This window comes from Undibacterium sp. JH2W, assembly GCF_049340425.1.
Lineage (GTDB): Bacteria > Pseudomonadota > Gammaproteobacteria > Burkholderiales > Burkholderiaceae_D > Undibacterium.
Genome location: NZ_JBMPOT010000003.1, coordinates 115,343 through 230,685, shown reverse-complemented (window position 1 = coordinate 230,685; position 115,343 = coordinate 115,343). Strand labels below are relative to the sequence as shown.

Sequence of the window (115,343 nt, the reverse complement as noted above, 5' to 3'; positions counted from 1 at the left end):
CCGGCAGTTTGGACGGACATGGGGTAGGGGGCTAGTGGGTCTGGTCTTGTCGGTTTTGTTTGGCATACTTGCCTGGCAAGCAAGCAAGCAAGGGGTGCCTCAATTGTCTTCTTTGCGCATCTATGGGATGAATGGCATGCAATTTTTGCAGGCATTCATGATTGCGGCCTCTATCCTGAGTCTATGTGTTGCCCTCATTGTGTGGCGTTTGCCACGCTTTAATATTTTCCCTTTTGCCGCAATATCTGCGTTGATCTTGGTGGCACTCATTGCTGTCTTGCAGGCAGCGGCGCAATGGACTTCTACCCAGCCCCTGGTGGCGGAATTGTCTGCGACAGAAACTAAGCGTGAGGTGTTTTTATTTAAAGTATTTGAACACCAGTCTTCTTTGCCATTTTATTTGAAGAAATCTGTGCGAGTAGTTGAAAGTCGCAGCAGCGATTTGTTCTGGGGTAATAAGCTGCATAAAAACAATATTGTTGTTTCTGATTTGAATTTTGATAAAATTGTAGAACAGCAACTAGTTTGCCTGATTGTCCTGGATGAGGACATGTCCAGTTTTATGGATAAAAAATATGCATTGAAATTCAAAAACAGTAAAAAAGTCGGTCGTAGCACCCTGTTTATGAATTGAGTTTGGCAGTTAGGACAATTTCTTCCTGCTGGCGTCTGGAGTCGGGTTGGGCATCAAGGTATAATCACGCTTTCTGATCCAACCAGCATATGTGCACGGCAGGTTTTGTGTACATTGCCTCAACTACCTCGCTCACCATGTTGATATTGCCAGGCTCCAACGCCCTGTCTGCTTTTCGTACCTCCGGTCTTCTCTCTCGTTTGCAAGCTGTTGATGCCAATATAGTTGGTGTCAGCGGTCGCTATGTTCATTTTGTCGATACGGCATCTGAACTGGTCAAGGAAGACGCTGATCGCCTGAATGCTTTGCTGGTGTATGGCGATGCCTTTGCTGCCAGCAGTGAAGGAGATGTGTTTGTCGTGATCCCGCGCTTTGGCACGATCTCGCCATGGGCCAGCAAGGCGACAGACATCGTCCACAATTGCGGCATGACGCATATCCACCGTCTGGAACGCGGCATTTTCTACTATGTGCAGGTAAAAACTGGTTTGCTGGGCGGTGCCAAAAAGCTTGCTGATGGCAGTCGTGAGCAGGTAGCCGCACTCTTGCATGACCGCATGACAGAAATGGTGCTGGCCGATGCGCAGCAAGCCCAGGCACTGTTCTCTGAACTGCTTGCCAAAGAGCTGGAACATGTTGATGTACTGCAAGGTGGCAAGGCTGCACTGCTGCAGGCGAATAGCGAACTCGGCCTGGCTTTGTCAGATGACGAGATCGATTACCTGGTCGATGCATTCACCGCAGCCAAGCGTAATCCTACAGATGTAGAACTGATGATGTTTGCCCAGGCGAACAGCGAACATTGCCGCCACAAGATTTTCAATGCAGACTGGACTATTGATGGTCAGAAACAGGATAAGTCCCTGTTCCAGATGATCAAGAATACCCATGAGTTGCAACCCAAGGGCACTATCGTTGCCTATAGCGATAATTCTTCCATCATGGAAGGAGTAGTCGTCAAACGCTTCTTCCCATCTGGTAAAGACCAGGTATATCAGGTCACAGAAGAGCTGACACACACCTTGATGAAGGTGGAAACGCATAATCACCCGACTGCCATTTCCCCATTCCCGGGCGCTTCTACCGGCGCTGGTGGCGAAATCCGTGATGAAGGTGCGACTGGTCGTGGTGCCCGTCCAAAAGCGGGCCTGACCGGTTTTACCGTCTCCAATCTGATGTTGCCAGGCGTGCGCCAGGCATGGGAAAACGCAGGTGATAGTCTGACTGCAAAAGTCACTGCGGATGCTTACGGCAAACCAGACCGTATTGCTTCACCATTGCAGATCATGATAGAAGGCCCTTTGGGTGGCGCGGCTTTCAATAACGAATTTGGACGTCCTGTTCTGGGTGGGTATTTCCGTACCTTCGAACAAAACGTCGGTGGCACTGTGTATGGTTATCATAAGCCCATCATGATTGCTGGTGGTATCGGCAATATCTCGGACAGGCACACCAAAAAGAATGATCTGCCAGTAGGTACGCTGTTGATACAACTCGGTGGCCCGGGCATGCGCATAGGTATGGGTGGCAGTGCGGCTTCTTCGATGGCAACTGGTACCAATACGGCGGACTTGGATTTTGATTCGGTGCAGCGTGGTAACCCTGAAATGGAGCGCCGTGCGCAAGAGGTCATCAATTCCTGCTGGCAATTGGGTGAGAATAACCCCATCCTGTCCATTCATGACGTAGGTGCCGGTGGTTTATCGAATGCCTTCCCTGAAATCACCAATGATGCCAAACGCGGTGCGCTGTTTGATTTGCGTAAAGTGCCACTGGTGGAAAGCGGCATGGCACCGAAAGAAATCTGGAGCAATGAATCGCAGGAACGTTATGTTTTGGGTATTGCTCCAGAAAGTCTGGAGCTGTTCCGCCATTTCTGTGAACGTGAGCGTTGCCCGTTTGCCGTGGTTGGTACTGCGACTGAAGAACGTCAATTGCGCGTGATCGATCCGCTGAACGACACTTCACCAGTCGATATGCCCATGAATGTCTTGCTGGGTAAACCACCAAAAATGCACAGGGATGTTACCCACGTCAGCAATGACTTTCCTAAAATTGATCTGACGGGCATCGATCTGCAAGTTGCCGCTGAGCGTGTGCTGAGTCTGCCTACAGTTGCTGATAAATCCTTCCTGATCACGATTGGTGACCGCACGGTTGGTGCTACTTCTGTGCGTGACCAGATGGTCGGGCCATGGCAAGTGCCGGTAGCAGATTGTGCCGTGACCACCATGAGCCTGGAAGGCTATCTCGGTGAAGCCATGTCCATGGGCGAGCGTACACCGCTGGCTGTGATTGATGCTGCCGCATCTGGCCGTATGGCCGTCGGTGAAGCCATCACCAATATTGCTGCTGCACCGATCAAGGATATTTCGGATATCAAATTGTCGGCTAACTGGATGGCTGCCTGTGGTCAGCCTGGCCAGGATGCGGCTTTGTTTGATACGGTAAAGGCAGTCGGCATGGAATTGTGCCCGGCGCTGGGTATCAGTATCCCGGTGGGTAAAGATTCTTTGTCCATGCGTACAACCTGGAAGGATGAAGGCCAAAGCAAGGCCGTGACTTCGCCGGTATCGCTGATTATTTCTGCCTTCTCGCCTGTCTATGACGTACGCAAGTCACTGACACCACAAATACGTCTGGATCAGGGCGATACCAGCCTGATCCTGATCGACCTTGGTCGTGGCAAGAATCGCCTGGGTGCGTCCTGTTTTGCGCAAGTCATGCAGCAGTTGGGTAATGATGCGCCGGATGTTGATAGCGCAGAAGACTTGAAGGCTTTCTTTACTGCCGTTCAGCAATTGAATCGCGAAGACAAATTGCTGGCTTACCATGACCGTTCTGACGGTGGTCTGTATGCCAGTCTGTGTGAAATGGCGTTTGCCGGTCGTGCTGGCTTGTCCGTCAATCTCGATATCCTGACCATGGATAGTGAGCATGCGGCAGACCAAGGTGATGCCAAGAACTGGGTCAGTCAGGTGTCTGAGCGTCGCAACGACATGACCTTGCGCGCCTTGTTCAATGAGGAGTTGGGTGCTGTGATACAAGTGCGCACTGAACAACGTTCAGAAGTCATGGATGTCTTGCGCAGCTTTAACCTGGGTGCCTGCAGCCATATCATCGGCAAGCCAAACAATAGCGGCATCATAGAATTTACCCGCGATGCCAAGCAAATTTATAATCAACCAAGAACTGTATTGCACCAGTTGTGGAGCAAAACCAGCTGGCAAATCGCCCGCCTGCGCGACAACCCTGCCGGTGCCGATGCTGAATACGCGCGTATCGTCGATGCTAACGATCTAGGCATGCAGCCTAAACTGAGTTTCGATCCGCAGCAAGATGTGGCAGCACCATTCATTGCGACTGGCGTGCGTCCCAAGGTTGCCATCTTGCGTGAGCAAGGCGTGAACTCGCATATAGAAACCGCTTATGTCATGCATAAGTCTGGTTTTGAAGCGGTAGACGTGCATATGAGTGACCTGATTGCTGGTCGCGCAAAGCTGGCTGACTTCAAGGGCCTGATCGCCGTTGGTGGTTTCTCTTATGGCGACGTGCTGGGAGCAGGTGAGGGCTGGGCAAAAACCATTTTGTTCAATGCCATGATGTCTGACCAGTTCTCGCAATTCTTCCATCGCGATGACACTTTTGGTCTGGGTATCTGTAATGGTTGCCAGATGATGAGTAATTTGAAATCCATCATCCCTGGCGCGCAGGCATGGCCTAAATTCACTAAGAATAAGTCTGAGCAATTTGAAGGCCGTTTTGCCATGGTAGAAGTGGTTGAGTCTGCCTCCATCTTCTTCCAGGGCATGGCGGGTACGCAAACGCCTATCGCTATCGCGCATGGTGAAGGTTTTGCTGACTTCTCAACAACCGGTGATATTGCCAAAGCTCAGGTGGCTATGCGCTTTATCAATAATGCTGGTTTGGCGACAGAGGCTTATCCTTATAACCCGAATGGTTCACCTCAGGGTATTACCTCGGTTACCAATGAAGATGGCCGCTTTACTGTGCTGATGCCACATGCTGAGCGTGTATTCCGCTCGGTCTTGCATTCATGGCACCCAGATGGCTGGGGTGAAGACTCACCGTGGATGCGCATGTTCCGCAATGCACGGGTCTTTGTCGGCTGATCTTCCCTGGTAATACAGGCTAAGGGGCGGAATCATGAAAATGATTTCGCCCTTTTTACTTATTCCAGTCTGATAAAAATGATTTACATTTGAATCCAGAATAATGCCGCCCAGAGGCGTGTCTTTCCTTATAATGAATCGCCAGGGAAACTTTCTCTAGATAAATGCGATACCTGTTATTCATTGCCTTGTTGTTTGCCTTGCATACTGCTGGTGCAGCAGAGCGCTTGCGTGCTTGTGGCGGGGATAGTAACTGGCCACCCATGTCCTATGTCAAGGCTGCTGGTGGCCCAGTGGAAGGGCTATCGGCAGATATTTTGAGAAATATCTTCAGCGACCCCAGTATAGAACTCAGACCTTGGGCGCGTTGTCTGTTGGAGGTGCAGGCGCGTGAAGGTTTTGATATTGTGATGTCGGTATTTAAAAACCCTGAGCGCGAAAAAATATACCTGTTTTCCCGCAGTTACCATAGCCTCACTCCTTCTTATTTATATTCTGCGGCACGTTTTCCGCAAGCACCTTTGCAGGTCTTGGGTGATCTTGAGAAATACAAGGTATGCTCTTTGCACGGCTCATCGATTTCCTATACCAAATTGCCTGCATCGGCGATCGAGAGTGGTGCCACCAGTTATACCAGCCTGATGCGCAAGATTGAAAGGGGGCATTGTGATATCGTGGTTGATATGCAGGAGGTGTTGTGGGGATTTGCGCGTTTAAGTCTTTTGCCGCTGGATATGAGTACTTACAAAATACTCAGCCTGCCACAAACAGAAAAATATCCTCTGCATTTTGGGGTAAGCAAAGAACACCCCCAGGCGGCACAAATCATTGAGCAATTGGATAAGGGGCTTGCCGAGTTGCGGCGTAGTGGCAAGTTAAACAGCATCATCAATAAATATCAATAAGCTGTCATGAAAAACAAAAAAGAGGTGCATTTGCACCTCTTTTTTTATCAAGTACAGCGAGATAAGATTACTGTATCTTGGCTTTTTTGATCAGCGCTTGCTGATAGGCTTGTACACGTTGCTGTTGCAAGCCTTCTACAAAGTTAGGTTTGACTTCTTCCACGGATGGGAATTTTGCTGTGCGTGTATCATCGAGTTTGATGATATGAAAGCCAGCTTGTGACTTCACAGGTGTTTCTGTAAATTGGCCTTTTTGCAGGGCTTTGACAGCTGTTGCAAAAGTTGGGTCCCAGTTAACAGGCGTAGACCAGTCAAGATCGCCACCTTTGGATGCTGAACCAGCATCTTTAGATTGCTTGGCCAGTTCTTCGAACTTGGCACCGGCTTTCAGTTTGGAGATGACAGCTTTGGCATCATCTTCTTTTTCCAGCAATATGTGGTACAGATGATATTCCTTGTCGCCAGCTTGCGCTTTCAACTTGTCATATTCGGCTTGCACTTCTGCGTCCGTGACAGGATTCTTTTTAAGTTGCTCTATCATCAGGGCGCGTACCAGGATGGATTGGCGACTTGCTTCGATTGCTTGTTTTACTTCAGCATTGCTAGCTAATCCAGATTTTTCCGCTTCTTGTATCAATACTTCGCGGTTAATCAGTTCCTGCTTCAGCATGACGCGCAATTGTGGGCTGTCTTGCTGTTGTCCCTGAGCAGTCACTTGTTTGACTAATGTTTCAAGACGACTGGTAGGGATTGCCTTGCCATTAACCGTAGCCAGATTTTGAGCCATTGCAGGGAGGGCAGTTGCAAGAAGTACTACCAGCAAATGAGCAGGTTTAAAAGTCATTGTCTGTTCCTAAATAACAAAATAAAAAAAACGGATTATAAATAAACTGCTTAGGTCGCTATCTCTGACGGACTCAATGCCACGATATTGAGGGCATGAATTTCCGTTTGCATCATATCGCCAACGGCATCATACACTAGTCGATGGCGAGAAATGCGGTTTAGTCCCTCAAATTGCTGACAAACTATTCTTACACTGTAATGACCTGCGCCGCCTGCTGCACCAGCATGGCCACGATGGGCTTCAGAGTCATCTGTTAACTGACACTGAAGAGGCTGCAAGGTTTCCGTCAGAAGGGCTAATATTTTCTCCGTGCGCGTCATTGAGCAGGTTCTTCCATATATTTGGCCAAAAACAGGCTTTGGATGATGATAAATACAGGCATGATGGCAACAACAGCAAGGAGCTTAAAGTTTGCCCATGTATCTGTAGAGAAATTAAATGCTACATAAAGATTGATGAATCCCATGAGCAAAAAATACACCATCCAAGCATAACTGAGTCGGGTCCAGATTGATGCGGGCAACTTGATTTGCTCGCCCATCGCCAACTGGATCAGGTTGCTCTTGAATGCAAACTGTGCCAAAGCAAATGCACCGCAATAACACCAATAGAGTACGGTTGGCTTCCACTTGATAAAGACTTCGTTTTGAAAATACAAAGTGGCACTACCAAACACCATGATAATGATGAAGGAAATCCATAGCATGGCATCCACTTTTTTGCGGCGTATGAGCAGGTAGCCTATCTGAAATATGGATGCCACCAAGGTAATTGCTGTGGCCAATAAAATGGGTGCCAGTTCGGCAGTGGTTGCACCTCCAGACACTATGCCGGAAAAGTAGTCGGATACGATGGATTGTGCAGTAGATGCATTTTTTTCACCCCATTTAAGAGTGAGAAAAAACAAAACTACTGGAAACATATCAAAAAGAAATTTCATTTACAGACAGCTTAAGTTGCAGGGTCAAATTTCAAGGACGCGGAATTAATGCAATAACGCAACCTTGTAGGGGGTGGGCCGTCTGGGAATACATGTCCCAGATGGGCGTCGCAGATATTACACAATATCTCGGTGCGCGTCATGCCGTGAGATGTATCAACTTTTTCTCGGACATAGGCTGGATTTAATGCCTTGAAGTAGCTTGGCCAGCCGCAACCCGAATCAAATTTGGCATCGGAGGCAAACAAAGGCGTGTTGCAGCAGACGCAGGTATAAATGCCTGCCTCATGGTGATCCCAAAATTTGCCTGTAAAAGCGCGCTCGGTGGCTGCGTGCCTGGTGACTTCATACTCCATGGAGCTGAGTTGTGCCTTCCATTCGGCATCTGATTTGACGATTTTACTCATGATTTCCTCTTCACTTCTTCCTTGTGTCAGGATGAGCAACTGACTTCCAGATGCTTTGCCCAGTCTGGCGGCAAGCTTGCATAGTCGTCGTGTTCATCTTGTTCATCATAGGGGTTTTCCAGAAGACTCAATAATTTCCTGACTTCTGAAAAATCCTTCTTTTGCGCTTTTTCTATTGCCTGCTGCGCGAGATAATTTCTTAAAATATATTTGGGATTGACTGCAAGCATACTGGTTTGACGTGTCTGCTCGTCACTTTGTTCCATTGCCAGACGCGCCCGGTAATTCAGCAGCCATATATCCAGGCTATCCCTGTCCAGAAACAAATCACGCAGCAGCTCGTCATTTGTCGATTTCTGGTTCGAAAGCTTACTCAAATGACGGAAACTCAGGGTGAAGTCAGCATGATTACTTTGTAACAAAGTGAAAAAGCCTGCAAACAAGGCTAAGTCAGCTTCGTGATCTGTCTTGAGGCCAAACTTTTGATGCATGAGTGCCGACCATTTTTGTCGATAAACCGCGGGGTAATGGCTCAGCGCAGCATTGGTGTCGTCGACACTGCCTATGAGTGGCGATAAAGCTTGGGCCAGGGCCTGACAATTCCAATTGCCTATGGCTGGTTGCATGCGGTAGGAATAGCGTCCTTGTTGGTCGGTATGGTTGCAGATATGTTTTTCATCATAAGCTTCCATAAAACCGAATGGGCCATAGTCCAAGGTCTGCCCAAGGATGGACATATTGTCTGTATTCATGACACCATGCATAAAGCCGACCGCTTGCCATTGGGCCATCAGTTCGGCAGTGCGTGTAGTAACGGTGGTAAGCAATGCCTGATATGGGTTATTTTCTGCCTGCAGTTCTGGGTAAGACTGCGCTAAGACATAGTCGGCGAGCAAGCGCAAATCATCCATCCTGTCCTGGTAGTACCAATGCTCAAATGAACCAAAGCGTACAAAGCTGGGAGCTACGCGGGCGACCACGGCGCTGGTTTCCGGCGTTTCGCGAAAAACCATTTGGTCGGAACCGATGACACAGAGTGCGCGTGAAGTAGGAATGTGCAATGCCGCCATCGCTTCCGAGCATAGAAATTCGCGTATGGAAGAGCGCAATACGGCACGACCATCACCCATGCGCGAATAAGGCGTCATGCCAGCGCCTTTCAGTTGTATTTCCAGATGCTGGCCAGCATGCGATGTGCCACCTAATAGTAATGCGCGGCCATCACCTAATTGGCCTGCCCAGACTCCAAACTGGTGACCTGAATAAACAGCTGCCAAAGGCTTGCTGCCGGGTAGGGCCTGATTGCCAGAGAAATAATCGAGAAATTCAGGCGTATCCAAGCTGGCCTGAGCCAGGTTCAATTGTGTAGCAACCTCAGTACTGGCTGCCACCAGATAAGGGTGGTCTATGGGATTGGCAGAAAGATGGGTAAAGAAATGTGGCGGGAGATTGGCAAATTTGTTCTCCAGCATGAATTCTTGCACAGAGCGTGGGGAAGTGGTCATGACGCGCCATATGGCTGTAAAAAGAATAAACGCATTTTGACAGATTTGATCAAAATGCGTTTATTGGGGGAATTTATTGCCTGACAAGTTTTTAATTCAGGTTTCAACTCAGGTTCAGGCGGTAATGCGTTCGCGCGTCTTGCACCCATCAATCAGGAATGACAAGCTGATTACTAATACCAGTTCACCCTCAGCAGAGCGTGCCGTGCCGGTAATGCCTGGCGTGCTGATGCAAGTTAAGGGCTTGATAACCAGATCAGCCGTGCCGTCGACTGAGTCGACTGATAATATATAAGGATTGGGAGCGGCAATGACTATACCCACCCGTTCTGACGTGGGGGTGTATCCTAGTACCTTGCCTAGTGATTTGACAGGCAATGGTCTGCCAAGATCGCGTAATACCGGTTGACCACCCACACTTTCAAAGGTCTCTGGTAACTCAACCACCCTTTGTACGGTTGCCATAGGCAGCGCCAGTGACGCCCCATCAGTGCGGACCAGCATGGTCGGTACAATAGATAATTCGATTGGCAAGCGTATCAGGAAGGTGGTGCCTGTACCCAATTGCGAGGCAATGCGGATTGCTCCACGGTGGCGTTCGACAGCAGTTTTTACCACGTCCATACCTACGCCACGACCAGATACGCTGGAGGCAACTTCTTTGGTAGAGAAACCTGGCAAAAATACCAATTGGAAAGCCTCGTCATCGGTACGGGCATCATGCGCATTGATCAAACCCTTGGAAACCGCTTTATCGCGCAATCTTTGTGCATCCATGCCCTTGCCATCATCTGTCACTTCTATCATGACGCTGCTGGCTTCCTGCCAGGCTTTCAGTGAAATCGTGGCGCGCGGCGACTTATTGGCATTGATGCGCTCTTCAGCGGTTTCTATGCCATGGTCAAGTGCATTGCGCAGCATGTGAACCAATGGATCATACAAGCTGTCAACGACGACGCGATCAACTTCAGTCTCGGCACCGGCAATATTCAAATCGACTTCTTTGCCGAGGTCACGCGCGAGCTCCCTGATTAATCGCGGGAATTTCTGGAATAAACGGCCTACAGGCTGCATGCGTGTCGCCAAAGTAGCGCGCTGCAACTCGGTAGAATAACGTGAGGCACGCGTCAAGGTCTCGGTCAATGCTGACATCAAAGGAGCTGCCTGTCCGTCAAATTTGAATTGCGAGAGTTTTTCCAGTAAGACCGCAGCTTGATTGGCTGCTTGCACGGACTCGCCAGCAACTTCCAGCAAGACATTCAGCTTGACTGCATCAATGCGTATGCTTTCCTCTTTTGCCGGTGCACTTTGCTTGACTTCACCGCCTGAGAGAGAGGATTTAACCGCTTCTGTCTCTTCTCTTGGGGTTGGCGCATGTACTTCTTCCGCCTCGCTTTCGCTGGCTTCAGCCTCCACGTCTGGCAGGGTGCCTGGTGGCGTCACAGCGCGATAATAAGCATCCCAGTCAACTTCCCCGGTATTCTCTTTTTTTGCCGCTGGTGCTGCTGTGGTTTTTTCGGCTACTTTAGGTGCTTCGGGCGCTTTGGCCTTGGTTGCCGCGGATTTTTTACTGACGCCTTTCATTTCTATGGCGTCCGTCAGCATTTTCTCTAGCGACTTGGGCATGGTCGATAGTTTGTCCGGCTCTGTGCCATTATTCAGGGCAGTGAGCTGGTCAGCAACAAAGCCGCTGGCTTCCAGTGCTGCTTCTATGGCTTCTGGCGTAACAGGTACTTGTCCCGTTCGCAGGGCATCGAAGAGATTTTCGGTCAAATGGCAAGCCGACACCATGGCGCTCAAATTCATGAAACCCGCGCCACCTTTGATCGTATGAAACGATCGGAATACAGCATTGAGCGTATTCATGTCGCCGGGATTGCGCTCTAGTGACAGTAGGTGTTCTTCTACGTTAGTCGCCAGATCAAGCGCTTCGACAACAAATTCTTTGAGCATGTCATCCATTAGAAACCCAGACTATCAAGTAGGTTATCTACATCGTCCTGTTCCAATGCTGCGTTCGGGACGGAAGGGCCTTCCATCAATTCTACTGCTTTTTCTTTCAAGTCGGATGGCGCATTATCCAGAAGTATTTGTGCCAGTTCATGCTCGACACGCTTATTGATACCCACGACTTTTTTAATCAGTTGACCAGTCAAATCCTGGAAATCCTGCGCCATCATGATGTCCAGCAAGCGCGCTTTCTCGGCATCGGTAGCAGTCAGGACGGTGTTGGCAAAGCTTTTGGAATCAGTTGCCAAAGTCTTGAATTCATCAACACTGAGCTTACCCTCGAACAGGTCCGTCCAGCGTGCATCCATAGACTTGGCTTTTTTGGCCAGCTCATCCTGCTCCGGCATGCCCAGGTCTGTCGCATTCAAGACCTTGTTTGCTGCTTGTTCAGTCAGTGTGGCAACATATTCGAGGCGTCCCTGGGCATCGGCAATTTGTTCGGCAACATCGGACAGGGAGCGGTCATAGCCCAGTTCACGCATGGAGTCGTGCAACATCCTGACCAGACCACCCAGGCGGTCAAACATGGGTCTGGTGGAGTCGGCGTCGTCGCCATGCAGGTTGAATTTAGCCGGTGGAGGCTCTGGTAGTGGTGCAGGAGTGCTTGCAACAACTGCCGCTCCGGAAGAAGGGGGCTCTACATTGGTTTCCTGGCGCTGATTGGCCATTTCTTCAAACAATGCGTCCAGATCATCTGCTGAATCGGTCATAGTCCTTGGTTCTCCATAATCGCATTGATCATTGTGTAAGCTTCACAAATGTCATGGTGTGTCAGCGAGAGTATGCAGAAATCATCTGATAGTTGCTGCCATTCAGATGCTAAGCTTCCGCATGGACTCCGGTCATTTTCCCAAATTATTTCAATAAATTCGGGCGTAAATTTCATGCATGAACGAGACAGCTTTTTACTCTTGTTCATAGTAGCAGGACATTACCGAAGAATAACTCAGAGTAATAAAATTTGTCATTCTTTTGTTACTCCCGATGCAGTTTTGTCACATTCTTTTACGTAAGTTCGCAAAAATTGTTCCGGCGTCTCGATTTTGAACATGCCTGCCTGTTTCATTTTTCGGGCCAGCTTGAGTAAAGCTTTGTCTTTGGTGATCAATACCTGGGCCTGGGAATCGCGTGCAATTTCCAGAAATTTCTGATCATCTTTGTCGCTGCAAACAGGTAGTTTCCTGGTGAGGGTTTCGACTGTTGTGACACATGTTATATGGGCATCAAACAAGGCAGTCACAGCCTCTGCGCTGTCATGTCTGGCCGCGAGATGAGGGTAGCTGAGCACAGCTAACCATTCATCGCGGCAATCGGTACGGGTTAGGGCTTGTAACTGCCCATTGCTGAGACTCTCAAGCAAAACAGACCACCGGGGATCTTTGAAAACAAATAAATCCAGGCAGACGTTGGTGTCAATCACTACGCGCTTAGGTATGATGTCGGTCATTTTTGTCTTTAAATTCAATTTATGCTCATTGTATTATCTCCCGCCAAGAGCCTGGACTTTGACACGGCAGTAAAGACCAGAACCCTGACTACACCCCATTTTCTGGAAGAAGCTGAGGAACTGATTGGTATTGCCAGAAATTACAAAGCAGATCAATTAGCTGAACTTATGGATATCTCTCCAGCTCTGGCACAACTCAATGTTCAGCGCTTTGCTGATTGGCAAGTGCTAGCCACGTCAAAAAATAGCAAGCAGGCAGTTTTTGCGTTTAACGGTGATGTCTACGAAGGTTTGGATGCCGCCAGTCTGAATGCACCACAAGTAAAATACTTACAAAATCATCTACGTATTTTGTCTGGTTTGTATGGAGTATTGCGCCCTTTGGATGCTTTGCAAGCGTACCGACTGGAAATGGGAACTAGCCTCAATAATGCCTGTGGCAAAAATTTATACGCCTTTTGGGGAGATAAAATAAGTTTGTTGCTGAGTGATGTTATTCAGCAACAAAAATCACAAACCTTGGTGAATCTGGCTTCGGATGAATATTTTAAAGCCGTCAAGCCAGCCTTATTGGGTGTACCAGTGATCTCCCCTGTGTTCCAGGATTATAAGAACGGTCAATACAAGATCATTTCTTTCTATGCAAAACGCGCCAGGGGATTGATGACTAAATATAGCGCACAGAACGGCATACGCAAGGCCGAAGACTTGAAGGCCTTTGCCGAAGATGGGTATGCCTACTGCGAAATGGAATCGACCAAGTCACGCTGGGTATTCCGACGAAATATTGAAGGCTAACTTGAGGGCTAAATTTAGGCCTAATGACAGCACAACATCCACCAGATGCAACTGATTTCTGGTGGATGTTGAGATTACATTATTGCCAGAATTTCCACCAACTGGTGCTTGAGCGGGCTTTGCCTGTCAGGAAGTCGCTTTTCGGAAAGTTTTGCAGGAAGACGCGGTTGGCATCATCACGCAACTCTGTCATGCCCATGGCATCGTAGGAGCGTATCAGGATAAACATGGCCTCTTCAATTGCCGGAGCATCAGGATATTCCTTGATGGCTGCCTGGGCGCGATTGGCAGATGCCAGGTAGGCACCGCGGCGCAGGTAGTAGCGTGCCACATGGACATCATACTGCGCCAGGGCATTCACCAGATATTTCATGCGCAAGATCGCGTCTGGCGTATACTTACTGTCTGGGAATTGAATTGCCAGCTGTTTGAAAGCGTCAAAAGAGTCGCGAGAAGCTTTTGGGTCGCGTTCGGTAATGTCTTGATTAGCCAGGAAATTCAACAAACCAACCTGATCATTGAAGTTGATGACGCCACGCAAATAATACATGTAGTCTACATGGCTATGATTAGGATGTAGTTTGATAAAGCGTTCAACTGCGGCCAAAGCCTGGGCTTGATCACCTTGTTTGTAATAAGCGTAGGCAGTTTCCATCTGCGCTTGTTGTGCGTAAGTACCGAAAGGGAAGCGGGATTCCAGTTTTTCAAAGTACTGAATGGCCTTTTCGTAGCTCCCACTAGACATTTCGTCTTTTGCTTCAGCGTATAATTTTGATGCTGACCAGGTTTTGGTCTCATCGCCCTTATCACCAAACACCCCGCAGCCGCTTAAACTTAAGGACGCGGCAACAGCCAGAACCAGCAATTTCAAAGATTTAATGTGCATAAATTTGTGCGTGAGCATGAAAACAATTTACGGATTATAGCCGATGGCAAAAAATGTGAAACAAACTACTACAGTGATTTTGTCAGATTCCGATCTGGAGACTGAATTTGAAGAGCTGAACGATAGCACCGAAGTGGACGAAGATTTTTCGCCAGTAGTCGAAAATATAGAAATAAAGCTCACATCAGAGGTCTGTGGTGAGCGTTTGGACAAGACTTTGTCCAAACTGGTTCCCCAATATTCAAGAAGTCGTATCCAGCAATGGATAGAAGCAGGCTTTGTCAGCGTTGACGGTAAGCCAGGTCGTGGCAAAATGACCATGTTGGGTGATGAAAAGATAGTCATTGAACCGCAGGCTGCACCTGACGAAGGTGCTTATGCGCCGGAAGACATCCCTTTGAACGTGGTGTATGAGGATGACGACATCCTGGTAATCAATAAACCCGCGGACATGGTCGTGCACCCGGCAGCAGGTAATTGGTCGGGAACTTTGTTAAATGGTTTGCTATATCGTTGGCCCGCCTTGTTGGGTGTGCCGCGTGCCGGCATCGTGCACAGGCTGGATAAAGACACATCGGGTTTGATGGTGGTGGCGAAGACCTTGATCGCCCATACTGAGTTGGTCCGGCAATTACAGGACAGGACAGTCAAGCGTGAGTATTATGCCCTGGTCTGGGGTACACCGAATTTGTCTGGCACTGTCGATGCGCCTATGGCCAGGCATCCACGTGACCGTATCAAGATGGCGGTTTCTCAAAGCATGCTTGCCAAACCCGCAGTGACCCATTTTCAGCGCGTAGCTGCTGGCATGCTGGAAAAATTTCCTGTCAGTTTGGTGGCCTGTCAACTGGAAACTGGTCGCACCCATCAAATACGCGTGCATATGTTGTCACTGGGCTTTCCGTTGGTAGGCGACCCTTTGTATGGCAAGCAGCATCTGGCGCGCTTCTTCCCACGCCAGGCATTGCAGGCGCGCAAGCTGGGCTTGACGCATCCGACCACAGGCGAGCATGTGGAATGGGAAATACCTCTGGCTGATGATTTTGCAGCATTGCTGCTGCAGGCTGGCATACAGTTGGCAGCTAAATAAGTATGAAATCAGACAGCAAGAACATCACTGATCTTGCTTCTTTCCCCGTGGTGCTGCCCAGCTGGCAGCACGCGCCCACAACCGTACGGGCGTTCACCACTACCCGTCACGGCGGGTTCAGCCTTGGCCCCTATGGAGATGCGAACGGCAGCGCCGGTCTCAATCTCGGTGACCATGTCAACGACAATCCCATTACTGTAAAACAGAATCGGGATAAATTAAATCGTCAATTGCCGTCGGATGTCATATTCTTATCACAAGTGCATGGCAATATAGTACTTGATGCAGCAAATCTCTCTTCTGGAAATGTCGCTGATGCCGTATTCACGACGCAGCCGGGCATGGTCTGCGCAGTGTTGACGGCGGATTGTCTGCCAGTTTTGTTCACTGACGTTACTGGCAAGGTCGTAGCGGCAGCACATGCTGGTTGGCGTGGCCTGGCTTCTGGCGTATTGCAAAATACCGTGCAAGCCATGCGTGACAAAGGGGCAGGGGAGATTATTGCGTGGCTGGGGCCAGCGATAGGTCCGCAAGAGTTTGAAGTCGGGCCTGATGTACTGGAGGTCTTTGCTGCGCAGCTTACTGAAATACGGCCATATTTTCAGATGAAAGCCAGGGTGGGTAATGCCGAAAAATATTTGGCTGATATTTACGGCCTGGCAAGAAAATTGCTAAACGATATACATGTTCATCATGTGTATGGTGGAGATCGATGTACAGTGAGAGAGGCGACGGAGTTTTATTCCTATCGTCGCGACGGTGTCAGCGGCAGGATGGCCAGCCTGATTTGGATGGCGCAGAACTAAGTTGCTAACTGAGACAGGTCAGGCTTCGTTTTGGCTTGCTTGATCGACTTCGAAAATTGTGGCGGTTTCAGATTGTTTTTGCAGTGCAGCTTGTTTTTCCAGACGTTCGCGCTTGCGCTGTGGCGTGCGCATCAGGTATAAAACTATTGTTAAAGGAAAAACGCAATACAGCAGGAAAGTCATGATGCCTGCGATCACTGTATGCTCAGTGATCGACATCATCAGTACGACATAAATCCAGGCGATTGCAACGATATACATAAAAACCTTTACTTGAATTTGATGGATGTTTGATGTGCGCATGCAATAGAAGATACTGTATTGCAGCTTAATTAATCCGAGAAAGAAAGCTCAAAATTATTTCGAAACGATACGCGAAAATCAGGAGGCACGCATGAAGACTTTCGATCCTCAAGCTATGTACTCCGAGTGGATGTCACAGCTAGTGAATCAAGATAAATGGCAGGAGTGGATGAAACCTGCTGCAACAATCAACCCCCTGCCGGCAGCGGATATGCTGAAGGACTTGGGGGCGCAGATAGACCCGGCCACCATGACACGCTTGCAAACGGAGTATATGCAAGAGTTTGGCAAGTTATGGCAAGACTTTGCCGTATCCAAAATCCCTGATTTGAAAGACAGGCGTTTTTCTGCGCCAGACTGGCATAATCATGCCATGCACTCTTATAGTGCAGCCTCATATTTGCTGAATGCACGTTTTTTGATGGCGATGGCAGAGTCTGTGCAAGCTCCGGTCAAGACAAAACAGAAAATCGGTTTTGCAGTGCAGCAAATGATTGACGCCATGTCGCCAGCCAATTTCCTGGTCACTAATCCTGAGGCGCAAAGCAAGCTGATCGAGAGTAAAGGGGAAAGTCTGGCCAAGGGAATTACCCAAATGCTGGCTGATATGCAAAAAGGCCGCATCTCCCAGACAGATGAATCTGCCTTCGAAGTTGGCAAAAATGTCGCCACTTCAGCTGGTACCGTGGTCTATGAAAACCATTTGTTCCAACTGATTCAATATCAGCCAACCACCAAGACCGTGCATCAGCGCCCCTTGTTGATGGTACCGCCTTGTATCAACAAATACTACATCCTGGATTTGCAGCCTGAAAACTCTGTCGTGCGTTATGCCGTTGATCAAGGGCACACGGTGTTCCTGGTGTCCTGGGCGAATCCTGATGAAAGCATGGCTGAGGTCAGCTGGAATAACTATATAGAAGATGGTGCCATACAGGCCATTAAGGTCGTGCAAAAGATCAGCAAGCAGGACAAGATCAATACTTTTGGCTTTTGTGTGGGCGGCACTATTGTTTCGACGGCCTTGTCAGTGCTGGCGGCCCGTGGTGAACACCCAGCCAGCAGCCTGACTTTGCTGACTACCTTGCTGGACTTTACACAGACGGGTGTGCTGGATGTATTTGTCGACGAAATGCAAGTCAAGATGCGTGAGCAAACCATAGGCCAACGGGGTATCTTGCCGGGTAAAGACCTGGCCAGCACGTTCTCCAGCTTACGGGCAAATGACCTGGTCTGGAATTATGTGCAGTCGAATTACCTCAAGGGCGAGGCACCGCCGCCTTTCGATCTCTTGTACTGGAATGCCGATAGCACCAACTTGCCTGGCCCTATGTTTTGCTGGTATTTGCGTAATACCTATCTGGAAAATAAACTCAAGCAACCGGGGGCATTGACGGTAGCTGGCAGCAAAGTGGATCTGGGGAAAATTGATGCGCCTTGCTTTATCTATGGTTCGCGTGAGGACCATATAGTGCCATGGCAGGCAGCTTTTGCTTCCACCGCGTTGCTGAATCCACGGCATAAGAACAGGAACCGTTTTGTGTTGGGTGCCTCTGGTCATATTGCTGGTGTCGTTAATCCACCTGCCAAGAAAAAAAGAAGTTACTGGACCAATGAGCAAGCCGGTCTGGATTCAGAGAGTTGGCTGGCAGGTGCTGCCGAACACCCAGGTAGCTGGTGGCCAGAATGGTCGGCCTTTTTGGCTGAACATGGTGGTAAAATGGTAAAAATACCAACAGTTCCCGGTAATGCAGAATTTCCAGCAATTGAGGATGCACCGGGACGCTACGTCAAGGTAAGAGCAGATTGAAGGTTTGTCGTTAAGTAATAAATTTCAATGAGGAGAACAAGTATGTCAAAACGTGTTGCTTATGTTACTGGTGGTATGGGTGGTATTGGAACTCCAATTTGCAGACGTTTGTGCAGAGACGGCTATACAGTCGTTGCAGGTTGCGGCCCCAATTCGGCTCGCAAGGATAAATGGCTGGCCGATATGCGCGCTGAAGGTTTGGACATTCATGCTTCTGAAGGAAATGTCTCTGATTGGGAATCAACCAAGGCAGCCTTTGAAAAAGTCAGGGCAGAAATTGGTGAAGTGGATGTGCTGGTGAACAATGCTGGCATTACCCGCGATGGCCAGTTCCGCAAGATGAGCAAGGCAGATTGGGATGCCGTCATGGACACCAATTTGAATTCCCTCTTCAACGTCACCAAGCAAGTCATTGATGGTATGGTAGATCGTGGTTGGGGTCGTATCATCAATATTTCTTCTGTTAATGGTCAAAAAGGCCAGTTTGGTCAAACCAATTACTCCACTGCTAAAGCGGGTATTCATGGTTTCTCCATGGCTCTGGCACAAGAAGTGGCAACCAAGGGGGTGACGGTGAATACGGTTTCTCCAGGTTATGTCGGTACAGATATGGTCAAGGCCATACGTCCTGATGTGCTGGAAAAAATTGTGGCTGGCATTCCTGTCAAACGACTGGCTGAGCCTGAAGAAATTGCCTCTATTGTTGCTTGGATTGCATCTGATGAAGGTGGTTATGCTACTGGTTCAGACTTCTCCATCAATGGTGGTTTACACATGGGTTAATCGCCGCGATAACTCAGGAATGACCAGAAATTAGAATAAATTTTTTAAATTGGCTTTTTAACCTCCCTGATTGCTGTCTTTCTTCTGCAGTGCGGTAAAATATGCCCATCAGAGTCGCAAGATTTCGATGGGCATATCTTTTGCTGATTGCAAAATACAAGATATAAAAAAAGGGGACAAACATGGCTAGCTGTTTTGGCTGATCCAGAACAGGAAATCATGTTTGCGTGAATAGTCTGTGTTACTTTGAAGAGTGATCCTCATCAAGTGGCAGGATATCGAAGTGTTTAACTGAGATCTCAATGAATAGCGCAAAAAAATCATCACAGCATCTGATCAAGAAATATCCTAACCGTCGTCTGTACGACACCCAGACCAGTAGCTATATCACGCTGGTGGACGTCAAGCAGTTTGTACTGGAAAACGATGATTTCGCCGTAGTCGATGCAAAAACAGGCGAGGATTTGACGCGCAGTATATTGTTGCAAATCATTCTGGAAGAAGAAGCGGGCGGTTCGCCCATGTTCTCCAGCGTCGTTTTGTCGCAAATCATTCGCTACTATGGCCATGCCATGCAGGGCATGATGGGCAATTATCTGGAAAAAAACGTCCAGGCCTTTATCGATATACAAAACAAGCTGGCCGAGAATTCCAAGGGCATCTATGAAGGCAAGCCTTTCAGCCCTGAAATGTGGACACAGTTCATGAATGTCCAGGGGCCGATGATGCAGGGCATGATGGGTAACTACATAGAACAGAGCAAGAATTTGTTTGTGCAAATGCAGGAACAAATGCAAAGCCAGGCAAAAAACATGTTCAATGTCTTCCCGTTCAATCCGGAAGATGTGAATAAAAAATAAATAAAATATAGTTTCAATAGGTCGACATTCTTGCTTAAGCCCCTGATTCTTCAGGAAATTATCGCAGAAGCGGCAAATTGGGCTGGTAAAAAAGGGTACAATAGCGGATTCGCTTTTGTACCCTTTTTGCTATTTATTGTCCTTATGTCTATCTCTGAAATTCGTCGTCAAGAAATGCCTGCTACCCACAAGGTGGGCTTCGTCTCTCTGGGTTGTCCGAAGGCGCTCGTCGATTCCGAACAAATCCTGACCCAGTTGCGTGCCGAAGGTTACGACACTGCCAAATCCTATGACGGCGCTGATCTGGTCATCGTCAACACCTGCGGCTTTATTGATGCTGCTGTGCAGGAATCGCTGGATGCGATCGGTGAGGCTTTGGCTGAAAACGGCAGGGTGATCGTGACTGGTTGCCTGGGCGCTAAAAAAGATGCTGACGGCAAGGACATGATACAGTCCATCCACCCCAAAGTGCTGGAAGTAACCGGCCCGCATGCAGTCGGTGAAGTGATGGCTGCGGTGCACAAGCATTTGCCCAAACCGCATGAGCCCTTCATGGATTTGGTGCCGCCACAAGGCGTCAAACTGACGCCCAAACATTTCGCCTACCTCAAAATATCTGAAGGCTGTAATCACCGCTGCAGTTTCTGCATCATTCCATCCATGCGTGGCGACCTGGTATCGCGCCCGATTGCCGATGTCATGATGGAAGCAGAAAACCTGTTCAAAGCTGGTGTCAAGGAATTGCTGGTGATTTCTCAGGACACCAGTGCCTATGGCGTGGATATCAAGTTCCGCATGGGCTTCTGGAACGGCAAGCCCGTCAAAACTCATATGACGCAATTGGTAGAAGCGCTGGGTGAGTTGGCTAAGCAGCATGATGCCTGGGTGCGCTTGCATTACGTCTACCCATATCCGCATGTCGACCAGATCATTCCTTTCATGAACAATGGTCACGTCCTGCCTTATCTGGATGTGCCTTTGCAGCATGCTCACCCTGACGTGTTGAAACGCATGAAGCGCCCAGCCAGCGGCGAGAAAAATATAGAGCGCATCAAGGCCTGGCGTGAAATGTGCCCGGAAATCACGATACGCTCGACCTTCATCGCCGGTTTCCCTGGTGAGACGGAGGAAGAGTTTGAATACCTGCTTGAATTCCTCAAAGAAGCGGAGATTGATCGCCTTGGTTGTTTCGCCTATTCGCCAGTTGAAGGCGCTACCGCCAATGAAATCGCCAATCAATTGCCCGACGATGTGCGTGAAGATCGTCGGCGTCGCGTCATGGAATTGCAGGAAGGTATATCCAAAAAGCGCCTGCAGGCCAAGATAGGTAAAACCATGCGCGTCTTGATTGATTCCCTGGATCGTAGCGGTGGTGTAGGTCGTAGCTCTGCTGACGCGCCTGAGATTGATGGCGTCGTCTATGTCAAGCCACCGTTCGAGCCACATCGCAAACTCAAGGTAGGTGAATTTGTTGAAGTGAAAATCACCGCGGCGGATGCCCATGATCTGTGGGGCGAAGCAGTCTGATGAGATTTTTGCGTTTGGTTTTACTGCCGCTAACCTTGTTCTCAGGGTTTGCCTCAGGGCTTACGGTCGAGGCTCAGGATAAAACTGGGCCGGTTTCTCCTGCAGCATCGCGTTTTGCTCCCATGGCCAATTCCTTCTTCGCCAGGGGAATTGAATTCCAGGGCAAGATGGGGGATGACAAGATATGCATGCACTTACAGCCAAAAACTGAAGACAGGGACAGTGTTGAAGGTTCTTATGTCGTAGCAGGCGGCAAGCGTAATCAGGGCAAGAAAATTTTGCTGGCAGGCGAAGTCAGCGGCAACAAGCTCAGTATGGAAGAGTCAGAAGATGGTGTAGATGTGTCCGGGCAGTGGGATGGTGAGCTCAAGGGCAATGTCATACGCGGTATCTGGCAATCGGATGATGGCAAAGTCAGCAAAGAATTTGTGCTGGAATTGCTGCCAGCTCCGAAAAAACAGACGAAATCAAAAATCAGCAAATAAGAAAAGGCGCATCAAGCGCCTTTTTTATCGTCTGCATTTTTGTGTCCGTATTGATCGATAAGAGTGGCACTTCTGGGCTAACATATGTGATTAGCTAAAGTTATATATCAGGAATGGGCATGTCAGAAAATAATAAACCAGGGCTGGGATTTAACAGCAGCATCATCCATAGTGAATATGTCGCGCCAGACGGCTTCGCTGCCTTTCCAGTCGGCATCCATCATGCGTCCACGGTCTTATTCGACAATGTCGCGGCGATGCGCGAGCGTAGTTGGCAGGATAAGTCTGGCTATACTTATGGCCTGCATGGCACCCCCACCAGTTTTACTTTGGAGACCAGACTGGCTGAGATAGAGCGGGGCGAGCATTGCCTGCTGACACCCAGTGGCCTGGCAGCGATCACGCTGGTGAATATGGCTTTCCTGCAAAGCGGTGACCATGTATTGATACCGGATAATGTCTATGGACCCAGCCGCGATCAGGCTGACTGGTTGTCACGCAGTTTTGGTGTCAAGGTGAGTTATTACGATCCTTTAATCGGTGCCGGTATCGCAGCCCTGATAGAAGAAAACACCCGCCTGATCTGGGTAGAAGCACCAGGCTCTGTTTCTATGGAAGTACCGGATGTGCCAGCGATATGTGCAGCTGCCCATGAGCGCGGTGTGCTTGTGGCTTTGGATAATACCTGGTCTGCGGGCATTGCGTTTGCTGCCTTTAAATATGGCGTGGATATCATCATGCAGGCGCTGACTAAATATCAAAGTGGTGGCTCGGATGTCTTAATGGGGGCAGCTATTACGCGAGACAAGGCACTCAATGCCCGCTTGCAGATGGCACATATGCGGCTGGGTTTTGGAGTAGGGATGGACGATGTCTACCTGGTTTTGCGCAATTTGCCCACAATGCAAATGCGCTTCAATGCGCATGACCAAAGTGCCCGCAAAGTTGCTTCATGGCTGGCAAACCGTCCGGAAATCAGCAAGGTTTTGCATCCGGCATTACCAGATTGCCCAGGGCATGAGATCTGGCAGCGCGACTTTACGGGGGCGGCTGGCTTGTTTTCCGTGGTGTTTGATGCGATGTATGGCGAAGAGCAAACTGACCGCTTTGTTGATAGCCTGAAGTTGTTCAAACTGGGTTATAGCTGGGGTGGGGCGCATAGCTTGTGCGTACCTTATCGCATGCAATATATGCGTACTAACTGGTCCGGCGCCAGGATACTGGTGCGCTTCAATATCGGTCTGGAAGATACGCAGGACCTGATTGCCGATATAGAACAAGCTTTGGTGACATTGACTCAATCAGAGGTCCCTTAAAGATAAAGGCTGCTATCTATGCAGCCTTTATCCTAAATATCGACTTATTTGCTGGCGCTGCTTCTGCGGCGCTGGTAGAAGCAGAGTGAACCTCAGTCGGATTATGACCAGCAGCTTCACCTTGCATATCGACTTTATCGCCTGCCTTGAAGATCATGAACAGGGCTGCGCCTGCAAAAATAATAAAGCCGACCAGAATTTTCCACATAATTGTCTCAAAGGGGAATTTTTAAGATGACTTAAGCTCAGATGGGCTTGCTTACATCATTCTTGCATCGCCATGTTGAGACTGAAAAAGCAAAGAAAAAAGAGTGAATTTCCGAGAAAATTCACTCTTTTTCAATTCATCCCTGCGAGCAGGGATGGGGTTGCTTCTGGAGTTTAGGCTGCCAGCAATTGACGCAATACGAATGGCAAAATGCCGCCATGTTTGTAGTAGTCAACTTCGATAGGCGTATCGATGCGCAACAAGACTTTAACGTCTTGTTTTTCACCGTTGGCACGATTGATGACCAAAGTCACTTCTTGCTGTGGCTTGATCTCATCTTCTATACCTTTGAGGTCGAAAGATTCATTGCCGGTGATGCCCAGAGTATCAACACTGTCAGTGCCGATAAATTGCAGTGGCAATACGCCCATGCCAACCAGGTTGGAGCGGTGGATACGTTCAAAAGAGCGGGCGATGACAGCTTTTACACCCAGCAATTGGGTGCCTTTTGCTGCCCAGTCACGGGAAGAGCCTGTACCGTATTCTTCACCACCGAAAATCATGGTCGGTACGCCGTCAGCAACATATTTCATCGCTGCGTCATAGATCGCCATAGGTTCGCCGGTTGGCTGGAACAGGGTTTCGCCGCCTTCAACACGGGAGCCATCTTCCTTGGCAGGAATCATGAGATTTTTGATACGCACGTTGGCAAATGTGCCGCGCATCATGATTTCATGGTTACCACGACGTGAGCCGTAGGAGTTGAAGTCAGCCTTCAATACGCCATTTTCTTTCAGCCATTTACCAGCTGGGCTGGATTCCTTGATGGAACCAGCTGGGGAGATGTGGTCAGTCGTGATGGAGTCACCGAACACGCCTAGTGCGCGCGCACCAGTGATGCCAGTCGCGGCCGCTTTTGGTTCCATCGTGAAGTCAGCGAAGAATGGTGGCTCAGCGATATAAGTGGACGCAGGCCAGTTATAGACTTCACCTTCTGCGACGCCCTGGATGTTTTCCCACAGCTTGCCTGGTGCGCCTTTGACGTCAGCGTAGTTTTCCTTGAAAGTCTTGGAATTCATCGCAAACTTCATCAGTTTGTTGATTTCTGCACTGGTAGGCCAGATGTCACCCAGGAAAATGTCCTTGCCTTTAACGCGGCCAACTGGCTCGGTCATCAGGTCGCGGGTCATATTGCCAGCGATGGCGTAGGCAACCACCAAAGGAGGGGAGGCCAGGAAGTTGGAGCGGATGTTCGGGTGTATGCGTGCTTCAAAGTTGCGGTTGCCAGACAAGATGGCAGATGCCACAACGTCGTTGGCAATAATTGCTTCGTTCATCGCAGGTGTCAGATCACCGGCATTACCAATACAGGTTGTGCAGCCATAAGCTGTCACGCCGAAACCGAGTTTTTCCAGGTAAGGCAGCAAACCTGCTGCTTCCAGGTATTTGGTGACAACGCGAGAGCCAGGAGCCAGCGAAGTCTTGATATGCGGGGCTACTTTCAGGCCAGCTTCAACGGCTTTCTTGGCCAGCAAGCCAGCCGCCAGCAAGACGCTAGGATTAGATGTGTTGGTGCAGGAAGTAATTGCAGCGATCAATACATCGCCGTTTTTGACTTTGACGCCATCAGTATTGGTGTAAACCGCATCCAGGTCTTCTGCTTTTTTGTTGAAGCCATTTTCGGAAGTTGGTTTCGAGAACAGGTCTGCAAAAGTCGATTTGACGTTACCGATTTCGATACGGTCTTGTGGACGCTTAGGGCCAGCCAGGGATGGTGCAACTGTGGACAGATCGAGGCTGATTTCTGTGGTGTAGTCGATGTCGCCAGCAGCAGGGATGCCGAACATTTTCTGAGCTTTGAAATAGCCTTCGAATGCGTCGATTTCTGCCTTGGTGCGGCCTGTGCCTTTGAAGTAATCAATAGTCGCTTCGTCAACAGGGAAGAAGCCCATGGTTGCGCCGTATTCTGGAGCCATGTTGGCGATAGTGGCGCGGTCTGTCAGAGACAGGGAGCGCGTGCCTTCACCAAAAAATTCAACAAACTTGCCAACGACCTTGGCTTTGCGCAGCAATTCGGTAATTGTCAGTACCAGATCTGTTGCTGTGCAACCTTCGCGCAATGCGCCAGTCAGGTTTACGCCAACGACGTCTGGTGTCAGGAAGTAAACTGGTTGGCCCAGCATGCCAGCTTCGGCTTCAATGCCGCCTACACCCCAGCCGACTACACCGATACCATTGATCATGGTGGTGTGGGAGTCCGTACCTACCAGTGAGTCTGGGTAGAAAATTTCATTTTTCTTGGCATCTTTTACCTTGTGGACACCACGTGCCAGGTATTCCAGATTAACCTGGTGAACGATACCAAAGCCTGGAGGAACCACGCCAAACGTATCAAATGCCTGCATGCCCCATTTCATGAACTGGTAACGCTCGTTATTGCGTTGGAATTCCAGTTTCATGTTCAGGTCCAGCGCTTTCTTTTCGCGGAAATGATCGATCTGTACAGAGTGATCGACTACCAAGTCAACTGGAACCAGCGGTTCGATATTTTTTGGGTTTTTGCCTTGTTTGGCGGCGACGTTACGCATCGCAGCCAGATCAGCCAGCAAAGGTACGCCGGTAAAATCTTGCAGGACAACGCGGGATACGACGAAAGGAATTTCGTCTGTGCGGGCAGCAGTTGCACTCCAGTTAGCCAATTGTTTGACGTGTTCTTCAGTAACTTTTTTGCCGTCGCAGTTACGCAGTACCGATTCGAGAACGATGCGGATGGAGACTGGCAGGCGTGAAATTTTTACGCCGAGATTTTTTTCCAGGGCAGGCAGGGAAAAGAACTTGCCTTTCTTGGTGTCTGAAATTTTAAAATCTTTCAGGGTTTTGAATGCATCTTTGTACGCATTTTGGCTCATGGCTCTTCCTCTTATTTACAAAAATCAACGATCAAAAATAGTTAAATCAAACTAAGGGGTACACTCACAATGCCAGTTTGGCATTGTGGCTATAGTGAAATCCAGTATCGCTTGCTTTAAAATTAAAACTTATTTGGCTTGCGCCGTACTACTGTCCTTGCTATCCACTTCTGCCAGAGATGCCGCTTCCGTCTTGCATTCATTGGCCAATTGCTGGCCTTTATGTGAATCCAGCAGTAAGCCCTTCGCCGGAATGCCTATCCAGATCAAGCCAGCCTTGCGATTTTCAAAGCGTACGGCACCTGTTGTGGTATCGACTTTGGTCAGACGGTACAAGCGTTTTTTCCAGCGCATGGCAACATGGTCAGCATCGTCTGGATTGGTGTACATGGTCAGGGAATTGCCGAGTTCGCATTTGTAGTCGAAATTACTGTGCAAAGCTACGTCCGGTTCCGGTTCATTGTCTTCTTTGTTCGCCTGCGCTGCGGCAGGTTTTGCCGCCTTTGCGGTAGATTTGGTTTTGCTGTGGGGGGCTTCCACTGCATTAACATTGGCTGCGAGGATGGTGCATGCGGCAAATGCGAGGCTGATAAAAGAAAGTAATTTCATGGTGTCTCCTAGAGTAACTCTTGTGCGGCTGCTGGTAAAACAAATGTCCCTGACTGGGCACGTCTTAAAATTGTCCAATAATAGCGGTAACTGGCTCTGTCATGTAGTTGCCCTTGCCATTGTATCGGTCCCCAGGCCTGTTTTTTTGCCTGGGTCAGGATGTTGATGGCATCCTGGATGTCGTTTTCACTGGGTGAAAATGCCTGGATGACAGGCCGTATCTGGTCTGGATGTATGCTCCACATGCGTGTGTAGCCACATTCGCTGGCAGCGCGGCGGGCATCATTTGTCACGACACTGACGTCTCTGATTTCTGTTGTCACATTGTGCGAGGCAACTTTGCCGTAACGATGGCAGGCCGCGGCGATTTCTAGTTTGGCGCGTAAAACCAGTGGGTGAGTAAATTGACCGGGAGAGCGCATGGCTGCGGCAGGTATGGCGCCAACATGGGAAGATACAAAATCCATCAAACCAAACGACAAGCATTCTATCTGGGGCAGGGCGGCAATTTGCTGTACTTCTGCCAGCGCACCGTGGGTTTCTATCAAGATATGAACCGGAATTAACTGTCCGTTGGATTTTTTGCCAAAATGATTGATACGCTGCAGTGCAACTTGCAATTCGGCAGTATTATTTATTTTTGGTAAAACCAGATAAGCCAGCTGATCTGCGCATGTTGGCAGTATGATTTCCAGGTCTTGTTCAAATGCTGGATGGTGTACATCATGTACTCGCACGCCCAGGCGCTGATAATGATTTTCATTGCCAGCGATCAGTGTGGCGACCAGCTTTGCATGGTTGATCTCGTTGCCAGCGGCCGCGCCGTCTTCGCAATCGAGAGTGATGTCAAAAGCTCCACCTAGTTCCTGTTGTAGCGCAATCGATTTGCGCATCAATTTTTCAGATCCTGCGTAATGGTCGCAGACCGGCAATATAACCGGTTCCATTTGATCCTGAAAAAGTACTGTAGATGGGTGCATTACTTAAAATATCATCGTGAACCAAGGCAGATTCCAGCAAGTGCCGGAATCTGCCCTCTTGCCTGATTAACCTACCAGGTGTTTGACGCCATCACGCTCTTCTTGCAATTCTTTGAGAGTGACGTTGATGCGCTCACGGGAGAACTCATCAATTTCCAGACCTTCAACGATTTTGTATTCGCCGTTTTCTGTTGTTACAGGGAAGCCGAACACGGTGCCTTCAGGGATGCCATAAGAGCCATCAGAAGGAATGCCCATGGTAGTCCATTTACCATTTGTGCCCAGCAACCAGTCACGTACGTGGTCGATTGCTGCATTTGCTGCAGAAGCAGCAGAAGACAGGCCGCGCGCCTCGATAATTGCTGCGCCGCGTTTGCCCACTGTAGGCAGGAATACATCCTTGTTCCAGACTTGATCATTGATCAGGTCTTTGACGGAGGCGCCGTCAACTGTCGCGAAGCGATAGTCAGCGTACATAGTTGGGGAGTGATTGCCCCAGACGCACAATTTTTCAACTGCAGCAACTGGCTTGCCAACTTTGGCTGCCACTTGGGACAAGGCGCGGTTGTGATCCAGGCGCAGCATTGCTGTAAAATTTTTCGCTGGCAGGGATGGTGCCGATTTCATGGCGATGTAAGCATTGGTATTGGCTGGGTTGCCAACTACCAGGACTTTAACATTGCGGGATGCTACTGCATCCAGTGCCTTGCCTTGTACAGTGAAAATCTGTGCATTGGCTTCCAACAGATCTTTGCGTTCCATGCCTGGGCCGCGTGGACGTGCGCCAACCAGCAGGGCGACGTCGATATCTTTGAACGCTGTCATTGGATCGCTGTGAGCTGTCATGCCAGCCAACAGTGGGAATGCGCAGTCGTCGATTTCCATCATTACGCCTTTCAGCGCTTTCTGGGCTTTTTCGTCAGGAATTTCCAATAATTGCAGAATCACTGGCTGGTCTTTGCCCAGCATGTCGCCATTGGCGATACGGAACAGAAGGGAATAGCCAATTTGGCCTGCGGCGCCGGTGACAGCTACGCGCATAGGGGATTTCGCCATGATGCATCTCCGAAGTGGTGTGAAAACGATGTTCAAACAATTGCAGCGACTGATAAGCCGACGCTATGTAAAACACTTAATGATACCGTTGAAAGCGCTGTCAGTCAGCCAAAATCCGCTGCAAACACGTTTTCGTCCTTTACATTGAAAACGTTCGAACTATATTGCTTGGTATGACAGCTTTGTGACAGATAGCTAGTTGGTGCTGGTTGAGTGCTTGCTCCAACTATTTGTACGGGAGTGTAGGTCGTGTGGCGCTAAGTGTCAATCAATATCTTATGTCTTATATAAGACATATTACTTAGTAGTTTGTTCTGGACGTGGCGGGTGGTTTTGTGGTGAAATTGCAGTCTATGAACGCTATCATACCAACCGCAAATAATCTGACTATTGCCTCGACTGCGCCAGGTGCCAGTGTTGGTGCTTCGTCTTTGAGTGCCTCACCCACGTTCAGCCCATTATATCAACAGATCAAAGCCCTGATTACCCAGAGCTTGCAATCTGGCGAGTGGAAGCCGGGTGAGTTGATCCCCAGTGAAATGGAGTTGGCCAGCCGTTTTAAGGTTAGTCAAGGCACGGTGCGCAAGGCGATCGATGAGTTGTCGGCAGAAAACCTGGTTGTGCGCAGGCAAGGGAAGGGGACTTTTGTCGCAACTCACCATGAGGCACGCTCGCAATTTCGTTTTTTGCGGCTGGCGCCTGATGAGGGTGTGCCGCATTATCCCGAGAATCGCATCATTGAAGTCAAGCGTATGCGCGCTCCCGCCGAGGTGGCGCGTTTGCTGGATATTAAGTCTGGCGACTCGGTCGTCTTTATTCGCCGTGTTCAGTCTTTTTCTGGGGTGCCAACCATTCTGGATGATTTGTGGTTGCCTGGTTCCATATTCAAAGGCTTGACCGCCGAACGTTTGAATGAGTATAAGGGGCCGATGTATGGTCTGTTTGAAAGCGAATTTGGTACACACATGATACGTGCGTCAGAGCAAATTCGTGCGGTGTGCGCTGATGAGGCGGTTGCAGGTTTGCTGAGTGTGGATGTGGGGGTGCCTTTGCTCAACGTAGAGCGTGTTTCTTTTACTTATGGCGACAAGCCGGTAGAGTTGCGGCGCGGTTTGTATCTGACTGTGAATCACCATTACAGGAACGAATTAAGCTAAATCAATAATCCGGCGGCAGTTGTGATCGCTGTGGTTTTTTGGCGTGTCCTTACCTTGTGACGTGTGTTTGCGTGCTCTGCACCTGTGGAGCTTTAGGTTTAAGATAGCGATATTTTGTAAATTGCACCGATTTTTGTTGGTGCAATGCACCAAAATGAGCGAAAATTGCAAGGTTTATGTACAGACTAGTTAATGGGGAGATTATTTATGTCTGAAGTAGTAAGAGCCAAGCCACGCTTTGGTGTCATGCGCTTGATAGATGCGACCGGGTACCGGTTGCCGCTAGCAGGCTTCGTTTCCATCTTGCACCGGGCAAGTGGAATGCTGATGTTCCTGTTGTTGCCATTCATTCTTTATCTGCTTGATAAGAGTTTGACATCGGAGGCAACATTCGTCGAATTGCAGGCATTAACATCTGGCGTTTTCGTTAAGCTGGTTATTCTGGCTTTGTCATGGGCTTATCTGCACCACTTCTGTGCTGGTATTCGTCACCTGTTCATGGATTTGCACTATGGCCTGGACAAGGATAGTGCGCGTCAGTCAGCAGTGAGTGTATTGGCGATCAGTCTTGTGCTGGCAGCATTGATAGCCTTGAAACTGTTCGGAGTATTCTAAAAATGGCAAATAATAATATTGGACCAAAGCGTCTGGTCGTGGGAGCAAGTTACGGTTTGCGTGACTGGCTGGCGCAACGTGTCACTGCCATTGTCATGGCGCTGTACACGGTTATTTTGCTGGGTCTGTTTTTGACAGGTAAAAACTTCAATCAGGCTGCCTGGGCTGGCATATTTGCGATGCAATGGTTCAAGCTGGCGACTTTCTCTGTCGTCATCTGCCTGTTGTATCACGCCTGGGTTGGTATGCGCGATATCTGGATGGATTATGTGACGCACAATGTATTTCTGCGTCTGGTATTTCAAGTTGCCACAATTCTGTGGTTGATTGCTTGTGCTGGCTATGCTGCACAGATTTTGTGGAGAGTATAAAAGTGGCTGCAATTAAATCCACAATCCCTAGCCGCCGTTTTGACGCGGTCATCATTGGTGCTGGCGGTTCCGGCATGCGTGCTTCGCTGCAATTGGCTGAGGCTGGCCTGAATGTCGCTGTACTGTCGAAAGTATTTCCTACACGTTCGCATACGGTTGCTGCGCAAGGCGGTATCGGTGCTTCCCTGGGTAATATGTCGGAAGATAACTGGTACTGGCACATGTTTGACACGGTCAAGGGTTCTGATTACCTGGGTGACCAGGATGCAATCGAATTTATGTGCCGTGAAGCACCAAAAGTCGTCTACGAACTTGAGCATTTTGGCATGCCGTTTGACCGCAATGCTGACGGTACAATTTACCAGCGTCCATTTGGTGGCCATACAGCTAATTTTGGTGAGAAAGCTGTTCAGCGTGCTTGTGCTGCGGCTGATCGTACTGGCCATGCTCTGCTGCATACCCTGTATCAACGCAATGTGCGCGCCCGCACCCATTTCTTTGTTGAGTGGATGGCAATCGACTTGATTCGCGATGCGGACGGTGATGTGCTGGGTGTGGTTGCGCTGGAAATGGAAACTGGCGAAGTCATGATGCTGGAAGCCAAAACCACGATATTTGCCACCGGCGGTGCTGGTCGTATCTGGGCTGCTTCTACTAATGCCTTTATCAATACCGGTGACGGTATGGGTATGGCGGCACGTGCCGGCCTGCCACTCGAAGATATGGAGTTCTGGCAATTCCATCCTACTGGTGTTGCCGGTGCGGGTGTTCTCATTACTGAAGGTGTGCGCGGTGAGGGTGGTATTCTGATTAATAGTCAGGGTGAACGCTTCATGGAGCGCTATGCTCCTACCTACAAAGATTTGGCGCCACGTGATTTCGTTTCCCGTTCCATGGATCAGGAAATCAAAGAAGGTCGTGGTTGTGGTCCTAATAAAGATCACGTCATGCTGGATCTGCGTCATATTGGTGCTGACACCATACAAAAACGTTTGCCGTCGATTCTCGAAATCGCCCACAAATTTGCCAACGTGGATGCAACCAAGGAACCAATTCCTGTTGTTCCTACGATTCACTATCAAATGGGTGGTATTCCTACCAATATTCATGGCCAGGTTGTTGCGCCAAAAAATGGCGGTAGTGAAATCGTCAATGGTCTGTATGCAATCGGTGAGTGCGCCTGTGTATCCGTACACGGTGCTAATCGTCTGGGTACTAACTCTCTGCTTGATTTGCTGGTTTTTGGCCGCGCAGCTGGTAATCACGTTGTTGCCAGCAAGCTCAAAGAACGTAGCAACAAGGATTTGCCTGCTGATGCAGCTGATCTGGCGCTGTCACGTCTGGCCAAGCTGGAAACCAGTACTGGTTCTGAACGCGTGCAAGATGTTGCCAATGATATCCGTGCCAGCATGCAGCAATATTGTGGCGTGTTCCGTACTGATGAATTGCTGCAAACTGGCTACAAGAAAATTATGGAGCTGGATGAGCGTCGCAAGCATGTTTCATTCAAGGATAAATCCAAGGTCTTCAATACGGCACGTGTAGAAGCGCTGGAGCTGGATAACCTGATAGAAACAGCCAAGGCAACGATTACATCTGCCGCCGCCCGTAAAGAATCCCGTGGTGCACATGCACACCGTGATTATGAAGAGCGCGACGACGTTAACTGGATGAAGCATACCTTGTGGTATTCCGAAGGCAATCGCCTCGACTACAAGCCGGTCGTGACCAAGCCACTGACCGTAGAACCCTTCAAGCCGAAACCACGTACATTCTAAAGAGATACCGATATGGCACGTACATTAAAATTTAAAATCTACCGCTACGATCCGGACAAGGATGCCAAGCCTTACATGCAAGACTTGACCGTTGAGCTGCAAGACACTGACAAGATGTTGCTGGATGCATTGCAACGTATCAAATCTGACGTGGATGATTCTTTGGCGCTGCGTCGCTCATGCCGTGAAGGCGTGTGTGGTTCTGATGCGATGAACATCAACGGCAAGAATGGTCTGGCATGTACCACCAATCTGAATGAATTGAGCGAGCCTATAGTCTTGCGTCCCTTGCCTGGTTTGCCAGTTATCCGTGACCTGATCGTGGATATGACGCAATTCTTCAAGCAATACAATTCCATCAAACCTTACCTGATGAATGACTCCATTCCTCCGGAAAAAGAACGCCTGCAGTCTCCTGCTGAGCGTGAAGAGCTCGATGGTTTGTATGAGTGTATCCTGTGTGCATGCTGCTCGACTTCATGCCCATCTTTCTGGTGGAATCCTGATAAATTCGTCGGCCCGGCAGGTTTGTTGCAAGCTTATCGCTTCATTGCTGATTCACGTGATCAGGCAACTGGCGAGCGTCTTGATAACCTGGAAGATCCGTACCGTCTGTTCCGTTGCCATACTATTATGAATTGTGTGGATGTCTGTCCTAAGGGCTTAAATCCTACCCGTGCTATCGGTAAGATTAAAGAACTGATGGTCCGTCGCGCAGTCTAAGTTCGTAGTTTAAGTTGCATCGTAGCGATGTCTCATGGCATCGCTACTATCGCTACTATTTCATGCGGTTTTCCAGGCAAGCTGAGAGCCGCATGAAATAGTCAGTATGGAAGAGAATTAATTATGTCTGAGTCACAAGCTATATCCCATCAAAGCGACCCGGTAAAGCGGGCTCGCCTGCGGTGGCGGGCAAGGCGCGGTTTGCTGGAAAATGATCTGATCTTGACACGTTTTCTGGATGCCAATGAAGAATCCCTGACAGATGAGGAAGTGGATGCCTTCAGCCGCCTGATGGAATTGCCGGACAATACATTAATGGATCTGCTGATGGCCAAGACCAAACCGGAAGCCGAAGTCGATCTGCCTCATGTTCATGCTTTATTGCTGCGCCTGCAAGTGGCGTAAGTCAATTTGATTTTTTGTGTTTTTTTGATTAACGACTCACCTCTTATCTGAAGGAAGAGCCATGACAAATTCTGAAACAAAAGCCACGCTATCATTCTCCGATGGCTCGCCAGCCTTGGAGATGCCGATTTACAAGGGCTCGATTGGTCCTGATGTTATCGACATCCGTAAATTGTACGGTTCTACCGGCATGTTTACCTATGATCCAGGCTTCATGTCCACGGCAGCCTGTAATTCTTCCATCACTTATATCGATGGCGATAAAGGCGAACTGCTGTATCGCGGTTACCCTATCGAGCAACTGGCTGTCAATGGCGGCGATTTCCTGGAAACCTGCTATCTGTTGTTGAATGGCGAATTGCCAACGGCAGATCAAAAGAAAGAATTTGTAGCGACTGTCACCAATCACACCATGGTGCACGAGCAGATGCAATTCTTCTTCCGTGGCTTCCGTCGTGATGCGCATCCTATGTCTGTATTGGTAGGTACGGTTGGTGCACTGGCATCTTTTTACCATGACTCTCTGGATATCAATGATCCACATCATCGCGAAGTGTCAGCTATTCGCCTGATCGCCAAGATGCCTACCCTGGTAGCGATGGCATACAAATATTCTATCGGCCAGCCTTTCGTGTATCCACGCAATGACTTGTCTTACAGCGCGAACTTCATGCACATGATGTTCTCTACGCCATGTGAGCCATACAAAACCAATGAAGTCCTGGTGCGCGCCCTGGATCGTATCCTGATCCTGCACGCAGATCACGAGCAAAATGCTTCTACATCTACTGTGCGTCTGGCAGGTTCCTCTGGAGCAAATCCATTCGCCTGTATCGCTGCTGGTATCGCTTGCCTGTGGGGTCCTGCTCACGGCGGTGCGAATGAAGCAGCATTGAGCATGCTGGAAGAAATCGGCAGCGTCGACAATATCCCTGAGTTCATCGCTCAAGTCAAAGACAAGAACTCTGGCGTCAAGCTGATGGGCTTTGGTCACCGTGTTTATAAGAACTATGACCCACGCGCCAAGCTGATGCGTGAAACCTGCTACGAAGTGTTGCAAGAACTGGGTCTGCAAGATGATCCACTGTTCAAGCTGGCCATGGCTCTGGAAAAAATCGCGCTGGAAGACGAATACTTCGTCAGCCGCAAGCTCTATCCTAACGTCGATTTCTACTCTGGTATCGTACAACGTGCGCTGGGTATCCCAACTGCCTTGTTCACTGGTATTTTCGCCCTGGCACGTACAGTAGGCTGGATCGCTCAATGGAAAGAAATGATTTCTGATCCAGAGCAAAAAATCGGCCGTCCACGTCAGTTGTTTGTTGGTGCGCCTAAGCGTGATGTGCCAGCTATCGATAAGCGTTAATTCCAGCTTTATTAAGAGTTATTTATTTGACTATTAATGCTGTTGTAAAAAGCGAGTCTTTGTGACTCGCTTTTTTTTTCTTCAGTAATTATGCTATGCTTCGCCACGAAAGTGATTTTTACATATAACTTTCGTGATCCAATCAAAAATCATATCTAAATAACATGTTTTTTGATTTGATCTCGAGGATAGTTTGAACTAAGCCCTTCCCCACAACTTGATGTGCAATCCGCTAACCGGTCAGGCCGTGTCGCGGAAGGTTAGATTAACCCGCTAATCTCGCGAAACGCGAAGAAAGGTGAGCAAGATGATGCAACAATATAACGCTAACTCGTACTTGTTCGGCGGCAATGCGCCGTACGTAGAAGAACTGTATGAGGCGTACCTGAATAATCCCGGTTCTGTTCCAGATAATTGGCGCGCGTATTTCGACGCCATGCAAAACGTGCCTGCTGTCGACGGTTCTGCCAAGCCAGACGTTGCCCACGCACCTGTTATTGCATCATTTGCTGAACGTGCCAAACAAGGCCCGATACGCACAGTCAATGCGACTGCTGACGCTGAAATGGGGCGCAAACGCGTCGCTGCCCAGCAACTGATCGCTGCTTATCGTTTCCTTGGTAGCCACTGGGCCAATCTGGACCCGCTGCAACGCCAGGAGCGTCCAAGTATTCCAGAACTGGAACCAAGTTTCTATGGCTTTACCGATGCCGATATGGACATACAGTTCAATATCAGCAATACCTATTTCGGGCCAGAAACTGCATCATTGCGCGACCTTTTGAATGCCTTGCGTGATACTTACTGCCGTTCCATCGGTGCTGAGTTCATGTACATCAGTGATCCTACAGAAAAGCGCTGGTTGCAGCAAAAGCTGGAAGCGATACGCTCCACACCATCTTTCTCTCCTGAAAAGAAAAAACATATCCTTGACCGCCTGACTGCGGCTGAAGGTCTGGAGCGCTACCTGCATACTAAATATGTGGGTCAGAAGCGTTTCTCCCTGGAAGGCGGCGAAAGCTTTATCGCTTCCATGGATGAAACCATTCAGCGCGCCGGTGAGCGCGGTGTAGAAGAAATCGTTATCGGTATGGCCCACCGCGGTCGCCTGAACGTATTGGTCAATACCCTGGGTAAAATGCCTCAGGACCTGTTTGCTGAATTTGAAGGCAAACATGGTGACGACTTGCCAGCTGGCGACGTTAAATATCATCAAGGTTTCTCGTCTGATATTTCTACCCCAGGCGGTCCGGTTCACTTGTCTCTGGCGTTCAATCCTTCCCATCTGGAAATCGTTAATCCAGTGGTTGAAGGTTCTGTCAAAGCGCGTATGGATCGTCGCGGCGACAAAGATGGTTCACAAGTCTTGCCTATCCTGGTACACGGCGATGCCGCGTTTGCAGGGCAGGGCGTGGTCATGGAAACCCTGAACCTGGCGCAAACACGCGGCTACGGTACTGGTGGCACTGTGCATATTGTCATCAATAATCAGATCGGCTTCACAACTTCTGATCCACGCGATTCACGTTCTACCCTGTATTGCTCCGACGTAGTCAAAATGATCGAAGCACCGGTATTGCACGTGAATGCAGATGATCCTGAGGCAGTTGTCCTGGCGACTCAGATCGCTCTGGATTACCGTATGGAGTTCAAGAAAGATGTCGTTGTTGACATCATCTGCTACCGCAAACTTGGTCACAACGAGCAAGATACGCCTGCACTGACTCAGCCTTTGATGTACAAGAAAATTGCTCAGCACCCAGGCACACGCCGTATGTATGCTGACAAGCTGGCTGCGCAAGGCACTATCCCTGCGGATGGTGGCGATCAAATGATCAAGGCTTACCGTGATGCCATGGATGCTGGCAAGCATACCCATGATCCGGTGATCTCCAACTTCAAAAACAAATACGCTGTTGACTGGATTCCTTTCCTCAACCGTAAATGGACAGATGCTGCTGACACTGCAGTGCCATCCACTGAATTGAAGCGTTTGGCAGAGCGTATTACGACTGTACCAGAAGGCTTCAAACCACATAGCCTGGTAGAAAAAGTCCTGGGTGACCGTGCAGCCATGGGTCGTGGCGATATGAACCTGGACTGGGGCATGGGCGAACATCTGGCGTACGCATCCCTGGTTTCTTCCGGTTATGCTATTCGTTTGACAGGTCAGGATGCAGGTCGCGGTACTTTCGTTCACCGCCACGCTGTTTTGCATGATCAAAACCGTGAACGCTGGGATGCTGGTACGTATATCCCTCTGCAAAATATTTCTGACAAGCAGGCACCATTCACTGTCATCGATTCCGTTTTGTCTGAAGAAGCGGTATTGGGCTTTGAATATGGTTACTCCACAGCAGAGCCAAATACACTGACTATCTGGGAAGCGCAATTCGGCGATTTCGCCAATGGTGCCCAGGTCGTTATCGATCAGTTCATCAGTTCTGGTGAAGTGAAGTGGGGTCGTGCCTCCGGTCTGGTCATGATGCTGCCGCATGGTTATGAAGGTCAGGGTCCTGAGCATTCATCTGCTCGCCCAGAACGCTTCTTGCAACTGTGTGCTGACAATAATATGCAAGTGGTTCAGCCTACTTCAGCGTCCCAGATTTTCCATCTGTTGCGTCGCCAGATGATACGCATGTTCCGCAAGCCTTTGGTCATCATGACACCGAAGTCCTTGTTGCGTAACAAGGATGCAGGTTCACCTTTGTCCGACCTGGCTAAAGGTAGCTTCCAGACCGTCATCGGTGAAGTTGATGAGAAGATTGATGCGAAGAAGGTCAAGCGTGTTGTCGCTTGCTCAGGCAAAGTGTATTACGACCTGGTCAATGCCCGTAAAGAGCGCGGTCAGTCTGATACGGCAATTGTCCGTGTTGAACAACTGTATCCTTTCCCGCATAAGAGTTTTGTCGCTGAACTGAAAAAATTCCCGAATATGGCGGAATTGGTCTGGGCACAAGACGAGCCGCAAAATCAGGGACCATGGTTCCAGATCCAGCACAATATTTTTGAAAGTCTGGAAGACGGTCAAAAACTTGCATATGCAGGTCGTCCAGCCAGTGCATCGCCAGCTGTCGGTTACTATGACAAGCACTATGCACAACAAAAAGCATTGCTGGAAACGGCATTTTCCAAACTCAAAGGCTTTGTCCTGACCAAATAATGACGCGATGCGACATCAGAAGCTGATGTCGCATCTGGCTACCCGAATCGGAGAGTAAAAAATGGCAATTATCGAAGTAAAAGTTCCTCAGTTATCTGAGTCTGTCGCAGAAGCAACCCTGTTGTCCTGGCATAAAAAAGTTGGCGAAGCAATTGGCCGCGACGAAAACATGATCGACGTGGAAACCGACAAAGTCGTGCTGGAACTGCCAGCACCTGACGCTGGCGTGATCACACAAATCATCAAGGGCGATGGCAGTACGGTCGTTGCTGGCGAAATCATCGCGATTATCGATACTGATGCATCCGCAAAAGTAAGCCCTATGGAAGTATCTGCTGTTCCAGTAACTGCCGCCGCCGCTGCGGCACCTGCTGCTGACGCAAAATCTTCTGCCGGCGTAGCAATGCCAGCGGCAGCAAAAATTCTGTCAGAAAACAATCTGACTGCAGCTCAAGTTGACGGTTCCGGCAAAGATGGCCGTGTTACCAAAGGTGATGCACTGGCAGCCGTAGCCGCCAAACCGGCTGCAGCACCAGTAGTTGCGCCTCTGGCTGCTCCTGCAGCTGGCAAACCAGCTCTGCAACAAGTCGCCGCTCCAACGATCGCCAGCCTGGGTGACCGTCCTGAAGAACGCGTACCGATGAGCCGTTTGCGTGCACGTATCGCTGAACGTCTGGTGCAATCACAATCGACCAACGCGATTCTGACGACTTTTAACGAAGTCAACATGGCTCCAGTCATGGACTTGCGCAATAAGTACAAAGACAAGTTTGAAAAAGAGCATGGCGTGAAACTGGGTTTCATGTCCTTCTTCGTTAAAGCTGCGGTTGCTGCATTGAAAAAATACCCTATCATCAACGCCTCTGTTGATGGTAACGACATCGTCTACCACGGTTATTTCGACATCGGTATCGCTGTTGGTTCCCCACGCGGCCTAGTAGTGCCTATCCTGCGCAATGCGGATCAAATGACGATTGCTGAAATCGAGAAGAAAATCGGCGAATTTGGTGCCAAGGCAAAAGACGGCAAACTGACTTTGGACGATTTGTCTGGTGGTACTTTCTCCATCTCGAATGGCGGTACTTTCGGTTCCATGTTGTCCACACCTATCATCAACCCGCCACAATCCGCAATTTTGGGCGTGCATGCGACCAAGGACCGTGCGGTAGTTGAAAACGGTCAGATCGTGATTCGCCCTATGAATTACCTGGCGATGTCTTATGACCATCGTATCATTGACGGTCGTGAAGCAGTTCTGGGTCTGGTGGCAATGAAAGATGCGCTGGAAGATCCAGCCCGTCTGTTGCTTGATCTGTAATTCAGGTTCTGAGCGCAAAGCGAGAATCATTCCGTGAATATCGCTGACGAAATCAAACGTCTGCATGAACTGCATCAGGCGGGAGCCCTGTCTGATGCAGAATTTGCACAAGCCAAAGCCAGATTGTTGGCAACTGGCGACACTTCCACATCCGGTCAACAGCAGAGCCAGGGTTTTAATCATCTGAATCAATTCCGCCGGTCAAAAAAAGACCAGTGGCTGGGTGGCATCTGTGGCGGTTTGGCGCAATTTACCGGCCTGGATTCCTGGATCTGGCGTTTGATGTTTGTCTTCTTCAGTCTTTACTTTGGTGCGGGCGTCGTGGCTTATCTGTTGGCCTGGATATTCGTCCCTGAAGAAAGCTGAAACTATCAAGCACAAGCTGAGTTTCACGGCTAAATCATCTACACAAAATCAGGATATTTTCATGAGCAAACAATTTGACGTCGTCGTTATCGGTGGTGGCCCTGGTGGCTATATCGCCGCAATCCGCGCTGCCCAACTGGGATTTTCTACTGCCTGTATCGATGCATGGACCAATGAAAAAGGTGGCCCGGCTCCAGGTGGTACTTGCACCAATGTAGGTTGCATTCCATCCAAAGCACTGTTGCAGTCTTCCGAGCATTATGAACACGCTGGTCATGCTTTCGCTGACCACGGTATCAATGTACAAGGCTTGGGCCTGGACGTTGCCAAAATGCTGGGCCGCAAGAATACTATCGTCAAGCAAAACAATGACGGTATCTTATTCCTGTTCAAAAAGAATAAAGTGACTTTCTTCCACGGCCATGGTTCGTTTGTTAAAGGCGATGCCGCTGGTTACGAAATCAAGGTTGCTGGCAAGACAGAAGAAACCATCACTGGCAAGCACATCATCGTGGCGACTGGCTCGAATGCACGTGCATTGCCTGGCGCAGCATTTGATGAAACAACTATCCTGTCTAATGACGGCGCATTGAAGATCGCTGAAGTACCGAAAAAACTCGGCGTCATCGGTGCCGGTGTCATTGGCCTGGAAATGGGTAGCGTCTGGCGCCGTCTGGGTGCTGAAGTGACAGTGCTGGAAGCATTGCCAACTTTCCTCGGTGCTGTTGATGAGCAAATCGCCAAAGAAGCGCACAAGCTGTTTGTCAAACAAGGCCTGTCTATCAACCTGGGCGTCAAGATAGGCGAAATCGTCAATGGCGGCAAAGATGTGACCGTCAACTACACTGACGACAAGGGCGCTGAGCACAAGGCAGTGTTTGACAAACTCATCATTTCCATTGGCCGTACACCTAACACCAATGGTTTGAATGCAGAAGCTGTTGGCCTGCAACTCGATGAACGTGGTTTCATCGCGGTTGATGGTGATTGCAAAACCAATCTGGCGAATGTATGGGCTGTGGGCGACGTGGTACGCGGTCCTATGCTGGCGCACAAGGCAGAAGAAGAGGGTGTTGCTGTTGCTGAGCGTATTGCTGGCCAGCATGGTCATGTGAACTTCAATACCATCCCCTGGGTGATTTACACTTCTCCAGAAATCGCTTGGGTAGGCCGTACTGAGCAGCAATTGAAGGCTGACGGCGTGGCTTACAAAGCCGGTACTTTCCCATTCATGGCGAATGGCCGTGCCCGTGCCCTGGGTGATACTTCAGGTATGGTCAAGTTCCTGGCAGATGCAACGACAGATGAAATCCTGGGCGTACACATCGTTGGACCTATGGCATCTGAATTGATTTCCGAAGCAGTAGTTGCTATGGAATTCAAGGCATCGGCAGAAGATATCGCCCGTATTTGCCATGCACACCCATCACTGTCTGAAGCAACGAAAGAAGCAGCATTGGCAGTAGACAAGCGCTCCCTGAATTTCTGATTCAGGCCGACTGTTTGAGCATCTGCTTGAACAGTTTTTTGAAAGAGGGGCGTAATGTTGCGCCCACATGGCAGCGCACCCTGTCCTTAGTTTGATTGAGGTTGAGTGCGTCGCTTTTTAACCGCTTGCCATGCATAGGCAAGCCAGCAAAGATAGTATCCCTTGCCCATGAATGTCATAGAGTATTATCAGGATGCCCTGAGTCAACGCGGTTTTCAGGCCGATGAAGCACAAAAGCGTGCAGTTGATCGTTTGCAGACTGCCTATGAAGAATGGGTGGAGTATAAAAGTAAGCGCGCAAATAAATTCACCCGTCTGATTACCCGTCCAGAAGTGCCGCGTGGCGTTTATATGTGGGGTGGCGTCGGGCGTGGCAAATCTTTTTTGATGGACAGTTTTTTTTCCGTCGTGCCAGTCGTCAGGAAGGCCCGCCTGCATTTCCACGAATTCATGCGTGCCGTGCACAGGCAACTGGATGAACTCAAGGGAATGGCAGATCCACTGGACGAAGTGGCGCGCAGAGTCGCCAAAAAATATCGGCTAATTTGTTTCGATGAATTTCACGTCTCTGACGTGGCAGATGCGATGTTGCTGTATAACTTGCTCAATGCCCTGTTTGAAAATGGGGTGTCCTTCGTCATGACCTCCAATTATCAGCCTGATACCCTCTATCCTGATGGTTTGCACCGTGACCGCATGCTGCCAACTATCGCCTTGTTGAAAGAAAAGCTCGATATCCTGAATGTGGATTCTGGTAATGACTATCGCAAACGCGCACTGGAACAGGTGCAGGCATATATGACGCCGCTCAACGCTGCCACGGACAAGGCATTGCGCGATAGTTTTGCGCGCGTTGCAGAAACCAGTGATGAAGACCCGCATGTCGATATTGAGGGACGTAAGCTCAAATCTTTACGCCGTGCTGGCAGCGTCATCTGGTTTGACTTCAGCACATTGTGCGGTGGGCCGCGTTCACAAAATGACTACCTGGAAATTGCCAGCCGTTTTCACACGGTGGTTTTATCGTCAGTTCCACGTATGTCCGCCGCCATGTCTTCCGAAGCACGTCGCTTTACCTGGCTGATAGACGTGTTTTACGACAATAAGGTGAAATTAATCATGTCGGCAGAAGTCCCTCCTGAGGAACTTTATACCAATGGTACCTTGTCTAATGAATTTCACCGGACTGTATCCCGTATCATAGAAATGCAATCAAAAGAATATATGGATGCTGATCAACGCCAAATTGCGGAAAGTATTGCTTGATGAAACCTTTATTGTCGATTTGCCTGGGATTGCTCTTGCAAATGACTATTGCCTTTTCTGCCCAGGCTGTGCCTGATAGTGATGAGCTGGCACAAATTGCGGGTTCGACTGCCAGTCTGGATCAAAAATATGCAGCGGGCAGCCTTAGTACTGCAGAGCAGGCCGATAGTGCCTTGAAAGAGAGTAGTGCGGTGCAACAGCGTTTGCAGCGCTGGTATGAACAGGCAGATCGCGCTTGTCATCAGATTTTCTTCGTCAATGATTGCCTCAATGATGTCAAGCAGCAGCGCCGCCAGTACATCGTGTCCTTGCAAAGGATTTCTCTGGAAGCCAAGGCCTTACAGCGTAAACTGCGCATTGATGAATTGGACAGGGATTTGGCCAAAAAGCAGGCTAAGCCATAATAATGGAAGCGGATTTTGTAAGCGACTGTAAGCCATAGATACATATTCCTGGTTAACTTCAGTTGTGCTTTATTTATCCTCAGCAGCTATTTGCCTGATAAGTTGCCCTTGTCCCAATCTCTCATTGAATCGCAGATCAGTTTTAACATTCTGCGGCACAAGGATTTGTGCATGTAATTTAGTAACTATTCCACTATGCTGACTGCGATATAAGTATTGCAAGTCTTGGGAAATTTCCTTACAGTCTGTCGTTAGTCTCATTGACATACTGTGAACAAGGAAATTTATATGTGGTTTGTTGGGGCAATCATAGGCTTTATCCTGGGTGTAGCGACTGGTTCAGGTGCAGCCATGTTCTTTTTCAGCCTGGTAGGCGGCTTTGTAGCCCACATGATTGCCCGCGCAAACAAGGCAAATGTGGCAGCGGATGCGCCCGCAGCCCAGACATCGCAAAGTAAGCCAGATGACGGAATGGCGGAAATGCGCCAGAAAATACACAAGCTGGAACACCGTCTGCAAACGCTGGAACGTGAAATGGCCGAGCTTAAAGCGGGTGGCATGGTCGTTAACAGTGCCGACGTCTTGGTGCCTGCAAGTGAATCAGCACCAGCAGAAAAAGCGATTTCTGATCCAGAAAATGCGCTTGCCACAATACAGCGCGACAATGCGATATTGAACGTAGTTGCGCCAGACATCCCGGCAAACACACCTCCAAGTATAGAGTTTGGTACGCAGGCAGATCAGCCAGATGTCACTCCCCCCCTGACGCAGCCTAAAACCAGCCTGGAAGGCCTGGATTTGGAGATTATTCCACAGGAAGATCTGGTTTTATTTGGGAATGACACTGCAAAACAAACGGCTTCTGCGACAGCAGCCCCAATAATAATCTCTGACATAGATTTTGGTGGCACTACTACGAGAGCACCAACTCCGGCCACGGTGAAACCGGCAGTAATCAAAACTCCGCCGCCCCCGCCCCCAAAAACACTGAGAGAAAGTCTGCCAGCACCTTTGGCCAAACTCATCTTTGGTGGCAACGCACTGGTCAAAGTTGGTGTCTTGATTTTGTTCCTGGGACTGGCTTTCTTGTTGCGCTACACTGCCGAGCGGGTCACTGTTCCGGTGGAATTGCGTTACGCAGGTGTGGCTTTATCTGGGGTTGTGTTATTGAGCCTGGGCTGGCTCTTGCGTAACAAGCGCAGGGACTATGCGCTGATATTGCAGGGTATGGCGATAGGCGTGTTTTACCTGACCACGTTGTCAGCTATGAAATTGCATGCCCTGATTTCTCCCGAGGTCGGCTTTGGCTTCCTGTTTATGGTATCTGTTCTGAGTGCCATCCTGGCGGTCTTACAAAATGCGCCTGTCCTGGCAATCGTTGCCGCAATCGAAGGTTTTGCCACTCCTGTTTTGATTTCCACAGGTGAAAACCGTCCGTTCGGTTTGTTCACTTACATGGCAGTTCTGGACATAGGTATCTTTGTGGTCGCCTGGTTCAATGCATGGCGTGTGTTGAACTTGATTGGTTTCGTTGGCACTTTTACCTTGGCATTGGGTTGGGCGGAACAAAACTATACTGATAGCCAGTACGGCATTGTTCAGCCTTTCCTGATTTTCTTCTTTGTCCTGTTTGCCCTGATAGGTCTGTTGTTTGCCCGTCGCACCTTGAAAGAAGCGGAAGTTGAAGAGGGCCCCCTGGCTACCCTGAAGCGGGTGGGGAGGGTCGATAGTGCACTGGTATTTGGTAATCCCATCACGGCCTTTGGTATGCAGTACATGCTGGTCAAACATACCGATTTTGGCGCTGCCTTTTCTGCGCTTGCCGTAGGGTTCTTTTATCTGCTGCTGGCTAAATTTGTATTTTCCAAAGCCAGGCAAGGCCTGGCATTACTGGCAGAGGCTTATGTCATTGTTGCAGCCATCTTTGCCACACTGGCAATACCGCTAGGGCTGGAAGGTGCATGGACAGGTGCTGCGTGGGCCATAGAGGGCGCAGGTATGTACTGGCTGGGTATACGTCAGCAACGTCCTTATGCACGCGGTTTTGCCTATGTTGTCATGGTGGGGGCAGCGTACAAACTCTTGCATGGTATCTACATCAACCCTGAAGCGACGGGCCCACTGTTGCAGGGCGGTTTGCTGGGGCCAGTCTTGCTGGCAATAAGCTGCTTTGTCGTCTGGAATCTGCATAGAAAAGCTAAGCCCGAGAATATTGCAAGTTGGGAAACCATGCCAAATGCGGCCTTGCCATGGCTGGCTACAGCTTCACTGACTTTATTGCCTTGGATGTTGCTGGTTCCGCAGTTTGCTGCTGCGGCCATGGCTGTCATGGCCTTGTTGGTATCGGCCATTGCTCGCCGCTATGTGCTGAAGGCTTTTGAGTATATCTCTGCTGCCTTGCAGGCAGGCGCACTGGCTTCCTTCATGTTGACACTACATGTTGCTGCCAATGGCAATGCAGCGCTGGAGGATGGCTGGAAGGGTGGACTGGCTGCCTTGATCATCGCTGGCAGCATATTGTTCAGCGCAGGGCGTTCCATGGTGGCAACCAAACGGGCTGCACAAGAACAGGCTTTACCTCCGGACTGGTCTATCTGGAACCAGTTGGCCATCATCAGCGGTAGTGTGCTGTTGCATCTGGCCATGTTGTTTGCTATCAATCTGACACAGGCCTCGTTGATCTGGCCATTTACTTCATGCCTTTTGCTGTGGGTAGGTTTGCGTATGTCTCATGGTGCTTTGGCAGGTTTTGCTGCAGTTCTGCAAATCATTGCTGCCGGTCTGTGTTTGACTGAGCCGGGTAAGTATCAAGGTACAGCTTTTGCGCATCTGGGCTTTTTTGTGCCTTTATCGTTAGCCGTGTCAGCATGGTTTAGTGCAGATTTTATCCGTGCCGAAGCGGCCAGAATGCGTACCGTGCTGCTGGATTTGAGTGGCTTAGGCAACGTTGTAAATGCGGCTAATGCAGGCACGCCAGAGCACAAACTACCATCTGTCTGGCTCAATCCCTGGTGTAATAGCAAACTTGCTTTGGGCTTGCCTGTTGTTTGGGGTCTGGTATGGTGGTTAAGTGCATGGTTCTCTGAGAGCCTGGAAACTCTGGTACGTACAGATCTTCGTGCATATTCTTCGACTGTGGCTATCGTGATCGGCTTGGCCAGTGCAGTATTGATGGCAGTACTGGCAAGCTGGCGCAAATGGCCGCAAATGGGTTTTGCCACTATCGTTACTTTGCCGCTATTGGTTTTTGCAGGTTTGATAGGCATGGCGAGCGCGAACGGTCTTTATTTGCCGTCGGCAAACCTTGGATGGCTGGCCTGGCCGCTGGCACTTGCCTGGCATTTACAGATATTGAAAAAGCAGCAAAACTGGATGGCTACATGGCCGCGACTCTTGAGTTTGACGCATATTACCGGTTTCTGGTTTTTCCTGTTCTTGGCTGCACGCGAAGGACTGGCACGCCTTGCTCCTCTGGCAGACACCTGGTCAAGCTGGCCATTGCTGGGTTGGGTGCTAGTTCCTGCGCTGGTGTTCTGGTTCATCGGTGCTAAACCTTTGGCTGCCAGATGGCCGCTTAACTCTTATCGTAAAGCTTATATAGAACAGGCTTGTACACCCGTTGCCCTGTATTTGCTGGCCTGGTGTTGGTTGACTAATGCTTTTAGCGCGGGTGACGCCAGCCCTTTGCCTTATCTGCCTTTGCTTAACCCCCTGGAATTGGGACAATGGCTGGTCTTGGCGTCCTTATTACACTGGTGGCGTGCTTTGCCTATGGCAACACTCAAAACGAACGCCAAACATGCTGCCACAGCATTGGCAGCAGCTACAGCCCTGGCTTTATTGACAGGCATGGTCTTGCGTAGCTGCCACCATTTTGCCAGTGTGCCTTGGGATGCGGATGCTCTGTTTGCTTCGCGCCTGAGTCAGGCTGCGGTTTCCATTGCCTGGGCAATTTGTGGCGTGTCTGTCATGTTGTTTGGTAACCGCCGTATGTCGCGCAGCATCTGGATAGCCGGTGCTGCCTTGCTTGGCGTCGTGGTATTGAAACTGTTCCTGATAGAACTGGCTGACCGTGGCGGCCTATACCGTATTGTCTCTTTCATCGGTGTTGGTATCTTGTTGCTGGTGGTTGGTTATTTCGCACCTGTGCCTGTCAAGCCCAAAGAGCCGCAAGCGACATTGGCAGAGGATGGTGACGCACCAGAAGATCAAGGGAAAGCATCATGAGTATCAGCAAGCTGAGAATGAAACTGTCACTGCTGGCTGCTTGTGCGCTTGTCTCTAATGTGGTCGCTGCACAGGTGATTACACCGCAATTAAAACATGCGGTCATTACCAGTACAGGAGCGGGCCCGTATTTTCAACTGGATATACCAACCAGTATTTACCCCGGCAGTCTACACCCTGACCTGCATGATGTGCGTGTGCGCAATGCTGAGGGTGATCTCTTGTCGTTTGCCTGGACTGATGTGGAAGTAGCTACAGCCAAGCTGGGGAGTAATACAGTCAGTGCTTTTCCTATAAAAGACATACAAAGTAGCAGCTTCAGCAGTTTCCGGCAAAATGCAGATGGTTCACTAAGCGCTTTGTCGCAAGTCAAAATCACCAGGCAAAATCCTGTGCCTGCCTGGATTATTGATGTCAGCAAGATCAAGGGCAAGTTATTACAAGCAAGGTTTGGCATCGCCGAGCAGGCAGATGGCATGTTTAACTTCACGCTGGAAAGTAGTAATGACCTGAAAAACTGGCAATCACTAGGCGGTGAGCAACTGGTGCAATTGCGTCACCAGGGTTCCATGTTGCAGAATCTCGCCATCAGGTTGCAGCATGTCAGCGCCCAGTATTTACGCCTGCGCTGGACAAATCCTGCAGATGCCCCCTGGCTGGACAGTGTCAGTATCGATAGCCAGCAAGAAGTCTACACACCACCGGTTTTGCAATGGAGTAAACCTATACCGGTGAAGGCTTGTTCTGCAAATTACTGCGATTACAGCATTCCTGATAACACGCCTATAGACAGCCTGCGTCTGCTGGTGAGCGAGCCTAACACCCTGCTACATATTACGGTACTGGCACAGGTGACTACAACAACTGCACCGGTGTCCTCGTATCATCACAGACATAGTCCGTTATATCCTCTGCATGTCTTAAGGAATCAGAAACGCAATGCTGAAGTGCAGGTGGTAGATCACCAAGTCTGGTTGAATGACAGCCTAGTCTACAAAATAAATCTGCAAAACGGCGAAGTGAAATCGCCTGATATGCTCATGGATGGTGCCAGCTATAAGACTTTGCGCTTGCAAACTGATAGTCAGTTCAGCAAGCTGGGTAAGACTTTGCCAGAGATACAGATCGCCAGTTTGCCTCGCAGGCTGGTATTTTTGGCACGAGGCAAATCGCCGTATCAACTGGAATGGGGAGTCGAAAATAAAGAAGGCGCAGCACTGTTACTGACAAGCCTGATCCCCAAAATGGACCTTAGTAAGCCTGTGCAAGCTGATGTTGCCAGTGTGGAAATTGTCGACTATGTCGCTCCACAGGCAGCAATCAAACCTGTCGTTGAGAAAACACCAACCAAAGAGCATAAACCCTGGCTATGGGCGGCATTAGGTGTTGGTTTGTTATTATTGGGCGGGATGGTGTGGTCCCTGTTGAAGAATATGTCGGAAGATAAGGCAAAGACCTGAGAGCGTGTTTGCGATCTTACTGCGCAAGCGTGATCGGGGCTCATGTGCTGCTCAAAATGCTCATGTACTAGAGTACATTCCGCTTTTTGCGCTGCTCTTTACTCCCGCTGACGCTCGCTACAGATCGCAAACACGTTCTTAATGTTTTCAGGCCTTTTGAAGGGAATTAAATGCTCTGCAGGCGTTGCAAAGCGTCTTGCAGGGTGGCATCCTGTTTGGCAAAGCAAAAACGCACGATGCCAGATTCCTTGCCTTGCTGATAAAAAGCAGAAACCGGGATGGCCGCCACACCAATTTCCGTCGTCAGCCAGCGGGCAAATTCCAGCTCTGTCATATCGGAAATGCCCGAATAATCAACGGACTGGAAATAAGTCCCCGCACATGGCAACAGGCGCAAGCGAGAGTCGGCCAGGCCAGCCCTGAACAGATCACGTTTCTTTTGATAAAAGTCCGGTAATGCCAGATATGGAGCAGGCTTGCTCATATAATGAGCAAGCCCTACCTGCATGGGTGTATTGACGGTAAAGACATTGTATTGATGGACTTTGCGGAATTCTGCCATCAGCGCTGCCGGTGCCGTTACGTAACCAACCTTCCAGCCAGTCACATGATAAGTCTTGCCAAAGCTTGAAATGATGAAGCTGCGCTCGGCCAGTTCAGGGTAGCGTGACAGCGATTCATGGCGACCACCATCAAACACCATGTGTTCATATACTTCGTCAGAGGCAATCAAGACCCTGTTGTCGCGCACGATATCGCTCAGAGCAGCGATGTCATCCACACTCAATACCGATCCGGTAGGGTTGTGCGGTGAATTCAGCATCAGCAAGCGGGTCTTGTCCGTGATGCTGGCTTTTACCTTACCCCAAGGGATGGTATAGCCATCTGCCCCCAATTCCATGCTCACAAATACCGGCACACCGCCTGCCAGCTTGATGCTGGATACGTAGCTGTCATAGGCTGGTTCAATGACGATGACTTCATCGCCAGCATGCACACAGGCCAGCAAGATGGTCAAAATACCCTGGGTAGCTCCGGCTGTGACGGTGATTTCGGTATTCACATCATAGGTATGGCCATAGATGTTTTTGATCTTGGCGGCAATCTGCTCGCGCAATTGCGGCATACCTGGCATGGGCGGATATTGATTGTAATTATCCGTCATGGCTTGTGCTACCAGGGCAGGCAGAGCAGGGTCGCAGCTAAAGTCAGGGAATCCCTGACCAAGATTGACCGCCTTTTTCTCCATTGCCAGGGTAGACATCACTGAAAAGATGGTGGTGCCCACTTCGGGCAATTTGGAAACAGGAACGAAGCGGGCAGTGGTCGTCATCGGTGAAACTCTTCAAAAACTAAAAATTAATTACTTGGTACCAAACAAACGGTCGCCAGCATCGCCCAGGCCTGGCACGATATAACCGTGTTCATTCAGGTGGTCGTCGATAGATGCAGTCACGATAGGTACATCAGGGTGGGCCGCATTCATGACCTTGATGCCTTCCGGGGCAGCCAGCAGGCACACGAACTTGATCGTCGTGGCGCCACGCAGTTTCAGGCGGGTGATTGCTGCAGCGGCTGAATTGCCGGTGGCCAGCATAGGATCAACCACGATCACCAGGCGGTCAGCGATATCTTCCGGCACTTTGAAGTAATACTCGACTGGCTCCAAGGTTTCTGGGTCACGGTACAGGCCGATATGGCCTACGCGTGCATTTGGCAGCAAATCCAGCATGCCATCCAGGATGCCATTGCCAGCACGCAACACTGAGATCACGCACAGCTTCTTGCCGCTGATGGTAGGCGCGTCAATCGTTGTGATTGGTGTTTCGATCTTCACCAGTTCAATAGGCAGGTCTCGGGTGACTTCATAGGCCAGCATCTGGCTGATCTCACGCAAGAGGCGGCGGAAATTATCCGTCGGTGTGTCTTTGCTGCGCATCAGTGTCAGCTTGTGTTGCACCAGCGGGTGTCTGATTTCGGTAACGAGTTCGTTCAAGGTAATTCTCCGGCAATGTTGAGTTGACCGCTATTTTACGTCCCAGCAAGCATTAAGGGAAACGGATAAATCAGGAATTGAGGTGTTTTTCCACTTCTGCTCCAGCCATCGTCAATTTTTTCTTGATTGATAATCCAGTATAAGAAGTTCCGGCATGGCAGGGCCCGCGATGACGGTGAACGACTATCAGATCAGGAGTGCAGAATGGACAGCAATCAGGCGTTGTTAAATAAATTATCTCTGGGAGACTACTCCCTGGATCGCCATGGCGATCGCAAGGACGATTATTTGCCACCAGAACAGGCAATTGAGTCCAATACCCGCATCGATGTGAAAGGTATTCGTGAAGCTATTGCCAGGGTAGAAGCAGAAGCCAGGGCCACCGTAGCAGCGGAAACCCGGTTGAAAGCAGAGTCACAAGCCAGAGCGCTGGCAGAAACCAGGGCACAGGCCGAGGCCGAAGCAGCCGAGCTGGCACAGCGCAAACTGGCACTTGAACAAGAAGCCGTCGCCGGTACCCAGGCAAAATTGATGGCAGAGCGCCAGTCGCGTGCTGCCAGCGAAGCCAGAATTGCCGCTACTGCTGAAGAAACCAGGAATCTGCAAGAACGCACACTGATAGAGTCTCGGGCCCGTGAACAATCAGAACAACGCGCCAAACTGGAACAGCAAGCCATAGAAAAAGCCGAGTACCAGTTCAAGGCGGAATCAGAACTGGCATCACAAGCCCATGCAGAAGCAGAAAAACTGGCAACGCAAACAGCCAATGCCCGTAACTGGGCTGCAGAACGTTTTGCAGCATCACAATCTGCACGCCAGCAGGCAGAAGAACGCGCCCGTGCAGATGCCCGTATTACGGAACTGGCACGCGAACGCGAAAAACGCGACCGCGAAGCACGTGAAACTGCAGAAATGCTGGCCAAAGTCCGCAGCGAGTCTCTACAAATCAGCAAAGAACGTGACCAGGCAGAAGCCATGGCGCTGGAATATGCCATCAACCGTGCCCCGGTAGAGCTGCGCGCCCGTGAAGATGCACTGGCACGCGTCGCCCTGGAGCAAGGTCAAGAGGCAATTGCCCAAGCCAGGATGGAATCGGAAAGAAAGGCGGCTGAAGCCATACAACTGCGCATGCAGTCAGAAGAAGACTTGCGCATTGCCGCCAACAAGCGCGAACAGGCAGAAAAAATCGCTGCTGCGACAGCCCAGGCCCGTCGCGAAGCAGAAGACAAAATCCGCATGGTGACTGAGTCACGCATACGCGCAGAGCGAGAACTGCAATCGACCGCCATGACGCGCATAGAAAACGAGCAGCAAGCCGACATGCAAGCGCGGGCAAGACAGGGTGCTGAAGCTGTGTTGGCAGAAGAAGCCCGTCAACGCCGTCTGGCTGAGCAGGAAGCTGCTGACAATGCCCGTCAACGTGTCATCGAAGAACACCGTGCCGCCACACTGGCCAAAGAACGTGTAGAAATCGAAAAGCAGGCCGTGCAAGATGCCCGTGAAAAAGCTGATTCTGAACAACAAGCCCTGAGCGCAAGCGCTTTCCAGGCTGAATTATTGAAGCGCGCCAATCTTGCAGCCGCAGACAAAGCCAAAAAAGCCCAGGAATTGATGGCAGCTGAAAAAATGCGCGCTGCTGCCGAGCAAAAAGCTGCCGCTGCCTTGCAAGAAAAATTGACAGCCGAACGCAAAATGACAGAAGAAGCTGAGGCTTTGGCCAAAGCAGATCTATCCCATGCAGAACTCTTGCGCATGCATGAACAGGCGGAACATGCACGTCGTGTAGCGCAGGAATCTGAATGTGTGGCAGAAAAACTGAGCCTGGAAAAAACCATGGAGCAGGTGGAATTGCAGCAAAAAATGGCCGCAGCCGCTGCCAGGAAAAATCAAGATGCCAGCGAACTTCTGCGCGTCCAACAGCAACGCACTAATGATGAGGTGAAAGCGATGGAACTTCAGGAAGAAAAACTACAGGCAGAACGTCGCCGTGCCAATGCAGTGCAACAAGTGCTGAAGGCAACGCAAGAAAAACTGCAACTCGAACAAGCCGCCCAGCAAGAAGCTGAAGCCAGGCTGTGCGCCGAAGAAGAATCCAAGGCAATTGCAGCCGCCAGGGAACAAGCTGAACGCGAAGAAAGACTGGCGCTGGAAGCTACGCTGGATGCAGAAAAAACCACTCTGGAACAAACCGAGTTGCAAAAAGATGCTCAATGCAAGGCAGCCAAAGTCGCTTTGCTGATCAGCCATCAAGCCACAGAAATGGCACGCGCAGAACAAATGCACCTGGAAGCAGAAAAGCAAGCGGCAAGAGCTGCACAAGGAAAACTGGAAGCAGAAAAGCAAGCTGCTGAGCAAGTTATCGCTCGCGCTCATGCTGACCGCGAGCATACTGATGTCCTCAACGCACGCCAACAGCAAGAGGCTGAAGCCCGTGCAGCGCGTCAAGCCATGATCGCGGCAGAACAAGTACGCCTGCAAAAAATGCAGGAACATGCAGATTTGCAAAAGCAGTCTGCAGTACTGGCACAAACCAAGGCAGTTGAGGCTGAGGAACTGGGCAAGACTTTGCGCTTGCGTGCAGAGTCTGAACAAAAAGCCTTGAGCCTGGTCCAGCAAAAACTGGAGGCAGAAAAACGCCTGACAGCAGAATTGCAAGCCAAGGCAGCAGTAGAGCAAGAACAACGTGACCAGCATCTGGCCCGTCTACAATCTGAGCAAGCTCTGCGTGTTGCGATGGAAAGCAAAGTAGTCGAAGAGAAAAAACTGTTGGAACAAAACAATCAACAAACCAAGGCTGAGCAGCAAGCAGCAACCGCCGCTGCAGCCCGGGTAAAAGCTGCAACTCAGTTGGCACAGCTTGAACAGGGGAAAGCAAAATCTCAACAACAGGCTGCACTGGCACTGGAAGAACAAGCCAGGCTGGAAAAACAAAAAGCAGATGCTGCTGAACTGGAAGCAAAAGCAGCTACAGAGAAACTGGCTGCAGAAAAAATTGCTACTGAAGCTGCCACTGCAAGGGCAAAAGCAGAGCAACAACATGCACAGGCTGCAGCAGTCAGGGCCAGGGCTGAGCAAGAAGCCAATGAGCTGACTGCTGCCAAATTGCAAGCGGAGCAGGCATTGCAAATCCAGGCGCAAGCCTATGCTGCCAGTCAGCATAAAGCCCACGAACTGGTCATTGAAAAAAATAAAAAAGTTGCTGAACTTGACGCTGTCTTGCAACAACGCCTGGCGGATGATCAGGCCTTGCTGGACACCACAGCAGCCAAATTGCAGGCAGAACAAGAGGCGCATGAAGACGTGCAAAGCCGTTTGTCCAGTGAAACTGAGGCGCAACAGTTTGCTGAAGCTCGCGCCCGTGCAGAAAAAATCATCCTCGCCGCAACTGAAGCGACCCTGGCATCAGAAAAAGCCTTGTTCCAGGAACTGGCTGCCCATGCCGATGCACAAAGCCTCATGGCTGAGTTGCTGGCACAACGCCTGCAACAAGAGCAGGAATTGCTGGCAGCGCAACAGCAACGCGTCGCTGCTGAGCAAGCTGTATTAGCCAGCCTGACAGCCAAACAACAGGCAGAGCTGGCAGCGACCGCAGAAGCAGAAGCTCGCCTGGTGGCAGAACAAGCGCAGCACCAACTGATTGCTGAGCGCCACGCTGTTGAAGCACAGGCACGCGAACTGGCAGAAAAATTTAACGAGACCGAAAAACAATGGCTGGCACAAGCTGCTCAGGAAGCATTGATCAAGCGTCAGGCAGCCGTCGCACTCGAAGAAAAAACCGCCTTATTGTTGGAGCTGAGCCGCGCCAGCCAGGAAAAAATCGCAGTTGAACAACAAATCAGTGCTGAACTTAAAACCAAACTGGAACAAGAAGAATCCGCAGAAATCACCCTGCAAGCCAAACTGGCGATAGAACGTGAATTTGCAGAAGCGGCAAGCGAACGTGCCTATAAAGAACAAGAAGCTCTGGAAGCCACATTGCGCTTGGCCAATGCTGAACAAGCATTGCTGGCACGTTCCGCTGAACATGCAGAAGCGCAACGCCTCGCTGCGGAAGCGACGGAAACCAGATTGCGCGAAGCAGAAGCGCTGACGATGACTGAAAACCAGCGCGCTTCCAGCGAACTTGAAGCACTGAGCCTGGTACAGCAAAAACTGGCGGCAGAACAAAAAGCAGCGCAAGAAGCAGAGCAACGCAAACTGGCTGAGCAAGAATACCTGAGCCTGTGCGAAATTCGCGCCAATGCTGAGCAAGATGCCAATGTTGCCATCCAGGCCAGGCTGCAAAGTGAAAAAGAAGCAACTGAACTTGCCCATGCACTGGCAATATCCGAGCAACAAGCCACTGAAGCAGCGCAGACCCGTGCTGAAGAATTGTTCATCTTGCAGCAAGCAGAGCAACAGCGTGCAGAACTGGCGCAGCGTGAAATTATCACCATTCAGCAACAAAAGCAGATGGAGATGGATAGCCTGCAAATGACGCAGGATGCCTTGCGCCTCATCGAAGAAAAAATGGAAGCCGAGCGACTGGTCATTACAGCGACAGCAGAACGCGTACGTCTAGAATCGGAATTGGCAGAACAAAGTAAGCAACGCGCAGAACAATTGTTAATTGCTAACGCACTGGAACAAGAAAAACTGACGCTGGAGCGTGAAATTGAAGAAGCAACAGCCCTGCAAATCGCTGCAGATGAACAAGCATTGCCAGAACTGCGTGCCAAATTATTGGAAGAAAGCCAACTTGAAACTCTGGAAGCGCAAAGGCTGGAAAGAGAGCAAACCCTGGCCTTAGCTATAGCCTCACGTGTTGAAGAAGAAAACACACTGCTGGCCCGCGCTGAGCAAGCCTTGGCGGCAGAGGCAGAATTGAAAGCCGAATTTGCGTCGAAACTGCAAGTCGCTGAAACACAAAGACTGGAAAAAGAGCAAGCTTTGGCCGCAAGCTTTGCCGCACGTACAGAGAAAGAGAATGACTTGCTGGCACAAGCTCAACAAGCCTTGGCAGTAGAGACAGTATTGCAAGCTGAGCTAACATCCAAACTGGATGCGGCTGAAGCACAAAGATTGGAGAAAGAGCAGGCGCTCAATGCAGCTATCGCCAAACGCATGGAAGAGCAAAGTGCTCTGCAAGCCAAACTCGAAGAACAATTGTCCCTCGAAGCAGCATTGCAAGTCGAACTGCAGCAACAATTGATCGCTGTTGAAACGCAAACTCAGCAAAAACAACAAGTACTGGCGGATGCCGCAGCAAAACGCATCACAGACGAAAAAGCCTTGCAAGCACAGTTGGAAAAACAAGCTGCTGATGAAGTAGAACTGCAAGCCATGTTGCAACAACGTGCTGAACAACAAGCTGCTGCCCAGGCATTCATAGAGCAAGCCTTGGCATCCGCCAGGGAATGGCAAGAACAGAACAGACTGGTCATAGAGCAACAGCAACAAGAATTGCAAGCTGAAGCAGAAATGGCAAAACAAACGCTGGAGGCTGAACATCAGGAAGCAGAGCAATTGGCGCAAGCCTTGATCACGAAATTGCTCAGCAATAGGCAAACTTCGGAAGAATGGCGTCAACAGGTCGAGCAAATGCTGGCGGCTGCACCAATTTCTGTGGCTTACGATGCGACAGTTCAGCAAGATGAAGTGCAAAAACGTTTCCGCCTGCGTCCATCTGTCATCGCTGGTTTATTGTTGTGTGCTGGTATTGCCGGATTCGCTGGTTTCAGTGGTTTTAATTTCAACGGTACTGCTGCCTCCCGCACCGTAACGCAAAAGACAGCGGCGCTGGAACCAGTAATGCCGGTGCAAAAAGTGGATACTGGTTTACACATGAGCTATGAATTGACTCCGCCAGTTGCAACTACACCAGCTCAGGCAGAAGAAAGCAGTAAGCCAACTATGCAATTGGCTTTGGCAAGTAATCGTTAAACCATTAGCTGGTTATTGATGTCAAGTTAACTGAATCCGCGCAAAATTGCGCGGATTTTTTATGGATACGCCATAGCTATGGAACAAGAGATAGTGTTTTGTGCTTGAGAAAGGCGAGACCAAGACGTTTTGTGCTGGAGTGGAAACCGGTTTCTGAGTTGGCGAAACTGCACTCAAGCCGGAAAAGCTTGGGAAATAAGCCTTATAGCTAATGCAATTGGCAATTTCCGGAGCGACTCTGGCTATGTTTTCAGGGCTTTCGGTAAAGTTAGTCAGCAGTTTTTCACGGGACTGTCCCCTTTTTATCATCATCAGATGGGACTTAATCGGACTTGGCATCACGGATTTGACAGCACGAATTTGACACCACTTTCTAAGCAGGCAATTTCGCAACTAGCGTGCTGCAGGAGTTATTGATGTACTGACTGGAAGTAGATGCAGGCAGTTTTTCTACATATGCATATTGATAAACCTGGGGGCATTCAGGAGTAAAACAATTTTTGCCAATGCATCGCCTTAATAGAAAAGACCTGGGTAAGCCCAGGTCTCAGCATGTTTTTTATCATGAGTAATGACAGAAATGTTGACAGGATCAAGCCGCAATCTTGTGCTCAGCCCAGTGGTAATCTATAGCTGCACTTGGAATGCCGACAGAATTGGTGTTTTCTGAAGACATGCTGATGTGGCGTATATATTCTCCTGCGGCTTGTCTTTGTCTCAGATCATCAGCAAATTTGAGGGCGGCAATCATGTCGCCGGTATCAAATTCCCTGCAATGAGACATTTTAATTTGTTTGTGGATTTCTATCCAGAATACAGCAAACATGTTTACCTCCCTTCCTTGAAATTAAAAAATAGCTGGGGGCTTTCCCAGAATTTCGCTTGTCCTGGCTTTGCCTGAACAAGCTGAATAAAATTAACTTTGTGTATTGACTTACTGGTGTTTCCGTGGCCCTGTTACTGACCACGACCGCTTGCGCGGGTTTCACTACTGGGTCTGCGCTTATAGTTTATAAAAGCAGCAGATGATCAAACAAAAAGCCCGGAGCTTTTTAGGGCATCCGGGCTTTTCAGCTTTAGGTGGGGAGGAGCTGTTTTAATTTGCTCCTGCTACCTGAAGGGCTGACCTTCGGATGCGATGATACTGATTAGGGTTAAACGTAAAATTAACTGGATTGGACTGCTCGTTACGGTTACTCACATGTTTGGCGATTGTACGAATAATGCTAGTTCTATCCGTGCGTTTGTATGTTGTGACAGCTACCTTTGCCAGATTTGTGCGCGCATCAACATAGTTCAATCCCGCCACTGCCTTGGCCGACAATGCTGACAGCAAACCCTGTGCTGTTAAGCACATGTCTTGTTGCAGTTGTGGGAGCCAGGTAGTTTTCACGTATCGTCCTAAATTAAAAATGTTTATAAGTCTTGCCAAATGCGATGAATTGATCTTGCCACAGCTTTTAAAAAAAATCCAGCATGGCGTGAAGAAAATTCAATATTTGATGTTGTTTTTATGCGGTGACCGCAAAAATTACTTATATCCTGTATCATCGCAGCCGTTGCTTGATGTTCACTCATCTCTATTCCCAACCCAGTAATATTAATTTCTCCATGTCCGGACATAAAATAAAAGCCGAGCTCAGAATCCGTGAGTTGATGGTTGAAAACAAGATACGTTCGGTTTCTGCCTTGCATCGCCTGCTGATCGCCAGGCGTGTGACTGTATCGCATTCTCAATTATTGCGCATCGTCGATAACAAGGCAGAGCACTGGAAGGTAGAATTTATCGAAGCCTTTGCCGAGTTGTTTAACTGTTCTGTGCAAGATCTGTTTCGTTTTGAAAGTATTTCAGTCACTGATGCGGCGGTTGATACACCAGCGTGAATATGTTTGTCTTGCAGGTTTGATGTATCTCAAATAGCAGTTCACGCAGCCGTCATAATTTTGCGCTATAGTATCCCTAGCTGCTGTACATACAACCGATATGTATGACGGTAGTGAGGTGTGCTTGGTTCGCATATAAACGGACTGGCCACCGTCCAGAACAATAAAAAATGCGGGAACCGTGTATACGGCCCCGCATTTTTTTATTTATTTTGAGATAGATGTTTTTCCCTGTACGCGCCCGGGCTCACACCTGTCCATTCCTTGAACGCATGGTTGAAGGCGCTTTGCTCCTGATATCCAAGCAGGAAGGCAATGTCTGCCAGGCTGAAGCCAGTTTGCTGCAAATAATCAGTGGCCATGTCTTTTCTGGTTTGATCCAGAATTTGCTGGAAGCTGAAGCCTGCTTCGCTCAATTTACGCTGCAGTGTACGCTGGCTCAATAATAACTCTTGCGCAATCAGGGGCAATCTTGCCTGGTCTTGCGCTAAAGTATTGCAGATAGCGGCTCGGACCTGGGCAACGATGCCGCCATCTTGTTGTGCCCGCTGTTTTTGCTTGAGTAGTTGCTCAGCATGAAGTTGCAAGACAGGGTACATACTGACATCGGCATTGGGCACGGGCCAACTCAGCAAAGCAGTTGGAAAGCGGGCACAGTTGAGCTTTGCGTCAAAATGGACTTCCTTGCCAAACAAACGATGATGTTCGCGTAAATCATCTGGCGCAGCATGCCTGAAATAAACTGGTGCATCAGGCAAGGTGGTGCCAGCAAACCAGTTGCCAAAAACGCGTATACCTGCGAACACGCTTTCCACCAGGTGCCTGTTTGCTTGTGGGAACTGGCTATGCCATTGATATTCCGTGATCTCATTATTGACGACCAAGGCCGAGCGCCCAAGATCATGGGCCAGGACTTCATAGCGCATGGTTTGCTGGAAAGCCTGTTCAAAGTCCCGGCAGCTCATGAGTATCATGCCATACACATTATAGGTGCCTAGTTTGACTCTTTCGCCTACATGCAAACCAAACTGCGGGTCATGGCTGAGTTCTGCGCCAGCATCAAGCAAATGTACGTAGTCGGTTGCGGCTATGCTTTCTTGCCGCATGCTCAGTGCATCATCAGCCATGCCTGCCTTGGCTGCCAGCGTGTGTAAATTCACACCACGCTCATTCACCAGTTCAAGCAAGGGTTGCAGGTAGGCTGCAGCCACCCGTCCAGCGTTGCGGCTGCCTGCGACTGAACCTGTATGTGAATTTGGCATATTAAAACAAGAACCTTGTCATGAAAGCGCAATACCTGAAGATGACACTTGATTAAGCTGTAAGTCAATTGGTGAGTATACAAGTTTGAGCTTAATTCAGGGACAGAAAAAAATGCGACGTTGGAATGGTTGGGGTGATGACAGTATTACTTATGCGATCAATGCAGATGCTTTGGCGTTTTTGCAAACACGTATAGGGCAGAGCTTGCCGCCAACTGATGTAGAACTGGATCAGGTATGCAGTCAGGTGCCAGTCAGTCGTTTGCCAGCAAATGACTTGATAGACACGGCTGCTCTGGGACGTGTCAGGCATAGCCTGGGCCAGAGTCTGCCGGATTGGTTGAAAATGCGTTTTGGCAAGATCAGTCACTTTCCTGATGGCGTGGCTTACCCTGAAAGTGCTGAGGATGTGCGCGGCTTGCTGGATTATGCCGCGCTCCATGATATAGCCTTGATACCTTATGGTGGTGGTACCAGCGTGGTCGGGCACCTGGCTGTAACTGAGGGTGCGCGGCCGGTCTTGTCAGTAGACATGTCACGCATGTCGCAATTGCTGAATCTGGATAAAGAGGCGCAACTGGCAACTTTTGGTGCAGGTGTCTTTGGTCCCGATCTGGAAGCACAATTGCGTGCCCTCGGCTATACGCTGGGGCATTTCCCGCAATCTTTTGAATACTCGACTTTGGGTGGCTGGGTGGTCACGCGTTCGTCCGGTCAGCAGTCTCTACGTTATGGCAGGATAGAACAATTGCTGGCCGGTGCCAGGATAGAGACACCGGCCGGGCGCCTGGATATACAAACCTTCCCGGCATCCGCTGCAGGGCCAGACTTGCGCGAGATCTTGCTGGGTTCAGAGGGGCGCATGGGGATACTGACTGACGTCACCGTACGCATTACGCCTTTGCCCGCATGTGAAGAATTCCATGCGGTGTTTTTCCCGGATTGGGATGCTGCTCAAACTGCGGTCAGGACTATCGCCCAGGCTAAACTCGGTTTATCAATGTTGCGGCTGTCAAATGCAACTGAAACCCTGACCAGCCTGGCATTGGCAGGCCACAAGAAGCTGATAGGTTTGCTGGAATGCTATCTGCGCTTGCGCGATTGTGATGAGGGTAAATGCCTGTTACTGATAGGCGCAAGTGGCGAAAAATCCCAGGTACGTCATGCCGTCAGGTCTGCATTGAAAATCTCTAGCCTATATAAAGGTGTAAGCGTAGGCAAGACTATGGGTGAGAAATGGAAGCAGGGGCGTTTCAGGAATGTCTACCTGCGCAATAGCGCTTGGCAGCAAGGTTATGCAATAGACACGGTAGAGACTGCCTGTGACTGGCCCAAGGTCAAGACCATGATGCTGGGTATGGAAGAGGCAGGCAAAGTCGCCATGGATAATGAAAATGAGCAGGTACATGCTTATACGCATTTGTCTCATTTATATGGGCAAGGCGCCAGCGTCTACTCCACCTTTGTATATCGCCTGACTGGTGATTATGAACAGGACCATGCACGCTGGCGTAAGCTCAAGTCTGCCGTGTCGGCTGCCATTGTTGCCAATGGTGGCACGATCAGTCACCAGCATGGCGTGGGTAGCGATCATGCACCTTACCTGCAAGCAGAAAAAGGCAGCCTGGGGATATCCAGCATGCGCCACTTGTTCAGGCACTTTGATCCGCAAGGCATCATGAATCCAGGTAAATTATTACCCGCAGAAGATAGTAAGCTATGAAGTGGCCCAGCTCACGTGCTGACTTGCTGAGCATGCTTGCTGAGAATAAGCAAACATGGGATATCATCGTTATCGGTGGCGGCATCACTGGCGCAGGGATTTTACTGGAAGCTGCCAGGCGAGGGCTCAAGGTTTTGCTGGTTGAGCAAAAGGATTTCGCCTGGGGTACATCGAGTCGCTCATCCAAACTTGTGCATGGTGGCCTGCGTTATATCAAGGAAGGTAAATTTTTCCTGACCAGGGATTCTGTACGTGAAAGGCAGCAATTGATGCAGTCTGCCGCGGGTTTGGTGGAACCGCAGAGTTTTGCCTTTGCCGATTATCAAGGGCGCAAGCCTGGGCGCTGGCTGTTTGCAGTGGGTTTGATCATCTATGATTTTCTGGCTGGTTTGCGTGGCAAGCATTATTTTTCGGCGCAGGATTTCCAGATGCTGGCACCGCATATACCTGCGGCTGATTTGAAAGGTGGTTCATGCTATCTGGATGCCAAGACTGACGATGCTCGGCTGGTGCTCAGGGTTTTACAAGAAGCACGTGGAGCTGGTGCGACCGCCTTGAATTATCTTGCCGTAACAAGGCTCGTTTATGAAGATGGACAGGCCAGTGCTGTGGTTTTGCAAGATGCACTGAATGAGCAAAGCTATCAGGTCAAGGCAAAAGTCATCATCAATGCAACAGGTGCCTGGGCAGATGGCTTGCGTCAGCAACAGGGGGCGAGCGCAAGATTGCGCCCCTTGCGTGGCAGCCACTTGTTATTTCCAAGCTGGCGCTTGCCAGTGGCGCAGGCAGTTAGCCTTATGCATCCGCGCGATGGTCGCCCGGTATTCGTCTATCCCTGGGAAGGCGTCAGCCTGGTCGGGACCACCGATGTTGATCATGGTGCTGACATGCAAAAAGAGGTAGCGATCACTCCAGAAGAAGTTGCTTATTTGATGGAAGCCATGGATTTTCAATTCCCGCAATTGCAGCTCAAGCAGGAAGACGTCATTGCCAGCTATGCAGGTATCAGACCTGTGATCGATACTGGCAAGGCTGATCCATCCAAGGAGGGGCGTGATCATGCTATATGGCTGGAAAAAGGCTTGCTGACAGTTACTGGCGGTAAGTTAACGACTTTCAGGCTGATAGCGCAAGATGCCTTGAAACACATCAGCCATTTATTCCCTGATCATCAGCCTGATCCTAAAGTGAGCAAGCTGTTTGCCCAGCCAGCAGATTTGTCGCAAGAGTATCAACTCAATCAGACACAAAAATCCCGGTTGCAAGGTCATTATGGCGAATCTGCCGCTGAAATTGTCAAGATAGCCCAAGCCGGGGAGTTGAATACTATACCGGGGACATTGACCATGTGGGTCGAATTACGCTGGGCAGCCCGTAGCGAAGCGGTCGAGCACCTGGAAGACTTGTTGTTACGCCGCACCCGCCTGGGCTTGTTGTTGCGCCAGGGTGGACTGGCTTTGTTGCCACGTATCAGGGCAATCTGCCAGCCTGAATTACAATGGACCGACGAGCGTTGGAAAAATGAACAGGCAAGCTATCTGCAATTGTGGAACAGGTATTATGCTTTGCCATCGTCCCAACGCCAGCCTGAATAATCACGAGAAATAATCCATGTCCAAACAATATATTCTCTCCATAGACAATGGCACCCAAAGCGTCCGGGCTATCCTGTTTGATTTACGCGGCAATATCGTCGCGAAATCTCAGGTTCATCTGGAAGCTTATTTCTCAGATCATCCTGGCTGGGCAGAGCATCACCCTGAAGATTACTGGCAGGCAGTGTGCACAGCCTGCCAGCGTTTATGGAATGAACATGGGATTTCACCAGCTACAGTGCATGGTGTGGCCGTGACCACGCAACGTGGCACCATGATTAATCTGGATAAGCAGGGCCAGCCTTTGCGCCCGGCCATCACCTGGCTGGATCAAAGGCGTACCGTCATAGTTCCACCCGTCAATTCCTTGTGGATGACCGCCTTCAAACTGGCAGGTGTTGCCAGCACCATCAATTTTTTCCGTGGTGAGGCAGAAGCCAACTGGATCAAGGCACATCAACCCGATATCTGGGAGAAGACGGATAAATACCTGATGTTGTCTGGCTATCTGAATTACCGCCTGTGCGGCAATTTTATTGATTCCATAGGTTCGCAAGTTGGTTATTTGCCCTTTGATTACAAGGGTTTGAAATGGGCAGGCAAGCTGGACTGGAAATGGCAGGCTTTGGCGGTAAAAGCAAAATCCTTGCCTGAACTGGTGCCGCCAGGCACAGTGATGGGCCACATCAACCAGGCGGCTGAGGCAGCGACCGGTATATTGGCAGGCACACCTTTGCTGGCGGCGGCGGCGGATAAAGCTTGCGAAGTGATAGGAGCGGGCTGCCAGCAGCCTAATATTGGCTGTCTCAGTTATGGCACGACGGCCACGATTAACACGACCAGCAAAAAATATCTGGAAGTGACTCCCTTCATACCGCCTTATCCGGCGGCGATCCCCGGTTCCTATAGTACTGAGGTACAAATATTCCGTGGTTACTGGATGGTGAACTGGTTCAAGGAGCAGTTTGGTCACCATGAAAAACTACAAGCAGCAGAGCAGGGCGTATTACCAGAGGCCTTGTTTGATGAACTGGTGAACGCCGTACCGCCAGGTTCCATGGGCTTGATGTTGCAACCTTACTGGTCGCCCGGCATCAAGGTGCCAGGCGCAGAAGCCAAGGGAGCTATTATTGGTTTTGGTGATGTGCATACGCGTGCCCATATGTATCGTGCCATCCTGGAAGGGCTCGCTTACGCTCTGCGTGAAGGTAAAGAGCGCATAGAAAAACGCAGTGGTGTTGCCATCACTGAGTTGCGTATTTCCGGTGGCGGCTCACAAAGTGACGCTGCCATGCAACTGACTGCAGATATCTTTGGTTTGCCGACTTCACGTCCACATATCTATGAAACCTCGGGTCTTGGCGCTGCCATAGATGCGGCGGTGGGCTTGGGTCTGCATGCAAATTTCGATGTGGCCATCAAGGAAATGACGCGCATAGGAAAAACCTTTGAACCGATCACCCATCATCACCAGATCTACAATGAACTGTATCACCGCGTCTATCAAAAGATGTATGCGCGTCTGCAGCCCTTATATAAAGAGATACAGCAAATTACTGGTTATCCGAAAATGCATTGATACTGCATGATAATGCTAGGCCTGCTATGATCACCAGCATGACGACACTGATCCTCTTGCCTGGCATGGATGGCACAGGCACACTATATGAGCCCATGCGCAAAGCACTAGATGCAAAATGCAAGTTAACAGTGCTTAGCTACCCGACAGATCAAGCGCTGGGTTATGCAGAACTACAAGCCCTGGTTACAGCACAGTTACCAATTGATGAAGACTATATTTTGACTGGTGAGTCATTCTCAGGCCCTATTGCCATATCTATCGCAGCAACCCAGCCCCCAGGCTTGAAAGCATTGATACTTTGTGCGACTTTTGCGCGCAATCCCTATCCTTTGCTGGCAGCGTCCAAATATATATTGCCATATTTGCCTGGCAGGCTGCCACCTTTAAGCCTGCTCAGCCATTTACTCCTGGGACGTTTTTCCAGCAAGGAATTGCGCGAGCAGTTGGCTAACGCCTTGGCACAAGTGCAAGCGGCCTGTCTTAAAGCACGCCTTCGTGCGGTGCTTGCTTGTGATGTGCGGGACAAACTCCCTGCCATCAAAGTGCCTGTCCTTTATCTGCAAGCCACCCGTGACAGGCTGATACCTTTATCTGCGCTAACTCAAATCCGCAGCCAAATACCTGATATGAAAATCTGTCTATACGAGGCACCGCATTTTTTATTGCAAACAAGAGCAGAGGCAGTTGTCAGGGATGTTCTAGGATTTATTGCCGAGCGTCAATCGCGATAGTCAAGAGTACGCTCTGATGCTTATAATGTTAGGCATGAACACTAGCTCTATATCGCCAGCTCAAGCCAATTCCAAGCCGAATGCCCATATTTATCAGGCTGAATATGCAAGACGCCTGAATCGTGTCCTTGATCATATAGACCAGCATCTGGATGCTTCATTGGAACTGGAACAATTGGCAGAAATAGCCCATTTCTCCCGCTTCCATTTTCATCGGGTATTTGCTGCCTGGATGGGCGAGACCCTGGGTGATTATGCGCGCAGGCGTCGTCTGGAAACTGCAGCCTGGCGATTGTGTTGTGATATGCAGGCTTCGATACTCGATATTGCCCTGGCTTGTGGATTTGCTTCTGGTGAAGCATTTGCGCGTGCATTTAAAATCCGCTTTGATTGCACCCCTAGTCAATGGCGCACAACTAGGGATGAGCGCAGGTTGGCTTGTTGCTTATCAACGTTATATGGGACCTTATGGTACAGGCGTTACAAAGTTCTGGGCCAATAAAGTGGCGCCCTAGATGCAAGCGCATGGTTTGCAAAATCAAATCTGTTATGGCATAGGCCACGATGATCCCAGCGTCACTGCGGCTGATAAATGTCGTTATGACGCCTGTATCACAGCACCAGAAAATTTTTCTCCTGGTACGCAGGCAAATATCAAGACTTTGCCTGGTGGTGCCTATGCTGTTGCAAAATTCAAGGGGCCAGCAACTGACATCAATGACGCTTGGATGTTGCTGATGCGTGAATATCTGCCAGCCAGTGGCATGTAATGTGATGACAGGCCATGTTTTGAACAATTCTCAGCGAATTCTGCTCTGGATACTCAGACAGGAATGTTTTCTTGCTTGCTGTGTGTACCAGTCAAAGCGCTGTAATAACCAGGGATGACCAGGCTTAATTTATTTCATCGTAGCTTGAATTAATCCAGCAATACCGAGCCATCGGGACCCCATTTTACTTTGGTGATCCCTGGCTCGGTTTCTTCCAGTCGTTTTAATTCTTGTTCCTGGGGTGACATCATGCCGCGTTGTACCCGCAATTCATCTGCCAGTTTCTGGTCTTCCATGATTTGCTGACGGCGTACTGCCGCCAGTTGTATGGTTTCCAGCAATTCTTCCTGGTTCCATGGCTTTGCTATATAGCGGAACACTTCTGCATCGTTGATCGCACCTAGTATGGTCTTGAATTCGGCTGAGGCGCTTAGCATGAGGCGTATGGCACCTGGCTGCATTTCCTTGGCGATGGCCAGAAACTGTATGCCATTCATGCCAGGCATGTGATAGTCAGAGACGATAAAATCGAAGGGCGTATCACTCAGGCGTTGTATTGCTTCTTGAGGGACATTAAACAATTCCATCGTCATTTCCAAGTCTTTTGCTATGCCTTTCAGGCTTCTTTGCAAGGCCAGCAAGACATTCTGTTCGTCATCCAGCAATAAGATTCTATACATTATTTTCTCCTGTTACTGTGTACACGTATGATCAATTTAGCACCTGCGGGATGCTCGAACAATGCCAATTTGTCGATGACATGCTGGTCAAGAACATAGTCGGCTGGTAAGAGCAGCATGCCTTCTTTGGAAATAACATCAGCAGAAAGTATCATACCTGCTTGTAATTGTCCGATACCAATTTCTCTATCGTCAATGTCGTCAGCCTGATTACTGATAATTTGTTTGAATGCTGCGACGACTTTTTCATCATAGCGATTGCCGGCGCCGCGTATGATCAAGGCCTGGGCATCTTCCATATGTACACGTTTTTGAACTAGGCTGCCATTTTGCAGATTGTCATAATCGCTAGTCAGTGACAATATGCGCGCGCCTATGGGGATACTCTCACCGACCAGGCCGTCGGGGAAGCCCCGGCCATCAAAGCGCTCATGCTGGGCGCGGATAATCTTTGCTGCGCCTTGCAAGTCTTGCAGCGGCATTAATAATTGTTCTGCTCTTAAGGTGTGCTTGTGAAATAGCCCTAGCTGTTCGCCATTCATTTGATTGACAGGCGTTGCTAATAATTCATCTGAAAAACCAATTTTCCCTATATCAGCCAATAAGGCCGCGACGAAAATTTCCTGTGCTTCACGCGTATCCAGATTGAGTTTTTTTGCTATTTTCCTGGACAGATCGGCCACTCGCCTGGAATGCCCAACCAGCTTATCACCACGCATTTCTATGACATTGGAAAATACCTTGATCGACGTCAGGAAATTGCTTTTCAATTTATCATTGGCTTGTAGCAGGGATGAATGGGCTTTTTTTAAATCTGCGGTACGTTCATCGACCTTGATTTCGAGACTGGCATTCAAGGACTTCAGTTCTTCGTTTTGACGCAGGGTTAATTCTTCCAGGCGTTTCTTTTCTATCTCCAGCGCCTTGCGTTCCAGCGCCTGTTTGACGACAAGTACGATATCATTGTCATTCCAGGGTTTGGTGATATAGCGATAGATTTCGCCACGATTGATGGCATCGATGGTTGATTGTATATCAGCATAGCCGGTCAACAGAAGGCGTATGGTATTGGGCCAGCGGTCTTTGACATGGGCCAGGAATACGGCGCCGTCCATGACTGGCATGCGCATGTCTGAAATAACCAGATCGATGCTTTCTTTCTCTAATATGTCCAGACCTTCCTGGCCACCGTTGGCAATGAAGATTTTATAAGAGTGTTGTCTGAATAACCTGCGCAATGAAGAAAGGATGTTCGGCTCATCATCCACGAAAAGCAATACAGGCATATCTGTTGAGACTGACTCTGCACTCATTTGTTGTCACCGTCATCCTCTATGGATTGGTCTACGTGCTTGATGGGTAAGCTGATGAGAAAACTCGTTCCTTTGCCAATTTCGCTATTGACTGTGATTTTGCCATGATGTTTTTGTATGATGCCATAAGACAGCGAAAGTCCCAAACCGGTGCCTTTACCTATTGATTTAGTGGTGAAGAAAGGATCAAATATACGGTTGATAATTTCTTTTGGTATGCCGCTACCGTTATCAGCCACTTCAATAAATACATACTCATCGTCGCAACTGGTGCGTATGGTGATCTTGCCGCGCTCCGTTGTAATAGCATGCGATGCATTCACTACCAGGTTCATGACGACTTGATTGATTTGTGATGCCAGGCATTCTACGTCGGGGATCTTGCCATATTCCTTGATCACTTCAGCCTTGTACTTGATCTCGTTATTGACGATATTGAGAGTCGAATCTATTCCTACATGAATATTTGCCCACTGCCATTCTTGTTGCGAGTCAATGCGAGAGAAGTCCTTCAAATCCTGGACGATTTTGCGCACTCTTTCTATACCTTCGCGCGACTGCTGTACAAGTTCAGGAATGTCTTCCTTGAGGAAAGATAATTCCTTTTCTTCTTTTATTTCGCTTAGTTCGCTCTTGATGCTGACGGATGCAATATGTTGTTCGGCAGATTCATAGGCCTGAATGATTGTGAACAAGTCTTTGATGTAGTTTTCCAAGGTGGAAAAATTGGAAAAGATATAACCTATAGGATTATTAATTTCATGCGCAACACCGGCAGCAAGTTGGCCTATTGAGGCCAGTTTTTCAGACTGAAGTAACTGTTCCTGCGCCATCGATAATTTAGCATTGAGTTCAGTGAGTTCAGTGTTTCTGCGTAGCAATTCGCTTTCTATGGACTCTCTTTGCTTGATATCGGCTTCCAGTTTACTATTTGTTTCAGCCAGTTGCAGAGTACGTTTCTTGACCAGGTTTTCCAGGTTGCTATGGGCTTGGCGCAGGGCATTTTCTGCATCATAGCGCTCGGTGATATCTTCCAATGTCTCTATCGCACCAACAACTTTCCCATCCTTGTTATGTAGGGGTGCTGCAGTAAAATGCAGCCAGAGACCGTGTTCATGCAAGTCGGGGAAAAAGTCTATAGCTTCGTAGGCACCATGTATCAATTGGGATTGAGAGAATTTATTGTGATAAAACTTGTGGACAACGATGTCATCATGGCCCGACAAAACCAGGTCAGCTAATATGGGGCGATTGTCACGATAAAATGGTTTCCACTGATTGCGGGTTGAGATCATGCTGGCAGCCGAGTAACCCAGAACAAATTCACAAGCCTTGTTCCAATGCGTGATGACATGATTGGAATCGATGACAAAGGTTGGTACAGGGCTACTGTCTAGAAATTGTGCGAGTTCTATTCCCATCTTATTGAGTAGGGGCGTGTCTGTTTTTAATTTGTCTTGTTCTGCATGGAAAACAGGATTTTGGACATCACTAACCTCTGTCACGGATGCTGGTGCGTCCATATCCTCCGACAAGGAAAATTCTTTGTTCATTATTTCACCTGATCTCTGATGTAATACATAGATGTCATTCTCTTTTAGTCTGATCTATGAATAATGTTTAATTTGCAGTCGTGCACACTTATTCAGTGTCGATTACGATCGTCAATGAGCATGACAATTTTCCCGGTTGATTTATGTTTTTCACCCAAATTTTTCCATTGTGCATTAAATAATTGGCCGTACACCTGCACTGGAAACCAAAGTCCTTCTGAAACAGTACGTATTCCCAAACCTGCGTCAGGTATCAGGTATTCGATCTGGCAACCAAGCTCCAGTTTGGATGTAGGGATGATTTTTTCTGCCGAGTTATTGATAAACACCACCATGTCTTCATCATCAACTGCGATAATCGGTAAAGGAACATATTGCAGTACTTCACGTACTATGCTCAGGCTAAGCTCATCACGGCTGATTTGTTTTTGTTTTTGCTCTAGCATGTCAGCCAATTGTTTATTGGCGCTGATCAGTTCCTGATTGGTTGTTTGTACTTGCAGAGTTAGACGCCGGTTCTCGTCTTCCATTTCTTTATAGTGGAAGGCTTCGCGGATATTGGCGCGTATTAATTCGTCATCCCAGGGTTTGGTCAGGAACTTATAAATGGCACCTTCATTGATGGCATCAGTAATGTATTGCAGTTCGGTATAGCCAGAGAGAATTATGCGGACCGTTTCAGGGTAGAGTTTTTTCGCATTGCGTAGAAATTCTACACCCGTCATCAAAGGCATGCGTTGATCGGAAATGATGACATCAACTCTGTTTTTTTCCAGAATTTCCAAGCCTTCGTGGCCACCGCTCGCTGTTAATATCCGGTACTCATCTCTGCGCAGCAGGCGCTTGAGAGCATTCAGTATATTTGGTTCGTCATCAACCAGGAGCAAACTACGATCAGGTTTGCCCATGCGTAGCAAATGCTTGTCCAGTATTTGACTATCTTTCAAAAATTGTTTCAATTGCTCAGAGCTCAAGGGTTTGGAATAGAAATGCCCCTGTACCTGATCACACATGTTTTCACTCAGGAACTTGCATTGCGCCTCTGTTTCCACACCTTCTGCGATTACTTTGATACCCAGGCTATGCGCCATGGAAATGACCGCTCTGGTGATGGACACGTCATCGGGGTTATGTGGCAGCTCCTGAACAAAGGAGCGGTCCACTTTGACATAATCAAATGGGAAATGCTTTAGATAACTAAGGGCTGAATATCCTGTCCCAAAATCATCGAGAGCAAGCACATAACCCTGTTTTTTGAAGTCACTGAATGTCTGATCTATGCTTTCACTGCGGTACATCAAGACGCTTTCTGTTATTTCCAGAGAGATTTTTTCTGCATTGACGCAGGCCGTTGCCAGTAGTTCAGACAGGCGATTGACAAAGCCTCTGTCCTGCAATTGTATGGGCGAAATATTTATGGCGACGCAAGGGGGGATCAAACCCGCCATATCCCAATCAACGATGTCTTTGCAAACTTGCTTGATGACCCAATCACCGAGACGGACGATAAGCTCAGAATTTTCTGCCACGGGAATCAAGACGGAAGGTGGGATCAGACCATGAGTAGGGTGAGACCAGCGCAAAAGAGCTTCTACTCCAGCCAATTGACCAGTTTGCAAGTCGGCTTTGGGCTGATAGTGCAAATGTAGCTCATTGGCATCAATTGCAGCTTGAAGCTCTGTTTCTATATCGATTCTGTCTAGCGCTACCGTATTCATTTGAATGGGTTCCGTGTTGACTACATGGGTTGGCTTTCTACAGCATTATTTTCCTGTCGCAAAGGTAGCCAGATAGTAAAGCAAGTACCTTTCCCCAGCACGCTGTGGACTTCAATCTTTCCTCCATGTTTCTTGACTATGCCATAGGAAAGCGAGAGTCCTAGCCCCGTCCCGCTACCTACAGGTTTGGTTGTGAAAAAAGGTTCAAAGATACGATTTAAATTTTCTGGTGGAATGCCTGCGCCAGTATCGAGCACCTTAATCCAGGCCATACTCATGTCACATCCCGTACTTATTTTGATCATGCCGTTTTCCTTGATGGCATGCGAGGCGTTCACCAGCAAGTTCATCACAACCTGATTGATTTGCGAAATAATGCATTTCACTGGCGGTAGCTGGCCGTATTCTTTAACAATATTTGCCTTGTATTTGATTTCGTTGATGACAATATTGAGAGTGCTGTCTATGCCATGATGTATATCCGCTTCTTGCCAATCAGTTTCGCCCACATGTGAGAAGTCTTTAAGCGATTGCACGATGTCTTTGACGCGCTTGAGACCATCCATGGATTCACGCACCAGATCCTGTATATCTTCTTTTAAAAAATCGAGATCGGCACTTTCCCGGAGTTCGTCTACCTTTTCAAGCGCGATTGCAGGCGTTTGTTGGCGTATCAGATCTTCATACTGTTTGATGACATCAAATAATTTATCTACATAGCTCCTCAGGCTACCTATATTCGAGTTGATAAAGCCTATGGGGTTATTGATCTCATGTGCAATGCCTGCTGCGAGCTGGCCGACAGAAGCCATTTTCTCTGATTGCAATAATTGTTCATGGGCTTCTTGCAATTTCTTGATCAAAAGCTGTTGTTCTTCACCCTTCTTGAACAAGCTTGCTTCCATTTCCTTGCGCTTGGTGATGTCGGTTAAAGAACCAACGACCTCAACGGGATTGCCGTCTTTGTCGCGTATCAGCCTCAGCATGTCATGCATCCAAACATATTGTCCGCTACGGCTCTTGAAGCGATATTCGTAGGTTCTTTCACCTTCAGTAAATAGTTTTGCAATGCTTGAGAAAATTTCAGGGACGTCTTCTGGATGTATGTGTTCAAACCAGAAATTGGGATCTGCGACCATTTCATCAGGGTGATAGCCCAATACATGGTGGGCATTGTTGCTGACAAAAGTCATTTTGAAATCACCTGTAGGTACGCTGCTATAGATGATGGCTGGCGTATTATCGATCAGGTATTGCAACCGAGCGTCTGTAGAGATGCCAGTAGCTGTAGCGGGCTGAGTAGTCTCGCCCGTAACTGGAGGTAGAACGCTGAATTCATCAAACTGATTCACCATGACCGCCGCAGGAAAAAATGGAAGTATTGTTTTTTTTAAATTCCCTTATGTCTATATATTAGAGCAATAAGTAATTGAATTGCTATTTTTTTCAAAAGGGAAGGATAGATAGTGATGCAGTTTACTTGCATTTATTATTTTATTTTATTGAAATTTTAGCAAAAATGTGGTGTGTGGCTAAGATGATGGCCATTAAATTCAATGAAAACAGGGACTTATTTCAAACTCAAGCAAGATTTTATGGCGCTCGAATTTATTGCTGGCGGGTGGCATTTTTGAAACGTCTTGCTGTCCAGGTTTTTCAGTAAGGATTAAATTGCAAGAAGTAATATTTTTTGCACAATTTAGGAGCAGCATTGCACTAAAAGGCAGAGTTTATTTTTGCAAAATATTGCAATTAGGCAATTCTCACCAAATTGTTTCAGTATTTTGTAAAAAACATGCATTGAAATAGTTTTGTATTCCTTCCATATCAGAATTGTTTAGCTCAAGTATTCCTGCATATTTTGTTTCATATTCTAATGACAGTGCTGGCTGTCAACAATAGACTCAAGTAAATACATAAGCTGGCATGCTATCTGCTATCTCCAGGGTGGAAGTTCGGTTTTTCTTTCCATGACCTCACCACTATCAGGAGAAAACATGTCACGTCGTACTGTTTTGAAAGCAACTGCTGTTGCCGCAATGACTCTGGCCGCTTCCGGCTGGCTCACACAGGCACAAGCCGCCGATACCATCAAGGTCGGCATTCTGCATTCCCTGTCTGGCACTATGGCAATCTCGGAGACATCGCTCAAAGATGTAGCCTTGATGACGATAGATGAAATCAATGCCAGCGGTGGTGTCATGGGCAAAAAACTGGAGGCGGTGATCGTGGACCCGGCCTCCAACTGGCCGCTGTTTGCCGAAAAAGCTCGCCAACTGGTGTCGCAAGACAAAGTATCCGTGGTGTTTGGTTGCTGGACATCGGTGTCGCGTAAATCTGTACTGCCAGTCTTCAAGGAACTCAATAGCCTGCTGTTTTACCCGGTGCAGTATGAAGGTGAAGAGCTGGAGAAGAACGTTTTCTACACTGGTGCTGCGCCTAATCAGCAAGCTATTCCTGCGACCGAATACCTGATGTCGAAAGAGGGCGGTGGTGCCAAGCGTTTTGTCTTGCTGGGCACTGATTATGTATATCCACGCACGACCAATAAAATCCTGCGCGCCTTCTTGCATAGCAAAGGTGTCAAGGATACTGACATCGATGAAGTGTATACCCCGTTCGGTCACTCTGATTACCAGACCATTGTTGCCAATATCAAGAAATTTGCTGCAGGTGGCAAGACTGCGGTTATCTCTACCATCAATGGTGACTCCAACGTCCCATTCTATAAGGAGCTTGGTAATGCTGGCCTGAAGGCTACGGATGTACCTGTCGTCGCATTCTCGGTCGGTGAAGAAGAATTGCGCGGTGTCGATACCAAGCCATTGGTCGGTCATCTGGCCGCCTGGAATTACTTCCAGTCTGTGAAGAACCCAGTGAATACTGAATTCATCAAAAAATGGAAAGATTATGCAGCCGCAAAAAAACTGCCGAATGCCGCAACAGTGGTGACCAATGACCCTATGGAAGCGACTTATGTAGGCATGTATATGTGGAAGCAGGCTGTTGAAAAAGCCAAGTCCACAGATACCGATAAGGTTATTGCTGCCATGGGCGGGCAAACTTTCAAGGCGCCATCCGGTTTTGAATTAACGATGGATAAAACCAATCATCACCTGCACAAGCCAGTCATGATAGGTGAGATCAAGGCTGATGGCCAGTTCAGCGTAGTCTACAAAACCAAGACACCTATCCGTGCGCAACCATGGAGCCCTTATATCCCAGGCAATGAAGGTAAACAGAAACTGTAATTCAAGGAGTGTTTAAGTATTGATGCAGACACTCAGGGTCTTTCACATATTGATGGCCCTGAGTACTGTTCCGGATTTTCCATCCCTGACCTGGTTGCCTATGATATTTCGTAAAATCTGCGCGAGCATAGTCTTGTTCGTGTTCAGCCTGACAGCGCATGCGGCTATCGACGGCAAGCTCCTACAGGCGCTGGCGGGTGATGATCCTGATGCGCGTATTACCGCCGTCAATACCATTGCGACCCTCGGTAATGAAGAGGCTGTGGAAGTATTGACTGCACTGAAAAATGAACAATTGTTTGCCAGGGACGTCGCTGTTTACCTGGTCGATGGTGCGCAGGTCAGAGACCTCAGCACCGGGAAAATGCAAAAGCTGCCTGATGATGCAGAGGCAATCACCATCAATAACCGCCTGCGTGCTGCGCTGGATAGTGCGCTGTCAGGTTTGAGATTATTTTCACCAGACAAAAATACCCGCCTCGTCGCAGCCACTGCGCTGGAAAAAGAAGCAACGCCAGAACAATTACCCTTACTGAATAAAGCCTATCTGAAAGAAAACGATAGCGAAATCAAGTCGCGCCTGCAAATGCTGATTGCCACCGCCAATTTACAGGCCAGTGACCCGGTGGTGCGCAAGGCGGCTGTCAAGGCTTTGCTGGATAGCCCCAACCCCAACTTAAAACCAGTACTGCAAAAGATGCTGGCACAAAATCCCGATGGTAGTTACAACGAAACCGATGCCAGCATACGCCTGGAGGCGGCCAATACCCTGAATGCCATTGATGGCCGCCTGGCGCGCATGGAATTTGTTGGCAATCTGTTTTATGGCGTCTCACTGGGTAGCGTACTGTTGCTGGCTGCACTGGGCCTGGCAATCACCTTTGGCCTGATGGGCATCATCAATATGGCGCATGGCGAATTGCTGATGATAGGCGCTTACACTACCTATGTCTGCCAGATGTTGTTCCGCAAATTCATTCCTGGTGCTGTCGATGCTTATTTGTTGCTGGCTCTGCCTGCGGCTTTCCTGGTTTCTGCCGCCGTTGGTATTTTGCTGGAAAGAACAGTCATACGCTGGTTATATGGCCGTCCGCTGGAAACCCTGTTATGCACCTGGGGCATCAGCCTGATCTTGATGCAGGCAGTGCGCTCTATTTTTGGTGCGCAAAATGTCGAAGTTGCCAATCCTTCCTGGATGTCAGGCGGTATCACGGTGCTGGGTTCGCTGGTGCTGTCTTATAACCGCATCATCATTATCTTTTTTGCGCTGTTTGTGGTACTGGCAGTCTGGCTGATCTTGAACAAGACACGTCTGGGCTTGTTCGTGCGTGCCGTTACACAAAATCGCCGCATGGCTGATTGTGTAGGGGTCGCAACCGGCAAGATAGATATGCTGACTTTTGGCCTGGGTTCTGGCATAGCAGGTCTGGGTGGTGTGGCTTTGTCGCAGTTGGGTAATGTAGGCCCTGACCTCGGGCAAAATTATATCGTTGATTCTTTCATGGTCGTCGTCCTGGGTGGAGTAGGGCAGTTGGCTGGTACCGTGATTGCGGCTTTTGGCCTGGGCGAAGTGAATAAATTTCTGGAGCCTGTAGCCGGGGCTGTTATGGCCAAGATCGTCATTCTGGTATTCATCATCATTTTCATACAACGCAGACCGCAAGGCTTGTTTGCGCTCAAAGGCAGGAGTGTGGAATGAGTGCGATTACGACAATTGCAATAGCAAAGGGGCTGTTTTCCAGACCTGCATGGACAGGCATATTGGTGTGTGCGGTGATTGCAGTATTGCTGCCTATTCTTAACCTGAGTTTTCCTGCGGGTCATACCCTGCATATTTCCAGCTACACGATTGCCCTGGTTGGCAAATTCATGTGCTATGCCCTGGCTGCGCTGGCACTTGATCTGGTCTGGGGTTATACCGGCATTCTGTCTTTGGGACACGGGGTATTCTTTGCACTGGGTGCCTATGCACATGGCATGTATCTGATGCGTGCGATTGGCCGGGACGGTGTCTATCAAAGCAACCTGCCAGACTTCATGGTTTTCCTGGACTGGAAAACCTATCCCTGGTATTGGTCCATGACAGACAGCTTCTGGTATTGCATGGCGCTGGTGGTACTAGTGCCTGGGGTGTTGGCTTTTATCTTTGGTTTCTTTGCCTTTCGCTCACGCATTAAGGGTGTGTATTTTTCTATCATCACTCAAGCCATGACGTTTGCCTTCATGCTGCTGTTTTTCCGTAATAACACGGGCTTTGGCGGTAATAATGGCTTTACCGACTTCAAGCGCATTCTGGGTTTTACCATCACCGCACCTGTTACCAAGGCAGCCTTGTACCTGATCACTTTGCTGATCTTGCTATCAGCCTTGTTCCTGTGCCGCTGGATAGTTACTTCCAAGTTGGGGCGCGTACTACAGGCCGTGCGCGATTCTGAATCGCGACTGATGTTCATCGGTTACAACCCTCTGTGGTTCAAGCTGTTTGTCTGGACGCTGTCTGCCATACTCTGCGGCATTGCTGGTGCGCTGTATGTACCGCAAGTTGGTATCATCAACCCGTCTGAAATGTCACCTGCCAATTCCATAGAAATGGTGATCTGGGCCGCAGTCGGTGGGCGCGGTACTTTGCTGGGTCCCATCATTGGTGCTTTTACTGTCAATGGTCTCAAAAGCTGGTTTACTGCGGCTTTTCCCGATTTGTGGCTGTATGCACTGGGCTTGCTGTTTATCCTGGTGACCTTGTTCATGCAACAGGGCGTACTGGGTCTGGTGAGCAAGTTCAAAAAACAGCGGGAGCCAGCATGACTTCTTACATGGTGAGTGGCGTCTTGCGGCCAGGGCAGCAGTACGAGAGTGCTACTGGTGACCAGGGCGTGTCTTATGGTCGCATCAAACCAGAGGGCGTAGATACCACCCATGGCGCGATTCTCTACCTGGAAGACATCGTGGTTTCATTTGATGGTTTCAAGGCTATCAATAAGCTGAACCTGGATATTTCGGTGGGCGAACTGCGTTGCATTATCGGCCCCAATGGCGCTGGCAAAACCACGATGATGGATGTGATCACTGGCAAAACCCGGCCCACATCCGGCACTGCATTCTTTGGCCAGACCATGGACCTGACACGCATGAGCGAAGTCGATATTGCCCATGCTGGCATAGGTCGCAAGTTCCAGCGACCGACCGTGTTTGAGCAGCACAGTGTGTTCGAAAATCTTGAGCTGGCCATGAAAATGGACAAGCGTGTCAAGACCACCCTGTTTGCCCGCTTGAACAGCGAACAAAAAGACAAGATCGCCACCATCCTGCAATTGATACGCCTGGATGGGCAAGAACAAAGGCAGGCTGGCTTGTTATCGCATGGCCAAAAGCAGTGGCTGGAGATAGGCATGCTGCTGATACAGGAACCGCAATTGATCTTGCTCGATGAGCCAGTGGCTGGCATGTCAGATGCCGAGACTGCACGCACTGCTGAATTGCTCAATGAACTGCGCGGCAAGCATTCCATCATGGTGGTTGAACATGATATGGGTTTCGTCACTGAAATTGCGCAACAGGGCAAAGTCACAGTATTGCATGAGGGATCTGTACTTGCCGAGGGCACAATGGCGCAGGTACAGGCTGATGAACGCGTCATTGAAGTTTACCTAGGACGCTAATGAAAGCCAAGCATGCTTGAAGTCAAACAATTACATCAGCATTACGGTTCCAGCCACACCTTGCGTGGCATTTCACTGTCACTGAAAAAAGGTGAATGCATGGCCTTGCTGGGCCGTAATGGTGTTGGTAAAACCAGCTTGCTGAAATGCCTGATGGGTGTCTTGCCCGTTACTGAAGGCACGGTCAGCTTTGAAGGTCGCGACATCAACAAGCTCTCTCCACATGACAGGGCCAGGGCCGGGATAGCCTATGTGCCACAAGGGCGCGAGATTTTTGCACGCCTTACCGTGGAAGAAAATCTGCTCATGGGCATGGCCAGCCTGCCTGCACGCAAGGCAGGCAAAATCAAGGATGAGGTATATCAGTTGTTCCCGGTATTGAAAGAAATGCTGCACAGGCGAGGTGGTGATTTATCTGGCGGCCAGCAGCAACAGCTTGCCATTGCCCGCGCTTTGCTGGCTGAACCCAAGCTCATCATCCTGGATGAACCTACTGAAGGCATACAGCCATCCATCATCAAGGATATAGGTCGCGTCATCCGCCTGCTGCGTGAGCGGGGCGACATAGGCATCTTGCTGTGCGAGCAGTATTTCGATTTTGCCCGCGAACTGGCAGATCATTTTGTCGTGTTGTCGCGCGGCGAAGTGGTGGCCTATGGCGGCCAGGAGTTGATGGACGGTGATGACGTCAAGCGGCATCTGGCGGTATAGTGCAGTCTTTACCTATCGCTAGCTGAATATGGATGTCTGCAGTCCAGCACTACCTTCAAATATCACAAAATCACACTGGCAAGCCAGCCTGCAACTGGGCTTTAGCAAGGATGGCGATGTCACGCGCCTGACGGAACGCAAACATAATGGTCCCCTGCGTGTGCAAAAGCCTTTGTATCCTGAAGGGGAGGCAGTTTGCCATGCCATCATCATCCATCCCCCAGGTGGCGTAGTCGGTGGCGACCAGTTAAAAATCGATGTGAAGTTGGCGGCCGACACACATGCGCTGGTAACGACACCAGGTGCGGCAAAATGGTATCGCAGTAACGGCTATATATCCGCACAACATATCAATCTGAAGCTTGATGCAGGTGCCAGGCTGGAATGGCTGCCGCAAGAAACCATCTTTTTTGATGATGCCTGCGTTGATTTGCACCAGACCATACATCTGGCGGCAGATGCCAGGTTGATCGCGGCTGATATTTTTTGCTTTGGCCGTACTGCCTCTGGCGAAACCTATAACAGCGGCCGAATCAAGCAGCATTGCAGTATCTATCGTGAAGGTAAGATGATCTGGCATGAACAGGGCAGTTTGCAAGGTGGCAGCTCTGCCATGAAAAGTCCTTTGGGGTTGAATGGCAAATCAGTGTCGGCGATGGTGCTGGCTTCTGGCGCCATGCTGTCTGGTGAACAATTGCAGGCTTTGCGTGAGCAAACATCGGCCTTTTTGTCTGTGCGTGAAGCGGACGCCATGTGTGGCGTCACGCAAATGAAGTCTGTCATTGTTGCACGCTACCTGGGCAACTCCAGTGAAGTCGCCCGGCTTTGGTTGCAACTGGTGTGGCAGCATTTACGCCCTGTCGTGATTGGGTGTGATGCCAAAATTCCGCGCATCTGGAACACTTGATTCGTAGCTTGCATTACGCTTGATGCAACCCAGACCTGCCAGGCTGGTACGAACTGCCACATCCAATGGTGTACGTGGTTCTTCACCCAAAAAGTCTACCAAGGCCTGGTTCGACATTTTGACTTCAGTGCGCCACAGGTAACGCATTTCCAGCATTTCCTTGAGGGTCTGCTTGAAAGGTGCCAGCAAAGCGAACACCGGCCATGGGAACCAGCTCGCTTTCAATGCAGGCTGGGCAGTGACATGGCCAATTGCAGCGACCATTTGCTTGCCATCATGATCCCAATGACCTTCCATATGGAAGCGGGCAAAACTACCCAGTTCTTTTTCACGTTCCAGCAAACGCACCATGGTTTCTGCCACGTCAGGCAAGTAAGCCCATTGATGACCAACACCATCGCTGCCAGGGTAACGCACTACACTTACTGGCTGGCCTGGGGTCACCAATCCTTGTGAAAACCAGTTGTTTGCAGCCTTGGGACCAAAGAAATCACCGGCCCTGACGATAAGGGACTTGACACCCTTGCTGGACGCCAGACGCAGACGGTGCTCCAGCTCTACCCGGATTTTCCCTTTCTTGGTGATAGGGAACTGGGACGCGTTTTCTGCAATCAGCGGGAAAGCATCGGGGCCGTAGTTATAAACAGTACCCGGCAGCAGTATGCGTGCACCGCTGGCCTGGGCTGCTGCGATCGTATTATCTATCATAGGCAGTACCAGTTTTTCCCAATCGCGGTAGCCTGGTGGATTGACTGCGTGGACGATTACAGATTTTCCGGCGGCAGCTTGCACCACATCGTCCTGCACCAGGACATCACCTTTCACCCAGATATGCGCTGCTGTTTTATCTTTCACTTGATCAGGATTGCGATGCAGGGTAGTGACTTGCCAGCCGCGCTGCATCAGCAAGCGTGCCACTTCACCTCCTACGCCGCCAGTTGCACCCAATACCAGTGCTTGCTTATTGGTTTGAGCATTGGTTTGCGCGTTGTTTTGGATGTTGCTGGATGTTTGCTGAGTCATTTTGTTTCTCCTTAATGTTTGGTTGATGTAGCCATTGTGTATGTTTGCGAAGCTATATACAATTCGCTAAAACTGCATAGGTGATATACATTTTTGTATGGATAATAAAAATATACACTGGGATTACTACCGAACTGCACTGGCAGTGCTGGAAGAAGGCTCATTGTCAGGGGCTGCCCGTGCCCTGGGCTTGACCCAGCCTACGGTAGGGCGACAGATAGAGGCGCTGGAACAGGCTTTGGGCACCACCCTGTTCGTGCGCAACCAGTCTGGCCTGTCACCCACCATCGCCGCGCTGGCCATGAAACCTTATGCAGAAAGTTTGCGTGCAACTGAAAGTGCTTTACTGCGCAGTGTGTCGTCAGAAGCAAATGAGGTAAGAGGCACAGTGCGTGTTACCGCATCAGAAGTTATGGGGGTAGAGATATTGCCAGGCATGCTGGCAGGCTTGCAACAGTGCTATCCTGAATTGAGCATAGAACTACAAATAACCAACCATACTCAGGATTTGCTCAAGCGTGATGCGGACATCGCCATACGCAATACTGAACCCTTGCAAGATGCATTGATTGCCCGTCGCGCTGGTACGATCAGCCTGGGATACTTTGCCCATGTCGATTATCTGTCGCGCCATGGAATACCAGTTGATTTGATGGCGTTAAAAAAACATAGCGTGATAGGTTATGACCGGGAATTTCCCTATATCAGGGCTTTGCAAAAACGCTACCCGCAGGTACAGCGCGCTGATTTTTCCTTGCGTGCCGATAGCGACCTTGTGCAATTTTCTGCGATACGCAAAGGCTATGGAATAGGTATATGCCAGCTTGGTTTGGCCCAACAGCATACTCAACTGCAGCGCGTGCTGGCAGATGAATTTCAAATCGATTTCCCGGTCTGGGTAGTCATGCATGAGGACTTGCGCTCCAGTCAGCGTTACAGGACTACCTTTGATCATCTGGTTAAGGAATTGCAGGCCTTGCTGCAAAAAATCTGAGATACTCAGGCCTTGACCAGCAAGTGCGGATGTTGGGTAGACAATTCCCGCCATGCATCAAAACCGCCTGCAAATGGCCTGACATCTTTAAAGCCCAATTGTCTTAGGATGTGAGCAGCATGCACGGCACCTGCATCGCCAGGGCAGGCGCATATTGTGATGATCATTTCATGCCTTGGCCATTGTTGCGCAGCATTGCCAACCTGCTTGACTTCGCTGACCATGGCGTGCGGTATGCAGCCGGTTTCTGCAATGAACGCTGGGCTGCGCAAATCGATGATATGGGGCAGGGCGCTGGTTTTTAATGTGTCTGACATTTCAGTTGCGCTGAAATGAGGGATGGACGCGAGTTTTTCAAAACGCTTCTTTTGCCAGAATTTCCAGGCTAGCCAGCTCAATACCAAGCCTATGAAAATGGCGGCAATACGTATACCTTGTGCTGACAAAAATACCAAAGCAGTTTCAATTTGCGCTTGCAAGGCAAAGCCTGCCAGCAAGGCCAAGCCTGCCCATAAAGCTGCACCTGCTGCAGACGCCAGCATGAAGGATGTACGCGGCATACCCAAAGCGCCTGCTACCGGCGGCGCGACCGTGGAAAAGCCGGGAATAAATTTACCGACCACCAGCGACCACACACCCCAGCGAAGAAACCTTGCTTCTGTCTGGTTCACGCAAGACCCAGGGTTGATCGACATCTTGCACAAAAACTTCAGCACGCTATAGCCAAACTTCTTTCCTGCCTGATACCAGATCAGGTCAGCAATCAGGGACGCAGCCACCGCCGCCATCAACAGCACCAGCAATTGTGTTGATTGTGTGGCCTGGCTGGCATTGAACATCATGGTTGGTACAGCTGGTACAGGCAAGCCCAGTTGCTGCAGCAAGACGTTGACAAACACCATCAAACTATCGTTTTGACGAAAAAATTCTGACAACCAGCCCTGTTGCATATGATTCCTAATTTTGCCGGATATGAATGATCAGCCATGAGAGTGTGATATTGCCGGATTCATAGTCTCAGGCAGCATCAATATGTGCTCACATCTGTGTGAACACATATTGTAGGGCATAGCCGCTACTAACATACAAGGACATAGGCCGCCTTCACGCAGCTACAACACAATTCAGGATTATTGTTGCCTGTTTATCCAGGTCTGCACATGTTGTTCCAGCATATCCAGGGGCAAGGGGCCAGCATTGAGCAGGTGGTCGTGAAAGGCGCGCAAGTCAAATTTAGTCCCCAGTGCTGCCTCCGTTTTTTTGCGTAATTCTATGATTTTCAATTGACCTATTTTGTAGCTCAGTGCCTGGCCTGGCCAGGTAACATAGCGGTCTACTTCTGATTCTGGTCGTATGCCAGCATGCTTTTCAAAATAATCCAGGGCTTGCTCACGTGTCCAATGCTTGTCATGTATGCCAGTATCCACTACCAGGCGTATGGCGCGGAAGAGTTCTCCATTCAGCCGGCCCAGATCGCTGACCGGGTCTTGAAAGAATCCTATCTCCTTGCCCAGGCGTTCTGAATACAAGGCCCAGCCTTCTACATAGGCATTGTATTCATCATTCAAGGCGCGGTGGAAGGGATGCATATCCGGCAATTCCTGGGCGATGGAAATCTGCATATGGTGACCGGGTACGCCTTCATGATAAGCCGTTGACTCATTGCCAACCAGACTGCGATTGGCGAAATTATAGGTATTGACCCAGACTTGCCCAGGACGTTTGCCATCTGCAGTCCCTTGCTGATAATTGGTCGAGGCATCTTTTTCCAGAAAATCGGGAATGGCAGCGATTTTTAAATCTGCTTTAGGTAAAACGCCAAATAGCTCAGGCAACCTGGCTTGCATTTGCCTGGTGTAAAACTGATAATTTTCAATAATTTGTTCACGCGAGCCAGGTTTTTGTTTGGGGTCAGCTTTGACGGCGGCGCGAAATTCAGTCGTGTTTTTATAGCCAGCCACATGTGCCAGCTGCTCAGTTTGCGCCTCCAGTTCAGCGACTTCCCGCAAACCGATGTCATGGATTTGTTCAGGGCTCAGATTCGTCGTGGTTTGCGTGCGTACTGCAAAACGATATATTTGCTCGCCGCCAGGCAAGGACCAGATACCCGGTTCATCTCTGCCTCTAGGCGCATATTCTGCGGTGACAAATTGTCCTAGTTCCTGGTAGGCCGGGCGCAATTTTTCATCGACAGCCTTGAGCACGGCTGCACGCAATTCAGTTTTCTGAGTTTCAGTAAATTGTGCCGGGAAACGTTTGAGCGGGCTGGCGAAAACATTTCCCTCGCCAGTCAATGCGGCAATTTCAGCGCATTGCACCGCTACTTTTTCAAGGATATAGCGAGGCGGTATCATGCCTTGCTGTTGTCCTTTCCTCGCCAACAGCATCGCCTGCTTGAATTGTTGAGGTACTTGATTCAGGCGCGAGATGTAGTCCTTGTAGTGCTGCACAGTCTCGAATGGAGTGACCGCCAGCAGTTGCGGCAAGGCCGCCTGTACGCCGCTCATTTGCTCTAGCGGCATCAGGTAAGTTTTCAGTTGATAACTGCTGAGACGGTCTGACAAGCTGCGTATCAGTAACTGACGGTCAGTCTGCGCTGCGGGTTTCAGCTTGGCAGATGGGATGGCCTTTATTTTATCCAGCAATACTTTTGCTTCTCGTTCTGCCCCTAGCAGATTTTTCTCTGACAGATCACGCAGCTTTCCATTGAATTTGTATTCACCATAGAGTGTCGCCGCTTCTGGATTGATTTTTTGAAAATATTCCCAATAGCGATCAGACAAGGCTTTGAATTGAGTTTCTGCCGTGCTCGGGCTGGCAGTGCCTGCCTGGGCAATCGGAGCAAAGGCGGTGCTGACAGCCAGCACCAATGACGAAAGGCGAAGAACGGAGGCGAGGGTGTATTGACGCATGAGTCTCATTTTATTTATTAATTAGGGACGATAAGCCTTGTATTTAAGCCTTGTATTTAAAACTTATTTTCGACTGATGCCGAAAGCCAAAGTTCATGCAAAATGTTGACTTTAGCCTTTTGCCGACCATGCACTATATCTGCTTCAAACACAGATTTCTTCCTCGCTCGTCATGGCTCTTCCCAATAATTCTGCATACCTGCCCGGTTCTACATTTGATCCACAAACGATGACTGCTACCCGTTTGCCAGCCAGACGCTGGCGTAAAGGGCCAAACAAGCCAGCAGTGGCAACGGCAGCAGCTGGTTCGGCCACGAGTTTGACATCATGATACAGGTCTGACATGGCGTTGCAGATTTCATCATCACTGACCCTGACGATCTCATCAACAAAGCGTTGGCACACCCGGAAACTGTAGTCCAAGGCATAGGGTGCGCACAGGCTGTCGGCCACACTATTGACGGTACTTAGTTTCTCTGCCTGCCCTGACTGAAAACTGCGGTACATGGCGTCCGCCCCATAAGGCTCCACCCCATACACGGCACAATGTGGCGCTATTTGTTTAACGGCAGAAGCAATGCCAGCACACAAGCCGCCACCACCTATAGGTACAATCACCGCATCCAGTTGCACGACTTGCTGCATCAATTCCAAACCTACGGTCGCAGTTCCCAGTGCCGTCAATGGCCCATCATAAGGATGGACCATGGTGCGCTGCTCTTCTTCAACGATACGCTGCCCTAGGGCGAATGCCTTATGCATGTCCGCCTCCAGTATCACTTCCGCACCGTCTTGCCTGCAAGCCTTGATACGCGTAGGGCTGGCATGACGCGGTAACACCACTTTGCAAGACACGCCCGCCAGCTTGGCCGCATAGGCAACTGCCATTGCATGGTTACCTGCACTGACAGCCACCACACCACGCTTGCGCGCATCAGCATCCAGCGCTGAAATACAATTCAAAGCACCGCGCAATTTGAACGTGCCGGTTTTTTGAAACAACTCCAGTTTTAACCAGACTTCAGTATCAGGCTCCAGTTTGTCCAGAGCAGACCCGGTTTGCCAGTGCCAGACCGGTGTGTGCAATACCTGTTGCGATAATTTCGCCGCTGTTTTACGGATATCGGCCAAAGAAGGATAAGGGAAATCTGTATTCAGTAAGGTAGATGGCAAAAACCCAGGGGCGTGCACAGGCCCGTCAGTAGCGACATGGGACATAAAAACTCCAGAATAAAAATCAGCAAAAAATCAGATATAGCAAGAGCGTGATAGAGGTAGTAAAAACGCTCAGGAAATCAGAACAGGATGAGCTGAAGGGCCGCCAGGCACCGGCATACGCCGTAGCTTAACGACCCGGAATAATTCGAATAATGGAAATGTCGCAGATGGAAACAACAGGCAGCGCAATCGCGTGCACGACAGCAGATGCGGCATCAATAGCGCATAAGTTCGTGTTCAGCAAGGGATGGGGGATTGCGTGCATGGGAAAACTATAACCAATCCCGGGAATATTGGCAAGCAACTTTAAAAAAAGTGGCAGGGCAGGTCGGGAATCCTGGCCCTGTCCACTCACAAACCCTGCAAAAACGGCCCGGCTGGCCAGAGGGATCAGGGTTTCTGTTCTTCGCGTTTTTCCACAACGATTTTTTGTGCAAGGTTGACGTTTCTTACGGCGTAGCCTTCCGGAATAGAAAACAGATTGGCGGCTGGCTCTGCACGTTTCAGGTTGTTCAGCCTATAGCTCCATTCACCGGTGCGGGGATCACTTTGTTTGATCAGAACGGTTAATTGCAAGTCGGGGGAGTACCAGGTTTCAGAACTGACAGTAATCGGATTTTTATTACCGATCTCTCCGGCAGGGATTTGATAAGAACGCATTTTCCCCTCTGCGCGAACACCTTCGAATTCTTTTGTACCCATATCTTTGGTGCTTGCTTTGTTGCTCCAGCGAGTGTCCATGAACGCAGTTGGGAGCGGTGAGGTTTTTATGATGTTAATCAGATTATCGGTCGCATTAATGACAGCAGTATGAGGCCCTTGTACAAAGCTGACAGATTTTGCATTGATGACCTTGACTTCTTCTCGTCCCTCTTTGTTACCTTCAGATTTATCATCAGTTTTCTTTTTCAATGTCTTGATAATAATTTCATCATCATTCGTGTGTAGATAAATCCGACCTGTATTTCCTTCCTGCTTTTCTTTTCCGGCTATGACTTTCCCGTCTGGTATCTTTGGCAGGCTCACTTTGGTTACGGTCTTTCTTTCAGGGATGATGATGTAGCGTGAGTTCTCCACCGGATCGGTGATGAGAATTTGCGACAAGTTCCCTTTGCTGTCGCGTACTTCATAGCGAGTGCGACCAGCGTTATCTCTATAGACAGAACTGGAAGTTTTATTGCTGATCTGATTGCCGTCAGCCAGAGCCTGTGTTTTTTCGGTAATGATTTCTGCGCTATATGCCGCATTTTTAATTGTGTTAGACATATGCATGTCCTGCAAGCCTGAGAAAACAGCGTTCATGGCATCCGTAGCATTTTTTGTTGCATTCATCGCATCTGAGATGGTTTTATTGACTGTGCCAGCCTCGGGCAAGTCAGCCAGTGCCGCTAGTGCTGGCATGGTTGGCAAAACAGACATAGCAGGCATAGCAGGCATGGGTGCTAGAGGTGGCATGGGGGCAAGCGGAGTAACCCGATGGACTTCAAGTTGCAGGTGTGTTTGCTTTTTTTCTGGCGCAACTGGCGCCGGATTGTCGTTGATGAGATTTGCTTGTGCCACAGTCCATGAATAACTCAAAAGGACCCATATTGGAAGTTTGATAGTCATGATGTTTCCCTCTTACTCATGGTTAAAGGTGGTTAAAATAAAAGAATCAATGTCGAAATTAAAAATTTTGCTCAAAACAGATACATTAATTTTTGAGCAGGCGCATGGCCAAAGGTGAGCCTTCCGCATCCACCAGCATCTGAGCACGCACCATCTCACCAGCAATTTCAGGGCTGACAGGCATGCCCAAACTGGCCAGCCAGGCAGCTGGCACTTCAGTTTCCATTATGTGAGGGGTGCCTTCATCCAGACGCTCCATCGGCACCAGGGCGACAAATGGTGGCAGTTCCGAGTTTGAAACTGCGCTGCTGTCAGGGGCCAATTGAAGCTGCGATGCCGGGAACATGACTGTCAGCATGAGCAGGGCAAAGCTGCCACTGAGCGTCAACAAACCAGCCAGCCAGGGGCGCCAGCGTTTGTTACGCGCCTGCTTTTTTTCCTTGGCTTGTTGTTGGGCAAACGCCAGCAATAGCGCCTGTTCGGTAGATGCTGGTACATTCAACTCCTGCAAATCCTTACGCAAGAGACTGAATTGCTGGTCCAGCACGGCACCTGTTGCGCTGGCGTCCGGTGGGGTATTCATGTGCTCTTTCATCTTTGTGTTCCAGTTTTTTCGGCAATATCGGGTCGCCAACCCAGTCTTTCGCTATATTGCAATATAGCGGCACGTGCCCGTGACAGGCGCGAGCGCACTGTCCCTATATCTATGTTGCAAATCATGGCTATCTCTGCGTACGACAGTTCCTGCAATTCATACAAAATAATCACGTCGCGATAATGAGGGCGTAGTACAGAGACTGCTTGCCGCACATGCTCAGTCATTTGTTGCTGGAAGATAGCGTCTGCTGGTTCTGTTGTTTCACGCATCAAGACTTCTTCTCCATCTTCTTCGCTATCACCTGGTAATGGCTGGTGGCGGCGTTCTGTCTGGTCCTGTTTCAATAATAAATTCCTGGCTACGCCAAACAAAAAATTTTGCAAACTGCCCAGGCCTGCGTCATAGAGGTAGGACTTGCTCAACAAACCCATGAAAACATCTTGCACCACATCGGCTGCCAGCGCTGTCTGGCCGCAACGCATCAGGGCGTAGCGATAGATGGGCCCCTGATGGCGCTGGTACAGACATTGAAATGCAGCAACATCACCGTCGCGCATTTGTGTCAGCAAGCTGAAATCTGTCTCTTGTTTATCCACGTTTATTTGTTGGTTGTTTTAAGGTATTACCTTGAGAGGCTTTAAAAGTTCCAATTATTTTCTGCTGATGAGTTTTCTTTCCTTGTGCACCAATCTGGGGATGATTTGCTACTGTTTGGTGCACCGTTTCGTAAGGCAGGCTATTTAGCCTTGGTTCGAAACTTGCTGTGTTGCTTTTCATAATGCTTTTTGTGGGGGGAGCTTCTACTTGCAAGCGGTCGTTGCTTGTTATTTTAGAAATATGAACAAATAATGATTCTGCCTACTTAAGCGGTTCAGCCTGAAACGGCTTTACCCGAAAGATAATTGAGAAAAATATGGATCTGACACCCAGAGAAAAAGATAAGTTGCTGATATTTACCGCTGCCTTGCTGGCAGAAAGGCGCAAGGCACGTGGCCTGAAACTGAATTACCCGGAAGCAGTTGCCCTGATCACGGCCGCCATCATGGAGGGTGCGCGCGATGGTAGGACGGTAGCTGAGCTGATGTCGGAAGGCACACAAATACTTAGCCGTGCCGATGTCATGGAAGGCGTACCAGAGATGATTCCTGATATCCAGGTCGAAGCGACATTCCCGGATGGTAGCAAGCTGGTTACCGTCCATCACCCCATTCCTTAGGATAAAACCATGATACCAGGCGAAACTCTGATAGAGGATGGGGATATAGAATTGAACGTAGGCCGGGCCGTCGTCAGCATTGCTGTAGCCAATAGCGGCGACAGGCCAATACAGGTAGGCTCACATTTTCATTTTTATGAAACCAATCCTGCCCTGCAATTTGAGCGCCAACTGGCCTACGGCATGCGCCTCAATATTGCTGCTGGCACGGCCATACGTTTTGAACCTGGACAACAGCGCAGCATAGAACTGGTGGCCCTGGCAGGTGACAGGAAAGTCTATGGCTTCAGTGGCAAAGTCATGGGGGCGCTATGAAAATTTCACGTCATGCCTATGCTGAAATGTTTGGGCCGACCACGGGTGACCGCATCCGTCTGGCGGATACCAATCTATTCATAGAAATTGAAAAAGACTTTGCCATCTATGGTGAAGAAGTGAAATTTGGCGGTGGCAAGGTGATACGTGATGGCATGGGGCAGTCGCAAAGGCCGCATGACCAAGTCATGGATACGGTCATCACCAATGCCGTCATCATTGATCACTGGGGCATAGTCAAGGCAGACATAGGCATAAAAAATGGCTTGATTGCCTGCATAGGCAAGGCGGGTAATCCCGACATACAGTCTGGCGTTGATATGGCAATTGGTGGAGCGACCGAGATCATTGCAGGTGAAGGCAAGATCGTAACGGCTGGTGGCATCGATTCACACATTCATTTTATCTGCCCGCAGCAGATTGAAGAAGCATTGATGAGTGGCGTCACCACCATGTTGGGTGGTGGTACTGGCCCAGCGACCGGCACATCGGCAACCACCTGTACCCCAGGCCCCTGGCACTTGCATTCCATGCTGATGGCGGCAGATGCTTTTCCCATGAACATGGGTTTTATGGGCAAGGGCAATGTCAGCCTGCCTTTGCCGCTGGAAGAGCAGATCAGGGCTGGTGCCATAGGCTTGAAGCTGCATGAAGACTGGGGCACCACACCGCAAGCTATCGATAATTGCCTGACCGTGGCAGACGCTATGGATGTGCAGGTTGCCATTCATAGTGACACGTTGAATGAAGGTGGCTTTCTTGAACACACCCTGGCGGCATTCAAGGACAGGACTATCCATACCTTCCATACCGAGGGTGCGGGTGGTGGCCATGCGCCCGATATTATTGCAGCTGTGGGTGAGGCGAATGTACTGCCATCTTCCACCAATCCCACCCGGCCTTACACCGTCAATACCCTAGATGAGCATCTCGACATGCTCATGGTCTGCCATCACCTGGACCCGGCTATTGCAGAAGACATTGCTTTTGCCGAATCACGCATACGGCGCGAAACCATCGCGGCTGAAGATATTTTGCATGATATCGGTGCCATTTCCATGATGTCTTCTGATTCCCAGGCCATGGGCCGAGTAGGCGAAGTCATCATGCGCACCTGGCAAACGGCAGACAAGATGAAGCAACAACGAGGTTCGCTGGCAGAAGACAATGCACGTCACGATAACTTCCGCGTCAAACGCTATATCGCCAAATACACGATCAATCCGGCGCTGACCCATGGCATTGCCCATGCAGTAGGCTCACTGGAAGTAGGCAAGATTGCTGACATCGTCTTGTGGAAGCCAGCTTTCTTTGGTGTGAAACCTTCGATGATCATCAAGGGCGGCATGATCGCCGCTGCCCAGATGGGTGACCCGAATGCATCGATACCAACGCCACAACCTGTGCATTACCGCATGATGTTTGGTGCCTTTGGTGGTGGTCTGAAAAAGTCGTTTACCTTTGTCTCGCAGGCAGGGCTGGACGCCGGGCTGGCAGAACAACTGAAGCTGAACAAGACCCTGATTGCTGTTAAAAACACGCGCCAGATTCGCAAGAAGGACATGATACACAATAGCCTGACACCAAAAATGGAAGTCGATTCTGAAACCTATGAAGTACGTGCCAATGGTGAATTGCTGGTGTGTGAACCGGCAAAAATCCTGCCCATGGCTCAACGTTATTTTTTATTTTAAACAATGCTGACATTACAAACAAAGATAGCGACTGCCGAGAGCATCGCCGGGCAACTGGTCTTGCCGTATGAGTTGCGTGAAAAAAGCCGTCTGCGTGCTACTCTTGCCAGCGGTGAAGATGTGGCCGTGTTTACCGTGCGCGGTACAGTCATGCGCCATGGTGACCTGATGCTGGGCAATGATGGCCGCGTGATTGAAGTGATAGCCGCTGCTGAACCGACATATAAAGTGGAGTGTGATACTGCTTTTAATTTATTGCGCTGTGCTTTCCATCTAGGCAACCGGCATACCCAGGCGCAGGTCGGCGACGGTTTTTTGCGCATACGCAAAGACCCGGTGCTAAAGGAAATGTTGCAGGGCTTGGGCGCAGTCGTCACTGAAGAGCAGGCCAGTTTCGAGCCTGAATCAGGTGCCTATGGTGGCGGCCATCATCATGGTGGCGATGACGGGCATCCGCATAACCCATTGGCACCAATACCTTTGCGTCAGCGCATACACCGTCCTTCAGACAACAAGGCTTGAGTATGGAGTCTGCAGCCTTACTCCATCTCTTGCAACTGGCCAGCCCGTCTTTGCCTATTGGTGCCTACAGCTATTCGCAAGGGATGGAAGCGGCGATAGAAAAGGGCCTGGTGCGCAATGAAGCCACAGCCAGGGAATGGATCATCAATTGTCTGCATGAAGTGGTGGCGCGTTTTGAAGCGCCAGTATTGTGGCGCTTGTTACGGGCTTTTGAGACTAGGGATCTGGTTGCCGTATCGCACTGGACCAGCTTGTTCATTGCGGCCAGGGACACGGCAGAATTTCGGGCAGAGAGCATACAGATGGGTTATTCGCTGGGTAAGCTGGTGAGCGACTTGAAGATTGCTGATACTGAGCTACTGGCGATATTGCTGGCGCAGCATGAATTGCCTTTGCCCACAGCCATGGCCGCTGCCGCCGCTGCCTTGCAGGTGCCACCGGAATCAGTCTTGCTGGGCATGCTGTTTTCGTGGGCAGAAAATCAGGTGCTGGTGGGTGTGAAATCCATCCCCCTGGGCCAGGTTTCGGGACAGCGTTTGCTGCTGTCGTTGCGGCCAGAACTGGAAAAAGCAGCCAGACTGGCACAAGAACTGGAAGATGATCAATTATCGAACTGGGCACCAGGTTTGTCTTTGCTGTCCATGCAACATGAGGTGCAGTACAGCCGTCTGTATAGATCATAAAAATAGGAACAATAAAATGAACACCCAAACACATACATCTTCAGAACCAAATCCCCTGCGCGTAGGCATAGGCGGTCCGGTTGGTTCCGGTAAAACTGCACTCTGCGAAATGCTGTGCAAAAGCATGCGTGATCATTATGAAATGGCCGTCATCACCAATGACATCTACACCAAGGAAGACATGGAAATCCTGCTGCGTGCAGATGCCTTGCCTGCCGAGCGTTTGATGGGCGTGGAAACAGGCGGCTGTCCACACACAGCCATACGTGAAGATGCCTCCATCAACCTGGAAGCGATAGCCCGCATGAGTGCAGACTTCCCTGATCTTGATTTGATACTGGTTGAATCAGGTGGTGACAATCTGGCGGCCACTTTCAGTCCTGAATTGTCTGACTTGACCATCTACGTCATTGATGTGGCTGGTGGAGAAAAAATCCCGCGCAAGGGCGGGCCTGGTATTACCCGTTCTGATCTGTTGATCATCAATAAAACCGATCTGGCACCGCATGTGGGCGCCAATCTCGACATCATGGCACAAGACGCCAAGCGTATGCGGGGCGAGCGCCCCTTTGTATTTACCAATCTGCGTACTGGTGAGGGATTGGAGGCAGTCGTGAGCTTCATACGCAAACAAGGCTTACTGGATGACTGAATCCATCCATTTCTATTCTGCGAGAGCGGCATTTTCATTGAAAAAAGGAGCGCATATGAAACAAGGATCCAACCCTGGCTTGGTCAAAGCAATGCTCATGTTTGCTTTAAGCGGCATATTGACACCTGCATTTGCACATGTGAGTGCATCGCATGGTGTCAATGGATTTGAGGCAGGTTTCTTGCACCCCTTGATGGGTATGGATCATTTGCTGGCAATTCTGGCTGTGGGTATTTGGGCGGCACAGCAACGCGGTCGGGCCTTATGGATATTGCCGCTGACGTTTCCCCTGACAATGTTGCTAGGAGCGTGGCTAGACATGCAGGGCATACAAATAGAGGGTGTTGAGGAAGGGATTGCTGTTTCCGTCCTGATACTGGGTTTATTGATTGCCGCTGCCATCAAATTGCCGTTGTTTATCAGCGTAGGGCTGATAAGCGTGTTTGCTTTGGCACATGGCTATGTACATGCCAGGGAAATGGCCGCTGGCGTGTCAGCGATCTGGTTTATTGCAGGTTTAGTCTTGTCTACGATTTTGTTACACATATGTGGCTTGCTGGCAGCACTAACTGCAAAGCGCTTTCTGACAGAGAAATTGAACCGTGTTGCCGGTACTGGGATTGCAATGACAGGCTTGTTCTTTGTGTCGAAGCTGATTTGAATTGATCAGCAAAAAAAACGGCAATAACGTTGATACGATATTGCCGTTTTTAACTACCAATAGGCAAGATGGCATGCGTATCCTTGCATGCCATCTTTATGGCATCAGAACTTATAAGATGCACCTATGTTGAAGAAACGACCAACCGCGCCAGCCTGGTGTAAGGCTGGGTTGTAGTAAGTACTTGTGGCGCTGCCATAAGTCTGGAAGTCCAGTGGTGGTTGTTTATCAAACAGGTTTTGTATGGAAGCATGGAACAACCAGTTTTTGCCATATTTGTAGCTGGCATACAGATCCAAAGTCGCGAAGCTATCCACTTTGCAATATTGTGCAGGTACGGTACCGCGGAAAGCGCCGCTACCGTTGTGGATTGCACCATCGCAGGTAACCAGCCCTGGATTGGTAGGATCAACCACACTGTAGCTACCTACCCAGTTGACAGTTCCTGCCACCTTGTAAGGACCATTTTCCCAGCTTGTAACCAGTTGGGCCCGATCTTTGGGATTACCGGTATTGCCAGAGATGCCAGATGGACCATGCGTACCTTCAAGACGCACTGGTGCAGCACCTGCAGTTCCTTGTTCATATTTCAGCATATGGGTGAGTGTCAAATCTGTAGAAATCTTGCCAGCAGATTCAAGATTCAGTGTCCAGCGTGCATTCAGATCTACACCGGATACTTCAGTGTACTGTGCATTTTCATACGGATAAGGTGAGTAAATAGCATTGCCTATCGGTGGTGTTCTGGTAGTTACCGTACCGTCTGGCAAGACATAGGGTTGTGGAACAGGTGTGCCTCGGACAATGAATGGTTCAGGATCGTAAGTAGGATCATTCAATGACGAGATGATCTGGTTATCGATGCGAATTTTATAGAAGTCTGTCGTCAGGCTGAATTGCTGGCTAGGCTCAAAAATCAAGCCCAGAGTATATGACTTGGATTTTTCAGCTTGCAGGTTTTTACCTGGCAGTTGTACACCTGTTAAATTGACTGCACATTGGCCAGGGTAGTTGCCAGGCGTTGCCGATGGGTCGGTACCTGCATTACCGCAAAGCTTAGGATCTTGATAGGTATTTGCAAAAAAGGACTGGCCAGCTTGTCCAGATTCAGCCGGGTTCGGTGCCCTGAAGCCTTTTGCAAAAGTACCACGTACTGTAAATTCCTTGATTGGCGAATATTTAGCACCAAACTTAGGCGTGGTCGCGTTGCTGCCTCCACTGTATTTGTCGTATCGCACGGCCGCATCGAGTTCCAGATTTTTCAAGACTGGTGCAACCAATTCCATGTATGCCGCAGAAATATTCTGATTGCCGATGGCAAAAGAATTATTCACCAATTGTGAACCATTCAGTGCAGATGCTGGTGCTTGCGCGTTTAATTCCCTGTGGGTGAACTCGCCACCCAGGCCAATCGACAGAGGTCCACCTGGTAGTGTCATCAGTTCACGGCTGCCGCGCAGGCTGACATATTCGAGTATGTCGGTTGCCTTGGCACCTACAGGTGGAGCGATGGCAGCATTTTGCGCCGCAGTGTTGCTGCCCGCAGCCAATCCAACCAGATAAGGATTTTTTGTGTCATTCAAAGCAGCTTGCAAATTGGCCAAATTCAATGCGCCATAAATGGTTTGCTTGACAGTGTTCTTGGTGTAACCAGCAGAAGCTGTTATATCCCAACTACCAATAGTACCAGTAAGATCGCCGGTCAGACGAACAGTATCGGAGTCAACATCTGTTCTTTGTGGGCCCAGGTTGACGAAGTTGTATTGCAACCATTGAGGTGAACCCGTTGTATTGCCAGGGTAGGTTGCAGGCACAGTGAATGAATACGGACCATTCACTGACGGTAATTGATTTGGGCCATAAGCGATTTGTACTTGACCGCCATTACCATTGTTAACATTTGTGCCAGGGTAATTATTGACTTGATTGGATTTAGAGTTAAACAGGGAGCCTTTCAAATTCAATTGCCAGTCATTTCCCAACTTTTGTACAAACGAGCCGACTATATTGATATTTTGTGATTCAGGCTGTAATTGTGTTGGCACTTTATAAGTACATTTACCTGCTGCTAATAAAGTCGCGTCACAGCCTGGTAAAAAACCACTGATTTCACCTGTGTTTGGATCAATGAAATAACCTGTGGCGCTGCGTGGCTGATAGCCTGGGCGACGGACGAAACCTTCTGTCTGATTGACACCACCAATACTGCTCCAATCTGTATTAGTGAAATCTGCTTTGCGATCTGCCACCAAAATCTTGTTTTGCTTGCGGTATTCGACGGACAGATAGGCATTGTGCCCCTCTTTATCCAAGTCACCCCAGCCATAAATGCCTGATGCATGCAGGGTAGTCCCGTCGCGACGGGAACTCGTGCCAGTTTCGACGGATATTTCTGTGCCAACAAATTTTTTCTTCAGGATGACATTGACAACGCCCGCAATCGCATCAGAGCCATAGACTGAAGACGCGCCATCCTTCAGAATTTCAATTCTTTCGATTGCATCAAATGGAATCTGGCTAATATCGACGAAACTACGTTGACCATCATCCGACAAGGCATATGGTGCCATGCGATGGCCGTCGATCAACACCAGGGTTGCTCCGACGGTCAGTCCACGCAAGGCGATACCAGATGCGCCACTTGAGAAAGAGCCAGGATTGGCTTGACTCAAGGTACCCTGGCCATTGGCAGTGATATTGCGTAAAACACTGGAAACGTCGGTATAACCGCTGGCTTTCATGTCTTGCAAGGTCAGTACTTGTACTGGGCTTGGTGTCTCTTTTTCAGTACGGCGTATGTTCGAGCCAGTAATTTCTACTCGTTGAACCTTATCACCAGCTTCTGATTGTTGTGCCATGGCAGGTAAAGCTACTACACCCAAGCCAACTACCAGACTACCGCTAAACATGATCTGTAAAGATCGCGACAACACTGTTTGTTTTAACATTACAACTTTTCTCCAAAGTAAGTCGACTTGGTAAATTTCCCAAGTGAAATTTATCTGTGGCACTTAATAAATCAATTGCTTGGTTTATTGGCGCAGCTGGATATGAAAACATTTTTAACATTGTTGGGTCAACTATAACTATTTGCTTTCTACAAAAAAATTTGTATTGTGTGTTCTTTTGGATACTAAGTTTCAAATAAGCAAGTTGTTTGTGCCAATATCAAATGAATGAGAACTGTGATTTTGCTTCATTGGTAATGAATATATTGCTTATTTGGTAATAACATTGCGGCGGTATGTAGGGAAATCTGCAAAAGCAAGTAAGGAAAGTGATTAATCTTCAAGATGTGCGGCTATGCCGATTTCGTCTTTGAAAATGCATACAAACATCAAGACGACATGCTCTTGCGGGCATAAACTTTGACATGTTCGAACTTGGCAACAGACGAAAAGCTGGGGTATCCATCTCAATCTGATGGCTTGCTCCTGATGCTGTCGGTGACAAGTTCCTCATTTAATTGATGTTCAAAAACTGACCGGTCTCGCCGGAGAAAGCAAGGCAAATACCATGTGGCAAGGTGTTATTCCCGCAGTAACGACAAAATTCAACCAGGACGATACGCTGGACTTCAAGGAAATGGAGCGCTGTTTCCGTTATTTGATGGATGCCGGTTGCGATGGTCTGATCGCTTGCGGTTCTTTGGGTGAAGGGCCTTTGCTGTCGCATGCAGAGCGCATTGATGTCTTGAAGTTGACTAAGGAAGTGACTGGCAAGCAGCCAGCCATCCTGACTGTGGCTGAGGCTGCAACGCGCGATGCATGCGCTTTGGCAGAAAAAGCCGCCAAAGCTGGTGCCGATGGTTTGATGGTCGTGCCTAGCACGATTTATCATACCAATCACCGTGAAACGGTGGCGACTTTGCGCAGTATTGCCAATGCTGGCGATTTGCCTATCATGATCTACTCCAACCGCCTGGCTTATCGTGTGGATGTAACGACCGACATGTTGGAAGAACTGGCTGACGACAAGCGCTTTGTCGCAGTGAAAGAATCTTCTGATGATATACGTCGCACCACAGAAATCATCAACCGCCTGGGCAATCGTTATGACTTGTTCACGGGTGTCGATAATCTGGCTTTTGAAGCGCTGACTGCAGGCGCAACGGGTTGGGTAGCAGGTTTGGTAGTGGCTTTCCCGCATGAAACGGTGGCGATCTATCGCCTCATCAAGGCAGGCCGCTATAACGAGGCGTTGGATATTTATCGCTGGTTCCGTCCTTTGCTGGATCTGGATGTTTCTTCTTATCTGGTGCAAAACATTAAACTGGTGGAGGCGCTGGTTATTGATTCCAATGACCGTGTACGTGCGCCGCGCTTGCCGCTGGATGGCGCCTTGCGCAGTCGGGTAGAGCAGGTTGTCAGCGCCTCATTAGCTCAACGCCCGGTTTTGCCAAAGTTCAATTAATCATTTTTATCACATCAGTGTGAGATGGCACAGGAAGCATGCCTATGAAGACGACAGTGTGTGTCATTGGTGCTGGCATCGTCGGCACCACCTGTGCCTTAAAAATGCAGGAAGAAGGTTATCAAGTCAGTTTGCTTGATGCTGCCGCCCCTGGTTGTGGTGTGACAGCAACTGGGATGGGGCATCTGGTTGCTCTTGATGAAAGCGAGCAGGAGCTGGACTTGTGTCTTTTGTCTCTGCGCTTGTGGAAAGAGTTTTTTACTGAATTTCCTAATGTGGCTGAAGTAAGTCAATGTGGCACATTATGGGTGGCAGAGAATGAAGAGCAGCTAAGAGAAGCCCATCACCGGGCGCAGGCGTTGAATTCCAGGCTATGGCGTGCTGAGGCTTTAAGCGGTGAGCAGGTGCAAAAACTGGAACCTGCATTGCGTCCTGGTCTGGCTGGTGGCGTCCGGGTATTTGGCGACAGCGTGGTGTATCCACCCAAGCTGGCGCATTTCATGGCCCAGCTTTTAGTCAAGCGGGGCGGCAAGCTTATCCTGAGCAAGCGTGTAGATGCGCTGGCAGCAAACCAACTGAGCTTTGCAGATGGCAGTAAGCTGCAGGCAGACATCATCATTGTTGCGGCTGGCCTGGACGTGGCCAGGTTGTTGCCTGAAATTGCCGTGTTTGGTCGCAAAGGTCATCTGGCGATCACGGATCGTTATCCAGGCCGCCTCTCACATCAAATTGTCAGTATGAATTATGGACAGGCTGCAATGACTGCTGACGCGCTGGCAGTGGCAGCGAATGTGCAGCCAAGAACAAGCGGGCAGTGGCTGATCGGTTCTTGCCGCCAGGATCAGCAAACCGACACCAGCCTGGATGCCAGGGCCCTGGGGGCAGTTTTGCAGTCAGCCATGACATTATTACCTTGTCTGGCTGATATGCAAATCATACGTGCCTGGGCAGGTATGCGTCCGGCGTCACCCGATGGCAGGCCCATCATAGGGCCACATCCTGCATTGGCCGGTGTCTGGCTGGCGGCAGGACATGAAGGGCTGGGGGTGACAACGGCGATGGCAACGGCACACATGCTGGCGGACCAGATTGCCAACCGGGCTGGAACTATCGATTATCAGCCCTATTTGCCAGAACGTTTTTTCCCTGTGCGGAGCTTGAAATATGCGTGAACAGCAAACCACAATCGCAAAAATATGGATTAACGGATCTTCGTTTGAGGCGACTACGGAAATGAGTGTTGCTGCGGCCTTAATGCGTTTTGACAGCATGCAAACGCGTCAGTCAGTTTCCGGGCAAGCCCGTTTTGCCGTCTGTGGCATGGGCGTTTGCCAGGAATGCCGGGTACGTATTAATGGCCAGTCGCATCAACTGGCTTGTCAAGCATATTGCCGCTCGGGCATGGTGATTAATACCGAAACCGCCGGTATGGGAGCTTAAGTATGGTGTCAGCGATGTTACCGTTTTCTACCGAAATCCTGATTATCGGTGCTGGCCCGGCAGGATTGGCTGCAGCGGTGGCTGCAGCAGGACAATCGTCCATTATCACCGTCATTGATGAAAACCAGGCGCCAGGTGGACAGATCTGGCGTGGCGGGCCGAGACTATGGCGCGACAAAAGGGCGCATGACTTGTGGAGCGAGTTGGCAAATTGTTTGAACGTGCGCATCGTCTATGGCGTGCGCATAGTTGCGGTCACTGGCAGCAATGAATTTTTGCTTGAGACTGCAGATGGCGCGCAAAAAATTAAATGGAACAAACTGATCGTTTGTAGTGGTGCCCGTGAATTGCTGTTGCCTTTCCCTGGCTGGACTTTACCAGGCGTCACGGGTGCCGGTGGTTTGCAGGCCATGATCAAGGCTGGCATGCCTGTGGCTGGAAAAAGGGTGGTTGTTGCGGGAAGTGGCCCTTTGTTATTGGCAGTCGCCGAATCTGTAGTTCGCGCAGGTGGTCAAGTCGTCAGCATAGTCGAAACGAAAAGTACCAGAGACTTGTTCGGGTTCTTCGTGGCCCTGCTTAAGGGACATCGCGGCAAATTGATGCAGTCGCTGAAACTGTTTTGGCAACTGAAACACGTGCATTATCGCCATGATGCACGGGTGGTGAAGGCACACGGCGAGCAAAGCTTGCGCACTATTAGCTTGCAACATAATGGTAAGCAAATTGAATTGGCCTGTGATTTACTGGCATGCGGATTTGGCTTGTTACCCAATTTGGAAATGGCAGGTTTGCTGGCTTGCGAAATTGCCGATGGCCGAATTGTTGTTGATACTAATCAAATGACTACCCGTGGGGATGTGTGGGCTGCAGGTGAGGCTTGTGGCATAGGTGGTGTTGACAAGGCACTGGCAGAAGGGCACATTGCCGGTTTGGCGGCGAGTGGGCTGTCAGTCGCGCAAGATGATGTACAACGCCGCAATCATGCCAGGCAATTCGCTGATTTGCTACAGCAAAGTTTTGCGCTGGATAGCAGCTTACGCAAGTTATGCAGGTCTGACACTTTGGTTTGTCGGTGTGAAGACGTTAGTGCCAAACAGTTGTCTGAGCATAACGACTGGCGTACTGCGAAACTGATGACCAGGGCAGGGATGGGTGCATGTCAGGGGCGTATCTGTGGTGCAGCCTGCCAATTTATTTTTGGCTGGGATGCGCCTGGTTTGCGGCAACCGGTTTTTCCAACAAAAACATCAACCCTGGCCAGCCTGAGTGTGGCGAGCAATAACGAACAATAGCGAACAATAAGCAATAACAACGACAAATAAGGAAACATGAAGATGAAGCAATTGTATATCAATGGTGGCTGGCAGGAAGGTGCAAGCATTACCACTACTCGCAGCCCCTCTGATCTTGGTGATGTGATTGATGAATATGCCAGTGCAGGCCATGAGCAAGTGGAACTGGCGATCACTGCTGCACGCGATGCTGCAGAAGGCTGGCGCAATTCCGGTGTACAGCAGCGCGCAGATGCGCTTGACAAGATAGGCACGGAAATCAATGAGCGCAAAGCCGAACTCGGCAAGCTGTTAGCCCGTGAGGAAGGCAAAACCTTGCCAGAAGCTATTGGTGAAGTAGGTCGTGCCGCTGCCATTTTCAAATTTTTTGCCCAGGAAGCTTTGCGTATCCGCGGCGACAAACTGGCTTCGGTGCGCCCTGGTGTGGATGTCGACGTCACCCGCGAACCTGTGGGCGTCGTCGGCATTATCGCTCCCTGGAATTTCCCTATCGCCATCCCAGCCTGGAAAGTCGCACCGGCACTGGCTTACGGCAATACTGTAATCTTGAAACCGGCAGAATTGGTGCCAGGCTGTTCCTGGGCCATGGCTGAGATCATCAGCCGGTCGGGTTTACCTGCTGGCGTCTTCAATCTCTTGTCTGGACCCGGTCGTATTGTTGGCGAAGCCTTGAGCAAGGATAGCAGGGTTGATGCCATCAGTTTTACCGGTTCCGTCGGCACTGGCAGCAGGGTGCTTGCCGCTTGTGCGGCTCGTCGCGCCAAAGTGCAATTGGAGATGGGCGGTAAAAATCCACTCGTGGTATTGGCTGATGCGGATCTGGATGTTGCAGTCAATGCAGCAATTCAGGGCTCTTATTTTTCTACTGGCCAGCGTTGCACTGCGTCTTCACGTCTCATTGTTGAAGAGCAGATTTACCCGGCTTTTGTGGCTGCGATGGTGGATAAATTGAAGAGCTTGAAAGTGGGCCATGCCTTGCAAGCTGGTATAGATATAGGCCCGGTAGTTGATCAATCTCAACTGGACCAGGATTTGCGCTATATACAGATAGCCAAAGATGAAGGTGCCAAACTGGCTTTTGGCGGGGAACGCCTGTCACGTGAGACAGATGGCTATTTCCTCAATCCTGCTCTGTTTGTTGACTGCGATCCGGCCATGCAGCACGCCAGGGAGGAGATATTTGGACCAGTAGCGTCAGTGATTCCAGCTAAAAACTATGAGCATGCGCTGCAACTGGCGAATGATACCGAATTTGGTTTGACTGCCGGTATTTGCACAACTTCGCTGAAATATGCGACGCACTTCAAGCGTCATGCGCGAGCTGGTATGGTCATGGTCAACCTGCCTACCGCAGGGGTGGATTACCATGTACCATTTGGCGGCAGCAAGGCATCAAGTTATGGTGCCCGCGAGCAAGGTAGTGCTGCAGTAGAATTCTTTACCACGATGAAGACCAGTTATACCGGTAGCTGAGTTTATCGCCGCTCTATAGCAAGCAAAAAAGCAGCTAATGGCTGCTTTTTTGTTTTTTGTAGTTATTGACCACAGCTTATTGCCATTTCTCCCTGCTATCTACTGTTCGAACCATGGTTTGTGCATTCTGTCGCATGCGCATGGAAGCGCCGAAGCTTCTTTTATAAGATGCTTACATCGAATCACAGAACACAAGAAATCATCCAATTCACAAAGTTATCCAGGGAGCCCATCATGACATCAAATATCACAACAAATAAACGCATCGCCATCATTCTCGTATCTATCCTGGTTTTTACCATGATAGCCCTGTACTCTTTTCATGGCATGGATGTGCAAATTGATGGGGATCATATCGATGGGGTAGGTGGATTCTTTGGTGTAATGCTGGCTGGCGGGATAGGCGTGTTGGCAGTCTTTTTTGCCCTTAGCCTGACAGGTTTGGTATTGGCAGGCGTCGCAGTTTTATTATGTGTGGTTTTTGTTGTGGTGCTAGGTTCGTTGGCGTTGGCTTTACTCCCCTTGCTGTTCCCTATATTGCTGGTGGTGGGTTTGTTCGCTCTGTTCTCACGTCGTAAAGCTGTTTGAATTTTTATTCAAGTTTGGTACGTAAAATAAATTGTACAGCTTGTTCTGCAAGTTCATCAATACTGATACCTGAGCCGCGTCTATACCATTGCGCGGTCCAGTTCAGCGTACCAAACATCAACAACTTATCCAGACGCGTGGGCATGGCCCAGTCTCCTGTAGCATGCAGGGCAATGATGATTTTTTCCCACGCTGCTTCATACCTGTCCTTCAGCGCAATGATGCGTGTGCGTGCTGGTTTGTCCAGCGCACGCCACTCATACAGCAACACAGCAATAAAATCATGCTCGGGTGCCAGCAAGGTATTCAAGTGTACTTTGACCAGGTGTTGAAAGGCCAGGCGCGGCGGTAAATCTTCCAAAGCCAGCTTCTCTATCTCCGCCAGTGATTTTTGCATACCTTGCTCCATCACGGCGACCAGTATGTCCTGCTTGGTCTTGAAGTGATAAAACCAGCTACCCGACTGTATTCCCACTGCTGCGGCGATATCGCGCACGGTGGTATTGTCATAACCTTTTTTCCTGAAAAGCTGTGCTGATTTCCTGATTAAATCCTGGCGTATGCTTTCGGATTCATCCAGTGCAGGACGACCGCGTTTTTTTGTCACGCCAGTGCCAGTACTTAGCGATGCTGTATCTATTGTGTCTGTAGAAATTTCTTTAGGCATTGCTAATGGGGGGAATCTTCTAAAAAGTGGAGAGCCGGGCTCTTATTGGCTGTCTTGATGGTAACCTTAAACATGATCACTATCAATCAAGCTGTAGATAAATCAGGCACAAAAGCCTGAATCGACAATAAAGGGGACACAAGATGCAAATCAAACCAAGCTGGATGACGCCTGAGCTGGAAAGTTTCAGGGATGCAGTACGTCGTTTTGTCACAGTCGAAGTTACTCCACATCAGGAACACTGGAGAAAGCAGCAGCATGTCGACCGCGATGTCTGGGACAAGGGTGGTGCCATGGGCATTTTGCTGGCCGACATACCTGAGGAATATGGTGGTTCAGGTGGTAGTTTTGCTCATCAATCCATCGTTTTTGAAGAATTGACTTATGCCGGTGACATGGCTTTTGGTATACATGTGCACGCCATCGTTGCTCATTATATTTTGAACCAGGGTACGGAGGAACAAAAGCACAAGTATTTGCCCAAGCTGGCCTCAGGCGAAATGATCGCTGCTATTGCTATGTCTGAACCCGGTGCCGGTTCTGACCTGAAAGGCATACGTACCACTGCCAGGCGTGATGGTGATAGCTATGTCATCAATGGTTCCAAGACCTTCATATCGAATGGGTATATGGCCGATCTGGTGGTCGTCGTGACCAAGACCGATCCTGAAGCCGGTGCCAAAGGCGTTTCTTTAATCATAGTGGAAACCAAAGACTGCCCAGGTTACCGGGTAGGGCGCATACTGGAAAAGATAGGGCAAAAAGGCCAGGATACTTGTGAGCTGTTCTTTGATGATGTGCGTGTGCCGCTGGACAGGGTGCTCGGTGGCGTCGAAGGCAAGGGCTTTACTCAGTTGATGACGGAATTGCCTTATGAACGTACGATACTGGGTGTATCCGGCGTGGCTGCCATAGAGCGTGCGCTGGATTTGACAATCACCCATACCCGTGAGCGCAAGGCCTTTGGGCAAGCCCTGATAGAAATGCAGAATACCCGCTTCGTATTGGCAGAGATCAAGACCGAGGCGACGATAGCCCGTACTTTCATTGACCGCTGTATAGTTGATATGATGGAAGGCCGCATGGATACCGAACTGGCATCGATGGCCAAATACTGGATATCTGATTTGCAGTGCAAGGTCATTGATCAATGCCTGCAATTATTCGGCGGTTATGGCTATATGCTGGAATACCCGATTGCGCAAATGTATGTTGATGCACGGGTGCAGCGTATCTATGGCGGTGCCAATGAAATCATGAAAGAAATCATTTCACGTAATCTATAAACCAGAATAGAAGCAGGGGTAGAACATGGCTGGACCATTACAAGGGGTACGTGTCATTGAAATGGTGGGCTTGGGGCCATGCCCTTTTGCAGCCATGATGCTGGCCGATATGGGGGCAGAAGTGATACGCATAGACCGTAAGCTACTTGCTGGTGCGAACAACCCTTTTCCCATGCTGGGCACCAAATATGATGTCATGGCCAGGGGGCGGCGTTCGCTGGCGCTGGACTTGAAGCAGCCGGAAGCCAAAGCTGTATTGCTGGATTTGATTGAAAATGCCGATATCCTGCTGGAAGGTTTTCGACCTGGAGTCATGGAAAGACTGGGCCTGGGGCCGGAAGCTTGCCAGCAACGTAATCCACGCTTGGTATATGGACGAATTACCGGCTGGGGCCAGGATGGCCCGCTGGCACAGGCGGCGGGCCACGACCTGAATTACATCGCACTCAGCGGCATGCTGCATGCCATGGGCAGGGCGGATACGCCACCGGCACCACCCTTGAACCTGGTCGGCGATTTTGGCGGCGGTGCCATGATGCTGGCTTTTGGCGTAGTCTGTGCTGCCCTGGAAGCACGCAGTTCTGGCAAGGGTCAGGTGGTAGATGCAGCCATGGTCGATGGCTCCGCTTTATTGGGGGCAATGATTTATGGCTTTTGTGCCTTTGGCGCATGGTCAGGCCAGCGCGGAGCTAATATGCTGGATGGTGGTGCGCATTTTTATGATACCTATGCTTGCGCTGACGGTAAATTCATCTCCATAGGCGCGATAGAACCACAGTTTTATGCCCTGTTGCTGGAACGTGCCGGTATCACTGATCCCGCATTCAATAAACAAATGGATAACCGCAAATGGCCAGAGTTGAAAGAAAAATCTACAGCACTGTTCAAGACCAGAACTCGCCAGCAATGGTGTGAGCTGATGGAAGGAACAGATATCTGTTTCGCCCCGGTACTGGATATGGCCGAAGCGCCTGAACATCCACACAATAAAGCCAGGGGCAATTTCACTGATGTTGAAGGCATAGTGCAGCCAGCACCTGCACCACGATTTAGCAGGACTTCACCAGAAATCAGCAGGCCACCGGCAGCGCCAGGGCAGCATAGCGAAGAGATTTTGCATGACTGGGGACTGAGCGAAGAAAGGATAGCCAGTTTAAAAGAAAACCGGATAATTTGAGATTATCATTGTTGCTCTATCAGCTTCGCCGCAGCTTCAAATTCAAACTGATGCATGAAGTGCCTGAGTTGTATCATGGCATCCTGACTGAACTGAGTGGCAATTGCAGTTTCATTTTCTTCAAACAGGCTCTGCGCATCTGCGTCTGATGCGGCGAGCAAGATGCGCAGCTCAGTCACAAGGTTTTTTGCCTCAGCTTCATCGACGATGACTTCTGCCTGCTGGGGTAAAATCCCTGGTAGTACCGTCTTTAACTCATCCAGTACAGCATTGAGTGACTGCGCAAGTGGTTCCAGGCTTTCGAGGATGAATTCCCGGCTTTCTTCTTTGCTGAGTTTGTATTCCAGTTCAGCCGCTATTTTTTGTAGTTTTGTGGCTCCTATGCTGCCAGCCAATCCCTTGAGCGTATGGCTGAGTCGTTCTGCATGGCCATACTCACTGATTTGTATGAGCCGGTTTAATTCATGCAAAGTATCGGCCTGACTTTGCTCAAACCTGTGCAGCATATTGATATAAAACTCGTGACGCCCCCCCATGTAATGCAAGCCAAGGCTGGTATCTAGCTCATTAAATTGCGGGAATCCAGCATCCTCATCGTCAAACACCGTACTGGTGATTAAACTGCCGGGTACGGGCAATTCATGTTCAGTATCCATCCAGTGTGAAACTATGCTGAACAAGGCATCCGGCTGTATGGGTTTGGTCAGGTAATCCTGCATGCCTTCGCGCATGCAACGCTCCCGAATATCGCCAACGGCATGCGCAGTCAGGGCGATGATGGGAGTGTCATCCATGCGCACGTCTAGCCTTATTTTTGCAGCGGCTTCATGGCCATCCATGATAGGCATTTGCAAATCCATGAAGATCATGGCGTAATACCCAGGCTCATTTGCCATGATGAGACGTACTGCCTCTTCGCCATTGTCCGCAACATCAGCCGTAATGCCGACCATGCTCAGCAACTCTATGGCGATTTGCTGATTGACAGGATTATCTTCCGCCAACAAGACACGGCGGCCAGCATGGTTTTGTGCCGCGATATTGGCACTGTGTGTGCTGCGTGATTCTGCATGAGCGTCTGATTCACCATGCAGGCTGAAATCTATTTCCAGTGGCAAAGTGAATGAAAATGTTGACCCCTGATTTTCTCGACTGTGGACATCAATTTGCCCACCCATCAATTCCACCAGGCGACGCGAAATTGACAAACCCAAACCTGTGCCACCATATTTGCGCGTGGTTGAGCCGTCGGCCTGGGTAAATGGCAGAAACAGGCTTTGCTGCTGTTGCGCTGACATGCCTATGCCAGTATCCCGTACCGAAAATGTCAGATCAGTTGTTGCTGATGCAGTGGGTGGCCGCGTGATACTGAGCTCTATCTCGCCGCCGCCTGGCGTAAATTTGACGGCATTATTGACTAGATTGGTTAATACTTGCCCAAGCCGCAGAGGGTCGCCACGCAAGCGTGCAGGAACTTCCTCAGCAATTTTTACGATGTAGGCTATTTGTTTTTCTATGGCTTTCTGGCTGGTCAGGGTGGATACGCTATTGAGTACATCCTTGATGGAAAATGAAATATGCTCCACATCCAGCATGCCAGCTTCTATCTTGGAAAAATCCAGTATGTCATTAATGATGCCCAATAGCGACTCTCCGGCATGATGGATTTTGCTGACATAGTCATATTGTTTGGGTGTCAGCCTGGTTTGTAGTGCGAGGTGGGCCAGGCCTATGACAGCATTCATGGGGGTGCGGATTTCATGGCTCATATTTGCCAGGAATTCGCTTTTCAATCTTGTTGCATCTTCCGCTTTCTTGCGTGCATGTCGTTCTGTCATACTGGCAGATTCCAGCTGCTGTTGGGTCAGGCGCAGTTCACGATAAGCGTTGGCATTGTCAAGTGCTATCGCGCCATACGAGCATAAAGAGCGAAAAATAAGGCATTCCCTTTCACCATAAGCATGCTCGCGCGGGGTCTGTATGCTCATGACACCCAATATGCGCTCACCTATACTGAGTGGTGCGAATAACAGACTCAAGGTTTCCAGTGTGTTGGGTACTACCGGAAAATCATCATCAGGAAGCAATTCAAGCCTGATTTCTCGTCTTTCACGTACGCAGCGGGCACTGGACGCGCGCTCATCATGGAGTGCCACCTCATGATAGGGATGGGGTAAATTTTCCTCTATGCCAAATGCTTGTGTCAGTACTTGTCCATCCTGTGAAAGCATATAGATAATGAAGGTAGTCGCATCCACTAAATCTTTCAGGTGAAAGTGTATGGCTTCAAACACTGCTTCAGGTTCGAGGTTGGATGTGATTTGCTGACCTATCCTGCCAAGCCGCTCCAGGGTAGCGCCTGCCTCTTGTAAAGTTGCGGCTCTGCGTGCTTCTGATGCTGCAATCAATCGGTGTTGCTCGACTTCTGCACGTATCAATTCTGTCTCATGTCTGACCTGTGCCATGGCAGTACGATTATTTGCCTGTTTTTTACTCTCGCGCTGCTCTGCGGTAATGGCGTGTCTCGCGTACAGCAAGGCCTTGCTTGTGTCGCCCACATCTGACCATGCATCGCTCAGTGCCATCAATAATTCAGTACTTGCCTGCCAGCCCTCAGTCAGTTCGCCAGTCTGCAAAGACTCTTCCAGGTAGTGAATGATGGCATTGGGTGCATCCATTTTTTCTGGCATGGTAATCACGTGACGTGCATGTATCTCTGCCAGGGTTTGATTCAGGGTAACGCCCAGAGCAGTGAATTGATGTTGCTGTATCAGAGTCCTGGCCTCGGCAATCGCTGCCAGAGCGTTGTTTGCCTGTCCATCAATCGAAAGAGCCCGAGCATAGCGTATCAGGGTTTGTGGCAGGTCATCCATGGAATGCGCAGCACGAAACAGGGTAATTGCTTCATTGAAGGCGGAGATCGCCTTCCCAGTTTCGCCTTGCATGAGCAAACATTCTGCCAGTTCAGCGTGAACTATGGCCTTGTTGATGCCTGCTGGCGTCCTTGAAAATCCGCTCAGTGCTTCTTCCAGGGTTTTTTGACTGCGTTCAAATTGCCCCAGTTGTCGCAACAAACTACCCAGGTGTGACATGGCATGGCCTATTAATGCTGGCCATTCGGTTTCGTGAGCGCGTTCTGCCGCCCAGTCAAAAACTCCCGCCGCACCTTCGAGATCACCAACGGTTTGCATGGATTCACCAGAATTGCCAGCAGAAACGATGGCCAGCCTGATCATGCCAGTCTGGCGGGCCAGTTCACTGGCTTGCAGGTAATACACAGAGGCACGTGCCGGCTCCCGCCTGCCATGGATGACACCAGATGCTGCGGCCATATGTGCCGCCACGGCAGGATGCTCGCGATGCTGGTATTGTCTGTCGAAGGCTGAATGCCTGACTGAGGCAGCCAGGGGATCATAAAAAGCCAGCTCATAGATGGCCCAGGACTCAGCTATCGCCAGCCTCAAGCTGTCGTTTGCCCTGGTATACCAGCTAATTGCAGCTGCACAGGTATGAGCTTCTCTGGCGGCGTCGCCTTGTTCCAGGGCCAGGGCGGCGCCGGTCAGACTGGCGTCTCCCAGACCAGTACTATCGTTGAGATCAGTGAAAACTGTGATCGCTTCAGCCAACAGGCGTTCAGCATTGTTGAGATCACAAAACAGAGCCGCAATTTCTGCGCGGATCAGGCAAAGCTGGGCATGAAATTGTCTTCTCAGGGTTTCTGGCGCATCCAGGTCAGCCAAATCTGCCAGGGCCGCTGCAGCTAATGCCGACGCATATTGGCTATCCCTTTGCCGCAAGTACCATGCCAGCGTCAATTGACTGATGAATTTATCCAAGCCCTGTGCCGACGTCAGCCTGTTGGTCAGCTGGCTTACTTCCTCATCGGTGGCAAATAGATTCATGGTCGCAGGCGAAATAGAATTGCTCAAATCATACCTTATGCCAGCGCGCTTGGCGGTTTAAGACTTATACGGTGTTGCAATCACCGCAAATATGTTTAGGCAGTGATGCAAACAGGAACTTTTTAAGCCCTTGAGTATCTCATTCGAGCTTCTTGATATCTTCTTGATATATTATCGCTCGCTCAAAGCCGCAGCAAAATCGAGAGTATTGTCCGAATGTTGTAAATTAAATAAAAATCATGAGAGGAGAGCGTATGCGTGTGTCAAAACTATTGCCTTTGGCCTGGGCTGTCATACTGTGCTTGCCAGCGCTGGCCGCTGAGCCAGCCACCAAACCGGATGCCGAGAAAAAGAAATGGGATGTCAATCATCCACCAGGTGAGAGCAAGACAGTCAATATTGATACACGCACTGGTACCTGGATGAGCGTGGATGTCAGCCCCGATGGTAAACAACTGGTATTTGATTTGCTTGGCGATTTATATACATTGCCAATAGCTGGTGGTGAAGCCAAGGCTCTGACACACTCCATTGCCTGGGAAATGCAGGCGCGCTTTTCACCGGATGGAAAGCAGATCGCTTATATGTCTGATGCCGGGGGCGGCGACAATGTCTGGGTCATGAATGTCGATGGCAGTAATGCGCATGCCGTCAGCAAGGAAGATTTCCGTCTTTTGAATAATCCCGTCTGGCACCCGAATGGTCAGTATATCGCGGCGCGCAAGCACTATACTGGCACTCGCTCACTGGGTTCCGGCGAAATCTGGCTGTATCATCAAAGCGGTGGCACAGGCGTGCAATTGAATGAAAAACCAAATTGGCAAAAAGACCTGGGTGAGCCAGCATTCTCACCTGATGGGCGCTATGTCTATTATTCGCAAGATACGACGCCAGGTGCATCCTTTGAATACAATAAAAATTCCAACGAGCAGATCTACCAGATTTTTCGCCGTGACCTGCAAGAGGGTAAAGTAAAGGCATTAGTCAGTGGCCCTGGTGGTGCCGTGCGCCCTGTACCTTCACCGGATGGCAAATACCTGGCTTTCGTCCGCCGCATCCGTAACCAGTCAGCCTTGTTCCTGAAAAATTTGCAGACAGGAGAAGAAACAGCAGCATGGCCGGAGCTGGAGCGCGACATGCAAGAGACCTGGGCTATACAAGGCGTGTATCCAGCCTTTGCCTGGATGCCGGGCAGCAAGGAGATCGTCGTCTGGGCCAAGGGTAAATTATGGCGTCTCGACCCATTCAGCCACAAGGCAGTGGATATACCATTCCATGTACAAGATACCAGGGAAGTACGCAGTGCCTTGCGCTTCCCGCAAGAGGTTGCACCTGATCAATTCGATGTGCACCAGTTGCGCTGGGTGAATGTCGCACCGCAAGGGGATAAAGTTGTCTACTCGGCGCTAGGGCATATCTATGTCAAAGACCTGCCAAATGGCACGCCACGCCGCCTCACTACACAAAGCACACATTTTGAATTCTTCCCCAGCTTTTCACGTGATGGCAAGTCTGTGGTGTTCAGTAGCTGGAATGATGAAAAACTCGGTGCTGTAAGGATCGTGGAGCTATCCAGTAGCAAGGAAACCATCGTGACCAAGGCAACTGGCAAATATCTGCAGGCGCGTTTTTCACCTGATGGCAAGCAAGTTGCCTATGTCAAAGCCAAGGGTGGTTACCTGACTACGCCCTGGCATGGCATGGAAACGGGAGTGTTCCTGGCGAATGCAGACGGTAAAACCGAGCCGCGCCTGTTGACGGAAGAGGGTGGTTCACCGCAATTTGGCAAAGATGGGCAGGCAGTGTATGTCACACGTACCCAATTCACTGGTGAAGTGGATTGGACTACATCTCTGGTTCGCCTACCCTTGGATGGCAAACCTGAGCAGTCAGTCGCAAAAAGTGAATTTGCCGGTGAATTTGCGATTTCGCCAGATGGTGAGTGGCTGGCTTTTGGTGAACGTTACCATGCTTATGTGATGCCCTTGCCGCTAGCTGGCAAAGCAGTGACCATAGGGCAGAAAATGGATGCACTGCCAGTCAAGCAACTGGACGTAAATGCCGGTCAATACCTGCACTGGTCTGGAGACAGCAAGCGCATCAATTTCTCTTTGGGTGACGAATTATTCAGCCGTGAATTGAAAGATGCTTTTGCCTTCATGCCAGGTGCGCCCGCCGAGTTGCCAAAACCGATAGAGCAAGGGCAAAAGATAGGTTTCCGCCAGATATCTGACAAACCGATTGGCTATACAGTCATATCCGGTGCCAGAATTGTCACCATGAAAGGCGAAGAAGTCATAGAAGATGGCCGTATCGTCGTCAAAGATAACCGCATCGTCAGTATAGGTAAATCTGCGGATGTGGCCATACCTGCAGGTGCAACCCAGATAGATGCCAAGGGCAAAACCATCTTGCCGGGCCTGGTTGATGTGCACTGGCATGGCAGCATGGGCGAGAGCGGTATTATCCCGCAACAAAGCTGGGTCAATTATGCGTCGCTGGCTTTTGGTGTGACGACGATTCATGACCCGTCAAATGATACGGGTGAGATATTCACGCAAAGTGAATTGCAAAGGGCTGGGCAAGTGTTAGGGCCGCGCATTTACTCTACCGGCACCATACTATACGGGGCCAAAGGCAATTTCGCTGCCATCGTGAACAACCTGGACGATGCATTGACACACCTGAAACGTCTCAAGGCAGCGGGGGCGATTTCGGTCAAGAGCTATAACCAGCCTAGGCGCGAACAACGCCAGCAAATCCTGGAGGCAGCACGACAGACACAAATGATGGTGGTACCAGAAGGTGGCTCACTGTTCCAGACCAATATGAGCATGGTGGTTGATGGTCATACCGGTGTTGAACATGCATTGCCAGTAGAGAAAGTTTATGATGATGTCAAGCAATTGTGGTCGCAGACACAAGTTGGTTATACGCCGACCTTGGGGGTAGCCTACGGTGGCCTCGATGGTGAACATTACTGGTATGCCCGTACCGATGTCTGGAAACATCCGCTGCTGAGTAAATATGTGCCGCGTTCGGTATTGGAAGCACGTAGCGTCAGGCGTGAAACTGCTCCGGAAGAAGACTTCAATGTAATCAAAGTAGCTCAGACGGCAACCGCTCTGCAGCGTGCTGGCGTACCCGTCAACCTTGGCGCGCATGGCCAACGTGAAGGTCTGGCAGCCCACTGGGAATTATGGATGCTGGTCAAAGGTGGCATGACACCTATGGAGGCTATACGCAGCGGTACCATCAATGGAGCGCGTTATCTGGGCATGGATAAAGACTTGGGTTCACTTGAAGTGGGTAAGCTGGCCGATTTGATGATTATTGATGGCGATGTTCTCAAGGATATTGAACAATCAGACAAGCTCAGCCATGTCATGCTCAATGGACGCCTGTATGAGTCCGGTACTTTGAATGAAGTGGGTAAAACCAAAAAAGTGCGTAAGGCTTTCTTTTTTGAAGGTAAGGGCGGTGGTGAAATGCCTGTGGAAGCTCAGGAGCATGCACACGGTCATTGATGCTTAAATGCATCAATGAATTGAATCAGCATTAAGGAATGCAGCTATAAATCAAAAAATAGCTGCATTTTTTATATATTTTTTCAAGCGAATATACAGTTTGTTCCAGCGATTCTGGCTACCTGTATCCTACATTGCCGATGGCATGTGTCACAATAGAGCTCTGACGCATTAGCTTGGTGCATTCAATGTTGCATTGTTTATATTGAATGCTTAGCTTTGCAGCTTTGATTCTATGTCCAACCATCTGGAGTTCTATCATGTTTCAGCACGTCGAAGCCTATCCTGGCGATCCTATCTTGTCTTTGAATGAGGCCTTTGGTAAAGACCCACGCACCAACAAGATCAATTTGTCTATTGGTATTTATTTTGATGATGCTGGCAAGATTCCCATGCTGCCATCTGTACGTGCAGCAGAGCACAAGGTTGTAGCAGATGCGGGTGCCCGTCCTTATTTGCCGATGGAAGGTGCAGCAAATTTCCGCACTGCGGTGCAGGAACTCTTGTTTGGTGCAGATAGTGCGGCCGTCAAGGCTGGCCGTGTTGTGACCATACAGTCGGTTGGCTCTAGCGGTGGCCTGAAGGTGGGAGGCGATTTTATCAAACGTTATTTCCCGACATCAACCATGCTGGTCAGTGATCCGACCTGGGATAATCACAAGGCAGTGTTTGAGGGATGTGGTCTGGCTGTCAAAACCTATCCTTACTATGATGCAGCGACTGGTGGCTTGCGGTTTGATGCCATGATCGAAGCATTGAAAACAGCAGAAAAGAAAAGCATAGTCCTGCTGCATGCTTGCTGCCATAACCCTACAGGTGTAGACCTGACGCAAGAACAGTGGCAACAACTGGTGCCAGTGTTG

96 protein-coding genes (2 of these 96 running past the window's edge) are annotated in these 115,343 nt (G+C 49.5%); 59 read left to right on the top strand and 37 right to left on the bottom strand.

Going from position 1 to position 115,343, the window contains the following annotated elements; translation table 11 throughout:
* The 3 genes from ACO0LC_RS05530 to ACO0LC_RS05520 all read left to right on the top strand — a co-directional run.
* Positions 1-634, top strand: partial view of a glycosyltransferase family 39 protein gene (locus ACO0LC_RS05530; RefSeq protein ID WP_423001435.1) — the 3' portion only. Its footprint begins 1,052 nt before the window's first position; 634 of the gene's 1,686 nt are visible here — the last part of the coding sequence; its start codon lies off the left edge, out of view; its stop codon occupies positions 632-634.
* Positions 635-771: 137 nt separating this feature from the next.
* Positions 772-4,767 carry a phosphoribosylformylglycinamidine synthase gene (gene purL / locus ACO0LC_RS05525; protein ID WP_423001433.1) on the top strand — a complete coding sequence of 1,332 codons (3,996 nt, stop codon included), beginning with the start codon at positions 772-774 and terminating at the stop codon, positions 4,765-4,767.
* 164 nt (positions 4,768-4,931) lie between these two features.
* Positions 4,932-5,672, top strand: a complete 741-nt coding sequence (locus ACO0LC_RS05520; protein WP_423001431.1) for a substrate-binding periplasmic protein — start codon at positions 4,932-4,934, stop codon at positions 5,670-5,672.
* Positions 5,673-5,739: 67 nt separating this feature from the next.
* Here the strand turns inward: ACO0LC_RS05520 and ACO0LC_RS05515 are convergent, their stop codons facing one another.
* From ACO0LC_RS05515 to ACO0LC_RS05480, 8 genes are all read right to left on the bottom strand, one after another.
* Positions 5,740-6,516: a peptidylprolyl isomerase gene (locus ACO0LC_RS05515; protein WP_423001429.1), complete on the bottom strand. Its 777-nt coding sequence runs from the start codon at positions 6,514-6,516 to the stop codon at positions 5,740-5,742.
* Positions 6,517-6,566: 50 nt separating this feature from the next.
* Complete coding sequence (locus ACO0LC_RS05510; RefSeq protein WP_423001427.1) at positions 6,567-6,839, bottom strand: BolA family protein; 273 nt, start codon at positions 6,837-6,839, stop codon at positions 6,567-6,569.
* Entirely contained in the window at positions 6,836-7,459 is a 624-nt protein-coding gene (locus tag ACO0LC_RS05505) for a septation protein A (protein WP_423001425.1), read from the bottom strand. Before ACO0LC_RS05505 ends, ACO0LC_RS05510 begins: the two co-directional genes overlap by 4 nt.
* 11 nt (positions 7,460-7,470) lie before the next feature.
* On the bottom strand, positions 7,471-7,866 hold the full coding sequence (msrB, locus tag ACO0LC_RS05500) for a peptide-methionine (R)-S-oxide reductase MsrB (protein ID WP_423001423.1): 396 nt from the start codon (positions 7,864-7,866) through the stop codon (positions 7,471-7,473).
* A 26-nt stretch (positions 7,867-7,892) separates the two neighbouring features.
* Positions 7,893-9,371: a protein adenylyltransferase SelO gene (locus ACO0LC_RS05495; protein ID WP_423001421.1), complete on the bottom strand. Its 1,479-nt coding sequence runs from the start codon at positions 9,369-9,371 to the stop codon at positions 7,893-7,895.
* Positions 9,372-9,485: 114 nt separating this feature from the next.
* Positions 9,486-11,333 (bottom strand): chemotaxis protein CheA, encoded by a 1,848-nt coding sequence (locus ACO0LC_RS05490; RefSeq protein WP_423001419.1) that lies wholly within the window; start codon positions 11,331-11,333, stop codon positions 9,486-9,488.
* Positions 11,333-12,091: a protein phosphatase CheZ gene (locus ACO0LC_RS05485; protein WP_423001417.1), complete on the bottom strand. Its 759-nt coding sequence runs from the start codon at positions 12,089-12,091 to the stop codon at positions 11,333-11,335. Before ACO0LC_RS05485 ends, ACO0LC_RS05490 begins: the two co-directional genes overlap by 1 nt.
* 254 nt (positions 12,092-12,345) lie before the next feature.
* Positions 12,346-12,828 carry a putative toxin-antitoxin system toxin component, PIN family gene (locus ACO0LC_RS05480; RefSeq protein WP_423001415.1) on the bottom strand — a complete coding sequence of 161 codons (483 nt, stop codon included), beginning with the start codon at positions 12,826-12,828 and terminating at the stop codon, positions 12,346-12,348.
* Between the two features lie 21 nt (positions 12,829-12,849).
* Here ACO0LC_RS05480 and yaaA point away from each other — a divergent pair, with 21 nt between their 5' ends.
* Positions 12,850-13,626, top strand: coding sequence for a peroxide stress protein YaaA (yaaA, locus tag ACO0LC_RS05475; RefSeq protein WP_423001413.1), 777 nt, complete (start codon positions 12,850-12,852; stop codon positions 13,624-13,626).
* A 79-nt stretch (positions 13,627-13,705) separates the two neighbouring features.
* On the opposite strand, the gene ACO0LC_RS05470 is transcribed toward yaaA, so the two are convergent.
* Complete coding sequence (locus tag ACO0LC_RS05470) at positions 13,706-14,512, bottom strand: outer membrane protein assembly factor BamD (RefSeq protein WP_423001411.1); 807 nt, start codon at positions 14,510-14,512, stop codon at positions 13,706-13,708.
* A 43-nt stretch (positions 14,513-14,555) separates the two neighbouring features.
* Between ACO0LC_RS05470 and ACO0LC_RS05465 the strand changes: the two genes are divergently transcribed.
* Together ACO0LC_RS05465 and pgeF are read left to right on the top strand one after the other, a co-directional pair.
* Entirely contained in the window at positions 14,556-15,602 is a 1,047-nt protein-coding gene (locus ACO0LC_RS05465; protein WP_423001409.1) for an RluA family pseudouridine synthase, read from the top strand.
* Between the two features lie 2 nt (positions 15,603-15,604).
* Positions 15,605-16,408, top strand: a complete 804-nt coding sequence (pgeF, locus tag ACO0LC_RS05460; RefSeq protein WP_423001407.1) for a peptidoglycan editing factor PgeF — start codon at positions 15,605-15,607, stop codon at positions 16,406-16,408.
* Between the two features lie 18 nt (positions 16,409-16,426).
* Here the strand turns inward: pgeF and ACO0LC_RS05455 are convergent, their stop codons facing one another.
* Positions 16,427-16,669, bottom strand: coding sequence for a hypothetical protein (locus ACO0LC_RS05455; RefSeq protein ID WP_423001405.1), 243 nt, complete (start codon positions 16,667-16,669; stop codon positions 16,427-16,429).
* A gap of 133 nt (positions 16,670-16,802) precedes the next feature.
* Here ACO0LC_RS05455 and phaC point away from each other — a divergent pair, with 133 nt between their 5' ends.
* The 6 genes from phaC (at position 16,803) to ACO0LC_RS05425 (ending at position 23,492) form a co-directional block, all read left to right on the top strand.
* Complete coding sequence (phaC, locus tag ACO0LC_RS05450; protein WP_423001403.1) at positions 16,803-18,521, top strand: class I poly(R)-hydroxyalkanoic acid synthase; 1,719 nt, start codon at positions 16,803-16,805, stop codon at positions 18,519-18,521.
* A 42-nt stretch (positions 18,522-18,563) separates the two neighbouring features.
* Positions 18,564-19,304: a 3-ketoacyl-ACP reductase gene (locus ACO0LC_RS05445; RefSeq protein ID WP_423001401.1), complete on the top strand. Its 741-nt coding sequence runs from the start codon at positions 18,564-18,566 to the stop codon at positions 19,302-19,304.
* Positions 19,305-19,606: 302 nt separating this feature from the next.
* Complete coding sequence (gene phaR / locus ACO0LC_RS05440; protein ID WP_110253707.1) at positions 19,607-20,164, top strand: polyhydroxyalkanoate synthesis repressor PhaR; 558 nt, start codon at positions 19,607-19,609, stop codon at positions 20,162-20,164.
* Between the two features lie 174 nt (positions 20,165-20,338).
* On the top strand, positions 20,339-21,691 hold the full coding sequence (gene rimO / locus ACO0LC_RS05435) for a 30S ribosomal protein S12 methylthiotransferase RimO (RefSeq protein ID WP_423001398.1): 1,353 nt from the start codon (positions 20,339-20,341) through the stop codon (positions 21,689-21,691).
* An 8-nt stretch (positions 21,692-21,699) separates the two neighbouring features.
* Positions 21,700-22,176, top strand: coding sequence for a hypothetical protein (locus tag ACO0LC_RS05430; protein ID WP_423001396.1), 477 nt, complete (start codon positions 21,700-21,702; stop codon positions 22,174-22,176).
* 119 nt (positions 22,177-22,295) lie between these two features.
* On the top strand, positions 22,296-23,492 hold the full coding sequence (locus ACO0LC_RS05425; RefSeq protein WP_423001394.1) for a cystathionine beta-lyase: 1,197 nt from the start codon (positions 22,296-22,298) through the stop codon (positions 23,490-23,492).
* A 16-nt stretch (positions 23,493-23,508) separates the two neighbouring features.
* On the opposite strand, the gene ACO0LC_RS05420 is transcribed toward ACO0LC_RS05425, so the two are convergent.
* From ACO0LC_RS05420 to ACO0LC_RS05400, 5 genes are all read right to left on the bottom strand, one after another.
* On the bottom strand, positions 23,509-23,700 hold the full coding sequence (locus ACO0LC_RS05420) for a hypothetical protein (protein WP_423001392.1): 192 nt from the start codon (positions 23,698-23,700) through the stop codon (positions 23,509-23,511).
* A gap of 173 nt (positions 23,701-23,873) precedes the next feature.
* A complete protein-coding gene (acnA, locus tag ACO0LC_RS05415) occupies positions 23,874-26,609 on the bottom strand; it encodes an aconitate hydratase AcnA (RefSeq protein ID WP_423001390.1) in 2,736 nt (911 codons plus the stop codon).
* A 129-nt stretch (positions 26,610-26,738) separates the two neighbouring features.
* A complete protein-coding gene (locus ACO0LC_RS05410; protein ID WP_423001388.1) occupies positions 26,739-27,218 on the bottom strand; it encodes a hypothetical protein in 480 nt (159 codons plus the stop codon).
* Between the two features lie 8 nt (positions 27,219-27,226).
* On the bottom strand, positions 27,227-28,198 hold the full coding sequence (locus tag ACO0LC_RS05405) for an HpcH/HpaI aldolase/citrate lyase family protein (protein ID WP_423001386.1): 972 nt from the start codon (positions 28,196-28,198) through the stop codon (positions 27,227-27,229).
* Positions 28,199-28,264: 66 nt separating this feature from the next.
* Positions 28,265-29,254 (bottom strand): malate dehydrogenase, encoded by a 990-nt coding sequence (locus ACO0LC_RS05400; RefSeq protein WP_423001384.1) that lies wholly within the window; start codon positions 29,252-29,254, stop codon positions 28,265-28,267.
* 353 nt (positions 29,255-29,607) lie between these two features.
* Between ACO0LC_RS05400 and ACO0LC_RS05395 the strand changes: the two genes are divergently transcribed.
* The 15 genes from ACO0LC_RS05395 to ACO0LC_RS05325 all read left to right on the top strand — a co-directional run bounded on the left by ACO0LC_RS05395 (position 29,608) and on the right by ACO0LC_RS05325 (position 49,362).
* Positions 29,608-30,411 carry a GntR family transcriptional regulator gene (locus tag ACO0LC_RS05395; RefSeq protein WP_423001382.1) on the top strand — a complete coding sequence of 268 codons (804 nt, stop codon included), beginning with the start codon at positions 29,608-29,610 and terminating at the stop codon, positions 30,409-30,411.
* 207 nt (positions 30,412-30,618) lie between these two features.
* Positions 30,619-31,026 carry a succinate dehydrogenase, cytochrome b556 subunit gene (sdhC, locus tag ACO0LC_RS05390; protein WP_423001380.1) on the top strand — a complete coding sequence of 136 codons (408 nt, stop codon included), beginning with the start codon at positions 30,619-30,621 and terminating at the stop codon, positions 31,024-31,026.
* 2 nt (positions 31,027-31,028) lie between these two features.
* Positions 31,029-31,397: a succinate dehydrogenase, hydrophobic membrane anchor protein gene (gene sdhD / locus ACO0LC_RS05385; protein ID WP_110253696.1), complete on the top strand. Its 369-nt coding sequence runs from the start codon at positions 31,029-31,031 to the stop codon at positions 31,395-31,397.
* A gap of 2 nt (positions 31,398-31,399) precedes the next feature.
* Positions 31,400-33,175 (top strand): succinate dehydrogenase flavoprotein subunit, encoded by a 1,776-nt coding sequence (gene sdhA, locus ACO0LC_RS05380; protein WP_423001377.1) that lies wholly within the window; start codon positions 31,400-31,402, stop codon positions 33,173-33,175.
* A 12-nt stretch (positions 33,176-33,187) separates the two neighbouring features.
* Positions 33,188-33,898: a succinate dehydrogenase iron-sulfur subunit gene (locus ACO0LC_RS05375; RefSeq protein WP_162041574.1), complete on the top strand. Its 711-nt coding sequence runs from the start codon at positions 33,188-33,190 to the stop codon at positions 33,896-33,898.
* Positions 33,899-34,021: 123 nt separating this feature from the next.
* Positions 34,022-34,303 carry a succinate dehydrogenase assembly factor 2 gene (locus ACO0LC_RS05370; RefSeq protein WP_423001375.1) on the top strand — a complete coding sequence of 94 codons (282 nt, stop codon included), beginning with the start codon at positions 34,022-34,024 and terminating at the stop codon, positions 34,301-34,303.
* 61 nt (positions 34,304-34,364) lie between these two features.
* The gene (gene gltA, locus ACO0LC_RS05365; protein ID WP_423001373.1) at positions 34,365-35,669 is read left to right on the top strand and encodes a citrate synthase; all 1,305 of its coding nucleotides are present in this window, start codon (positions 34,365-34,367) and stop codon (positions 35,667-35,669) included.
* Positions 35,670-35,976: 307 nt separating this feature from the next.
* The gene (locus tag ACO0LC_RS05360) at positions 35,977-38,832 is read left to right on the top strand and encodes a 2-oxoglutarate dehydrogenase E1 component (protein ID WP_423001371.1); all 2,856 of its coding nucleotides are present in this window, start codon (positions 35,977-35,979) and stop codon (positions 38,830-38,832) included.
* 61 nt (positions 38,833-38,893) lie between these two features.
* A complete protein-coding gene (gene odhB, locus ACO0LC_RS05355; RefSeq protein WP_423001369.1) occupies positions 38,894-40,150 on the top strand; it encodes a 2-oxoglutarate dehydrogenase complex dihydrolipoyllysine-residue succinyltransferase in 1,257 nt (418 codons plus the stop codon).
* A 33-nt stretch (positions 40,151-40,183) separates the two neighbouring features.
* Entirely contained in the window at positions 40,184-40,516 is a 333-nt protein-coding gene (locus tag ACO0LC_RS05350) for a PspC domain-containing protein (RefSeq protein ID WP_423001367.1), read from the top strand.
* A gap of 61 nt (positions 40,517-40,577) precedes the next feature.
* Positions 40,578-42,005 carry a dihydrolipoyl dehydrogenase gene (gene lpdA, locus ACO0LC_RS05345; RefSeq protein ID WP_423001365.1) on the top strand — a complete coding sequence of 476 codons (1,428 nt, stop codon included), beginning with the start codon at positions 40,578-40,580 and terminating at the stop codon, positions 42,003-42,005.
* A 168-nt stretch (positions 42,006-42,173) separates the two neighbouring features.
* Complete coding sequence (gene zapE, locus ACO0LC_RS05340; protein ID WP_423001363.1) at positions 42,174-43,271, top strand: cell division protein ZapE; 1,098 nt, start codon at positions 42,174-42,176, stop codon at positions 43,269-43,271.
* Entirely contained in the window at positions 43,268-43,675 is a 408-nt protein-coding gene (locus ACO0LC_RS05335) for a hypothetical protein (RefSeq protein ID WP_423001361.1), read from the top strand. The genes zapE and ACO0LC_RS05335 overlap by 4 nt, the downstream gene beginning before the upstream one ends.
* Positions 43,676-43,963: 288 nt before the next feature.
* Positions 43,964-47,902, top strand: coding sequence for a DUF2339 domain-containing protein (locus ACO0LC_RS05330; protein ID WP_423001359.1), 3,939 nt, complete (start codon positions 43,964-43,966; stop codon positions 47,900-47,902).
* A complete protein-coding gene (locus tag ACO0LC_RS05325; protein ID WP_423001357.1) occupies positions 47,899-49,362 on the top strand; it encodes a DUF3999 family protein in 1,464 nt (487 codons plus the stop codon). Before ACO0LC_RS05330 ends, ACO0LC_RS05325 begins: the two co-directional genes overlap by 4 nt.
* Before the next feature lie 166 nt (positions 49,363-49,528).
* On the opposite strand, the gene ACO0LC_RS05320 is transcribed toward ACO0LC_RS05325, so the two are convergent.
* Together ACO0LC_RS05320 and upp are read right to left on the bottom strand one after the other, a co-directional pair.
* The gene (locus ACO0LC_RS05320) at positions 49,529-50,695 is read right to left on the bottom strand and encodes a pyridoxal phosphate-dependent aminotransferase (protein WP_423001355.1); all 1,167 of its coding nucleotides are present in this window, start codon (positions 50,693-50,695) and stop codon (positions 49,529-49,531) included.
* 30 nt (positions 50,696-50,725) lie between these two features.
* The gene (gene upp, locus ACO0LC_RS05315; RefSeq protein ID WP_186951564.1) at positions 50,726-51,358 is read right to left on the bottom strand and encodes a uracil phosphoribosyltransferase; all 633 of its coding nucleotides are present in this window, start codon (positions 51,356-51,358) and stop codon (positions 50,726-50,728) included.
* A 204-nt stretch (positions 51,359-51,562) separates the two neighbouring features.
* On the opposite strand from upp, the gene ACO0LC_RS05310 reads away from it, so the two are divergent.
* Positions 51,563-57,280 (top strand): hypothetical protein, encoded by a 5,718-nt coding sequence (locus tag ACO0LC_RS05310; RefSeq protein WP_423001352.1) that lies wholly within the window; start codon positions 51,563-51,565, stop codon positions 57,278-57,280.
* A 592-nt stretch (positions 57,281-57,872) separates the two neighbouring features.
* Here the strand turns inward: ACO0LC_RS05310 and ACO0LC_RS05305 are convergent.
* From ACO0LC_RS05305 to ACO0LC_RS05295, 3 genes are all read right to left on the bottom strand, one after another.
* Positions 57,873-58,106: a hypothetical protein gene (locus ACO0LC_RS05305; protein WP_423001350.1), complete on the bottom strand. Its 234-nt coding sequence runs from the start codon at positions 58,104-58,106 to the stop codon at positions 57,873-57,875.
* A gap of 270 nt (positions 58,107-58,376) precedes the next feature.
* Positions 58,377-58,673 carry a hypothetical protein gene (locus tag ACO0LC_RS05300; protein WP_423001348.1) on the bottom strand — a complete coding sequence of 99 codons (297 nt, stop codon included), beginning with the start codon at positions 58,671-58,673 and terminating at the stop codon, positions 58,377-58,379.
* A gap of 23 nt (positions 58,674-58,696) precedes the next feature.
* Complete coding sequence (locus ACO0LC_RS05295; RefSeq protein WP_423001346.1) at positions 58,697-58,858, bottom strand: hypothetical protein; 162 nt, start codon at positions 58,856-58,858, stop codon at positions 58,697-58,699.
* A 33-nt stretch (positions 58,859-58,891) separates the two neighbouring features.
* Here ACO0LC_RS05295 and ACO0LC_RS05290 point away from each other — a divergent pair, with 33 nt between their 5' ends.
* Positions 58,892-59,164: a helix-turn-helix domain-containing protein gene (locus tag ACO0LC_RS05290; RefSeq protein WP_423001344.1), complete on the top strand. Its 273-nt coding sequence runs from the start codon at positions 58,892-58,894 to the stop codon at positions 59,162-59,164.
* 203 nt (positions 59,165-59,367) lie between these two features.
* On the opposite strand, the gene ACO0LC_RS05285 is transcribed toward ACO0LC_RS05290, so the two are convergent.
* Complete coding sequence (locus ACO0LC_RS05285) at positions 59,368-60,426, bottom strand: AraC family transcriptional regulator (protein WP_423001342.1); 1,059 nt, start codon at positions 60,424-60,426, stop codon at positions 59,368-59,370.
* Between the two features lie 112 nt (positions 60,427-60,538).
* Between ACO0LC_RS05285 and ACO0LC_RS05280 the strand changes: the two genes are divergently transcribed.
* The 6 genes from ACO0LC_RS05280 to ACO0LC_RS05255 are packed head-to-tail and all read left to right on the top strand — an operon-like array spanning position 60,539 to position 66,827.
* Entirely contained in the window at positions 60,539-62,149 is a 1,611-nt protein-coding gene (locus tag ACO0LC_RS05280; RefSeq protein ID WP_423001340.1) for an FAD-binding oxidoreductase, read from the top strand.
* Positions 62,146-63,744, top strand: a complete 1,599-nt coding sequence (locus ACO0LC_RS05275) for a glycerol-3-phosphate dehydrogenase/oxidase (protein WP_423001338.1) — start codon at positions 62,146-62,148, stop codon at positions 63,742-63,744. Before ACO0LC_RS05280 ends, ACO0LC_RS05275 begins: the two co-directional genes overlap by 4 nt.
* A 16-nt stretch (positions 63,745-63,760) precedes the next feature.
* Entirely contained in the window at positions 63,761-65,323 is a 1,563-nt protein-coding gene (locus ACO0LC_RS05270; protein ID WP_423001336.1) for an FGGY-family carbohydrate kinase, read from the top strand.
* 38 nt (positions 65,324-65,361) lie between these two features.
* Entirely contained in the window at positions 65,362-66,057 is a 696-nt protein-coding gene (locus ACO0LC_RS05265; RefSeq protein ID WP_423001334.1) for an alpha/beta fold hydrolase, read from the top strand.
* A 34-nt stretch (positions 66,058-66,091) separates the two neighbouring features.
* The gene (locus tag ACO0LC_RS05260) at positions 66,092-66,559 is read left to right on the top strand and encodes a helix-turn-helix domain-containing protein (RefSeq protein WP_423001332.1); all 468 of its coding nucleotides are present in this window, start codon (positions 66,092-66,094) and stop codon (positions 66,557-66,559) included.
* 13 nt (positions 66,560-66,572) lie between these two features.
* Positions 66,573-66,827 carry an AraC family transcriptional regulator gene (locus ACO0LC_RS05255; protein ID WP_423001330.1) on the top strand — a complete coding sequence of 85 codons (255 nt, stop codon included), beginning with the start codon at positions 66,573-66,575 and terminating at the stop codon, positions 66,825-66,827.
* Positions 66,828-66,976: 149 nt separating this feature from the next.
* On the opposite strand, the gene ACO0LC_RS05250 is transcribed toward ACO0LC_RS05255, so the two are convergent.
* The 5 genes from ACO0LC_RS05250 to ACO0LC_RS05230 form a co-directional block, all read right to left on the bottom strand.
* The gene (locus ACO0LC_RS05250) at positions 66,977-67,507 is read right to left on the bottom strand and encodes a response regulator (RefSeq protein WP_423001327.1); all 531 of its coding nucleotides are present in this window, start codon (positions 67,505-67,507) and stop codon (positions 66,977-66,979) included.
* On the bottom strand, positions 67,507-68,793 hold the full coding sequence (locus tag ACO0LC_RS05245) for an HD domain-containing phosphohydrolase (protein ID WP_423001325.1): 1,287 nt from the start codon (positions 68,791-68,793) through the stop codon (positions 67,507-67,509). Before ACO0LC_RS05245 ends, ACO0LC_RS05250 begins: the two co-directional genes overlap by 1 nt.
* A gap of 23 nt (positions 68,794-68,816) precedes the next feature.
* On the bottom strand, positions 68,817-70,373 hold the full coding sequence (locus ACO0LC_RS05240; RefSeq protein WP_423001323.1) for an ATP-binding protein: 1,557 nt from the start codon (positions 70,371-70,373) through the stop codon (positions 68,817-68,819).
* 92 nt (positions 70,374-70,465) lie between these two features.
* Complete coding sequence (locus tag ACO0LC_RS05235) at positions 70,466-72,091, bottom strand: EAL domain-containing protein (RefSeq protein ID WP_423001321.1); 1,626 nt, start codon at positions 72,089-72,091, stop codon at positions 70,466-70,468.
* Positions 72,092-72,111: 20 nt separating this feature from the next.
* Positions 72,112-73,446, bottom strand: coding sequence for an ATP-binding protein (locus ACO0LC_RS05230; RefSeq protein WP_423001319.1), 1,335 nt, complete (start codon positions 73,444-73,446; stop codon positions 72,112-72,114).
* Between the two features lie 642 nt (positions 73,447-74,088).
* On the opposite strand from ACO0LC_RS05230, the gene urtA reads away from it, so the two are divergent.
* The 6 genes from urtA to ACO0LC_RS05200 all read left to right on the top strand — a co-directional run bounded on the left by urtA (position 74,089) and on the right by ACO0LC_RS05200 (position 80,619).
* Entirely contained in the window at positions 74,089-75,342 is a 1,254-nt protein-coding gene (gene urtA / locus ACO0LC_RS05225) for an urea ABC transporter substrate-binding protein (protein ID WP_423001317.1), read from the top strand.
* Between the two features lie 100 nt (positions 75,343-75,442).
* A complete protein-coding gene (gene urtB / locus ACO0LC_RS05220) occupies positions 75,443-77,041 on the top strand; it encodes an urea ABC transporter permease subunit UrtB (protein WP_423001315.1) in 1,599 nt (532 codons plus the stop codon).
* Positions 77,038-78,147, top strand: a complete 1,110-nt coding sequence (gene urtC / locus ACO0LC_RS05215; protein ID WP_423001313.1) for an urea ABC transporter permease subunit UrtC — start codon at positions 77,038-77,040, stop codon at positions 78,145-78,147. Before urtB ends, urtC begins: the two co-directional genes overlap by 4 nt.
* A gap of 8 nt (positions 78,148-78,155) precedes the next feature.
* Positions 78,156-79,001, top strand: a complete 846-nt coding sequence (urtD, locus tag ACO0LC_RS05210) for an urea ABC transporter ATP-binding protein UrtD (RefSeq protein WP_423001791.1) — start codon at positions 78,156-78,158, stop codon at positions 78,999-79,001.
* A 12-nt stretch (positions 79,002-79,013) separates the two neighbouring features.
* Positions 79,014-79,712 (top strand): urea ABC transporter ATP-binding subunit UrtE, encoded by a 699-nt coding sequence (gene urtE / locus ACO0LC_RS05205; protein WP_162058805.1) that lies wholly within the window; start codon positions 79,014-79,016, stop codon positions 79,710-79,712.
* 28 nt (positions 79,713-79,740) lie between these two features.
* Positions 79,741-80,619, top strand: coding sequence for an urease accessory protein UreD (locus ACO0LC_RS05200; RefSeq protein WP_423001310.1), 879 nt, complete (start codon positions 79,741-79,743; stop codon positions 80,617-80,619).
* On the opposite strand, the gene ACO0LC_RS05195 is transcribed toward ACO0LC_RS05200, so the two are convergent.
* A complete protein-coding gene (locus ACO0LC_RS05195) occupies positions 80,563-81,642 on the bottom strand; it encodes an NAD(P)H-binding protein (protein WP_423001308.1) in 1,080 nt (359 codons plus the stop codon). The genes ACO0LC_RS05200 and ACO0LC_RS05195 overlap by 57 nt on opposite strands.
* 97 nt (positions 81,643-81,739) lie before the next feature.
* Between ACO0LC_RS05195 and ACO0LC_RS05190 the strand changes: the two genes are divergently transcribed.
* The gene (locus tag ACO0LC_RS05190) at positions 81,740-82,636 is read left to right on the top strand and encodes a LysR family transcriptional regulator (RefSeq protein ID WP_423001306.1); all 897 of its coding nucleotides are present in this window, start codon (positions 81,740-81,742) and stop codon (positions 82,634-82,636) included.
* A 5-nt stretch (positions 82,637-82,641) separates the two neighbouring features.
* On the opposite strand, the gene ACO0LC_RS05185 is transcribed toward ACO0LC_RS05190, so the two are convergent.
* The 7 genes from ACO0LC_RS05185 to ACO0LC_RS05155 form a co-directional block, all read right to left on the bottom strand.
* Positions 82,642-83,586: a VTT domain-containing protein gene (locus tag ACO0LC_RS05185; RefSeq protein WP_423001304.1), complete on the bottom strand. Its 945-nt coding sequence runs from the start codon at positions 83,584-83,586 to the stop codon at positions 82,642-82,644.
* Positions 83,587-83,766: 180 nt separating this feature from the next.
* The gene (locus ACO0LC_RS05180) at positions 83,767-85,557 is read right to left on the bottom strand and encodes a DUF885 domain-containing protein (protein WP_423001302.1); all 1,791 of its coding nucleotides are present in this window, start codon (positions 85,555-85,557) and stop codon (positions 83,767-83,769) included.
* 135 nt (positions 85,558-85,692) lie between these two features.
* Complete coding sequence (locus ACO0LC_RS05175; protein WP_423001300.1) at positions 85,693-86,766, bottom strand: threonine ammonia-lyase; 1,074 nt, start codon at positions 86,764-86,766, stop codon at positions 85,693-85,695.
* Positions 86,767-87,156: 390 nt separating this feature from the next.
* Positions 87,157-88,374 carry a hypothetical protein gene (locus ACO0LC_RS05170; protein WP_423001298.1) on the bottom strand — a complete coding sequence of 406 codons (1,218 nt, stop codon included), beginning with the start codon at positions 88,372-88,374 and terminating at the stop codon, positions 87,157-87,159.
* An 85-nt stretch (positions 88,375-88,459) separates the two neighbouring features.
* Positions 88,460-88,969, bottom strand: a complete 510-nt coding sequence (locus ACO0LC_RS05165; RefSeq protein ID WP_423001296.1) for a hypothetical protein — start codon at positions 88,967-88,969, stop codon at positions 88,460-88,462.
* Positions 88,966-89,568: an RNA polymerase sigma factor gene (locus ACO0LC_RS05160; RefSeq protein WP_423001294.1), complete on the bottom strand. Its 603-nt coding sequence runs from the start codon at positions 89,566-89,568 to the stop codon at positions 88,966-88,968. The genes ACO0LC_RS05165 and ACO0LC_RS05160 overlap by 4 nt, the downstream gene beginning before the upstream one ends.
* On the bottom strand, positions 89,561-89,782 hold the full coding sequence (locus ACO0LC_RS05155; protein ID WP_423001292.1) for a hypothetical protein: 222 nt from the start codon (positions 89,780-89,782) through the stop codon (positions 89,561-89,563). The genes ACO0LC_RS05160 and ACO0LC_RS05155 overlap by 8 nt, the downstream gene beginning before the upstream one ends.
* Positions 89,783-89,885: 103 nt before the next feature.
* Between ACO0LC_RS05155 and ACO0LC_RS05150 the strand changes: the two genes are divergently transcribed.
* The 7 genes from ACO0LC_RS05150 to ACO0LC_RS05120 are packed head-to-tail and all read left to right on the top strand — an operon-like array spanning position 89,886 to position 94,715.
* Positions 89,886-90,188 carry an urease subunit gamma gene (locus ACO0LC_RS05150; protein WP_110253278.1) on the top strand — a complete coding sequence of 101 codons (303 nt, stop codon included), beginning with the start codon at positions 89,886-89,888 and terminating at the stop codon, positions 90,186-90,188.
* A gap of 9 nt (positions 90,189-90,197) precedes the next feature.
* On the top strand, positions 90,198-90,503 hold the full coding sequence (locus tag ACO0LC_RS05145) for an urease subunit beta (RefSeq protein ID WP_423001290.1): 306 nt from the start codon (positions 90,198-90,200) through the stop codon (positions 90,501-90,503).
* On the top strand, positions 90,500-92,197 hold the full coding sequence (gene ureC / locus ACO0LC_RS05140; RefSeq protein WP_423001288.1) for an urease subunit alpha: 1,698 nt from the start codon (positions 90,500-90,502) through the stop codon (positions 92,195-92,197). The genes ACO0LC_RS05145 and ureC overlap by 4 nt, the downstream gene beginning before the upstream one ends.
* 3 nt (positions 92,198-92,200) lie before the next feature.
* Entirely contained in the window at positions 92,201-92,719 is a 519-nt protein-coding gene (ureE, locus tag ACO0LC_RS05135; RefSeq protein WP_423001286.1) for an urease accessory protein UreE, read from the top strand.
* A gap of 2 nt (positions 92,720-92,721) precedes the next feature.
* Complete coding sequence (locus ACO0LC_RS05130; protein WP_423001284.1) at positions 92,722-93,402, top strand: urease accessory protein UreF; 681 nt, start codon at positions 92,722-92,724, stop codon at positions 93,400-93,402.
* 16 nt (positions 93,403-93,418) lie between these two features.
* Positions 93,419-94,054: an urease accessory protein UreG gene (gene ureG, locus ACO0LC_RS05125; RefSeq protein ID WP_423001282.1), complete on the top strand. Its 636-nt coding sequence runs from the start codon at positions 93,419-93,421 to the stop codon at positions 94,052-94,054.
* Between the two features lie 55 nt (positions 94,055-94,109).
* Entirely contained in the window at positions 94,110-94,715 is a 606-nt protein-coding gene (locus ACO0LC_RS05120) for a HupE/UreJ family protein (protein ID WP_423001280.1), read from the top strand.
* Positions 94,716-94,819: 104 nt separating this feature from the next.
* On the opposite strand, the gene ACO0LC_RS05115 is transcribed toward ACO0LC_RS05120, so the two are convergent.
* Positions 94,820-97,663, bottom strand: a complete 2,844-nt coding sequence (locus ACO0LC_RS05115; protein WP_423001278.1) for a TonB-dependent receptor — start codon at positions 97,661-97,663, stop codon at positions 94,820-94,822.
* A gap of 568 nt (positions 97,664-98,231) precedes the next feature.
* Between ACO0LC_RS05115 and ACO0LC_RS05110 the strand changes: the two genes are divergently transcribed.
* The 6 genes from ACO0LC_RS05110 to ACO0LC_RS05085 all read left to right on the top strand — a co-directional run bounded on the left by ACO0LC_RS05110 (position 98,232) and on the right by ACO0LC_RS05085 (position 103,921).
* Positions 98,232-99,128 carry a dihydrodipicolinate synthase family protein gene (locus tag ACO0LC_RS05110; protein WP_423001276.1) on the top strand — a complete coding sequence of 299 codons (897 nt, stop codon included), beginning with the start codon at positions 98,232-98,234 and terminating at the stop codon, positions 99,126-99,128.
* A 44-nt stretch (positions 99,129-99,172) separates the two neighbouring features.
* Positions 99,173-100,300, top strand: coding sequence for an NAD(P)/FAD-dependent oxidoreductase (locus ACO0LC_RS05105; protein WP_423001274.1), 1,128 nt, complete (start codon positions 99,173-99,175; stop codon positions 100,298-100,300).
* Positions 100,293-100,568 carry a 2Fe-2S iron-sulfur cluster-binding protein gene (locus tag ACO0LC_RS05100; protein WP_423001272.1) on the top strand — a complete coding sequence of 92 codons (276 nt, stop codon included), beginning with the start codon at positions 100,293-100,295 and terminating at the stop codon, positions 100,566-100,568. The genes ACO0LC_RS05105 and ACO0LC_RS05100 overlap by 8 nt, the downstream gene beginning before the upstream one ends.
* Positions 100,569-100,570: 2 nt before the next feature.
* Positions 100,571-101,860, top strand: coding sequence for an FAD-dependent oxidoreductase (locus ACO0LC_RS05095; RefSeq protein WP_423001270.1), 1,290 nt, complete (start codon positions 100,571-100,573; stop codon positions 101,858-101,860).
* Between the two features lie 42 nt (positions 101,861-101,902).
* Positions 101,903-103,333 carry an aldehyde dehydrogenase family protein gene (locus ACO0LC_RS05090; RefSeq protein ID WP_423001268.1) on the top strand — a complete coding sequence of 477 codons (1,431 nt, stop codon included), beginning with the start codon at positions 101,903-101,905 and terminating at the stop codon, positions 103,331-103,333.
* A gap of 234 nt (positions 103,334-103,567) precedes the next feature.
* Complete coding sequence (locus ACO0LC_RS05085) at positions 103,568-103,921, top strand: hypothetical protein (protein ID WP_423001266.1); 354 nt, start codon at positions 103,568-103,570, stop codon at positions 103,919-103,921.
* A 4-nt stretch (positions 103,922-103,925) separates the two neighbouring features.
* Here the strand turns inward: ACO0LC_RS05085 and ACO0LC_RS05080 are convergent, their stop codons facing one another.
* Complete coding sequence (locus tag ACO0LC_RS05080) at positions 103,926-104,588, bottom strand: TetR/AcrR family transcriptional regulator (protein ID WP_423001264.1); 663 nt, start codon at positions 104,586-104,588, stop codon at positions 103,926-103,928.
* A gap of 143 nt (positions 104,589-104,731) precedes the next feature.
* Between ACO0LC_RS05080 and ACO0LC_RS05075 the strand changes: the two genes are divergently transcribed.
* Both ACO0LC_RS05075 and ACO0LC_RS05070 read left to right on the top strand, forming a co-directional pair.
* Positions 104,732-105,874: an acyl-CoA dehydrogenase family protein gene (locus tag ACO0LC_RS05075; RefSeq protein ID WP_423001262.1), complete on the top strand. Its 1,143-nt coding sequence runs from the start codon at positions 104,732-104,734 to the stop codon at positions 105,872-105,874.
* 25 nt (positions 105,875-105,899) lie between these two features.
* Positions 105,900-107,051, top strand: a complete 1,152-nt coding sequence (locus ACO0LC_RS05070) for a CaiB/BaiF CoA transferase family protein (RefSeq protein WP_423001260.1) — start codon at positions 105,900-105,902, stop codon at positions 107,049-107,051.
* A 5-nt stretch (positions 107,052-107,056) separates the two neighbouring features.
* Here the strand turns inward: ACO0LC_RS05070 and ACO0LC_RS05065 are convergent, their stop codons facing one another.
* Positions 107,057-110,953, bottom strand: a complete 3,897-nt coding sequence (locus ACO0LC_RS05065; RefSeq protein ID WP_423001258.1) for an ATP-binding protein — start codon at positions 110,951-110,953, stop codon at positions 107,057-107,059.
* A gap of 254 nt (positions 110,954-111,207) precedes the next feature.
* Here ACO0LC_RS05065 and ACO0LC_RS05060 point away from each other — a divergent pair, with 254 nt between their 5' ends.
* Both ACO0LC_RS05060 and ACO0LC_RS05055 read left to right on the top strand, forming a co-directional pair.
* A complete protein-coding gene (locus ACO0LC_RS05060; RefSeq protein WP_423001256.1) occupies positions 111,208-114,480 on the top strand; it encodes an amidohydrolase family protein in 3,273 nt (1,090 codons plus the stop codon).
* A 260-nt stretch (positions 114,481-114,740) separates the two neighbouring features.
* Positions 114,741-115,343: the 5' portion of an aromatic amino acid transaminase gene (locus ACO0LC_RS05055; RefSeq protein WP_423001254.1), read on the top strand. Its footprint extends 591 nt past the window's final position; only the first 603 of its 1,194 coding nucleotides appear in the window; it begins with the start codon at positions 114,741-114,743; the stop codon falls past the right edge of the window.

Excerpts from the sequence above, each read along its gene's own strand:
- purL (WP_423001433.1), top strand. The coding sequence starts at position 772 with ATGTTGATATTGCCAGGCTCCAACGCCCTGTCTGCTTTTCGTACCTCC.
- ACO0LC_RS05520 (WP_423001431.1), top strand. The coding sequence starts at position 4,932 with ATGCGATACCTGTTATTCATTGCCTTGTTGTTTGCCTTGCATACTGCT.
- ACO0LC_RS05515 (WP_423001429.1), bottom strand. The coding sequence starts at position 6,516 with ATGACTTTTAAACCTGCTCATTTGCTGGTAGTACTTCTTGCAACTGCC.
- ACO0LC_RS05510 (WP_423001427.1), bottom strand. The coding sequence starts at position 6,839 with ATGACGCGCACGGAGAAAATATTAGCCCTTCTGACGGAAACCTTGCAG.
- ACO0LC_RS05505 (WP_423001425.1), bottom strand. The coding sequence starts at position 7,459 with ATGAAATTTCTTTTTGATATGTTTCCAGTAGTTTTGTTTTTTCTCACT.
- msrB (WP_423001423.1), bottom strand. The coding sequence starts at position 7,866 with ATGAGTAAAATCGTCAAATCAGATGCCGAATGGAAGGCACAACTCAGC.
- ACO0LC_RS05495 (WP_423001421.1), bottom strand. The coding sequence starts at position 9,371 with ATGACCACTTCCCCACGCTCTGTGCAAGAATTCATGCTGGAGAACAAA.
- ACO0LC_RS05490 (WP_423001419.1), bottom strand. The coding sequence starts at position 11,333 with ATGGATGACATGCTCAAAGAATTTGTTGTCGAAGCGCTTGATCTGGCG.
- ACO0LC_RS05485 (WP_423001417.1), bottom strand. The coding sequence starts at position 12,091 with ATGACCGATTCAGCAGATGATCTGGACGCATTGTTTGAAGAAATGGCC.
- ACO0LC_RS05480 (WP_423001415.1), bottom strand. The coding sequence starts at position 12,828 with ATGACCGACATCATACCTAAGCGCGTAGTGATTGACACCAACGTCTGC.
- yaaA (WP_423001413.1), top strand. The coding sequence starts at position 12,850 with ATGCTCATTGTATTATCTCCCGCCAAGAGCCTGGACTTTGACACGGCA.
- ACO0LC_RS05470 (WP_423001411.1), bottom strand. The coding sequence starts at position 14,512 with ATGCACATTAAATCTTTGAAATTGCTGGTTCTGGCTGTTGCCGCGTCC.
- ACO0LC_RS05465 (WP_423001409.1), top strand. The coding sequence starts at position 14,556 with ATGGCAAAAAATGTGAAACAAACTACTACAGTGATTTTGTCAGATTCC.
- pgeF (WP_423001407.1), top strand. The coding sequence starts at position 15,605 with ATGAAATCAGACAGCAAGAACATCACTGATCTTGCTTCTTTCCCCGTG.
- ACO0LC_RS05455 (WP_423001405.1), bottom strand. The coding sequence starts at position 16,669 with ATGTATATCGTTGCAATCGCCTGGATTTATGTCGTACTGATGATGTCG.
- phaC (WP_423001403.1), top strand. The coding sequence starts at position 16,803 with ATGAAGACTTTCGATCCTCAAGCTATGTACTCCGAGTGGATGTCACAG.
- ACO0LC_RS05445 (WP_423001401.1), top strand. The coding sequence starts at position 18,564 with ATGTCAAAACGTGTTGCTTATGTTACTGGTGGTATGGGTGGTATTGGA.
- phaR (WP_110253707.1), top strand. The coding sequence starts at position 19,607 with ATGAATAGCGCAAAAAAATCATCACAGCATCTGATCAAGAAATATCCT.
- rimO (WP_423001398.1), top strand. The coding sequence starts at position 20,339 with ATGCCTGCTACCCACAAGGTGGGCTTCGTCTCTCTGGGTTGTCCGAAG.
- ACO0LC_RS05425 (WP_423001394.1), top strand. The coding sequence starts at position 22,296 with ATGTCAGAAAATAATAAACCAGGGCTGGGATTTAACAGCAGCATCATC.
- ACO0LC_RS05420 (WP_423001392.1), bottom strand. The coding sequence starts at position 23,700 with ATGTGGAAAATTCTGGTCGGCTTTATTATTTTTGCAGGCGCAGCCCTG.
- acnA (WP_423001390.1), bottom strand. The coding sequence starts at position 26,609 with ATGAGCCAAAATGCGTACAAAGATGCATTCAAAACCCTGAAAGATTTT.
- ACO0LC_RS05410 (WP_423001388.1), bottom strand. The coding sequence starts at position 27,218 with ATGAAATTACTTTCTTTTATCAGCCTCGCATTTGCCGCATGCACCATC.
- ACO0LC_RS05405 (WP_423001386.1), bottom strand. The coding sequence starts at position 28,198 with ATGCACCCATCTACAGTACTTTTTCAGGATCAAATGGAACCGGTTATA.
- ACO0LC_RS05400 (WP_423001384.1), bottom strand. The coding sequence starts at position 29,254 with ATGGCGAAATCCCCTATGCGCGTAGCTGTCACCGGCGCCGCAGGCCAA.
- ACO0LC_RS05395 (WP_423001382.1), top strand. The coding sequence starts at position 29,608 with ATGAACGCTATCATACCAACCGCAAATAATCTGACTATTGCCTCGACT.
- sdhC (WP_423001380.1), top strand. The coding sequence starts at position 30,619 with ATGTCTGAAGTAGTAAGAGCCAAGCCACGCTTTGGTGTCATGCGCTTG.
- sdhD (WP_110253696.1), top strand. The coding sequence starts at position 31,029 with ATGGCAAATAATAATATTGGACCAAAGCGTCTGGTCGTGGGAGCAAGT.
- ACO0LC_RS05375 (WP_162041574.1), top strand. The coding sequence starts at position 33,188 with ATGGCACGTACATTAAAATTTAAAATCTACCGCTACGATCCGGACAAG.
- ACO0LC_RS05370 (WP_423001375.1), top strand. The coding sequence starts at position 34,022 with ATGTCTGAGTCACAAGCTATATCCCATCAAAGCGACCCGGTAAAGCGG.
- gltA (WP_423001373.1), top strand. The coding sequence starts at position 34,365 with ATGACAAATTCTGAAACAAAAGCCACGCTATCATTCTCCGATGGCTCG.
- ACO0LC_RS05360 (WP_423001371.1), top strand. The coding sequence starts at position 35,977 with ATGATGCAACAATATAACGCTAACTCGTACTTGTTCGGCGGCAATGCG.
- odhB (WP_423001369.1), top strand. The coding sequence starts at position 38,894 with ATGGCAATTATCGAAGTAAAAGTTCCTCAGTTATCTGAGTCTGTCGCA.
- lpdA (WP_423001365.1), top strand. The coding sequence starts at position 40,578 with ATGAGCAAACAATTTGACGTCGTCGTTATCGGTGGTGGCCCTGGTGGC.
- zapE (WP_423001363.1), top strand. The coding sequence starts at position 42,174 with ATGAATGTCATAGAGTATTATCAGGATGCCCTGAGTCAACGCGGTTTT.
- ACO0LC_RS05330 (WP_423001359.1), top strand. The coding sequence starts at position 43,964 with ATGTGGTTTGTTGGGGCAATCATAGGCTTTATCCTGGGTGTAGCGACT.
- ACO0LC_RS05325 (WP_423001357.1), top strand. The coding sequence starts at position 47,899 with ATGAGTATCAGCAAGCTGAGAATGAAACTGTCACTGCTGGCTGCTTGT.
- ACO0LC_RS05320 (WP_423001355.1), bottom strand. The coding sequence starts at position 50,695 with ATGACGACCACTGCCCGCTTCGTTCCTGTTTCCAAATTGCCCGAAGTG.
- ACO0LC_RS05310 (WP_423001352.1), top strand. The coding sequence starts at position 51,563 with ATGGACAGCAATCAGGCGTTGTTAAATAAATTATCTCTGGGAGACTAC.
- ACO0LC_RS05305 (WP_423001350.1), bottom strand. The coding sequence starts at position 58,106 with ATGTTTGCTGTATTCTGGATAGAAATCCACAAACAAATTAAAATGTCT.
- ACO0LC_RS05295 (WP_423001346.1), bottom strand. The coding sequence starts at position 58,858 with ATGAGTGAACATCAAGCAACGGCTGCGATGATACAGGATATAAGTAAT.
- ACO0LC_RS05290 (WP_423001344.1), top strand. The coding sequence starts at position 58,892 with ATGTCCGGACATAAAATAAAAGCCGAGCTCAGAATCCGTGAGTTGATG.
- ACO0LC_RS05285 (WP_423001342.1), bottom strand. The coding sequence starts at position 60,426 with ATGCCAAATTCACATACAGGTTCAGTCGCAGGCAGCCGCAACGCTGGA.
- ACO0LC_RS05280 (WP_423001340.1), top strand. The coding sequence starts at position 60,539 with ATGCGACGTTGGAATGGTTGGGGTGATGACAGTATTACTTATGCGATC.
- ACO0LC_RS05275 (WP_423001338.1), top strand. The coding sequence starts at position 62,146 with ATGAAGTGGCCCAGCTCACGTGCTGACTTGCTGAGCATGCTTGCTGAG.
- ACO0LC_RS05270 (WP_423001336.1), top strand. The coding sequence starts at position 63,761 with ATGTCCAAACAATATATTCTCTCCATAGACAATGGCACCCAAAGCGTC.
- ACO0LC_RS05265 (WP_423001334.1), top strand. The coding sequence starts at position 65,362 with ATGACGACACTGATCCTCTTGCCTGGCATGGATGGCACAGGCACACTA.
- ACO0LC_RS05260 (WP_423001332.1), top strand. The coding sequence starts at position 66,092 with ATGAACACTAGCTCTATATCGCCAGCTCAAGCCAATTCCAAGCCGAAT.
- ACO0LC_RS05255 (WP_423001330.1), top strand. The coding sequence starts at position 66,573 with ATGCAAGCGCATGGTTTGCAAAATCAAATCTGTTATGGCATAGGCCAC.
- ACO0LC_RS05250 (WP_423001327.1), bottom strand. The coding sequence starts at position 67,507 with ATGTATAGAATCTTATTGCTGGATGACGAACAGAATGTCTTGCTGGCC.
- ACO0LC_RS05245 (WP_423001325.1), bottom strand. The coding sequence starts at position 68,793 with ATGCCTGTATTGCTTTTCGTGGATGATGAGCCGAACATCCTTTCTTCA.
- ACO0LC_RS05240 (WP_423001323.1), bottom strand. The coding sequence starts at position 70,373 with ATGAACAAAGAATTTTCCTTGTCGGAGGATATGGACGCACCAGCATCC.
- ACO0LC_RS05235 (WP_423001321.1), bottom strand. The coding sequence starts at position 72,091 with ATGAATACGGTAGCGCTAGACAGAATCGATATAGAAACAGAGCTTCAA.
- ACO0LC_RS05230 (WP_423001319.1), bottom strand. The coding sequence starts at position 73,446 with ATGGTGAATCAGTTTGATGAATTCAGCGTTCTACCTCCAGTTACGGGC.
- urtA (WP_423001317.1), top strand. The coding sequence starts at position 74,089 with ATGTCACGTCGTACTGTTTTGAAAGCAACTGCTGTTGCCGCAATGACT.
- urtB (WP_423001315.1), top strand. The coding sequence starts at position 75,443 with ATGATATTTCGTAAAATCTGCGCGAGCATAGTCTTGTTCGTGTTCAGC.
- urtC (WP_423001313.1), top strand. The coding sequence starts at position 77,038 with ATGAGTGCGATTACGACAATTGCAATAGCAAAGGGGCTGTTTTCCAGA.
- urtD (WP_423001791.1), top strand. The coding sequence starts at position 78,156 with ATGGTGAGTGGCGTCTTGCGGCCAGGGCAGCAGTACGAGAGTGCTACT.
- urtE (WP_162058805.1), top strand. The coding sequence starts at position 79,014 with ATGCTTGAAGTCAAACAATTACATCAGCATTACGGTTCCAGCCACACC.
- ACO0LC_RS05200 (WP_423001310.1), top strand. The coding sequence starts at position 79,741 with ATGGATGTCTGCAGTCCAGCACTACCTTCAAATATCACAAAATCACAC.
- ACO0LC_RS05195 (WP_423001308.1), bottom strand. The coding sequence starts at position 81,642 with ATGACTCAGCAAACATCCAGCAACATCCAAAACAACGCGCAAACCAAT.
- ACO0LC_RS05190 (WP_423001306.1), top strand. The coding sequence starts at position 81,740 with ATGGATAATAAAAATATACACTGGGATTACTACCGAACTGCACTGGCA.
- ACO0LC_RS05185 (WP_423001304.1), bottom strand. The coding sequence starts at position 83,586 with ATGCAACAGGGCTGGTTGTCAGAATTTTTTCGTCAAAACGATAGTTTG.
- ACO0LC_RS05180 (WP_423001302.1), bottom strand. The coding sequence starts at position 85,557 with ATGAGACTCATGCGTCAATACACCCTCGCCTCCGTTCTTCGCCTTTCG.
- ACO0LC_RS05175 (WP_423001300.1), bottom strand. The coding sequence starts at position 86,766 with ATGTCCCATGTCGCTACTGACGGGCCTGTGCACGCCCCTGGGTTTTTG.
- ACO0LC_RS05170 (WP_423001298.1), bottom strand. The coding sequence starts at position 88,374 with ATGACTATCAAACTTCCAATATGGGTCCTTTTGAGTTATTCATGGACT.
- ACO0LC_RS05165 (WP_423001296.1), bottom strand. The coding sequence starts at position 88,969 with ATGAAAGAGCACATGAATACCCCACCGGACGCCAGCGCAACAGGTGCC.
- ACO0LC_RS05150 (WP_110253278.1), top strand. The coding sequence starts at position 89,886 with ATGGATCTGACACCCAGAGAAAAAGATAAGTTGCTGATATTTACCGCT.
- ACO0LC_RS05145 (WP_423001290.1), top strand. The coding sequence starts at position 90,198 with ATGATACCAGGCGAAACTCTGATAGAGGATGGGGATATAGAATTGAAC.
- ureC (WP_423001288.1), top strand. The coding sequence starts at position 90,500 with ATGAAAATTTCACGTCATGCCTATGCTGAAATGTTTGGGCCGACCACG.
- ureE (WP_423001286.1), top strand. The coding sequence starts at position 92,201 with ATGCTGACATTACAAACAAAGATAGCGACTGCCGAGAGCATCGCCGGG.
- ACO0LC_RS05130 (WP_423001284.1), top strand. The coding sequence starts at position 92,722 with ATGGAGTCTGCAGCCTTACTCCATCTCTTGCAACTGGCCAGCCCGTCT.
- ureG (WP_423001282.1), top strand. The coding sequence starts at position 93,419 with ATGAACACCCAAACACATACATCTTCAGAACCAAATCCCCTGCGCGTA.
- ACO0LC_RS05120 (WP_423001280.1), top strand. The coding sequence starts at position 94,110 with ATGAAACAAGGATCCAACCCTGGCTTGGTCAAAGCAATGCTCATGTTT.
- ACO0LC_RS05115 (WP_423001278.1), bottom strand. The coding sequence starts at position 97,663 with ATGTTAAAACAAACAGTGTTGTCGCGATCTTTACAGATCATGTTTAGC.
- ACO0LC_RS05110 (WP_423001276.1), top strand. The coding sequence starts at position 98,232 with ATGTGGCAAGGTGTTATTCCCGCAGTAACGACAAAATTCAACCAGGAC.
- ACO0LC_RS05105 (WP_423001274.1), top strand. The coding sequence starts at position 99,173 with ATGAAGACGACAGTGTGTGTCATTGGTGCTGGCATCGTCGGCACCACC.
- ACO0LC_RS05100 (WP_423001272.1), top strand. The coding sequence starts at position 100,293 with ATGCGTGAACAGCAAACCACAATCGCAAAAATATGGATTAACGGATCT.
- ACO0LC_RS05095 (WP_423001270.1), top strand. The coding sequence starts at position 100,571 with ATGGTGTCAGCGATGTTACCGTTTTCTACCGAAATCCTGATTATCGGT.
- ACO0LC_RS05090 (WP_423001268.1), top strand. The coding sequence starts at position 101,903 with ATGAAGCAATTGTATATCAATGGTGGCTGGCAGGAAGGTGCAAGCATT.
- ACO0LC_RS05085 (WP_423001266.1), top strand. The coding sequence starts at position 103,568 with ATGACATCAAATATCACAACAAATAAACGCATCGCCATCATTCTCGTA.
- ACO0LC_RS05080 (WP_423001264.1), bottom strand. The coding sequence starts at position 104,588 with ATGCCTAAAGAAATTTCTACAGACACAATAGATACAGCATCGCTAAGT.
- ACO0LC_RS05075 (WP_423001262.1), top strand. The coding sequence starts at position 104,732 with ATGCAAATCAAACCAAGCTGGATGACGCCTGAGCTGGAAAGTTTCAGG.
- ACO0LC_RS05070 (WP_423001260.1), top strand. The coding sequence starts at position 105,900 with ATGGCTGGACCATTACAAGGGGTACGTGTCATTGAAATGGTGGGCTTG.
- ACO0LC_RS05065 (WP_423001258.1), bottom strand. The coding sequence starts at position 110,953 with ATGAATCTATTTGCCACCGATGAGGAAGTAAGCCAGCTGACCAACAGG.
- ACO0LC_RS05060 (WP_423001256.1), top strand. The coding sequence starts at position 111,208 with ATGCGTGTGTCAAAACTATTGCCTTTGGCCTGGGCTGTCATACTGTGC.